Source organism: Treponema parvum, from assembly GCF_017893965.1.
In the GTDB taxonomy this organism is placed as follows: domain Bacteria; phylum Spirochaetota; class Spirochaetia; order Treponematales; family Treponemataceae; genus Treponema_D; species Treponema_D parvum.
The window spans coordinates 2,248,246-2,363,588 of record NZ_CP054142.1 but is presented as its reverse complement, the minus strand read 5'-3'; the positions used below and the strand labels follow the sequence as shown (position 1 = coordinate 2,363,588).

The 115,343-nt window shown below is 45.3% G+C and carries 101 protein-coding genes and 2 pseudogenes (2 of these 103 only partly in view); 59 read left to right on the top strand and 44 right to left on the bottom strand.

From position 1 onward, the window contains the following. A protein-coding gene (locus HRQ91_RS10400; protein ID WP_210119480.1) for a sugar ABC transporter ATP-binding protein crosses the window boundary here: on the bottom strand, nt 1-24 show its 5' end (the start). Its footprint begins 1,488 nt before the window's first position; 24 of the gene's 1,512 nt are visible here — the first part of the coding sequence; it begins with the start codon at nt 22-24; its stop codon lies beyond the left edge, outside the window. A 67-nt stretch (nt 25-91) separates the two neighbouring features. After that, complete coding sequence (locus tag HRQ91_RS10395; protein WP_210119479.1) at nt 92-1,075, bottom strand: sugar ABC transporter substrate-binding protein; 984 nt, start codon at nt 1,073-1,075, stop codon at nt 92-94. Nucleotides 1,076-1,389: 314 nt separating this feature from the next. On the opposite strand from HRQ91_RS10395, the gene HRQ91_RS10390 reads away from it, so the two are divergent. Beyond that, nucleotides 1,390-2,163: a DeoR/GlpR family DNA-binding transcription regulator gene (locus HRQ91_RS10390; RefSeq protein WP_210119478.1), complete on the top strand. Its 774-nt coding sequence runs from the start codon at nt 1,390-1,392 to the stop codon at nt 2,161-2,163. 25 nt (nt 2,164-2,188) lie between these two features. Here HRQ91_RS10390 and HRQ91_RS10385 read toward each other — a convergent pair whose 3' ends face one another. Together HRQ91_RS10385 and HRQ91_RS10380 are read right to left on the bottom strand one after the other, a co-directional pair. Then, nucleotides 2,189-2,377 (bottom strand): hypothetical protein, encoded by a 189-nt coding sequence (locus tag HRQ91_RS10385; protein WP_210119477.1) that lies wholly within the window; start codon nt 2,375-2,377, stop codon nt 2,189-2,191. Between the two features lie 57 nt (nt 2,378-2,434). Next, on the bottom strand, nt 2,435-4,525 hold the full coding sequence (locus HRQ91_RS10380) for a methyl-accepting chemotaxis protein (RefSeq protein ID WP_210119476.1): 2,091 nt from the start codon (nt 4,523-4,525) through the stop codon (nt 2,435-2,437). Nucleotides 4,526-4,800: 275 nt separating this feature from the next. On the opposite strand from HRQ91_RS10380, the gene HRQ91_RS10375 reads away from it, so the two are divergent. Next, the gene (locus HRQ91_RS10375; RefSeq protein WP_210119475.1) at nt 4,801-4,938 is read left to right on the top strand and encodes a hypothetical protein; all 138 of its coding nucleotides are present in this window, start codon (nt 4,801-4,803) and stop codon (nt 4,936-4,938) included. 39 nt (nt 4,939-4,977) lie between these two features. Here HRQ91_RS10375 and HRQ91_RS10370 read toward each other — a convergent pair whose 3' ends face one another. The 4 genes from HRQ91_RS10370 to HRQ91_RS10355 form a co-directional block, all read right to left on the bottom strand. Beyond that, the gene (locus HRQ91_RS10370; RefSeq protein WP_210119474.1) at nt 4,978-6,282 is read right to left on the bottom strand and encodes a nickel pincer cofactor-dependent isomerase, group 22; all 1,305 of its coding nucleotides are present in this window, start codon (nt 6,280-6,282) and stop codon (nt 4,978-4,980) included. Nucleotides 6,283-6,303: 21 nt separating this feature from the next. Continuing rightward, the gene (locus tag HRQ91_RS10365) at nt 6,304-7,587 is read right to left on the bottom strand and encodes a TRAP transporter large permease (protein WP_210119473.1); all 1,284 of its coding nucleotides are present in this window, start codon (nt 7,585-7,587) and stop codon (nt 6,304-6,306) included. 15 nt (nt 7,588-7,602) lie between these two features. Further along, a complete protein-coding gene (locus tag HRQ91_RS10360) occupies nt 7,603-8,151 on the bottom strand; it encodes a TRAP transporter small permease (RefSeq protein ID WP_210117796.1) in 549 nt (182 codons plus the stop codon). 98 nt (nt 8,152-8,249) lie between these two features. Then, nucleotides 8,250-9,275: a C4-dicarboxylate TRAP transporter substrate-binding protein gene (locus HRQ91_RS10355; protein ID WP_210119472.1), complete on the bottom strand. Its 1,026-nt coding sequence runs from the start codon at nt 9,273-9,275 to the stop codon at nt 8,250-8,252. Nucleotides 9,276-9,410: 135 nt separating this feature from the next. Here HRQ91_RS10355 and HRQ91_RS10350 point away from each other — a divergent pair, with 135 nt between their 5' ends. The 7 genes from HRQ91_RS10350 to HRQ91_RS10320 all read left to right on the top strand — a co-directional run bounded on the left by HRQ91_RS10350 (nt 9,411) and on the right by HRQ91_RS10320 (nt 17,202). Further along, a complete protein-coding gene (locus tag HRQ91_RS10350) occupies nt 9,411-9,635 on the top strand; it encodes a hypothetical protein (protein WP_210119471.1) in 225 nt (74 codons plus the stop codon). Between the two features lie 67 nt (nt 9,636-9,702). Next, complete coding sequence (locus HRQ91_RS10345; RefSeq protein WP_210119470.1) at nt 9,703-10,722, top strand: zinc-binding alcohol dehydrogenase family protein; 1,020 nt, start codon at nt 9,703-9,705, stop codon at nt 10,720-10,722. Nucleotides 10,723-10,992: 270 nt separating this feature from the next. Beyond that, nucleotides 10,993-12,024: a C4-dicarboxylate TRAP transporter substrate-binding protein gene (locus HRQ91_RS10340; protein ID WP_210119469.1), complete on the top strand. Its 1,032-nt coding sequence runs from the start codon at nt 10,993-10,995 to the stop codon at nt 12,022-12,024. 85 nt (nt 12,025-12,109) lie between these two features. After that, nucleotides 12,110-12,631 (top strand): TRAP transporter small permease, encoded by a 522-nt coding sequence (locus HRQ91_RS10335; RefSeq protein ID WP_210119468.1) that lies wholly within the window; start codon nt 12,110-12,112, stop codon nt 12,629-12,631. After that, on the top strand, nt 12,628-13,914 hold the full coding sequence (locus HRQ91_RS10330) for a TRAP transporter large permease (protein WP_210119467.1): 1,287 nt from the start codon (nt 12,628-12,630) through the stop codon (nt 13,912-13,914). The genes HRQ91_RS10335 and HRQ91_RS10330 overlap by 4 nt, the downstream gene beginning before the upstream one ends. 112 nt (nt 13,915-14,026) lie before the next feature. Beyond that, complete coding sequence (locus tag HRQ91_RS10325) at nt 14,027-15,511, top strand: tagaturonate reductase (protein WP_210119466.1); 1,485 nt, start codon at nt 14,027-14,029, stop codon at nt 15,509-15,511. A gap of 11 nt (nt 15,512-15,522) precedes the next feature. Beyond that, nucleotides 15,523-17,202, top strand: a complete 1,680-nt coding sequence (locus tag HRQ91_RS10320) for a UxaA family hydrolase (RefSeq protein WP_246473219.1) — start codon at nt 15,523-15,525, stop codon at nt 17,200-17,202. Nucleotides 17,203-17,285: 83 nt separating this feature from the next. Here the strand turns inward: HRQ91_RS10320 and HRQ91_RS10315 are convergent, their stop codons facing one another. The 5 genes from HRQ91_RS10315 to msrB form a co-directional block, all read right to left on the bottom strand. Further along, nucleotides 17,286-18,245 (bottom strand): bile acid:sodium symporter family protein, encoded by a 960-nt coding sequence (locus HRQ91_RS10315; protein WP_210119465.1) that lies wholly within the window; start codon nt 18,243-18,245, stop codon nt 17,286-17,288. Between the two features lie 112 nt (nt 18,246-18,357). Beyond that, nucleotides 18,358-19,137: a uracil-DNA glycosylase family protein gene (locus HRQ91_RS10310; RefSeq protein ID WP_210119464.1), complete on the bottom strand. Its 780-nt coding sequence runs from the start codon at nt 19,135-19,137 to the stop codon at nt 18,358-18,360. Then, nucleotides 19,134-19,664, bottom strand: coding sequence for a GNAT family N-acetyltransferase (locus HRQ91_RS10305; RefSeq protein WP_210119463.1), 531 nt, complete (start codon nt 19,662-19,664; stop codon nt 19,134-19,136). Before HRQ91_RS10305 ends, HRQ91_RS10310 begins: the two co-directional genes overlap by 4 nt. A gap of 6 nt (nt 19,665-19,670) precedes the next feature. Then, on the bottom strand, nt 19,671-20,135 hold the full coding sequence (locus HRQ91_RS10300; RefSeq protein ID WP_210119462.1) for a peroxiredoxin: 465 nt from the start codon (nt 20,133-20,135) through the stop codon (nt 19,671-19,673). Between the two features lie 160 nt (nt 20,136-20,295). Next, entirely contained in the window at nt 20,296-21,375 is a 1,080-nt protein-coding gene (gene msrB / locus HRQ91_RS10295) for a peptide-methionine (R)-S-oxide reductase MsrB (protein ID WP_420832839.1), read from the bottom strand. Between the two features lie 345 nt (nt 21,376-21,720). Here msrB and HRQ91_RS10290 point away from each other — a divergent pair, with 345 nt between their 5' ends. The 6 genes from HRQ91_RS10290 to HRQ91_RS10265 all read left to right on the top strand — a co-directional run bounded on the left by HRQ91_RS10290 (nt 21,721) and on the right by HRQ91_RS10265 (nt 27,872). Continuing rightward, on the top strand, nt 21,721-23,166 hold the full coding sequence (locus HRQ91_RS10290) for an NAD-binding protein (RefSeq protein WP_210119461.1): 1,446 nt from the start codon (nt 21,721-21,723) through the stop codon (nt 23,164-23,166). Between the two features lie 2 nt (nt 23,167-23,168). Continuing rightward, entirely contained in the window at nt 23,169-24,614 is a 1,446-nt protein-coding gene (locus HRQ91_RS10285) for a TrkH family potassium uptake protein (RefSeq protein WP_210119460.1), read from the top strand. Between the two features lie 128 nt (nt 24,615-24,742). Further along, a complete protein-coding gene (locus tag HRQ91_RS10280; RefSeq protein WP_210117813.1) occupies nt 24,743-25,249 on the top strand; it encodes a YchJ family protein in 507 nt (168 codons plus the stop codon). A 4-nt stretch (nt 25,250-25,253) separates the two neighbouring features. After that, on the top strand, nt 25,254-26,039 hold the full coding sequence (gene rlmB / locus HRQ91_RS10275) for a 23S rRNA (guanosine(2251)-2'-O)-methyltransferase RlmB (RefSeq protein WP_210119459.1): 786 nt from the start codon (nt 25,254-25,256) through the stop codon (nt 26,037-26,039). After that, nucleotides 26,036-26,818 (top strand): sulfite exporter TauE/SafE family protein, encoded by a 783-nt coding sequence (locus HRQ91_RS10270; RefSeq protein WP_210117815.1) that lies wholly within the window; start codon nt 26,036-26,038, stop codon nt 26,816-26,818. Before rlmB ends, HRQ91_RS10270 begins: the two co-directional genes overlap by 4 nt. 127 nt (nt 26,819-26,945) lie before the next feature. Beyond that, on the top strand, nt 26,946-27,872 hold the full coding sequence (locus HRQ91_RS10265) for an AdipoR/hemolysin III family protein (RefSeq protein WP_210119458.1): 927 nt from the start codon (nt 26,946-26,948) through the stop codon (nt 27,870-27,872). A 7-nt stretch (nt 27,873-27,879) separates the two neighbouring features. Here HRQ91_RS10265 and HRQ91_RS10260 read toward each other — a convergent pair whose 3' ends face one another. Beyond that, complete coding sequence (locus HRQ91_RS10260; RefSeq protein ID WP_210119457.1) at nt 27,880-29,046, bottom strand: hypothetical protein; 1,167 nt, start codon at nt 29,044-29,046, stop codon at nt 27,880-27,882. A 255-nt stretch (nt 29,047-29,301) separates the two neighbouring features. Here HRQ91_RS10260 and aspS point away from each other — a divergent pair, with 255 nt between their 5' ends. Beyond that, nucleotides 29,302-31,119 (top strand): aspartate--tRNA ligase, encoded by a 1,818-nt coding sequence (gene aspS / locus HRQ91_RS10255; RefSeq protein WP_210119456.1) that lies wholly within the window; start codon nt 29,302-29,304, stop codon nt 31,117-31,119. Beyond that, complete coding sequence (locus HRQ91_RS10250; RefSeq protein WP_210119455.1) at nt 31,116-32,339, top strand: FAD:protein FMN transferase; 1,224 nt, start codon at nt 31,116-31,118, stop codon at nt 32,337-32,339. Before aspS ends, HRQ91_RS10250 begins: the two co-directional genes overlap by 4 nt. Before the next feature lie 106 nt (nt 32,340-32,445). On the opposite strand, the gene HRQ91_RS10245 is transcribed toward HRQ91_RS10250, so the two are convergent. Beyond that, nucleotides 32,446-33,675, bottom strand: coding sequence for a dicarboxylate/amino acid:cation symporter (locus HRQ91_RS10245; RefSeq protein WP_210119454.1), 1,230 nt, complete (start codon nt 33,673-33,675; stop codon nt 32,446-32,448). Between the two features lie 221 nt (nt 33,676-33,896). On the opposite strand from HRQ91_RS10245, the gene HRQ91_RS10240 reads away from it, so the two are divergent. Both HRQ91_RS10240 and HRQ91_RS10235 read left to right on the top strand, forming a co-directional pair. Continuing rightward, the gene (locus HRQ91_RS10240; RefSeq protein ID WP_210119453.1) at nt 33,897-35,573 is read left to right on the top strand and encodes a leucine-rich repeat domain-containing protein; all 1,677 of its coding nucleotides are present in this window, start codon (nt 33,897-33,899) and stop codon (nt 35,571-35,573) included. Nucleotides 35,574-35,703: 130 nt separating this feature from the next. Next, on the top strand, nt 35,704-36,366 hold the full coding sequence (locus tag HRQ91_RS10235) for a hypothetical protein (protein ID WP_210119452.1): 663 nt from the start codon (nt 35,704-35,706) through the stop codon (nt 36,364-36,366). A gap of 72 nt (nt 36,367-36,438) precedes the next feature. On the opposite strand, the gene HRQ91_RS10230 is transcribed toward HRQ91_RS10235, so the two are convergent. The 3 genes from HRQ91_RS10230 to HRQ91_RS10220 all read right to left on the bottom strand — a co-directional run bounded on the left by HRQ91_RS10230 (nt 36,439) and on the right by HRQ91_RS10220 (nt 42,193). After that, nucleotides 36,439-38,013 (bottom strand): glucose-6-phosphate isomerase, encoded by a 1,575-nt coding sequence (locus HRQ91_RS10230; RefSeq protein WP_210119451.1) that lies wholly within the window; start codon nt 38,011-38,013, stop codon nt 36,439-36,441. Between the two features lie 473 nt (nt 38,014-38,486). Further along, on the bottom strand, nt 38,487-40,610 hold the full coding sequence (locus HRQ91_RS10225; protein ID WP_210119450.1) for a formylglycine-generating enzyme family protein: 2,124 nt from the start codon (nt 40,608-40,610) through the stop codon (nt 38,487-38,489). 53 nt (nt 40,611-40,663) lie between these two features. Next, nucleotides 40,664-42,193 (bottom strand): lipoprotein 17-related variable surface protein, encoded by a 1,530-nt coding sequence (locus HRQ91_RS10220; protein WP_210119449.1) that lies wholly within the window; start codon nt 42,191-42,193, stop codon nt 40,664-40,666. A 442-nt stretch (nt 42,194-42,635) separates the two neighbouring features. Here HRQ91_RS10220 and HRQ91_RS10215 point away from each other — a divergent pair, with 442 nt between their 5' ends. The 6 genes from HRQ91_RS10215 (at nt 42,636) to HRQ91_RS10190 (ending at nt 48,479) form a co-directional block, all read left to right on the top strand. Continuing rightward, complete coding sequence (locus HRQ91_RS10215) at nt 42,636-43,211, top strand: NUDIX hydrolase (RefSeq protein WP_246473218.1); 576 nt, start codon at nt 42,636-42,638, stop codon at nt 43,209-43,211. A gap of 8 nt (nt 43,212-43,219) precedes the next feature. Beyond that, nucleotides 43,220-43,732 (top strand): hypothetical protein, encoded by a 513-nt coding sequence (locus HRQ91_RS10210; RefSeq protein WP_210119448.1) that lies wholly within the window; start codon nt 43,220-43,222, stop codon nt 43,730-43,732. Then, nucleotides 43,729-45,258: a type I 3-dehydroquinate dehydratase gene (locus HRQ91_RS10205; protein WP_210119447.1), complete on the top strand. Its 1,530-nt coding sequence runs from the start codon at nt 43,729-43,731 to the stop codon at nt 45,256-45,258. The genes HRQ91_RS10210 and HRQ91_RS10205 overlap by 4 nt, the downstream gene beginning before the upstream one ends. After that, on the top strand, nt 45,245-45,958 hold the full coding sequence (rpiA, locus tag HRQ91_RS10200) for a ribose-5-phosphate isomerase RpiA (RefSeq protein ID WP_210119446.1): 714 nt from the start codon (nt 45,245-45,247) through the stop codon (nt 45,956-45,958). The genes HRQ91_RS10205 and rpiA overlap by 14 nt, the downstream gene beginning before the upstream one ends. 219 nt (nt 45,959-46,177) lie before the next feature. Beyond that, on the top strand, nt 46,178-47,308 hold the full coding sequence (ychF, locus tag HRQ91_RS10195) for a redox-regulated ATPase YchF (protein ID WP_210119445.1): 1,131 nt from the start codon (nt 46,178-46,180) through the stop codon (nt 47,306-47,308). An 85-nt stretch (nt 47,309-47,393) separates the two neighbouring features. After that, nucleotides 47,394-48,479, top strand: coding sequence for an endonuclease/exonuclease/phosphatase family protein (locus tag HRQ91_RS10190; protein ID WP_210119444.1), 1,086 nt, complete (start codon nt 47,394-47,396; stop codon nt 48,477-48,479). Nucleotides 48,480-48,652: 173 nt separating this feature from the next. Here HRQ91_RS10190 and araD read toward each other — a convergent pair whose 3' ends face one another. Together araD and HRQ91_RS10180 are read right to left on the bottom strand one after the other, a co-directional pair. Beyond that, a complete protein-coding gene (gene araD, locus HRQ91_RS10185) occupies nt 48,653-49,369 on the bottom strand; it encodes an L-ribulose-5-phosphate 4-epimerase AraD (protein WP_210119443.1) in 717 nt (238 codons plus the stop codon). 57 nt (nt 49,370-49,426) lie between these two features. Further along, nucleotides 49,427-51,043, bottom strand: a complete 1,617-nt coding sequence (locus HRQ91_RS10180; protein ID WP_210119442.1) for a xylulokinase — start codon at nt 51,041-51,043, stop codon at nt 49,427-49,429. 256 nt (nt 51,044-51,299) lie between these two features. On the opposite strand from HRQ91_RS10180, the gene HRQ91_RS10175 reads away from it, so the two are divergent. Continuing rightward, entirely contained in the window at nt 51,300-52,475 is a 1,176-nt protein-coding gene (locus HRQ91_RS10175) for a glycosyl hydrolase family 18 protein (RefSeq protein ID WP_210119441.1), read from the top strand. Nucleotides 52,476-52,622: 147 nt separating this feature from the next. Here the strand turns inward: HRQ91_RS10175 and hisG are convergent, their stop codons facing one another. After that, nucleotides 52,623-53,474, bottom strand: coding sequence for an ATP phosphoribosyltransferase (gene hisG / locus HRQ91_RS10170; RefSeq protein WP_210119440.1), 852 nt, complete (start codon nt 53,472-53,474; stop codon nt 52,623-52,625). A gap of 367 nt (nt 53,475-53,841) precedes the next feature. Between hisG and HRQ91_RS10165 the strand changes: the two genes are divergently transcribed. The 3 genes from HRQ91_RS10165 (at nt 53,842) to HRQ91_RS10155 (ending at nt 56,995) form a co-directional block, all read left to right on the top strand. Continuing rightward, nucleotides 53,842-54,339 carry an Lrp/AsnC family transcriptional regulator gene (locus HRQ91_RS10165; RefSeq protein ID WP_210119439.1) on the top strand — a complete coding sequence of 166 codons (498 nt, stop codon included), beginning with the start codon at nt 53,842-53,844 and terminating at the stop codon, nt 54,337-54,339. Then, the gene (locus tag HRQ91_RS10160) at nt 54,339-55,505 is read left to right on the top strand and encodes a pyridoxal phosphate-dependent aminotransferase (protein WP_210119438.1); all 1,167 of its coding nucleotides are present in this window, start codon (nt 54,339-54,341) and stop codon (nt 55,503-55,505) included. Before HRQ91_RS10165 ends, HRQ91_RS10160 begins: the two co-directional genes overlap by 1 nt. 131 nt (nt 55,506-55,636) lie before the next feature. Then, the gene (locus tag HRQ91_RS10155) at nt 55,637-56,995 is read left to right on the top strand and encodes a tetratricopeptide repeat protein (RefSeq protein WP_210119437.1); all 1,359 of its coding nucleotides are present in this window, start codon (nt 55,637-55,639) and stop codon (nt 56,993-56,995) included. Between the two features lie 11 nt (nt 56,996-57,006). On the opposite strand, the gene rsmG is transcribed toward HRQ91_RS10155, so the two are convergent. The 4 genes from rsmG to HRQ91_RS11770 all read right to left on the bottom strand — a co-directional run bounded on the left by rsmG (nt 57,007) and on the right by HRQ91_RS11770 (nt 61,108). Beyond that, nucleotides 57,007-57,741: a 16S rRNA (guanine(527)-N(7))-methyltransferase RsmG gene (gene rsmG, locus HRQ91_RS10150; RefSeq protein WP_210119436.1), complete on the bottom strand. Its 735-nt coding sequence runs from the start codon at nt 57,739-57,741 to the stop codon at nt 57,007-57,009. 15 nt (nt 57,742-57,756) lie between these two features. Then, complete coding sequence (locus HRQ91_RS10145; protein ID WP_210119435.1) at nt 57,757-58,977, bottom strand: hypothetical protein; 1,221 nt, start codon at nt 58,975-58,977, stop codon at nt 57,757-57,759. Beyond that, complete coding sequence (locus HRQ91_RS10140) at nt 58,964-59,770, bottom strand: hypothetical protein (RefSeq protein WP_210119434.1); 807 nt, start codon at nt 59,768-59,770, stop codon at nt 58,964-58,966. Before HRQ91_RS10140 ends, HRQ91_RS10145 begins: the two co-directional genes overlap by 14 nt. 426 nt (nt 59,771-60,196) lie before the next feature. Continuing rightward, nucleotides 60,197-61,108, bottom strand: a complete 912-nt coding sequence (locus HRQ91_RS11770) for an RsmE family RNA methyltransferase (protein WP_246473217.1) — start codon at nt 61,106-61,108, stop codon at nt 60,197-60,199. Between the two features lie 126 nt (nt 61,109-61,234). On the opposite strand from HRQ91_RS11770, the gene HRQ91_RS10130 reads away from it, so the two are divergent. The 5 genes from HRQ91_RS10130 (at nt 61,235) to HRQ91_RS10110 (ending at nt 65,916) form a co-directional block, all read left to right on the top strand. Next, nucleotides 61,235-62,347: an aminopeptidase gene (locus HRQ91_RS10130; RefSeq protein WP_210119433.1), complete on the top strand. Its 1,113-nt coding sequence runs from the start codon at nt 61,235-61,237 to the stop codon at nt 62,345-62,347. Between the two features lie 99 nt (nt 62,348-62,446). Further along, nucleotides 62,447-63,223 carry an ABC transporter permease gene (locus HRQ91_RS10125; protein ID WP_210119432.1) on the top strand — a complete coding sequence of 259 codons (777 nt, stop codon included), beginning with the start codon at nt 62,447-62,449 and terminating at the stop codon, nt 63,221-63,223. 10 nt (nt 63,224-63,233) lie between these two features. Next, nucleotides 63,234-63,974: an ATP-binding cassette domain-containing protein gene (locus tag HRQ91_RS10120; protein WP_210119431.1), complete on the top strand. Its 741-nt coding sequence runs from the start codon at nt 63,234-63,236 to the stop codon at nt 63,972-63,974. Next, nucleotides 63,971-64,963, top strand: a complete 993-nt coding sequence (locus tag HRQ91_RS10115; RefSeq protein WP_210119430.1) for an MlaD family protein — start codon at nt 63,971-63,973, stop codon at nt 64,961-64,963. Before HRQ91_RS10120 ends, HRQ91_RS10115 begins: the two co-directional genes overlap by 4 nt. Nucleotides 64,964-64,974: 11 nt before the next feature. Then, nucleotides 64,975-65,916 (top strand): tetratricopeptide repeat protein, encoded by a 942-nt coding sequence (locus HRQ91_RS10110; protein ID WP_210119429.1) that lies wholly within the window; start codon nt 64,975-64,977, stop codon nt 65,914-65,916. A gap of 166 nt (nt 65,917-66,082) precedes the next feature. On the opposite strand, the gene HRQ91_RS10105 is transcribed toward HRQ91_RS10110, so the two are convergent. Beyond that, nucleotides 66,083-67,924, bottom strand: a complete 1,842-nt coding sequence (locus HRQ91_RS10105) for a phosphoenolpyruvate carboxykinase (GTP) (protein ID WP_210119428.1) — start codon at nt 67,922-67,924, stop codon at nt 66,083-66,085. Nucleotides 67,925-68,686: 762 nt separating this feature from the next. Between HRQ91_RS10105 and HRQ91_RS10100 the strand changes: the two genes are divergently transcribed. Beyond that, the gene (locus HRQ91_RS10100; protein ID WP_210119427.1) at nt 68,687-70,003 is read left to right on the top strand and encodes an ArsB/NhaD family transporter; all 1,317 of its coding nucleotides are present in this window, start codon (nt 68,687-68,689) and stop codon (nt 70,001-70,003) included. Between the two features lie 20 nt (nt 70,004-70,023). Here HRQ91_RS10100 and HRQ91_RS10095 read toward each other — a convergent pair whose 3' ends face one another. The 3 genes from HRQ91_RS10095 to HRQ91_RS10085 all read right to left on the bottom strand — a co-directional run bounded on the left by HRQ91_RS10095 (nt 70,024) and on the right by HRQ91_RS10085 (nt 73,171). Continuing rightward, nucleotides 70,024-70,416 (bottom strand): hypothetical protein, encoded by a 393-nt coding sequence (locus tag HRQ91_RS10095; RefSeq protein ID WP_210119426.1) that lies wholly within the window; start codon nt 70,414-70,416, stop codon nt 70,024-70,026. Nucleotides 70,417-70,623: 207 nt separating this feature from the next. Next, nucleotides 70,624-71,907 carry a hypothetical protein gene (locus HRQ91_RS10090; RefSeq protein WP_210119425.1) on the bottom strand — a complete coding sequence of 428 codons (1,284 nt, stop codon included), beginning with the start codon at nt 71,905-71,907 and terminating at the stop codon, nt 70,624-70,626. Next, nucleotides 71,879-73,171 carry an aminotransferase class I/II-fold pyridoxal phosphate-dependent enzyme gene (locus tag HRQ91_RS10085; protein WP_210119424.1) on the bottom strand — a complete coding sequence of 431 codons (1,293 nt, stop codon included), beginning with the start codon at nt 73,169-73,171 and terminating at the stop codon, nt 71,879-71,881. Before HRQ91_RS10085 ends, HRQ91_RS10090 begins: the two co-directional genes overlap by 29 nt. A gap of 96 nt (nt 73,172-73,267) precedes the next feature. Here HRQ91_RS10085 and HRQ91_RS10080 point away from each other — a divergent pair, with 96 nt between their 5' ends. The 8 genes from HRQ91_RS10080 to HRQ91_RS11865 all read left to right on the top strand — a co-directional run bounded on the left by HRQ91_RS10080 (nt 73,268) and on the right by HRQ91_RS11865 (nt 81,767). Beyond that, nucleotides 73,268-74,284, top strand: a complete 1,017-nt coding sequence (locus tag HRQ91_RS10080; protein ID WP_210119423.1) for an AAA family ATPase — start codon at nt 73,268-73,270, stop codon at nt 74,282-74,284. Between the two features lie 19 nt (nt 74,285-74,303). Continuing rightward, complete coding sequence (locus HRQ91_RS10075) at nt 74,304-75,203, top strand: DUF58 domain-containing protein (RefSeq protein WP_210119422.1); 900 nt, start codon at nt 74,304-74,306, stop codon at nt 75,201-75,203. Further along, a complete protein-coding gene (locus HRQ91_RS10070; protein ID WP_210119421.1) occupies nt 75,200-76,231 on the top strand; it encodes a BatD family protein in 1,032 nt (343 codons plus the stop codon). The genes HRQ91_RS10075 and HRQ91_RS10070 overlap by 4 nt, the downstream gene beginning before the upstream one ends. Then, nucleotides 76,228-77,229: a VWA domain-containing protein gene (locus HRQ91_RS10065; RefSeq protein ID WP_210119420.1), complete on the top strand. Its 1,002-nt coding sequence runs from the start codon at nt 76,228-76,230 to the stop codon at nt 77,227-77,229. Before HRQ91_RS10070 ends, HRQ91_RS10065 begins: the two co-directional genes overlap by 4 nt. Beyond that, nucleotides 77,229-78,950 (top strand): vWA domain-containing protein, encoded by a 1,722-nt coding sequence (locus tag HRQ91_RS10060; protein ID WP_210119419.1) that lies wholly within the window; start codon nt 77,229-77,231, stop codon nt 78,948-78,950. Before HRQ91_RS10065 ends, HRQ91_RS10060 begins: the two co-directional genes overlap by 1 nt. Next, a complete protein-coding gene (locus HRQ91_RS10055; RefSeq protein ID WP_210119418.1) occupies nt 78,893-80,452 on the top strand; it encodes a hypothetical protein in 1,560 nt (519 codons plus the stop codon). Before HRQ91_RS10060 ends, HRQ91_RS10055 begins: the two co-directional genes overlap by 58 nt. A gap of 33 nt (nt 80,453-80,485) precedes the next feature. Next, a complete protein-coding gene (locus HRQ91_RS10050) occupies nt 80,486-80,971 on the top strand; it encodes a Smr/MutS family protein (RefSeq protein ID WP_210119417.1) in 486 nt (161 codons plus the stop codon). Nucleotides 80,972-81,170: 199 nt separating this feature from the next. Next, the gene (locus HRQ91_RS11865; RefSeq protein WP_210119416.1) at nt 81,171-81,767 is read left to right on the top strand and encodes a DnaJ domain-containing protein; all 597 of its coding nucleotides are present in this window, start codon (nt 81,171-81,173) and stop codon (nt 81,765-81,767) included. A gap of 183 nt (nt 81,768-81,950) precedes the next feature. Here HRQ91_RS11865 and infA read toward each other — a convergent pair whose 3' ends face one another. Beyond that, nucleotides 81,951-82,169 (bottom strand): translation initiation factor IF-1, encoded by a 219-nt coding sequence (gene infA / locus HRQ91_RS10040; protein ID WP_210117858.1) that lies wholly within the window; start codon nt 82,167-82,169, stop codon nt 81,951-81,953. A gap of 222 nt (nt 82,170-82,391) precedes the next feature. On the opposite strand from infA, the gene HRQ91_RS10035 reads away from it, so the two are divergent. Continuing rightward, nucleotides 82,392-82,748: a TraR/DksA family transcriptional regulator gene (locus tag HRQ91_RS10035; RefSeq protein WP_210119415.1), complete on the top strand. Its 357-nt coding sequence runs from the start codon at nt 82,392-82,394 to the stop codon at nt 82,746-82,748. Between the two features lies 1 nt (nt 82,749). Here the strand turns inward: HRQ91_RS10035 and HRQ91_RS10030 are convergent, their stop codons facing one another. The 3 genes from HRQ91_RS10030 to HRQ91_RS10020 all read right to left on the bottom strand — a co-directional run bounded on the left by HRQ91_RS10030 (nt 82,750) and on the right by HRQ91_RS10020 (nt 86,616). Continuing rightward, a complete protein-coding gene (locus tag HRQ91_RS10030) occupies nt 82,750-83,595 on the bottom strand; it encodes a histidinol-phosphatase (protein ID WP_246473216.1) in 846 nt (281 codons plus the stop codon). Between the two features lie 179 nt (nt 83,596-83,774). Further along, nucleotides 83,775-85,385: a response regulator gene (locus tag HRQ91_RS10025; RefSeq protein ID WP_210119414.1), complete on the bottom strand. Its 1,611-nt coding sequence runs from the start codon at nt 85,383-85,385 to the stop codon at nt 83,775-83,777. Further along, nucleotides 85,372-86,616: a response regulator gene (locus tag HRQ91_RS10020; RefSeq protein ID WP_210119413.1), complete on the bottom strand. Its 1,245-nt coding sequence runs from the start codon at nt 86,614-86,616 to the stop codon at nt 85,372-85,374. The genes HRQ91_RS10025 and HRQ91_RS10020 overlap by 14 nt, the downstream gene beginning before the upstream one ends. A gap of 210 nt (nt 86,617-86,826) precedes the next feature. On the opposite strand from HRQ91_RS10020, the gene HRQ91_RS10015 reads away from it, so the two are divergent. The 4 genes from HRQ91_RS10015 to HRQ91_RS10000 all read left to right on the top strand — a co-directional run bounded on the left by HRQ91_RS10015 (nt 86,827) and on the right by HRQ91_RS10000 (nt 90,231). Next, a complete protein-coding gene (locus tag HRQ91_RS10015; RefSeq protein WP_210119412.1) occupies nt 86,827-87,441 on the top strand; it encodes a DJ-1 family glyoxalase III in 615 nt (204 codons plus the stop codon). Nucleotides 87,442-87,472: 31 nt separating this feature from the next. Continuing rightward, nucleotides 87,473-88,339, top strand: a complete 867-nt coding sequence (locus HRQ91_RS10010) for an Rpn family recombination-promoting nuclease/putative transposase (protein WP_210119411.1) — start codon at nt 87,473-87,475, stop codon at nt 88,337-88,339. 153 nt (nt 88,340-88,492) lie between these two features. Beyond that, nucleotides 88,493-89,338, top strand: a complete 846-nt coding sequence (gene kduI, locus HRQ91_RS10005; RefSeq protein ID WP_476718533.1) for a 5-dehydro-4-deoxy-D-glucuronate isomerase — start codon at nt 88,493-88,495, stop codon at nt 89,336-89,338. Between the two features lie 89 nt (nt 89,339-89,427). Next, on the top strand, nt 89,428-90,231 hold the full coding sequence (locus tag HRQ91_RS10000) for a gluconate 5-dehydrogenase (protein WP_275946233.1): 804 nt from the start codon (nt 89,428-89,430) through the stop codon (nt 90,229-90,231). A 47-nt stretch (nt 90,232-90,278) separates the two neighbouring features. On the opposite strand, the gene HRQ91_RS09995 is transcribed toward HRQ91_RS10000, so the two are convergent. The 5 genes from HRQ91_RS09995 to HRQ91_RS09975 all read right to left on the bottom strand — a co-directional run bounded on the left by HRQ91_RS09995 (nt 90,279) and on the right by HRQ91_RS09975 (nt 96,886). Continuing rightward, a complete protein-coding gene (locus tag HRQ91_RS09995) occupies nt 90,279-91,613 on the bottom strand; it encodes an acetate kinase (protein ID WP_210119409.1) in 1,335 nt (444 codons plus the stop codon). 120 nt (nt 91,614-91,733) lie between these two features. After that, complete coding sequence (locus tag HRQ91_RS09990; protein ID WP_210119408.1) at nt 91,734-93,329, bottom strand: peptide ABC transporter substrate-binding protein; 1,596 nt, start codon at nt 93,327-93,329, stop codon at nt 91,734-91,736. Next, the gene (locus HRQ91_RS09985) at nt 93,322-94,740 is read right to left on the bottom strand and encodes a TP0584 family protein (RefSeq protein WP_210119407.1); all 1,419 of its coding nucleotides are present in this window, start codon (nt 94,738-94,740) and stop codon (nt 93,322-93,324) included. Before HRQ91_RS09985 ends, HRQ91_RS09990 begins: the two co-directional genes overlap by 8 nt. Before the next feature lie 296 nt (nt 94,741-95,036). Continuing rightward, a complete protein-coding gene (locus HRQ91_RS09980) occupies nt 95,037-95,822 on the bottom strand; it encodes a hypothetical protein (protein WP_210119406.1) in 786 nt (261 codons plus the stop codon). A gap of 152 nt (nt 95,823-95,974) precedes the next feature. Further along, on the bottom strand, nt 95,975-96,886 hold the full coding sequence (locus HRQ91_RS09975) for a DUF4349 domain-containing protein (protein WP_210119405.1): 912 nt from the start codon (nt 96,884-96,886) through the stop codon (nt 95,975-95,977). Between the two features lie 588 nt (nt 96,887-97,474). On the opposite strand from HRQ91_RS09975, the pseudogene HRQ91_RS09970 reads away from it, so the two are divergent. Then, nucleotides 97,475-98,131: pseudogene (locus tag HRQ91_RS09970) on the top strand (Rpn family recombination-promoting nuclease/putative transposase); the annotation flags it as partial. 144 nt (nt 98,132-98,275) lie between these two features. Then, a pseudogene (locus tag HRQ91_RS09965) lies at nt 98,276-98,509 on the top strand (hypothetical protein); the annotation flags it as partial. A gap of 217 nt (nt 98,510-98,726) precedes the next feature. On the opposite strand, the gene HRQ91_RS09960 reads toward HRQ91_RS09965, so the two are convergent. Then, nucleotides 98,727-98,945, bottom strand: coding sequence for a hypothetical protein (locus tag HRQ91_RS09960; RefSeq protein WP_210119403.1), 219 nt, complete (start codon nt 98,943-98,945; stop codon nt 98,727-98,729). A 138-nt stretch (nt 98,946-99,083) separates the two neighbouring features. On the opposite strand from HRQ91_RS09960, the gene HRQ91_RS09955 reads away from it, so the two are divergent. The 3 genes from HRQ91_RS09955 to ilvC all read left to right on the top strand — a co-directional run bounded on the left by HRQ91_RS09955 (nt 99,084) and on the right by ilvC (nt 104,153). Further along, complete coding sequence (locus tag HRQ91_RS09955) at nt 99,084-101,330, top strand: leucine-rich repeat protein (protein ID WP_246473215.1); 2,247 nt, start codon at nt 99,084-99,086, stop codon at nt 101,328-101,330. 288 nt (nt 101,331-101,618) lie between these two features. Beyond that, nucleotides 101,619-102,356 (top strand): DUF4469 domain-containing protein, encoded by a 738-nt coding sequence (locus HRQ91_RS09950; RefSeq protein ID WP_210119402.1) that lies wholly within the window; start codon nt 101,619-101,621, stop codon nt 102,354-102,356. A 315-nt stretch (nt 102,357-102,671) separates the two neighbouring features. Then, entirely contained in the window at nt 102,672-104,153 is a 1,482-nt protein-coding gene (ilvC, locus tag HRQ91_RS09945; protein WP_210119401.1) for a ketol-acid reductoisomerase, read from the top strand. Between the two features lie 220 nt (nt 104,154-104,373). On the opposite strand, the gene HRQ91_RS09940 is transcribed toward ilvC, so the two are convergent. Further along, complete coding sequence (locus tag HRQ91_RS09940; RefSeq protein WP_210119400.1) at nt 104,374-104,814, bottom strand: cytidine deaminase; 441 nt, start codon at nt 104,812-104,814, stop codon at nt 104,374-104,376. 388 nt (nt 104,815-105,202) lie between these two features. On the opposite strand from HRQ91_RS09940, the gene rnhA reads away from it, so the two are divergent. The 4 genes from rnhA (at nt 105,203) to HRQ91_RS09920 (ending at nt 108,906) form a co-directional block, all read left to right on the top strand. After that, complete coding sequence (gene rnhA, locus HRQ91_RS09935; protein WP_210119399.1) at nt 105,203-105,670, top strand: ribonuclease HI; 468 nt, start codon at nt 105,203-105,205, stop codon at nt 105,668-105,670. 178 nt (nt 105,671-105,848) lie between these two features. Next, nucleotides 105,849-106,736: a hypothetical protein gene (locus HRQ91_RS09930; RefSeq protein ID WP_210119398.1), complete on the top strand. Its 888-nt coding sequence runs from the start codon at nt 105,849-105,851 to the stop codon at nt 106,734-106,736. Between the two features lie 5 nt (nt 106,737-106,741). Further along, nucleotides 106,742-108,034 carry a DUF8086 family protein gene (locus tag HRQ91_RS09925; protein ID WP_210119397.1) on the top strand — a complete coding sequence of 431 codons (1,293 nt, stop codon included), beginning with the start codon at nt 106,742-106,744 and terminating at the stop codon, nt 108,032-108,034. A gap of 134 nt (nt 108,035-108,168) precedes the next feature. Beyond that, nucleotides 108,169-108,906 carry a hypothetical protein gene (locus tag HRQ91_RS09920; RefSeq protein WP_210119396.1) on the top strand — a complete coding sequence of 246 codons (738 nt, stop codon included), beginning with the start codon at nt 108,169-108,171 and terminating at the stop codon, nt 108,904-108,906. A 58-nt stretch (nt 108,907-108,964) separates the two neighbouring features. On the opposite strand, the gene thrS is transcribed toward HRQ91_RS09920, so the two are convergent. The 4 genes from thrS to HRQ91_RS09900 all read right to left on the bottom strand — a co-directional run bounded on the left by thrS (nt 108,965) and on the right by HRQ91_RS09900 (nt 112,125). Further along, nucleotides 108,965-110,722, bottom strand: coding sequence for a threonine--tRNA ligase (thrS, locus tag HRQ91_RS09915; RefSeq protein WP_210119395.1), 1,758 nt, complete (start codon nt 110,720-110,722; stop codon nt 108,965-108,967). A gap of 84 nt (nt 110,723-110,806) precedes the next feature. Then, nucleotides 110,807-111,379 carry a methylated-DNA--[protein]-cysteine S-methyltransferase gene (locus tag HRQ91_RS09910; RefSeq protein ID WP_210119394.1) on the bottom strand — a complete coding sequence of 191 codons (573 nt, stop codon included), beginning with the start codon at nt 111,377-111,379 and terminating at the stop codon, nt 110,807-110,809. Between the two features lie 177 nt (nt 111,380-111,556). Continuing rightward, on the bottom strand, nt 111,557-111,940 hold the full coding sequence (locus tag HRQ91_RS09905; RefSeq protein WP_210119393.1) for a desulfoferrodoxin family protein: 384 nt from the start codon (nt 111,938-111,940) through the stop codon (nt 111,557-111,559). Nucleotides 111,941-111,963: 23 nt separating this feature from the next. Beyond that, nucleotides 111,964-112,125, bottom strand: coding sequence for a rubredoxin (locus tag HRQ91_RS09900; RefSeq protein WP_210119392.1), 162 nt, complete (start codon nt 112,123-112,125; stop codon nt 111,964-111,966). A 255-nt stretch (nt 112,126-112,380) separates the two neighbouring features. On the opposite strand from HRQ91_RS09900, the gene HRQ91_RS09895 reads away from it, so the two are divergent. Together HRQ91_RS09895 and HRQ91_RS09890 are read left to right on the top strand one after the other, a co-directional pair. After that, on the top strand, nt 112,381-113,931 hold the full coding sequence (locus HRQ91_RS09895; RefSeq protein WP_210119391.1) for a pallilysin-related adhesin: 1,551 nt from the start codon (nt 112,381-112,383) through the stop codon (nt 113,929-113,931). Between the two features lie 116 nt (nt 113,932-114,047). After that, nucleotides 114,048-115,343 carry the 5' portion of an alanine--tRNA ligase gene (locus HRQ91_RS09890; RefSeq protein WP_210119390.1) on the top strand. 504 nt of this gene lie beyond the right edge of the window, so the window shows 1,296 of its 1,800 coding nt (coding positions 1-1,296); the start codon lies at nt 114,048-114,050; the stop codon falls past the right edge of the window.

Sequence of the window (115,343 nt, the reverse complement as noted above, 5' to 3'; positions counted from 1 at the left end):
TAATTTTAAAATCGTTTTCGTCATTAACTAACCTTAATTATTTAGAAGAGAGCACCGATTCCCTTTCCTGTAATAACACTGATGGTGATGGTCAATTTTGAGGAATATACTTCCCGCTCAATAAATCCTCTTGCGAAACAGGGACATAAGGCAACATGATCTTTTCTTGCTTTGTGGGAATGCCTTCTGTTACATATTTGTATAATATTTTTGCACTCTCATAGCCACCTTTATATGGGAATAAATCGACTGTTCCACGATAGATACTATTTGGCTCCCGCATTAACGCTAGGCATTCGGATGTGGCGTCTCCTGAAAACACCGCATATTTATTGCCAGATTTCCGGGCATTTACCATAGCCTGATACCCGCCGATGGCACCGGAATCATTTGTCCCAACTACGACATTTAGGCTAGGATGAGATTGCAGAACACTCTCAATAATTTTCAATCCGCCTTCAGGAGTATCACCTGCTTGTCTAGATACTATAGTAATATTAGGACATATTTTACGAATTGCATCTTCAACACCGTTGCCTCTGGGAATTACAGCCTCTACATTATCTTGTGAAATAATAGCAACTTCTGCCTTTCCTCCAAGAGTATCGCGAATCCATTCTCCAGCCTGCTTTCCGATTGCATAGCCGTAATCGTATTCGTTTAAAGTATAGATCAAATTTACATTATCTTGCATCTGGGCTATACTGGCAGTCGCAATACCCTTCGCTTTTGCTGTTTCGACTAGCTCTTTTGTGGCATTTGGATCAATAGGTGTAAAAGTGAACCCATCATATTTTGCATTTATCAAATTTTCAAGATCGGACACCTGTTTGTCTACTTTATATTGGGAATCTATACTCAAATACTGTACGCCAAGTTCTTTACATGCATTTTCAAAACCTTTTTTCACAGCGATATTCCAAGGATTTGCTAAATTCATGCTTACATAAGCTAATTTGATGTCTTTCGTTTTTTTCTCTTCTGACGTATTGAGAGTAGATTTTCCTCCTTGAGCGAACGATGCTGCAGATATTAAAGCGGCAACCAAAGCAATAGTTGTTTTTTTCAACGGCATATTAAACCTCCAAAATGTTATAATATTTTCACTGTCTGTTATTTATGTTATCATAAAATTGCCATATGTCAACATTTATTTATAGATAAAGTTGATATAATTACCATTATATGGTAAAGTTTTATCATATAATGGTAGGAGAAGAAAATGATTTCTGCAATTGGGCGGTGTGATTATTCAGCATATAGCCCGATTAGCTAATTATTTGGACGGACGATTTTTTATTTGTGAAATTATTTCATATATGATAGAATCTTCACTTAAATTGGAATACATATTTATTTCAGTATGTTATAGGAATTTGGAATAAGCAAATGTCAAAAATTGAATCACGGCTTGAACAGGAAGTAACCTATGTCGACTCTAATCATTTCTCAACGGTTAGACAGCTTTCAGAACATATAGGTGTATCTGAAATGACGATCCGGCGTGATTTGGAAATGCTGAAAAAATTGAACAAGATCAATAGTGTTTATGGAGGAGTGACATCAACAAGAATTCAACGAAATCAGAATAACTATTCTTTGACTGCAGAACAGGCAAAAAATTGGGAAATTAAAAATAAAATTGCACAAAAAGCCAAAGAACTGATTGAGCCAAAAGATGTTATATTTTTTGATACCGGATCTACAGTACTTGCCTTAGCGGAACAATTATCTAATGAAAATTCATATACATGCATTACTTCCAGCTTGACCACATTAGCTGTTTTAACGATGAACTTGAAAAAGAGTATCATAATTACACCTGGTGGCGTGTTTTCCGATAAGCCAAAAGTTTTTTATGATATTAATGCTGTCAATGCTATTAAACGGTATAGAGCTAATAAAAGTTTTATCGGAGCGACAGGATTTGAGATCAATCTTGGTATAACTTGTTATTATCCTGAGGATACGCCAATAAAACAAGCCATGCTTGATAGCAGCGAACAAAATATACTATTACTTGATTCTTCGAAATTCGGCTGCATTAGTTCGTTTCAATTTGCGACATTGGAACAGTTTTCAACCGTTATAACTGATACAAATATTCCTGACAAATATGCTCAATTTATCGAACGATCAGGAGTGAAATTAATCATTGTATGACAATGAAGATCTGTTGTTCGCTAATTCAGCGGCGGCTTATAAAAGCCGCCTGCATATAATCCGTTCGCCTCAGGCCTTCAAGTCGTCCCGGCGCTTGGCCTATAAGCGCAATGCGCGAGTGCGGAGACGCCGTGTATAAGGGCGACCATCCCTTTTCTCTGAACGCTGCATTCATCTCTGCTTGATCTATTTCATCATAAAGAAGAGGCTTCATAGTTAAGTATATTAAAATATTTTGATAAGACTTACAATCTATGTTCGAATGTCTTGTCTACACTTTAAATTTCTTCACTTCTTCCGCTAGGTTTTGAATGCTCGCCTTGTTCTTTTGAGTGATCTCGTTTACTTCCTGTACAGCGTTGTTTATCTGAATGGCTCCAGCGGCCATCTCGTTCATGCTATCGGTAATAACTCTTGTAAGGCCGTCAAGTTTTTCCATTTCTCTTGCGACGCCTTCGCCCCCCTTAAGCATCTCTTCGGATCCGTCTTTTACTTCTACCGTTACGGTATTTATGTCTTTGATCGCGGCGAGCATTTCCTTGCTGCCTTTTTCCTGTTCCTGCATGGCTTCCGTCAAGCGGTCGCTCATTGTTTTTACCTGTTCGGTTAAGCTGAAAATGACGTTGAACTTTTCTTCTGCAGTTTTGGAAGAGGCCGAAAGATCTTCGATTTCACCTGAGAGCGTTTTAAGAGTGTTGGTTATGGTTTTACCCTGTTCGGCGGAATCTTCGGCAAGCTTTCTTATTTCGTCCGCGACGACAGCAAAACCCTTACCCGCTTCTCCTGCGTGAGCGGCTTCGATCGCCGCGTTCATCGCAAGCAAATTTGTCTGTGAAGCTATGTGCTGAATAACCGCGCTCGCTTCAATTAAACTGCCTGATTCTTCGGCGATCTTTTGAGTTACACTGTTCGAGTTAACGATTGTGGTTTTGCCGTCGACCGTTGCGTCGGCGAGGGTTTTAATCACGCCGTCGGTTTTTTCAAGCGTCTGTCCTATGGACGCTATGTTGCCGACCATCTGTTCGATCGCAGAAGAAGACTCTGCGACGCTCGCCGACTGGTTTTCGATGCTTGCGTTCAATTTATTTATCGTGTTAACGATTTCTTCGATCGTAGCGGCGGTTTCGGTGACGCTCGCCGCCTGTGTCAGGGCCTGCTGCTTAATGCTGTCTATGTTTGCGCTGATTTCGTGTACCGCGCTTGCAGTTTGGGTCATATTGCTTGCAAGCTCGCTTCCGATTTCTTCCATGACGCTGCTGTTTTCGCCTACCGCTTTAATTGACGAGCCGATTTTAGCTATAGTCTGATTAAAGTACTCGGACAAGTCGGTTACTTCGTCGTTACCCGTTATGGGAAGACGTACCGAAAGGTCGCCTTCGCCCTGTGCAATGTCTTTTAATGCCCCTACAGCGACGGATACCGGTTTGACCATAGCGCGCGCAATGAAATATATGACGGCGAGCGCGATAACTAAAATAATCGCACCGATTCCTATCATTGAAAGACACAGTGTGTTCACCGTTCCCATAAATTCATTAACCGGTGCGCGGATAATAATCGACCAATCAGTAGTCTGCATTGTTGCAAAAGAGGCTATGTAAGACTCGCCTTGATATATGTAATGACCTATTTCGCTTTCGTCGGTATCCAAAACGTGTTCCAAAAAAGCGGCGATTGAAGCAAGCGTTTCGTCCGTTTTTGCCTGTTCGATAATATTTGCTTGATTTTTGACCAGCTCGGCATTTTTATTTGCGATAATGACACCGTTGTTACCCATTATATAACAATTGCCCGTTTTGCCGACGACTATGTCCGCTATGTCTTCCGATAGCTGTAAACCGTTGATGTCGGCAGATAAGACCCCGACTATGGTATTGGCGGAATCGAAAATGGGAAGCGCACAGGTTATTACAAGCGTTCCTGTCGCCCTTTCTATGTACGGTTCGGTCACGAATTTTTCCCCCGAAATAGCTTTTTGAAACCATTCTCGGTCGCTTACTTTAACGGAGCCTCCTGCATAGTAAAAGGTCCCGTTTTTATCGGTTATATCCAGTTCTTTTATCCGCTTGTTAAAAGTTGCTTCTTTTTGTAAAAGAGCTATTTTTTCGCTATATGAATAAGACGGATTATATAAGGCAGGCATACGGGCAATGCCGTCCAAGAATTGAAGAAAGGCGTTGATGCGCCCGTCGATAATTTCCGCCGTATCGTTTGCTTTATCGATAAGGTGTTCCTCAACCTTTTCGGTAACGGCTTTGCGAGCCGAAAGTACGGCAAGCAAAATTTCAATCGCCGATGCCAGAGCAATTAAAAAACCGAAGATAATGATGAGTTTATAACGTATAGAAAATCGCTTTTTCATGTAAAGCCTCCAAAATATTGTAAATGATAGTTACTTAAATTTACATATGTGTATTCCGACTTGATCATCTAGAAAGTATCGATATTGAATAGGTTGTGTTTTTATGGTGTTTATTGTGAAAAGCTGTCGCTCGGAAAAGGAAAACAAAGTGCAGGGTAACTTAGAAAATCTCAATGGTATTCTCCTTAGTTGAACAGTATATCACTGAATATATTATATGAAAAGAATGCGCATTTGGGTTTGCACATTTGGATTAGATTTTTACGTGAGAAAAAATGGGAGGCATAAAATTGATTTTATTAGGGACGACTGATGATGATAACATCGGCATAAGATATGCGGAGAACGGCGGCATTGAAGCGTATGATAAACATACCGGTATAGCCCCAATGCCGCTTAATCCGCCGGAGTAATGCGCGAACGCAAAAGCGTTGCGGTAGTTTTTAGATCGATCAATATCCGTCCAGGATATTTCCTGCCGCGTCGAACGTAATAGGCTTAGGGTCGCTTTCGATTACGATCTGAGGATTCTTTTTTGCATCCTCGTAATACGATTCTGAAAGAAAGATATGCTCTATGTGCAGACTGTTGGGGATGCGTACGATTCTCGGGTTGTTTTTATCGATCTCGTTACAAGTTTTGACGCAAATTTGAACGGCTTCTTTTTCGGTAGCCATAATGATCGGAATGCGCACCCCTCCCAAAACGGTACACGTTATTGCATTGGGATACATGCTGCCAAGATCCAGTTTGTCAAATACTTTTTGCGTAGTTGCGCTTGCGTAACCCACCCCCATTCCGTTGCCGTGAGTTTCTTCGCTTAAGTCAAGAACCGCGACGCGTTGACTTTTGATTCCTCCCGTCGCATAGGGAGTGCAAAACGTTCCCGTTATATTGGGATCCATGCCGTCGCCGCTGAAATTTTTCCCCAAATAGTCTACGACAAGAACATCACACTCGTCTACAAGAATTCTCGGCATGTTTGCCTTAGCCTGATCCAGATATCCGGGTTCCTTTTCGGCTATATCCTTTGCATCCAAGGCTACGACCGAGCATGTTTCATCATATGCGTTTTCGATAACGCCTAAACCGAAAAGGATGGGAGCATTTTTTAGTATTGCATTGCCGAACAGGGGAACGTTTTTTGCCATGTTTTTGAATCCCGCTTCATGACAGGCTTCCGCGCCGTATTGTTTTCCCAGTCCAATGGCCATCATTTTCATAAAACCGCTTTCATAAGGGCCGCGGAACGCCGTGTGCGGTTTAATCCTGCAGTTTACGATGATGCCGTCGGCTTCCGCCGCATACTTGTCTATAAATACGTCGAGCCCCGTTTCGGTCTTGCCGATTTTTTTGACTTCCATCGAGGACAGAATGGGGCAGCCGCAATACGATTGCGTAACCCCGTATGACTCAAGGATTCCAATCTGTCCTGCGGCAGTGGCGCCGCCGTGGCTTCCCATCGCAGGAACTATAAAGGGATCTGCCCCTTGTAGGATCACCCAATCGACAATGCTTTTTACGACCAATGCTTCGTTGCTTATTCCTCTGGAACCTACTGTAATCGCTATACGCATGCCTTTTTTTACCTTGGATCCGCAACCGTTTTCATCCAAAGCGTTAAAGACAGACAGCGGTATGTCTTTTATTTCTATGCGCGGTCTGGGAAACACCTGCTTAATCTTAAACATCTTAGGCAGATAAGTGTCTTTTACCAAATCACTGACGATTTTACGATTTTCGGCATCAAATTTCATATATTTTCCTTCTTTAAGTTGCTAATAGATTAGATTGACCAATCCTGTCGAAAGCGGCGGGAAGAATGTGATCAATATAAGATCGATGAAGAATAAAAAGTAGAACGGTATGGAATCTTTTATAAATTCCTTTGTGGAGCATCCCGTAACTCCGCAGCAAACAAATATTAAAGTTCCCATCGGAGGCGTAAAAGCTCCTATAGTACAGTTGAATATGTACACCATTCCGAAATGGATCGGATCAATTCCATATTGTGCCGCGACAGGCGCTAAGATCGGAGCCAAAACGATCATCGAAGCGTTGCCTTCGATAAACATTCCTACAATAACTAGGAATATATTTACAAGGATAAGGAATACGTACTTGTTACGGATTATGGAAACCATCCATGCCGAAACGGCCTGCGGAATCTGTTCCTTTGTAAGAATCCATGAAAAACAAGTTGCCGCTCCTATTATCAGCATTATGGAAGTAGTAGTTATGACGCCTTCTTTACATCCCTGTAAAAAGTCTTTTAGTTTAAGCTCTTTATAGCATATTCCCAAAAACAGCGCATAAGCGATTGCGACGGCTCCCGATTCCGTTGCGGTAAAAATACCCAGCCGCACGCCTCCAATGATTATGATAGGTAAAAGGAGGGGCCAAATCGCGGGGCGCAGGGCATCGATTTTTTCTTTTACGGAAATTTTCGTAGTTCGTTTAGGAAGATAATTTCTTTTTTTCGAATAGAACCTGACGAAAATCATTAAAGTGACGGTCATCGTAAGACCTGGAACGATGCCGGCCACAAACAATTTTCCGATGGAAATATTATTTATGACGCCGTATATTATAAGGCCTACTCCCGGAGGAATAAGAGGGACTATCATTCCCGAAGCGCCGGTAACGACCGCCGAAAAAGACAGCGAAAAGCCTGATTTGACCATAGAGGGAACGAGCATTTTGCATTCCATGGCGGCGTCCGCCAATGACGAACCGGAAAGGCCGCCCATAAGAGTTGAAAGCAAAACATTGACTTGGGCGAGCCCTCCGTACATTCTGGAAGTCATGACTTCACAAAAATGCATGATCCTCTTTGTGACGCCGGTATAGTTCATAAATATGCCGGCGCAAACAAAAAACGGTATAGCCAGAAGGGAAAGACCTTCCGTACCGCTTATCATTTTTTGCGCAAAGATCATCGGGTTGATTGAAGGGTTGAAAATTGTATAAACGGCGGAGGCTCCGAGTACTGCTATGTAAACGGGAACTTTCATAAATAAAAGCACTAGCAACACTATTGCGCATACGGCGATCAGATTCATTTTATTTCTCCTATTCTATTTATCGTCGGTTCCCGAAAATTCACTGCCTGTGAGTTTATTTTCTTCAATAAGATCCACAGATTCGTCCCATTTTCCCAAAATATTTACCATGACGAAATTTATGATTTGTAAAACACAGGACAATAAAACTATGGAATAAATAAAAATATAAGGAATCTGTAAAACCGAAGTTTTTCGGCCGGTTGCCATAAACAAGTTTAAGTATATTACCGTTGTATAGGCTAAATAGCATAAGACCAAGATCGAAATTACGGCAATTAAAACATCCAAAACCTTATGGGCTTTCTTTGGGACGGACACATATACTATATCTATCGCCGAATGATTTCCGGTGCGGAAAGCCGCGCCGGCAGCTGAAAAGACAACCCAGACTATTAAAAAAGCCTGCATTTCTTCAGTCCAGCCGAACGGCGAGCCAATACAGTATCGCGCTATGACGCCCAAGAAAGTAATCGCGATCAAAACGATCAAAGCCGCTGAGGATATGTAGATATCCACGTACCTCAAAATTGATTTGGCATTTGCTTGCTTTTTATCAGACATTTTGTTCTATTTCCTTAGTTTAATAAGCGACGTTTGCCTAAAGGCAAACTCGAAGTTAAAAGACGCCGCGATGTCTCAGCGGCGGCTTTTAAACCTTCTTATTTTACTGCAGCGCGGACGGAATCATAAAGTCCGTCGGACCAACCCAGAGACTTCCCGCCCGTTTTAAGGAATTTCTGTGCGGCGTCAACCCATGCCTTTTTTTCTGCAGCGTTGGGAGTTGTGATCGTAACGCCTGCGGCAATCATCTTTTTCTTTGCATCTTCCGTCGCCGCGGATTGAAGTTCGTTGTTGAAAAGCCCCGCTTCGTCGGCCGTTGTCATAAGAATTTTCTGCTGTTCCGCCGAAAGAGTTTTAAAGAATCTTTCTCCGCAGATCCACATTGAAGCGGCAAGAATATGATGATCTTCGCAAAGATATTTTGCAACTTCGTGGAAAGATCTGTTGGCAAGAGGTGCCGCGGGATTTTCTACGGCGTCAATAGTCTTTGACTGCAAAGCCTGATACACTTCGCCCATATCCATTCCGATTGCGGCGGCTCCAAGGGACTTAAAGCTGTCTATCGAAAGTTTGTTCGGAGAAACGCGCATCTTTAAACCTGCGAGGTCTGCGGGCACTACGACTTTTTTAGTGGATATGATGTCTCTCGCCCCGTAGATCCAGTTTGAAGTTAAGACGCGTATGTTGGCTTTTTTTGCCAAAGTGTTGCAAAGATCTCTATACCAAGAAGTTCCAAGAACCTTCCAAACTTCGTCCCATGTTTCAAATGCGAACGGCGCATAAAAAATACCGAAATCGGGAACTCCGTATTCCGCTAAAAAAGCTCCGTCGGCAACGGTGATCATAGCTTCGCCCGTGATCATCTGATCGATGAGTTCCGTCTTTTTTCCGAGAGCGGAATTTGGGAACAATGCGAGTTCCATAGATCCGTTGCTTCTTTCTTTAACCAGCTTTGCCCACATTTCTACGGCCTTCGCTGCAGGTTCCGTAGTGGCGTTTTCGTATCCTACGGAAATTTTTACAGTCTTTGCAGCTGCTTTTTTATTGCCGGATTTTGCATCTGCTGCAGATACGATCCCGACAAGCCCAACCAACAAGATGAATCCGATTAAAAACTTTTTCATCTTTTTCTCTCCTTTGCGGGGAAGACATTTTAATGCGTTTCCCCATTGATTTTAATATCAATTTCGAGATGATAAAACTCGAAATTTTTCGACAGTTTCGTTGTTCGATGAAATGGTGCGTTTTAAAAACAAGATATGCAAGGTAAGGTTAGTCCTACCCCAAAGCTCAACCGCGGCATTTGCACCGCGAGTTTTTTAAGATGCCCTATTCTTTACCGTGATTGGAAATTTGTCAATACGGATATGGGCGGCTGGTATGGGCTGATGCAGGGGTATGCGGGCGGCACGGAAATAGGCAAAAAAATCACACTTGCTGCAAGAGCCGCTCCCTATAAAGAATTTGACATCGAGGTATGTTAAGGTATAGTATTTTTATACACGGTGATGTTTTATCGTGTTATATAGTAAGATACGGGAGTTATAGCCTATGAAAGCTATTTGTATTAATAATCCTAAAGAAGTCGTAATCAAGGATATTCAAAAACCCACCCGCAAGCCGGGAGAAGCCTTGTTAAAACCCCTGTACGGCGGAATTTGCGGATCCGATTTGGGATCTTACAGAGGAACTTTTGCATATTTTTCTTATCCGCGTGTTCCGGGGCACGAGTTTTCGGCCGAAATCGTCGAAATAGACGAAAACAAATACTGCCTTAAAAAGGGAATGATCGTAACCTGCAATCCTTATTTCAATTGCACAAAGTGCTATTCCTGCAGGCACGGCATCGTAAATGCATGTATGGACAACCAGACTATGGGCGTTCAAAGGGAAGGCGGTTTTGCAGAATATATAACGATGCCGCTTGAACGTATTTATGACGGCAAGGGACTTGATCCTAAAGTTCTTGCAGTTATCGAACCGTTTTGCATATCCTATCACGGAATTTCACGGTGCAACGTAAAAGAAGGAGAAAGAGTCCTTGTTATGGGAGCCGGAACCATAGGCGTTCTTGCAGCTGTGGCTGCAAAGGCAAAGGGTGCGAAGGTTTGGATTTCCGATGTTGCGGAAAAAAAGCTTGAAATCGCCAAACAATTCGGAATAGACGGCACGATTTTAAACACGGATCCCGAAGCCTTTTTAAAAGCCGTAAATAAAATAACCGACGGCAACGGTTTCGACGTAACGGCGGAAGCTGTTGGACTTCCTTCCACATTTTTAAATTGTATAGACGCCGCCTGTTTCGGCGGGCGTGTTGTTCAGATCGGTGTGGGAAAGAAAAACGCCGATTTTAATTTTACGTTGTTGCAAAAAAAAGAACTGAACGTTTACGGTTCGCGTAATGCGCTGAAAAAAGATTTTATAGAACTGATCGATTTGGTAAAAGCCGGAAAAGCGCCCTTGGAAAAGATAATTACGAATGTCTATAAATTTAAAGACGCTGCAAAAGCATTCGGAGATTTTGACGCAAACCAAGGAACCATGCTCAAAGTTCTCATAGATTTTACATAAAGAATTCCGATTTGCAAACCCGCCTTGAATTTTGCCTGGCGCGGGTTTGCAGGAAAAGCAGTAGTCAAAAAAGTTTATTAGGTAAAAATAAGCAGCGCGCAATGGGTTTTTAGTTTTCTTTGAAAACTTGAATTATAACTGGTGAAAATTGGGACTGTCCAAAAAATTTGGACAGTTTCCTTGGTTTATCAACTGTGCGCGAAGATCGCACGAATTGCTCTGGTCGAAAATTGAAATTTTTCTTCCTAGTGCAATTTTAAGGAGGTTTAAATGTTGAAAGAGGGAAGCCGTAAATTTGTGTGTTTTCTGGCGTTGAGTGTTGCGGTTGTCGGTATGGTTTTTGCAGGCGGAGCGAACGAATCGTCCGCCGCCAAAAAGATGACAATTCAGATAGGATTTGAAAATTCGATGTCCGAGCCCGTAGGACAAGCTCTGAAAAAATGGCAGAGCCTTGTTGCGGAAAAGGGAGACGGCTCTTTGGTAATCGAACTGTTTCCTGATAGTCAACTCGGCAGCAAGAATAAACTTATCGACTCCATGCTTTTAGGCGAGCCCGTGATGACATTGGCGGACGGAGCCTTTTATGCCGACTACGGCGTAAAGGATATGGGTATAGTATTCGGTCCTTTTTTGTTTGAAAACTGGGATCAGTGCTGGAAATTGATAGAAAGCGATTGGTACAAGCAGCAGAGCAGTCTGTTGGAGAAAAAAGGACTTAAACTTGTCTCTTCAAACTGGATCTACGGCGATCGCCACACCTTAACGGTTAAACCTGTAAAAAGCGTAAAGGATCTTAAGGGCATGAAGATTCGCGTTCCTTCAAATCAGATTCAGACTGAAGGAATGAACGTGCTCGGCGCGGCCGCTACGGGAATGAGCCTCGGCGACGTTTACCAGGCCTTACAGTCAAAGACGATCGACGGAGCCGAAAATCCGCTGTCTACTCTTTACGGCCGTAAATTGCAGGAAGTCGCAAAATATCTCATTTTGGACGGACACGTAAAAAACTTTACCACATGGGTATGTTCCGCAGCCATGTTTAACTCTTTAACGAAGAGCCAGCAAGAACTTCTTGTTTCAACGGGTAATGAAGCCGGCGTTTACAACAACAAGCTTCAGGATGCGGCGCAAGACGACTATTTGAAAAAAATGAAAGCGGAAGGCGTTCAGGTTGTAGAAATGACGCCGGCTCTGCAAAAAGAATTCCGAGATGCGGCCATGCCGTTTTATGACAAAGGAAGTCAATTCGGCTGGTCTCAGGGCTTGTATCGAACCGTAAGAAAAGCGATGGGAGAAAACTGAGTCGATTTATTGTGAAGGCTGCATTATTTGCAGCCTTATCTGTTTTTAGTTTGATTCGTCAAAGATATTTTTCTTAAGGGTAATTATGAAAAAGCAATGCGGAAAAAAATGTAAAATAGTAAGAGCGATATTGTCGAACTTGGATTTTATGGTAGCTTCTTTGGCTCTTACGGTTCTTATAATATTAACGTTTTTAGGCGTTATCATGCGTTATGTGCTGGGCAGTCCCTTTACGTGGCTTGAAGAAGTTCAGCTTTTCTGTATGGTATGGATCGTGTTCGCCGCTGCAGGAGGCGCGTTCAGGACAAAAAATCATGTCGCTATCGAAATGGTTGTGGAACTGTTTCCTCTCAAGTTGCAAAAGGCGACGGAGTTTTTTATAGACGCGGTGGTCGTCGCAGTTCTTTTGTATCTGTTTTACCAAAGCATAGGATTTGTTTCTCTTTTTGTCAGAAGCGGCAGAAGCACCAGCATGTTGGGGATTCCTTATACTATAGTTTACGGAATAGCGCCAGTTTCTTGCATCGTGATGTTGTGGAACTATTTTAGGGTAAAATACCGCTCTAAAGAAAGTATGGAAAGATCGCAAGAGGGGGAAGAGAAATGAATTTTTTAATTATTTTATCCGCAGTGACGATGCTCCTTTTGCTGTTCCTAAAAGTACCGGTTTTTATTTCGATTTTGGGAGGTTCAATACTATACTTTGTCTTTAATCCCGGAATAAATCAAATCGTATTCGCTCAGCATGCGATAACTGGAGCGGAAAGCATTTCCCTGCTTGCCGTTCCGTTCTTTGTGTGCGCCGGAACATTTATGAATTACACGGGCGTAACAAGGCGTATAATGGATTTTTGCAGCGTGATAACCGGCCGCATGACCGGCGGATTGGCGCAGGTCAACGTCCTTTTGTCGACCCTTATGGGCGGGCTTTCAGGATCGAACCTTGCAGATGCCGCGATGGAAGCAAAAATGCTTGTGCCCGAAATGGAAGAAAAAGGGTTTTCCAAGGCTTTTTCTACGGTTGTTACCGCAACGTCTTCCATGATAACGCCTTTGATTCCGCCCGGAATAGCTATGATTTTGTACGGGTGTATTGCAAATGTTTCCATCGGCAAACTGTTTGTTTCGGGAGTTGGAGTAGGCTTTTTCCTCTGCGTAACCATGATGATGCTTGTCTCATGGCTTTCCAAACGCCGCGGATATGCGCCGCTTCGCACAACGCGGATGACGGCCAAAGATTATAAAAAAGTCGTTCCTCCCGCCATAGCCCCATTGTGTCTTCCCGTCATAATCATAGGCGGCATAAGACTCGGTATTTTTACGGCTACGGAAGCCGGAGCTGTTGCGATAATTTACGCTATCATTCTGGGGTTCGGCTACAAGGATCTGAAAGTTAAAAACCTGATAATTGGTCTAAAGGAAACGGCCGCTACTACGGCTTCGATAATGCTCATTGTGGCGTCTGCAACCGTGTTTTCGTGGGTTCTCACAAAAGAAAGAATTCCTCAGCAGCTTACCGAATGGATAGTAGCGTCCATAAAGAGTAAGTATGTTTTTTTAATGATCGTAAACGTCTTTCTTTTGCTGGTCGGAATGTTCATAGAAGGCAATGCGTCTATGATAGTTTTGGTTCCCCTTTTGGCTCCCATTGCGGCCGCCTACGGAATTGATGAAATTCATTTTGCGATGATGTATATTTTCAATAACGCCATAGGAGCTTTGTCGCCGCCCATGGGAACTCTTATGTTCGTTACATGCAGTATTACCGGCTGTAAGACTAAGGATTTTATAAAAGAGGCGGTGCCTTTTTATATTTTGCTCTTTTTCGATCTGCTTATGTTTACGTTTGTTCCCGTGTTTACGACGGGATTAGTATCTCTGATCTACTGATAAAAGCTTTTTAATTGATCGAAAACATGTAAAAGCAGTAGTCAAAAAGCGTAAAAAGACTATTATATCATAGAGCATGCAATAGCCGTACTAAAATTAGAGGAGACTTAATATGAAATCTATTGTTGACGTAAAGAATCCTGTTTCCCGTCCTGAAAAAGTTCTTCAATTCGGAGAAGGAAACTTTCTGCGCGCGTTTGTCGATTGGCAGATCGACGTTGCCAACGAAAAGACAAAATTTAACGGAAACGTCGTAATCGTTCAGCCGCTCCAGCGGGGGCTCAGCGATATGATAAACGAACAAAAAGGATTGTATACCACCGTTCTTCGCGGAATCCAAAACGGAAAAAAAGTTGACGAGCGTCGCGTCATAACGTCCGTGAGTAAATGTATAAAAGCTTACGATCAATATGACGATTACATCGCTTACGCCAAGAGCCCGGACATTAGATTTGTGGTTTCAAATACGACGGAAGCCGGAATATCTTACGCTCCGGGATGCAAATTGGACGACAAACCGCCTGCATCGTTTCCTGCAAAGGCCTGTCAGTTTTTGTACCGCCGCTTTAAAGCTTTTAACGGTTCTGCGAGCAGCGGACTGGTCTTTATTCCGTGCGAATTGATCGAAAAAAACGGCGATAATTTAAAACGGATAATACTTGACTACGCAAAAGAATGGAACCTTGAAGCGGATTTTACAAAATGGGTGAACGAAGCCTGTATGTTCTGTAACAGCTTGGTCGACCGCATCGTTCCGGGCTATCCTAAAGAAGAAGCCGAAAAGATCTGCAGCGAACAGGGATACAAGGACAACCTTCTTGATTCGGCTGAAATTTTCCATCTGTGGGTCATTGAATCGCAGGGCGACCTCGATAAACTTTCGAAGGAACTTCCTCTAAAGGATGCGGGACTGAACGTTATATGGACAAAGGATATGTCTTTTTACCGCACGCGCAAAGTACGCATATTAAACGGCACGCATACGATGTTTGTGCCGCCCGCATATCTTTACGGGCTTGAAACCGTCCGCGAAAGCATAATCGACAAAAACATGATAAAATTCATCAAAAAAGGCCTGTTTGACGAGATAATTCCGTCTATGGACGGCGATAAAGAGGCTCTCAAAGATTATGCGAATAATGTTTTGGAGCGTTTTGAAAATCCGTTTATCAAACACGAACTTTCAAGCATTCTTCTTAACACGACGGCAAAATTCCCCGTCCGCGATCTTCCTTCGGTAACGGGATTTATCAAAAAAGAAGGAAAGGTTCCGCAAGTTCTTGCGTTTGACCTTGCTTCTATAATCGCTTTGTACGAAGGAAAGGTAACGGCCGACCGCGAAATGACAACCGTTCATAAAAGAGGCGGAGTTGCCGTAAAATTGCAGGACGACACGGATTCTCTTAAATTCTTTGAAGACCTGTACGCAAAGACCCGTGACCCCAAAGAACTGGCAAAAGCGGTTTTAAAGCATGAAAAATTCTGGAAAGAGGATTTGACAAAATACGAAGGGCTTGAAGAAACCGTTGCAGGGTACTTGGCTGCAATTCAAAAAGACGGAATAAAGAGAGCTCTCGATTCCGTCGCCAACCGATAAATTTTTGAGATATGGACGCTATGAGTAATAAATCTGAAAATTGTAAATGTTCGTGCGGCGGTTTTGCGGAACGCAAAGATGCCTGCGGCGTTCCCGAATCCTCGGCTTTTGAAAACGAAGTGCAAACCTACGGAAAAAAAGTTATACGCATACACCCTTCGGACAGCGTAGCGGTCGCCCTTTCCCCTCTTAAAAAGGGGGAAGATGTAACGGTAGAGGCTTCCGGTAATGCAAATGAAGTGAAGGTAACGCTTAAAGAAGAAATTTCTGCGGGTCATAAATTCGCTTTAAAAAACATAAAAAGCGGAGAGCCCATAATAAAATACGGCTATCCGATCGGAGCTGCAAAAACCGACATCCTTAAAGGCTCTCACGTGCATGTACACAACACAAGAACCTTGCTTTCCGAAGAAGCCACATATTCTTATGATGAAAAGGGCGCAAAAGAGGCCTTTGAATCGTGGAAAAAAGACACAGCTTATTTCAGCGAACACATACCGTCCATAAATGTCTACAAACGCGCCGACGGCCGCATAGGAGTGCGGAACGAAGTTTGGATCGTTCCTACCGTCGGCTGCGTAAATAAAATTTCAGAAAATCTTGCCATGTGGGCAAACGGAAAATTCTGCGGCGGAGAAGTCGGTCCTAAAGAAGACGGCGGACTGGAAGGATTTTTTGTGTGGTCGCATCCTTACGGCTGTTCTCAAATGAGCGAGGATCACGCTACGACGCGTAAAATTTTGGCGGATCTGGTTCATCATCCTAACGCGGGCGCGGTTTTAGTTGTCAGTTTGGGATGTGAAAACATTACAAGCGAGCAGTTTTTGGAAGAGCTCGGCGGCTTTGATCCCGAGCGTGTAAAATTTTTAAAGGCTCAAGACTTTGCCGATGAAATTTCCGAGGGACGCAAACTTTTGACGGAGTTGGCCTCTTATGCCGGAAAATTCAAGAGAAAACAGGTTCCTATGAACGAGCTTGTACTCGGAATGAAATGCGGAGGTTCCGACGGTTTAAGCGGAATAACCGCCAACGCCTTGGTGGGACGAGTGTGCGACGCTCTTACCGCGATGGGCGGCTCCGTAATGCTTACGGAAGTGCCTGAAATGTTCGGCGCCGAGCAGATGCTTATGAACCGCTGTGTAAACCGCGACCTTTTTAATCAAACCGTAGATCTTATAAACGGATTTAAAGATTATTTTACCAAGCACGGGCAGGTAGTGTATGAAAATCCTTCTCCCGGCAATAAGGCGGGCGGAATCACTACGCTTGAAGACAAATCCCTGGGTTGTGTTCAAAAAGGGGGAAAGGCGCCTGTGTGCGGTGTGCTTAAATACGGCGACAGGATTACAAAAAAAGGACTGAACCTTTTGGAAGGCCCCGGAAACGATATCGTTTCAACTACGGATATGACGGCTGCCGGCGCGCACATTATTTTGTTTACTACCGGACGCGGAACCCCTCTCGGTGCTCCCGTTCCGACGATAAAGATTGCGACCAATCATCCCTTGGCGGAAAAGAAATCAGGATGGATTGATTTTGACGCCTCGCAGATGCTCGACAGAAATGTGGACGGCGTTAGAGACGATCTTATAAAGCTCATATGCGATGTGGCTTCCGGCAAAAAGTCTGCAAGAAACGAGATAAACGGTTATAGAGAGATAGCGATCTTTAAAAACGGAGTAACGCTTTAGACCGCCGCTTCAAGCCGAAACTGCAAGCGGCGCCTGGGTGGGGTTTACGGCACCGAAGTTATTGAATTCCCCGCACGAATAGATTATTTTTTTTGAGTTGCGGTTTCAGGTTTTAGCAGAATTTTACCGCTTATTGACGTGAGCAGCTGTTGGAACGATATTCCTATCACCACGGGAATCGAGCAGCGCGGTTCAAAATAAGTTATCGCTATGACTAAAGCCGCGCTTATGTTCCTCATTCCTGCGCTGAATACAAAGGAAACCTTTTGATCGTAAGGCAGCTTGATTATGCCTGCAAAAATGTTCGCTATAAAAAATCCCGTAAAGCATAACGCAAGGGTTATTAGTCCCGTGCGAACGTAGAGCATATCGAAGTGCAAAGAATGGCCTATCTTTCCCGCATTTATGATGATAACGCAAAAAAGCGCGATCTTTGAAGCGGGTTTCAAAATGGGAGAAAATTTTTGAGGAATTTTTCCGCCTGAAATTTGGTTTACCGCTATTCCCAAACATGACGGAACTACTATCATCCAAACGAGAGACATAAACATGGAAGCGGAATTTATAGTGATTTCAGCGCCGCAAAAGATTTTTACTATGAGCGGGGTTACTACGGGACCCAAAAAAGTGTCTATGAGGATCAAAGTTATGTTAAGAGGAATGTTTCCGTGAAATATATTCGTCCAGATCGAGGATGAAACCGCTACGGGAATAGAGTATAACAAGACGAGCCCCGTCGCTATTTGATAGTCGCCGGGAAGAAGAAGACTTGCCGCAGTCCAAGCCGTAAACGGCTGTATAAGATGAAAGACAATCAAAAACATGAATATGGGCATGGGATGCATAACAGTATGCTTGAAATCCGAAACATTCATGTTTATCGTGCCGGAAAAGGTCATAAAGGCAAAAAGGGGTACGGCAAAAGCCGAAAAGCGGCCGGCTCCTGATCCGAGCAAAAATCCTATTATGAGACCGGAAAGCGTGAGAAAGGGCATAAGTTTTTCAAGAGCGGCGTTGAACTCCGAAATTAAAGATCGACCCATGACGCTATTATAATCTTAAAGGTTTGCGCATGCAATTGTCGTATCGATTGCCGGCTGAGACGCTGAATACGGCCGCAGTACATCGCGACACGGAGACTACGCAGCCTGAAAATTAATTTCCGAAAATTTCCGTTCGATGTTTTGCTCCGAGGGTCTGCAATTTCTCATACATAGAGGGGGTGGTGTCCGCTTCCGAGAGGCTGTTTAAATCGATCGAAAACCTGTTCATTGAAAAGTGCTGATAAACGCGCACCGCATGCCAGGCCTCGGCGTGCTCTTTATATGAAGAAAAAAGCGCATTTTTATAGGGCAAAAATATTCCGTTTCCTTTTAGTTCCGCATAGCCTACAAGCCAAAGCTGCACGCGGCAAAGCTCCGGCGTCCCCGGTTCAAGGTTTTCAAAAAGCGCCTGGTGAAGCTGTGCCGTCTTTTTTGCCATCCATATTTGACTTTGCTCTATGAGTTTTAAAATCCTGTCGTCGCCTGAGCGCACGAGGCAGCGCAGGTGCGCCGTTTTTGCGGTATGCACCGGCGTCTTATTAAGTATAAGCACGTTTTTGCGAAAATCTATGCCGAGTTCTTTATTGCGCCGGAAAAATCCTTCCGCGATCTTTCCCGCTTGCCCTACCAAATACCGCCTGTTTGCGGCGAGTTGTTCGTTTTTTCCGGGATTATCGCCCGTAACGATCAAGCGGATATCGCTGTCCTGAGTAAATTTGTCCAAATCAAGGTTATAGACAACTGGAGTTTCCACTTCATAATCAGGGGTGTCGTTTGACGCCGCCTGTTTTTGAAGCGGTTTTAGATCGGAAGCCAGCGCGGACCAGCTTTCGCACTGCAGTTTAAATTCTTTTCTAAAATTGCAAAAAGCTTGCCATTGATTTTTATTCATAAAATATCTTTTTTCATGATAAGGCCGTCCGAATGCGGAAAAACGCCGCTTATTTTACGGACTGTTTTAAATCCGCAATTTATGTAAATATTAACGGCTCTCTTCCATTCTTCATTTACCATGAGAAGCAGTGTTTTTAAAGGTCTGCCTGAGGCGGCTTCGTTTTTAATGATAAAATCCAAGGATGCGGTAAAAACGGACGGCCCCATTCCCCTTCCTCTAAACTGCGGAAAAAGGGCGAACGACGTTATGTATAAAACGCCGCCGTAAGGATCATGTTTTTTTCGTATCGAATGCCCGATTTTAAAATCTTCATCATCTTCGGGCACAAATTTCCAACGCTCGGAACTGAAATATCCCGCCGCAGCGTGAGGAGATTCCGTTTCAAATATTATAAATCCGCCGGGGAAAATTTTTATTCTTTCTTCAAAGACGTTTTTATCCTCTTGAATTTCACGGATAAAAGCGGATGTTTCAATCTTTATGATGTCGTCGATATCGTTTACCGCGGCATAGCGTAGAATCATTTTGAGTTATATCAGCTTTAACGTATCGGCAGGGTTGGATTCCGCCTTTACTTTTCCCGAAGCCCTTATTATCATTCCGCCTTCGTCTATAAGATATGTTGTGCGGACGGTGCCCATAACTTTTTTCCCGTACATGTTTTTTTCTTTCCAAACGTCATAGGCTTTAAGAACTTTCAGTTCGGGATCCGAAAGCAGAGTAAATGAAAGGCCGTGTTTTGCTGCGAATTTTTTATGGCTTTCGACGCTGTCCTTGCTGACGCCCAGAATGACGGCTCCTTTTTTTTCAAACTGCGGCCGCAATTCGGAAAACCCGCACGCCTGTTTTGTGCAGCCGGAAGTATTATCCTTAGAATAAAAATATAAAATCACTTTTTTGCCTCGGTAGTCCGAAAGGCTTTTTATCGTGCCGTCCTGATCCTGCAAAGAAAAATCAGGCGCCGGTGTGTTTTCAGAAAGCATATTATCTCCCATAAAAATGCTGTAATTTCGAGCAACGCGCAACTTGCGGCGAGCGCAAAGTTCCCCGCGCATAGAACTCGCAGTGTTTTTGTGCGCTCTTTGCACACGTTGTTTTTTATTCTATCATGAAAATAAAGATGATAACAGACGTCCTTTACGAAACTTTGCGGCTTTATTTTACATAGGGCATGTAGTCGCCGTAGCCTTCTTTTTCCATGTCGGCATAGGGGATAAACTTGAGAGAGGCTCCGTTTATGCAGTAGCGAAGCCCGCCATCTTCTTTAGGCCCGTCGTCGAACACGTGTCCCAAATGAGAGTTCCCCGTTCGGGAATGCACTTCGGTACGCAGCATGCCGAAACTCGTATCTTTTTCGTAGTCGACCGCTTCGGTCGTTATGGGCTTTGTAAAACTCGGCCAGCCGCAGCCGGCGTCGTATTTGTCGGTTGAAGAAAAAAGCGGTTTCCCCGTTACGATGTCGACGTAGATTCCTTTTTCGTCGAAAGCGTCATATTCGCTCGTGTAGGGTCGTTCGGTTGCCTGATGCTGTGTTACGTCGTACTGAAGAGGAGAGAGCTTTTTCTTCAGAGCGTCTTTATCGGGCACTGCAAAACGGCTTTCATCGTACAGCGGTTTTGTGGCGAGACTCAAATCGATGTGGCAATAGCCGCCGGGATTTTTATCGAGGTATTTTTGATGATAATCTTCGGCGCGAACGAAATTTTTTACAACGTCTTTTTCAACGGCGAGAGGTGCGGGATATTTTTTTTGCATAAAATCCAAAAAAGCTTGTATATCCTTTTCGTCGTCTGCGTCGGTATAATAAATGCCGGTGCGGTACTGGCGGCCACTGTCGTTTCCCTGCCGGTTCACGGAAATAGGGTCTATGATCCTAAAATAGTGGGCGAGAAGTTCTTCCAGCGTAATTGTCGCAGGATCGTAAACGATGCGGACGGTTTCGGCGTGATCGGTTTCGGACAATTTGTGATATGTAGTTTTATTCGTCTTTCCGTTTGCGTATCCCGTTTCAGTCATCGCGACGCCGGGAAGACGCTCGAAATACGCTTCGACGCCCCAAAAGCAGCCGCCTGCAAGGTAGATTTCTTTTTCGTTTTTCATCGTTTTTCCGCCCGGGTTTGCAGTTTTTCGGTCGATTTTCAAAACGCTTTTATCCTGCGGTTTAGCGCAAGACGCGCACAGAACAAACGCACATAAAAATGCATACACCGTTTTTATACATTGTAATCGTTTCATATTTATACTCTATTTTATAAATAATAGTACGAAATAAAGGTTACAGGTTGATTCAATAGAATAATTCGCTATGCGTGCCTACCCTTAAAGCCGTCAAAACCAAAATATCATTGGGATAAACTTTTTTTTGCTTCTTGCCAAGAAGTGAAAGCTTGCCTGCGTCCGCTTTTAATTTCAAGGCATTTACCGTCGTTTGTCGTCTTTTTACGAAAAAGTCTTCATGACGGCTGGCGGCGCATGCGGATGAGTCCGGCAGAAAACTGCCGGTAAGCTATATTCTATTTTACTTTTTTTAAAATATGTATATGATATTTACGAGTATAAAACAAATTTTAGGAGACTTATTTGAAAATCATAATAATAGGAGGCGGCTTTACGGGCGTACAGCTTGCAAAACGTCTTATAAATGAAAAAAACGATGTTATTCTTATCGATAACGACGAAGAAACGGTACGTCACGCTTCGAACAGGCTTGACTGTTCCGTAATACAGGCGGACGGAAACAACCTTGAAGTTTTGGAGGATGCGGGGATTGCTAAATGCGATGCTCTTATTTGCGTTACGGAAAGCGACGAAGTCAATATGATAACCTGTTCGCTTGCCGACGCCGTTTATCCTAATATCCTTAAAATTGCCAGAGTCCGCAATTACTCGTATTACATAAATACCTCCGTCGCAGTTACAAAGCATGCGGAAACGTTCGGAGGAGAACACAGACCTCTTTACGGGATAGACTTTATGATTCATCCTGACGTCGAAGCGGGAAACGCCATCGTTGAAGCAGTCCGCAGCGGAGCCGTAAGCGACGTTCTTACCTTTGATAATTCCGATTTTGAATTGATCCGACTTAGGGTGGAAAAAGACAGCAAGGTAGACGGAAAAAATCTTATAGAAATTCGAAATTTGACGGACAAACCGTTTTTGATAGCATATGTTGAATCGGAAGGGATTGCGTCTTTGCCCAGCGGAGCGACCGTTTTGCATCAGGGCGACAGCATAGGCCTTTTGACAAAGAAGGAAAACGCGACTTCAATTTTTTCTCTTTTCGGATTCAATATCAAAGAAATAAAAAAGATCGCGCTTGTCGGTGCGGGGCGAATAGGTACTATCGTAGCCGAACAGATAGTCCAGCACAAAAAGACTACATTGATTTCAAGACTTTTCGGTAACAAGGGTTCATTAAAGACTTCTCAGGATCTGTTAATTGCCGACAGAGACGAAGCCTTGTGCAAAGCTGCCGCACAGCGTTTCCCGGAAGCCAGCGTTTTTTGTGCGGATGTGATGGACGAGGGGTTTATTCAGGAAGAAAAACTGAACACCTATGACTTGGTTATCTGCGCTACTCACAATCACGAAATGAATATGGTTTTGGCCGCATATCTTGAATCCATGGGCGTAGGAAAGACGATAAGTCTGGTTGCAAGTTCCGCATATGCGGATATCGCGCGGAGACTCGGAATAAATGTTCCCATACCGTTGCGGGATTCTGTTATTGACAGCATAATGAGCCACTTGCGCGGCAAAACTGTAACGGGAATACACACTATAACCAACGGAGAACACGAAGTGATCTCATACGTATTGCCGCCGGCGTCTTTGCTTACGGGAAAGCTTTTGCGCGACGTTGCCGATCCGGGGTCGTTTTTAGTGCTTCTTTTGCAAAAAGCGGGAACCAAGGAATTCGTAATACCGAGCGGAGATACCGCGTTTTCTGCGGGAGACACGTTGATCCTTGTAACGAAAACAAGCGAAACGCAGCGGATCCTCGATGTTTTTAATGGAGCAAAATAAAGATGACAGTAAAGATTTTTCTCCGCATAATATTCGTTCTTCTCGCCATAGTAGGACTTTCATTTTTGATGCCTATCTTTGTCGCTTTAGCGTACAAGGAATATGAAATTGTTCCCGTCTTTTTAATACCTATGATCATAGTAGTGATTTTAGGAATAATAAGCGTCGTTTCGGGGCGCGGCGAACAGTTAAGCCTTTCGACCCGCGGAGCGTTTGTAATTGCCGCGTGTTCGTGGATTTTTGCAAGCCTTCTAGGCGCCGTTCCTCTTATGGCAAGCGGCTGCATCCCGCGTCTTGCGGATGCCGTTTTTGAAAGCGTAAGCGGATTTACTACGACGGGCGCCACCATTTTGGAAAATGTGGACGATTTACCGAAGAGCATAAATCTTTGGCGCTGCCTTATGCATTGGCTGGGCGGCATGGGAATCGTGGCTCTTACGGTTGCTTTTTTGCCGCTGTTGGGGGTCGGAGGGTTTCAGCTTATAAAGGCCGAGACCACAGGCCCTGAAAAGGGAAAAGTTACGCCCAAGATCACTAATACGGCGAAGGCTTTGTGGATCATCTATGTTGTTTTGACGGCTATACAGACGATACTTCTTATGGTTTCGGGCCTCGATTTCGTAAATTCGGCTTCCATTGCGTTTGCAACCCTCGGTACCGGCGGGTTTGCGCTGAAAAACGCGAGCATAGGCGGATATAATTCTGCGGCGGTTGATTGGATTTGTACTGTGTTCATGTTTTTGAGCGGCATAAATTTTACGATGTACTTTTACGCCGTAAGCAGAAAATTTAAGGATATACGTGAAAACACGGAACTTAAGGCTTACGCGACGGTTTTTATAATCTCATCGTTAGCAGTTGCCTTTTTTATAAAGCCTCAGTTCGGCAGCTTTATAAATTCGCTCAGGCACGCTGCCTTTAACGTAGTGTCTATCATATCTACCACGGGATTCGCCACAGCCGACTATACCCTTTGGGTTCCGCCCGCACAGTTTGTGATATTTCTCCTTTATTTTTTAGGCGCATGTTCGGGCTCTACGGCGGGAGGCGTTAAGATTATCCGTTGGGTCATACTTGCAAAGCAGGGTTCAAATGAAATTCTTCGCATGCTTCATCCGCACGGAATTTTTACAATTCATCTCAACGGAAAGCCCGGAAGAAGAGATGTGGTCTTTAACGTTGCGGCGTTCATCTATTTTTATTTTTTATTGATATTTGTTACGACCTTCGTCGGCACCTTGGGGAATGTAGGGATCTTAAGTTCTTTTACGGGAGCTCTCGCCATGTTGGGTAACGTAGGTCCCGCTTTCGGAAAATTCGGACCTTCGTACAATTACGGTTTTTTGCCGGACTTTGTAAAGTGGTGGTATTCGTTTGCCATGCTGGCGGGACGTCTTGAACTTTACACTATGATAATATATTTTACCAAATCCTACTGGAAAAAATAGGGCGCGCAAAATCATAAATATGCGCGAAAATTTTTCCACGATTTTTTGCCGGGCTCTTTATGCACACCCGGTTTTTGCCGATTTTTGCATACTGGCGTGAGCGTGACGGATCTGATATACTGATGAACATGAATAAAGAAACGGAAATTTGTCCCTGCGGCTCCGGAAAAAAATTCGGCGAATGCTGTGAGCCGATAATCAAAGGAAAAACTCTTGCGCCGACGGCGGAAGCTTTAATGCGCGCAAGATATACGGCCTATGTCAAACATGAAATAGACTTCATAATCAACACTTGCGAGCACGCCGAAAATATTGCGGAAATCGATCGAAAAGCCACGGAAGACTGGAGCAAGACGTCCACATGGCACGGCTTAAAGATTCTCAGAACGGAAAAAGGAAAAGAAAACGATACGGAAGGTATCGTAGAATTTGAAGCGGCTTATACTCGTAAGCAAATACGAGACGTGCATCATGAAACGGGACATTTTAAAAAGATAAACGGAGAATGGATATATTCCGTAGGGGAATTAAAGACCACGACAGTTGTCCGCGAAGGAAAAAAAATCGGGCGGAACGATCCGTGCCCCTGCGGATCGGGTAAAAAGTATAAACATTGCTGCGGACGCGACAATTAGTTTTATGCCAAAACAGCTTTACACGGGTTTTCACGCAGTAGAAGAAAAAATTCGCTCCGTTTCGGAACTCAAAGAAAAAGTTTCGTCAATGGAAGTCTTTTATGCAAAACCGGGACCCAGAGTAAAAAAGATCATAGAAGAGGCAAAGCGCGCCGGCATTGTATGTTCGCCTTGTGCTTCGGAAACTCTTGATAAGATGGTGCAGTCTCTGCCTCTCGACGCTCATGCCCGAAATCACAGAGGGGTTGTCCTTCAGATGGAAGAAGATTATTCGGATAACGCTGTCTATTTTGACGGCTGGATAGCAAAGATCGATCGGAGCGACGATGCAAGATTGACGGTCGTCGTTCTCGATTCCGTCACGGATCCTCATAACATGGGCGCAATTTTACGCAGCGCGGATCAATTCGGAGCGTCGCTGGTCATCGTTCCGGAGCGGCGTTCCGTCGGGGACGTTCGATCCAACGATGTCGTAGCCAGATCCAGCGCAGGGGCGAGCGCATGGGTGCCTGTCGTTGCAGTAAAAAATCTTGTAAGATCGGTGCAGCTTTTAAAAGAGGCGGGATTTTGGATTTACGGCGCGGATTCTTCGGGCGTTCCTGTTCAAAAATTGAACTTTGCCGCAAAGACCGCTCTTGTTATGGGAAGCGAAGGCAAAGGCATTTCACGGCTTCTTGCGGATCAGTGCGATGCTTTGGTTTCGATTCCTACATGCGGCAGGATAGACAGCCTTAACGTTTCAGTTGCGGCAGGCGTCCTGCTCTATGAAATATACCGGCAAAGGTTATGATGTTTCTTCATTATTCCTATCCCGTAACATTGGCCGTTTTGTGTCCGCTTATCTTTTTAGCGGGGTTCGTCGATTCCGTTGCCGGCGGAGGCGGACTTATCTCTCTTCCCGCCTATATTTTTGCCGGTCTCCCGATCCATGTTTGTTACGGGACTAATAAGTTTGTAAACGGATTCGGCACTTTGTGTGCTTCCTTAAATTATTTTAAAAATAATTGCGTAAATGCAAGAGCCGCTCTTTTCGGTACAATAGGAGCTTTGATCGGCTCAAATTTCGGTGCGCGAACCGCATTGCGCTTGTCTTCCGACGCTCTTAAAATATGCCTTCTCGTTATCCTGCCTGTAGTTGTAGTATTTATGATCTTTAACCGAAGGTTCGGTTTTGAAAAGGAAAAAGCGCCGATTAAGCGGCCGATCTTTTCGGCAGGAGCATTGTTCACAGGCCTTATAGTAGGCTGGTATGACGGTTTTTTCGGGCCCGGCACGGGAATGTTTTTAACGCTCATCTTGGCGGCTCTTTTGCACATGAACTTGTTGACCGCGGGCGGAACCGCCAAGGTTATAAACCTTGCTTCGAACATAGGTTCTGCGGCGGCGTTTTTAGCGGCCGGCAAAGTTTTTTTTATGGTTGCGATTCCTTGTATGCTCTGTTCCGTCGGCGGAAATTTTTTGGGATCCCGGTTGGCTATCAAAAACGGCGCAAAGATAATACGGCCGGTCATAGTTATAGTTTCGGTGTTATTGATCGCTCACATCGTATCGGATTTCCTTAAAGTATGATATTATAAAGTATTTGGATTTAACGCCGATTAGTTCGCCGCATCGATCGATTTTAAGGCGCCGGCAGGTTTTACATAGAGTTCGGCGGAAAGCCGGCCGTAAGGTAAATATGAATTTGGAGAATGATATGGACAAACAGGACATTGCCGCGGCAAAAGCCGCAAGAAGATCTACTCTGAAGTCTCTTAAAGCAAAACGGGAATGCCGCATCAAGGATATACAGGAAAAAGCGGCGGAAGAAATCCGGCAGGTGAATATACAGTTTTCTTCGGATCCCGAAAGATTAAAGGCAAAATACGCAGCCGACGCCGCATACAGATCTGAGAGGTCGAAACGCAGGGCTTTGAAAGCTCAAAAAAGAGCCGAAGCTCGTATCGCCTACGAAATCAAAATGAAAAGGGAAGAAAGACTTTTTTCGTTCGGAGAAGAATTGTTCAATTCCATTACCATAGGAATCGGAGCGGGACTTTCCGTTGCGGCTCTTGTGCTTTTTATAGTGCATGCGGTAAACCTCTCTCCGGAAGCCGTTCTCGGAAGGACTGTCACAAGCTATACTTTGGCGGGCGTTTTTTTGTTTTTGCTTTATCTCATGTCGACGTTCTCACACGCGCTTTGTTCGTACAGCGCAAAAAGAGTTTTTAGAATTCTTACGTACGACTTCGCTTTTTTATATGCGTCGGCGATCATGTCCTTATTTGCTCTTGTGATAATAAGAGGCGCTGCAGGATGGCTGTTGTTCGGGCTTTGCTGGGCGCTGGCGGTTTTTTCGGTAGCCTTTTATTCTTCGCTCGAAGCAAAACCTTCCGTACGAAAAACCGGTATGCGCATCTCTGCGCTGCTATTTGCCGCGCTTTTAATCGCAGAACTGATACTGCTTAAGCCCTTGCTTACAGTTGTGCCGGTTAAACTTTTAATCCTTGCAGCAGTTTCATGTGCCGTTGCGGAGCTTTTCCACACGATGAAAAGAGTGCGCTGGACAAATTGTATTTTTCACCTGTTGATGATAATCGCAAATATATTCTGCTTTTTTACAGTGTATTCGATATTACCCTAGATCCGCTTTAAAACGCATGCGTCCAAAAAAGGCCCAAGTGCCAAATGTTGTAATTAACGTCGGTGTTGACGGTTACAAACTGATATTCATAGGCTGCAGAAAGCGCGTCGGTCGAATTGATATAGTACGTCACGTTCGGCCGCACGTCGAAAATTTTTCCGCCTGTCTTTGTTGAACCGTTCTCGTCGTCGGAACCGAAGGCTAGGGAACCCCAAATGCCGAGCTTTAAATTTTCTTTTATAGTATGCGACATGTTTATTCCCGCATACAGCGCCATAGAATAGTCTTTGTTTTCATAGAATGTAAGGCCGGCTTCAGGTCTTAACGTCCATGTTTTTACGGCAAAATTTATCGCTCCGCCGAAGCCCGTTATCCTGTTGTCCTTTTTTCCGCCTATGTTGTTTATTCCTATCCAACCGTCCACAGAAATTTCATCTATACCGAAAGAAACGCCCGTGTATAGGTTGCCGTCGCCTGCAAAAAGACCGTTATAAGCGGCCGCTATCAATAATTCGTCGGAAGGAGTAAAGCGCATTCCCAAATTGGCTATAAAATCATCAGTAGAAGTGTTTGAAGGAATTGCCGCGGCGATCTCCATATAGTCTTGAACAAAAAGTCTTGCAGCCAGAGCTTCGGTAGTTTCTTCTGGAACGGAAGATGTGCTTTTTGAAAGCCTTAAGCTCTCGTTTATATAGTTTGCATAATAAACGGCTCCGGTAACGGGCGCTTGGCCGGGAAGTCCGTAAGAAAGGCCCCCGTTTTTTAAATGGTAAGCAGCTTCCCAAGAATTCCCGCCGTGTGTCGGCGCCGGGCCGAGTTTCCAGTTAAGGTAAGTTCCCATCGCCGCGTCGAAATTTTTAGCCGGCTTAAAGATAAAATTTACGTCGCTGTCCAAATATTTTAATTCCAGATGATCGAAATTTCCTTCAGAATCGTCGACGGAAACCGCTCCCCATTTGAGCATGGTGTCTACGCAAAGCGGCCCTGCCGCCATGCGCGCCTGAAAAACGTCGGCGATTTCTATTTGCCGTCTTTTAGCGTTTCCGTGTAACGGGTCTTTGTTCTGAGCGTCAAAAACCAAAGAATTTCTGAATCCGTCTTTTTGCATTATCTGCGCATAGGGAACGGCTGACAGCGTCAGTATAAGGCAAGACAGTAAAAAACTTTTTTTCATAATCTATTCCTACTTTATAATTAAAAATAAGCGATGATTCGGTTTTGCCCGAAATCCGCAGTTTAATCTGAATGTGGTTAATAAGTATAGCATAATATGGCGAACTTTGTCTATTTATATACGCGGCGTTTATCAAGGCAATGCGTTTTTTAAAGCCGCGCGGAACATTCATATTGGTAAAGCGGGATCCTTAGGGGCGTCGCCCCGCAACGGTATATTGAAGATGCAATGTTTTTGCTGTAAGATAACTTCATCATGAAATCGACAAAACGTACAGTCACTTGCGGTCAGCTTCGCAAAGCCGACGCCGGAAAAACGGTTGTTTTAAATGGATGGGTTCACCGTACCAGAGATCTGGGCGGTATTTTTTTTATAACGCTGCGCGACCGCTACGGTATCACACAGATTGTCGCGGACGTAGACGCTCCGCCCGAAGTTAAAAAAGTCGCCGCGGAATTAAAGAGCGAATATTGCATTGCCGTAGAAGGCAAGGTTCGCCTCCGCTTTGAAAAAGACGTCAACGTCGACATGGAAACGGGAGAGATCGAGATCGAGGCAAAAGAAATCGAAATTTTTACGGCTAGCGATCCATTGCCGTTTTCTATTGACGAAGTGCGGCAAAAGGACGGATCCGTTGTTTTGCCTAACGACGACCTGCGTTTGCGCTACCGTTATCTGGATCTCAGGCGCGCTCCCATGCAGTACAATATCGCCTTGCGCGCAAAATTGACGCTGGCCGTGCGGAACTACCTGTATGAAAAAGGCTTTTATGAAATTGAAACGCCGACTTTTATAAAATCCACGCCCGAAGGCGCTCGCGATTACCTTGTCCCTTCGCGCATACACCCCGGAAAATTTTACTCGCTGCCGCAAAGTCCGCAGCTTTATAAGCAGCTTCTCATGGTTTCAGGCTTTGACAAATATTTTCAGATAGCCAGATGTTACCGCGACGAAGACGCCAGAGGCGATCGCCAGCCGGAATTCACTCAGATCGATATGGAAATGAGCTTTACGGACAGGGAAGAAGTTCTTGAAACGACGGAAGGGCTTATGAATTATGTCTTTAAAAAAGTCCTGAACTATGAGCTGCCCGTTCGTTTTGACCGCATAACATGGGAGGACGCCTTTGACGTTTACGGAACCGACAAACCCGATCTGCGTTTCGGTCTTAAAATGCAGGACGCCGCTTTTATGGCAAAGTTGGCGGATTTTAACGCGTTTAAGGCCGGCGGAGCCGCAGCGGATAAAAGCGTAGAGCGGCATAAAAGAAGCGCAATAAAAGCCTTGGTAGTGGAAGGTCAAGCCGAACATTACAGCCGCAAGATGATAGAAGCCCTCGAAGAAAAAGCGAAGATCTATAAGGCTAAGGGGCTTGCATGGATTAAGGTAAATTCCGACGGGGAATTTGAAGGCGGCATAAGCAAATTTTTTGCGGGAAAAGAAAAAGAAATTCTTTTAAAGCTCGGAGCAAAAAAGGGAGATCTGATTCTTTTTGTTTCGGATGAAAAATGGCAGACGGCGTGTGTCGCTCTCGGCGCCGTGCGCAGCCAGCTTGGAAAAGACCTCAACTTATACAACCCCGCGGATAAATTCCATTTTGCATGGATCATAGATTTTCCGTATTTCGCATGGAACGAAACGGAAAACAAATGGGACACTGAACATCACATGTTTACCTTGCCGCAAAAACAGTACTGGCCTGTTTTGGAAAGCGATCCTGCGAGCGTAAAAGGCGATCTTTACGATCTGGTTATGAACGGTTATGAAATCGCTTCCGGCTCAATGAGAATTAACGATCCCTCTTTACAGGAGAGAATTTTTAAAATAGTCGGTTACAGCAAAGACCGTGCCGAAAAAGCGTTCGGGTTTCTTGTAAACGCATTTAAATTCGGCGCGCCGCCTCACGGAGGAATAGCGCCCGGTCTTGACAGACTTGCTATGCTTATGTGCCAGGCCGATTCGATAAAGGAAGTGATAGCCTTTCCCAAGAATAATTTGGCGCAAAGTCCCATGGATGACTGTCCGAGTTTTGTCGACAAGGCTCAGCTCGACGAATTGCACATAAAGATATGAGAATCATAAAAAAAAATCATTTTACGGTTTTAAATAACGTCCTTTTTGCAGTGTTTTCGGCGGTTTTTTTGTTCGTCGGTTTTTCCTGCAAGAGGGTGGAATTGCCCCGAGCGGAGCTGATCTTCGGGACGATCTGTTCTATAAACGCATATGAAGACGGAACAAAGGCCGTTTATGACGAACTTTTCACCCGCCTGCATTCCATTGACGCCCTGTTCAGCACGACAAAACCTTCATCGGAAATAGAAAAAATAAACGCCGCGGCGGGTGTTACGGGCGTAGAAGTTTCGGAAGAAGTAATTGCCGTTTTAAAGGTTGCTCTTGCCTTTTCGCGCATTACCGACGGCGCTTTCGATCCCACGATCGGTCCCGTAGTAAAACTTTGGGGCATAAACACGGAATACGAGCGGATTCCTGAAAAAGAAGAATTGGACAGCGCTTTAAAACTTGTCGGGTGGAAAAACGTAAAAATTGACGGGAATACGGTTTTTTTGCCGGAAAAAGGAATGCGGCTGGATTTGGGAGGCATTGTAAAAGGCTATGCCGCCGACGCTCTAACGCACATACTGAAAGACCGAAAAGTTGCGTGCGCCGTAATCGACTTGGGAGGCAACGTCTACGTTTGGGGGCAAAAAAAGGACAAGAGCTTGTGGCGAGTGGGAATAAAAAATCCGAATGATCCTGAAGGAGAACCCAAGATCGTCTTATCTTTGCCGGAATCTACGGTAGTTACAAGCGGAGTCTATGAGCGTTATTTTATTGAAGACGGAGTACGCTATCATCATATCATAAATCCGAAAACAGGTTATCCTGAAAACAATGAATTGACTTCGGTTTCCGTCGTTTGCAGATCAAGCATCGCGGCCGACGCGCTTTCGACGAGCCTTTTTATTTTAGGAAAAGAAAAAGGTTTTCAGCTTATAGACCGCATCGTAAAAAACGCGGTCTCGGCCGATTCAAAAAATTCAGCGATCAATTCGGCGTCGGATGATGAGCCTCCGGTCGACTTCGGTCAAAAAACCGTGCAAAAAAAGGACAGAGTTTCCGACGGGATGGGAATGTGGCTTTTTAACGGCGTTTCGGGAGAAGAATATGTTTTGGATGTCCTTGAAAACGGACTTCCCCTGCTTCCGCCCATGAAAGACCTTCCCCCTCTCGGAGCGATTTTTATAGATGCCGAAGGAAAAATCTTCGCCACGGACGGTTTTAAAGGCATATAAACTTTTAGCAGGGAGTGGCGGCTTGTCGCCGGCAACCCCGGCTCTTTAGGCTGCCGACGGAACTATGCCGACCGTCGCCGAAAACTCCGTTTGCGCGCAACGCACACTAAATAAAGCTGCTTAATTCCTTGTGATGAATTTGTTTGGTCTTTATTGCAATGATATATGTTCCGAACATTGCCGTTATAGCGTCGAAGGCTGCGGCAAAGGAACCTATTATTACTGCGGCGGGTTTTAAAAGAAGGTGCCCCGTCTCGAAGCCCCTGCCGTACATTGCTCCTAAAACCGTAAGGGCAAAAAAAGTTCCTCCCGTCGGCATGTTGCCGAGTACGAATGAAAGCAAAAACGACAAAGAAGTAAGCCATAACAAATCGAAAAAACCTATGCTCAGGCTTGAATACGAGCGCCATATCAGAATAAAGCTGACGATAGTTACGAGCGACGATCCTCCGCGCGCAAATATCGAAAACAGCGGAGCCGAAAAAGCGTTTATTCTTCGCTGTTCGCCGAGGCTTTCTTTACCGTGTCGTATTATGAGCGGCAATGTTATATTGGTGTTTCCCGAAAAAAACGCAGTAAGAAGGGCTGCGATTGAAGCGTACAACACGCGATACGGATGCGGGTCATGGCACAAAAAGTACAAGATCGCCGGATAAACTATGAGCGAAACGAAAAGCAGGTTGCCCGACAGGATCAATATCAGCGGCGTAAATATTCCCTGCGCGATTACGCTTCGGAACTGGATCGCCCATGAGATCGTTACGGCTATAATGCCTATGGAAAAAATTTCCATAAAGAAGATCATAACAAGGTAGCATACTCTTGAAAAAGAATCCGCAAGAGAAACTATCTGCCTGGAAACGGAGCGGTCGTAGCTGCAGGCAATTCCTATTACCAATGAAAATATAAAGACCGGCAATAAAAAAAGACCATCGGAAAGCGAAGACAGCGAAGAAGCCGGAAACGCCTTTCGTATGAGTTCCGAAATGTCTAAAACCGTTACGGATGAAAGTTTTTCTACAGTGATGGGAATGCGCGGCAATTTTATAAATATGACGGAAAACAAGCCTATGAATGTGAGAAGCAGGGACGAACCTGTTATGATTATTGCCGTCCAAAAAGCCGATTTGAGCAACATTTTTGAATCGGAAAGGTTAAATGCCGAAATTATTACGGAAGACGTTAAAAGCGGAATGAGAATGTAAAAACCCAGCCGCAAAAATATTTCGGCGATAAAAGAAACGGTCGACAGTGTTTGCGGGGACGAAGCGGGGAATGCGAAAGACGCTATAAAACCCAGTATTACGCCCAATAGGTATTTTATCCATATTTTCATATGAAAATTATACCAGAATGAGTTACGCCGTGCAAATACGATACGCGCACTGAATTCGATTTGTAAGTTATATTGATACTCTGCAGAAAATAATCTATAACTATAACTATATAACATTATGGTAGAGAAACGCATAGAGCGGAATTTCCGCTGTTTGTGCATTTTTTTTATGCTTTCAAATCTGAAGAATTGCTCACAAAATGCAAATAGGAGATTTTAGGATGAATAAAAAACAAAATACACAGGTCGTTGTACCGGCGGCGCTTGTATGTATGCTGCTTGCTGCCGTATTGCTAGGCTGTTCGAACCCTGCGGGCGGAACATCGGGCGGCGGTTCACCTAATGTGTCTGCCGAAAAAGAAATTACGCTGACGCTCGATTTGCAAGGTGGAACGACAACAACGCCGCTTGAAGACGGCGCTGACGGAAAAAAACTGCTGAAAGGCAGGTCGAGGTCTTCCGTTGCTATCATCGGGCCTGTAAAGTCCGGTTATACCCTTACCGGCTGGAATCCCGAACTTCCTGAAGCCTTTCCTGCAGAAGATCCTGCGCAGATCTACACAGCGCAGTGGCAGGAGAACACACCGGTTAATTTTTCCGATTTGAATAACTACCTTCAAACCGCTCAGCCTGCAGCGGACGGTATATACTATATCGATCTCACCATTACGGATCAAAATTTAAATGACGGTTTGCTTAAAAACATACTGACAAATGCTTCTAACAAAGATAAAAAAGTTGCCCTTACTTTAAAAGGCGTTACGTCCATCGGTCAGGAAGCTTTTAGAGAATGCAAAGGGCTTACTAGTGTTACGATACCGGCCGGCGTTACATCCATCGGAAATCTCGCTTTTTTAGAATGCGCAGGACTTACAAGCGTTGTCATACCGGACAGCGTTACGTCCATAGGAAGCGGCGCCTTTTCCAACTGTACGGCTCTTACTAGCGTTACCATACCTGGCAGCGTTACGTCCATAGGAAATAGTGCTTTTGTAGTCTGTACAGGGCTTACGCAGCTTATCGTAAGTCCTGAAAATATGACCTATCGCAGCGAAAGCAATATCATATATACAAAAGATATGAAAACGCTCCTGTATGCGGCAGGCTCTCTTTCAAACGTTACGATACCGGACAGCGTTACGTCCATTTGGGATCGCGCTTTTGCTTTCTGCTCGGGGTTTACGAGTGTTGCCATACCGAATAGCGTTACGTCCATAGGAAGCGGCGCCTTTTCATATTGCAGGGATCTTACGAGCGTTAGTATACCGGACAGCGTTACATCCATAGGAAAGGATGTTTTTGAGGGCTGCACGGCTCTTACTAGTATTATGATACCTGGCAGCGTTATGTCCATCCCCGAAGATGCCTTTCTCTACTGTGCGGCTCTTACGAGTGTTACCATACAGAACGGTGTTATATCCATCGAAGAAGGCGCTTTTTCAGCGTGTAAGGCTCTTACGAGCGTTACGATACCGGACAGCGTTACGTCCATAGGAGAACGCGCTTTTTCATACTGTGAGGCTCTTACGAGCGTTACGATACCGAATAGCGTTACGTCCATCGAAAGCGCCGCATTTGGGAACTGCTCGGCTCTTACAAGCATTACGATGCCGGACAGTGTTACATCTATCGGCAGTAATGCTTTTTGGGGCTGTTACAGCCTAAAGGGAACGCTTGCCTTGCCTCCAAACCTGAGAACAATCGGCAGCAAAGCTTTTAAAAACTGCAATAAGGTAGAGCGGTTTGATTTTACGGCATGCACGAAGCTTACCGAAATTGCAAATGACGCTTTCGAAGGCTGCGGAACTGCGGTAAAGTATAAGGTTACGGCGGCAAGCGGCTTAAAGGGGAAGCTTCGTATCATAGGTATTCCGGAAGGGCAAATAGAGGAAATATAATAAACCGATACGTAAACCATAGCCGGCGTCAATAGATGTGCTCTTCGGCTCATCTATTGATGCTGGAACAAATACAAACAAATACTCAAATATAGAATATCATACGATCGTGTGCTATACTTAACACGTTATGGAAAATGCGGAAAAAACGATCCTGATTGCGGGAAAAGAAATGCCTGAGGCTAAAAATCTTGCGGACGGCTTTAAAAATTCGGAACGCAATGCGTTTGCTGTAGGGCAAGACAATGTTTTATGGAATAAGTCTTCCGCTATTTCCGCCCGCTCTTTTGTTTTGCAATGCGCCAATAGAGCGAACGGTTTTTCCGAAGCCGTTTTGTATTTTGACGAAGGTTTTGTCTGCTCCAAATTTCCTGAAAACGACATACAGACTTGCACGCAGATATGCTGCGAGTATATTTTAGGCTATCAATATCTTACTGCGGAATTATTAAAACACTTTGAAAAACAAGGGGGAAAGATCGCTTTTATTTACGCTCCGCTTCCCAAAACCGCAGCGTTTGTAAATCCTTCCGTAAAGGCGGCGGCGTCCGCTTTTATTTCTTTTGCAAAAAGCACGGCGGAGCGATGCACATCCGGCGCTTCCACAGCGGTAGTTTTGGTTAAGGCCGACAGGGAAGACCGATACAAAGACGACGCCTCAATTTCCGAATGGCTCGGCCGGTATTTTGACGAAATCGATTCCCTCAAAAAAAAGCCGGATGCAAAGCGCCCTGCCGTATGGATAAAACCCGGCTCAAAGCCGCCGTTCGTGTTCCCTTTATTCCCCCGCTGAACCGTTCCATAATCTAATTAGAATTTGCCGTTTTGCGGTTAAGCTGCATATGTACAAGCTGCGCGTGCGCCGTCAAAGAAGATCCGAATAGGCTTTTAAAACCTCATCGCCTTCACAGCCGTTTAAAACCTTTGTCGCCAAAGTTTTGCCCAACTGAACTCCTTCCTGGTCAAAAGAATTTATGTTCCACAAAAATCCTTCAAACATTATTTCATTTTCAAAGTGGGCAAGAAGCGCACCCAAAGTTTTGGGCGTAAGCCGATCGGCAAAAAGCAATGATGAAAAACGTCCGCCTTCAAACTGTTTATTCGCGTTGTTATCGTCCTTTCCGCGGGCAAACGCCACTATCTGGGCGCTCAGGTTTGCAAGAAGCTTGGTTTGGCTGAAAGAACCCTTTATTTCAATATCCGTTTTGCGCTGCGACTCTTTAAATCCTACAAATTTTATCGGACATATATTCGTGCCCTGGTGAAGCAGCTGATAAAAAGAATGCTGTCCGTTTGTTCCGGGCTCTCCGAAGATGATGGGCTCTGTCGAATAGCCTATGGGCTTTCCGTCTCGGTTGACGTGCTTTCCGTTGCTTTCCATGGCAAGCTGCTGCAAGTGCGCGGGAAAGCGGAGCAGCGCCTGAGAATAAGGCAGGATCGCCGTAACGGGAAGATCGAGTATGTTGCGCAGATATATGCTTATAAGAGCGTCCAAAAGACTTGCGTTTTCAGTGATGTCTTTTTCAAGGGCAAGAACATCCGCTTCATGAGCGCCTTCAAGGATTTTGCTGAAAACTTCATATCCGAAAGCGACGGAGAGAATTACGCCGCCTACCGCACTGGACGCACTGTAGCGTCCGCCTATAAAATCGTCCATAAAAAAAGCTTTTATAAAGTCCGGAGAAGACGCGAGCGGACTTGTGTCGCTGGTTACTGCCACAATGTGTTTTTTTGCGTCGAAACCCGGGATATTTTTATTTTTCATCGAGTTGATGACGAACATTTGGTTTGTAAGCGTTTCCAAGGTGGTTCCGCTTTTTGAAACAAGGACGAACAAAGTTGTTTCAATGTTTACGCGGGACATAACTTCCGCAGCGTCGTCGGGATCTACGTTGCTGATAAATTCAGCGTTCAACTGCTTTATTCCGGCTTCGCTGCAATACCCTTTTAATGCGATGTAGAGCGCCCTCGGCCCAAGATCGGAACCGCCTATTCCTATCTGACATACGGTATCAAACGCTTTTCCCGTGGAGCCCCTTATCTTACCGCTTCGGACGTCTTCGGAAAAATCTTTGATTTTTTTAAGTTCGTCAAGATAAAATTTTGCCTTATCTTTACCGTCAATGATCACCTTTTCGGAAAGGACTTGCCCTCTTGCCAATTGGTGCAGAACGCTGCGTCCTTCGCCGGTATTGATGATATCCCCTTTTAAAAGGCTTTTATATTTTTCAATAACTTCCTGTTCTTCACTTAACTGCTGCAATACGGATAAGATCTTTTCGTCCACCGGCAGGGCCGCATAGGAATATGTTAATCCGCCGCCCTGTTTTGCGATATATTTTTTTATCCGTTCTTTTGTAAGACCCGTTTTTATATTGAACGGTTTTAAACTTTTAAGTTTGCCGAAAGACTGCGTCGCGTCAAGATTGTTATATTCCATAAGACCCTCCGAAGTTAATGAAAAACGTTTACGTGTAAAGCAATATTCACAGATACTGTTATATACTCCGAACAAGTATATACTTGAAAGCCGAAAATGTCATCTGCGAAATTGTGCGTATTGCGCGTCTGGCTTGGCGCGTCGAGTGTGACTGGTATAACACAGTACAGATGGGCGGGCATAATTGTCATTCTTTGCGGCGCAAATACTGCACGATGTTTACACAGTCGCCGTCTTTTTTACAAAAGGCAGCGTTTCAAATGTCTTGTTTTCCAGCATACTGATTAAGCGGCAAGCCGTATCGGTGGGGCTATTCAATTAATGCGCATATATGATTGGCGGCGATTGCCTAACGATTTCAAATATTTAAGCAGAGGGAAAATAAATTCGACGGGACTTCGGCTGTACCGTCTTTATTCAAAATTCAGCGCGCCGCTTTGCACGGCGCACCGATCTAAACCGACGTCTGTCGGCTATTCTTTCCACACTAATCGGAAACCTCTGATAGGATCGGCTCCGCCGGACACCTTTGAATCTCGCTTGCCGGTCATACAAAAATAAACTGCATTTTCAATACCGGATGACCAGTATCCGCCGCGAACTACCCGTGTAGTTTCATGCGACGGGAAAGGTCCCGTAGGATAAGGGTTCGTACTTGCAGTTACAGTTGGAGTATACAAATCCCAACACCATTCGGCTACATTGCCGCTCATGTCGTGGAGCCCCAGTTTGTTTGCATCTTTGCTTCCGACATTTGCCCTATCGTCTACAGACGGCGTTTGCGGTACAAAAGCCGTGCCGTTCCACCATTTATTGAAGACTGCAACTTTTGCCGTTTCTGCACGTAAAATTTCATAATCACTTGGCGGCAGTGTCATACCCTCAAAGCCGATAGACTGTTCAGCTCCGCTTGCAGAATTCAAATTGGTTAAATAAACGCCGCTATAGCTTTCCGCATTGGTAGTGTCGGCGCCCTGATAACGGGCGGCAAACTCCCATTCAGCTTCGGTCGGTAAACGGAATCCTTTTTTTGAAAAATCGCAAAAAGCGCTATCACTGTCGGAAGCATGTTTTATAACTTCTCCCGATACCGAATTCTTACGGTACACGCATTCGTTCGTAGTTCCGAACCACATCTCGGTATATGCATTGCACCATGCTATGCAGTCGGTCCAGCTTATGTTTGCCATCGGCTGATCGTCTTCGGTAGGAGTATCTGCGTCATCCGGATCAAAATCAAACAAATAACCGTGATCTTTAGCCCATTCACATACTTCATTCCATAGTTTTACGGTAACTTCGTATTTACCTATATTGTAATCATTTAAATTGACCGTGCGTCCGTCGATGAATACGCCCTTCCATGAAGCGTCGGCGGCGGGCAAGGTATTTGGTAAAACTGCGTGTCCTGTAATACCTCCTGTAGGCGGCGTTACCTTTACCCCTTCGGAACTCGAAACGGCTTGCGTTGTTGCATAGACGTCCGTATCTACTTCAAAGTTATCAAAATCGGCCAATTCGTTTTCTGCTGTTGCACTTCCTTTTTTCCATGAGGCAAACACAAACCCCGTATCGTAACCGGTTATTTTTGCCTTTGCGTCGTTTTTTATTGCTCCCCACGTTACTCCATACGGCTTTATGATAGTAGGATCCGTTGCCAGCTGAACATGACCGTCGCTTTTTATCGTGATGGTAACGTTTATCTGTTTTGCTTCCGCATATATTGTCATATTGTTTCCTAAAGGAAGATTATCCGCTGACAATACCGCGCCGCTTGGGCCACTTCTTCTCCATTGTTTGAATTCATAATTTGGGTGGTAACGGAGAAGGTCTTTTGCCAGATTCTTAACCTCGCCCCATGTTTTTCCCTTTTGAACCGTAATGGAAGCAGGAGGATCTATATCGACGTGATCGCCGGTAATAGTGAGCGTTATCGTTACAGGCTCAGACACAACAAAAACAGTTTCATTATTGTCAAACGGAGTCGTATAGCTATTGTTCAAAAGCGTACCTGAAGCATCCGTAAGACGCCATTCTTTAAATTTATAGTTATCTTTATATTTTTTGATTTTAGTTTTTGCGAGCGACTCAATTTCATCCCATCTTTTACCCTTTTCCACTTCAAACGTGGGAAAATCGGGTGCGGTAGAAATCAATTCGACGTGCTCATCGCCCTTAACCGTTATCGTAATCTTAGGCGTAGGAGGCGCAACCGTTTGTTTTGACACAACAAAAACGGTTTCGTTTGTATTAAAAACATAGTCGTCAAGTAAAGGAGCGCCTGAAGCGCCGGTAAGTTTCCATGTATCAAATCCGTAGCTCGGAGCATAGCCGTCAATTTTGTCTTCCGCTATGGCTTTCAACTGGCGCCACGTTTTGCCCTTTTCAACTTCAAATGTGTGCTCGGGCTTGAGTATAACATGCTCATCCCCCGCAACGGTTATCGTTATTTGTGCGGGCGTTGAGCCGCCGCTTTCGCCGCCCGGCGAGGGGGGGGGTACGGACGGCGTCGGGATGGTTTCGGCGGGATTGCTGCAGCCCGTTAAAAATGCCGTAAGCGCTATAACGGTCGTTACAATCAATAATAATTTTTTCATAATCTTTCGTACCTCCGGGTGCAAAGTCCGCCTTTGTGCGGACAAGGGAGATTTTACTGATATGCCGGACCCGGATTGGTTGTTATCGTCAATATGGGACAGGAACCTTTTAGCTGAACGTGCACTTGAAGATCCGTTTCGCCGGATGTTTTTTGCAAGTGTATACTTTGAACAAAGATTACTTTACCGTTTATGGTTTTTGAAGCACCGTAGTTTTCATGGCCCAAGTGATTTGAAAGCGTTGCTTCTCCGTTTACGCATAAGCAAAACGGCTTGTCCTGTCCGTCGGGAAGCGGATTGGAAGCAAGCGTAACCGTTCCGTTATCACCCACACGCAGCAAAGGAAAGTTGTCATATTGTTTATTTTTCCAAGCTTTTATATCTTTTTGTTTCGGCGAGGGTTTTGAAATAACCTGAAAAAGAAGCTGATTATCTAATTCCGTAGCAGTGGTTATCTTTGCATAAAGGGATTGCGTTATGGGTCTAACCGCCATAATGACTTCTTGAGGGTCTTCTTGGCTACCTTCTTGGTTTGCCAACTGCTCATGTGTTGCAATGCAAAATTGTACCGTCAGTTCTCCTTTATAATCGTCCGCATCAATGCCGCGCCCTTTTGGGTCTGCAACACCGCACGTAATGTCGAGCTGCATGTATTTATCTGCACCCGCAGTTTGATACAGTGTTTTATAAGGTTCAAGGCGACTGTAGTCAAAAAGCTCGGCGGGAGCGGTTCCTGTTAATTTGGTAAATGCATAAAAAGACGAGGCGAATTTATTAGAATCCACTTTTATAACACTGTCAGGTGTTTTGCTTAGCACATGATCAAATACGTCTTTTTTGGTAAAATACAGCTTTGTAAGACTACTCCCAAACCTATCAGGGTGAAATACGGAATATTTTGTCTCTAGCGTTACCGTATCCGATCCGCCGGCAGTTTTTTTATGATTTTTTACCGTGTACACTGGTATGATTTTAATTTTATCCGTTTCCTCTTTTGCAAGGGTAGCTTCCAGTTTATAATAGTCACAATCGCCGAGCGTAACGGAAGTTCCGTTCGCAAGAGAAAAAGTAAGCGGCGCTTTAAAAAAGTCTGCAATAGTAGGATACGCTTCCGCAATATATTTTTCGATTGAAAGGTTCCTCTCAATACCCTCGTCGAGCTTTAACTCGCCCTTGCCGTCATTAGAATTTATAGACCACGGTTGGGAGGCATAAGGATTGGCAAAGCCGTTTACGGCCATTTCTTTGTCGAAAGGATTTCCATTTTTCGTACCCTTTACTTTTACGGTAAACGTTCCCGCTTCGTCGTTGTAGGCAGTAACTTCCTTTTGTGTAAATTCAATTGAAGGAAGGGTTGAAGTTCCTAAAGTAATTTTTCCGGCAGCTTCAAACGGGGATTGCCGTCCTTTCGTTAAGCCGAACGTCTCAAGCACGTCCGCTTCGACCAATTCATACTGATTTTGCGGAACGGAAGGATTTATCCCCGGGTTTTCCGCACCGGAAGATGATCCCGCCTGCTGGCAGCCGGTTGTCAACAGCGCGGCTAGCAGTACCGGTAATAAGCATATCATTGCTTTTTTCATTATCGATTCCTGTTAATTAAAAATAGTTTCGGATTTTAAGACTTGCTTATTTTAAGTCTTACCATAATAAACTCTGCGCAAAGTACGCATGAAAACGCCATTCTCGGAAATTGAAATTTCCTTATATGTCGTTTAAAAAAAACGTTTTAAAATGTAGTTACGACAGACACGCACATATTTTTAAATAATTTGCAGAAAACGGGCAAAACCGTTCTTTTTTGATGAAAAGCCAAGAAGTAAAGATATTGAGATAATCTTGCATAAAGAATACAAAAAGTCAAGATCTCGGTTTAATTTTATAATTTGGCGGCCTGCGCATGCAATATCGGTCGGTCGGCCGCATCGGTCAATATTGCCGAAAACTGCGATTTTACATATTATTAGTCTATATGCAAAGTGCGCGCGAGTTTCGGACAATGCCGAAACGTCGCTTATAGGAAACATGATGGCTGATACTGTAGACAACGATTTTTTATTTTGTCCCAAGTGCGGCGGAAAAAAGGTTCAATACGCCGACGATAGAAAATGGAATTGTCCCGACTGCGGCTTTAAACTGTACAACAATGTCGCCGCAGCCGTAGGGCTTGTGATCATTGATGAAAAGGGCGGCGTGATTTTTGAAGTTCGTGCAAAAGAACCGAAAAAAGGATTTCTCGCTCTGCCCGGCGGATTTTGCGACCCCGGCGAAACGGCAGAAGAAGCTGCCGTTCGCGAATGCAAAGAAGAGCTCGGCGTCGAACCTGAAAAGGTATCCTATCTGTGCAGTTTTCCCAATGTTTATGATTACAAGGGCATCAGATACAAGACCTGTGATCTGTTTTTTGTTGCAAAGATGGGAATTTCAAAGTCCGGGGCTCTTGTGGACAGCATGCATATTCAAGACACGGAAGTTACAAAACTCGTTTCAAAACAAGTTTACAGCGAAAGCGACATAGACAAACTTCCACTGGCTTTTGAGTCTGCAAAAAAAACTTTGCGCTTTTGGCTTTCAAGTGCTAAGGCCGATAAGCAGGAGTAAACTGAAAATTGAATGCTTATGTCGTTTTACCGGCGGTCTTAGGTTTTGCCGGATGTTTTTCGGTCATAGTTTCCGTTCCGCTGCGGAGTAAAAAATATGCCGTAAAGGCGGGCAAGTGTGTTTTACCGCTTAGACGGGGAAACGCTTTGGCCGCTAAACTCAGCTTTTTAATGTGTGTTTTGCTCGTTTCGCTTTCCTTGCTCGGAAGGCTTTCCTTTTTAATAAATTGTATAGTATGCGCTACGGGAATTTTAGGCTGCGAGATAACGGCTCGCAGTTTATTCATAAAAAAGTTCAAAGGCGTTTATGAAAACGGAATTTTCATAAACTATCCGTTCATATCATACGGCGACATATACAGCATACCTGCATTTTTGTGGGAAGATTCCGCCGAGGCACTTAAAGGCAAAACATCACTGCAGATTGTCTTAAATAACGGAAAAAATATTACGCTTTCCTTTGAAAGCGAAGAGGAATTTTCAAAAGTAATTCCTTACTTATCCACAGGAGTTCATCGATGAATAAGCCCCTGATCTGTTTGACGCTGACTAAAAAGACAATAAAAGAAAACGTTGAGCTTATAAATCGATACCGCCGCTACATAGACTTGGCGGAACTTCGCGCCGATTTTCTTGAAGAAGACGAACTTCTTTCAATAAGGAGATTCCCCGAGCTCGCACAAATTCCCGCCATCCTCACGATCCGCCGTAAAATTGACGGAGGACGGTACGTAGGAGGCGAAGGCGCCAGGACGATGCTGTTTGCGAGGGCATTGGCTTTTGCCGAACACGATATGCGTAAAAATTTTGCGTATGTGGATTTTGAAGATGATTTTTACGTTCAAAGTTTGCAGGACGCCGCGCTCGCTTTCGGGATCCACATCATCCGCAGCAAACACGACATGGAAGGTCCCGTAAAAGATCTTGCAAAGTGTTTTAAAAAGATGTGTAAAACTTCCTATGAAATTCCCAAAATCGCATGTATGCCGCACAGTCTTTCAGACGTAACCGAAATTTTTAAAGAATGTCAAAACATGATGGAACAGCCGCACATAATATGCGCTATGGGGCCTATGGGGCTTTCCACCCGCATTCTGGCTCATAAAATCCATTCGTATTTAACCTTTGTTTCGCCAGAGGAATCTGGGCTGCGGGAAGTGATAGGACAGATAGACCCTGTTGCGATAAATGAAGTTTACGGCTTCCGTTCAATAGACGAAAACACAAGGATTTTCGGCGTTACCGGCTGGCCTTTAAAAAAGACAAACAGTCCCGAGCTTCACAACGCGGGATACAAAGATCAGAATATCAATGCCGTATACATTCCCGTTTGCTCGCCCGACATAGGGCAGACGATCGAATTTGCAAACCAGATAGGCATGGAAGGACTTTCCGTTACGGTTCCGCACAAAGAAAGCGTTTTACCGTTTTTAAAAACCGTTTCTCCGCAGGTGGAAAGGATCGGCGCATGCAACACGATCATGCGTAAAGAAGACGGTTCGTGGACAGGTTATAATACCGATGCTACCGGGCTTGTAAATGCGCTTAAAGTTTTTTTAGGAAGCGACAGTTTAAAAAACACAAAGGTTTCGATCATTGGAGCCGGCGGCGCCGCCAAGGCTGCAGCTTACGCCGTAAACACGATGGGCGCCAAAGCGTGTATATTTAACAGAACTCTTTCAAAGGCAAGGGCTATTGCAAAAAAATACGGCTTTGACTACGCTCCTCTGTCTCCCGACGGATGCGGTAAACTTGAAGAATATTCTTCGCTTATAATCCAGACGACTTCAAAGGGAATGGAAACCGAGTCCTTTTCTGCGGAAGACGACAATCCCGTTTGGTTTTACGAGTTTACGGGAGATGAAAAACTTTTTGACATAGTGTATGCGCCTGAGGTAACGCCCGTTATGGCGCAGGCCAAGGCTGCAGGCTGCAAAGTATGTAACGGCCTTCCGATGCTGCTTGAGCAAGGATATGAGCAGTTTAAGCTGTTTACGGGCGAGGAGTATAGGCAAAAAAAAGCGGGAGAAGCATATGACTCAAAGTGAACAAAAAAAGCTGGCGGCCGAAACAGCTGTAGATGCTATGATAAGCGAGGGCAAAATATTCAGCGGGATGAAAATAGGACTCGGCACCGGTTCGACGGCAATGCCGGCGGTTCACAGGCTTGCCGAGCGCATAAAAGACGGAACTCTTAAGGATATTAAGGCCGTAGTAACAAGCTTTCAAACTTCAAACGCCTGCCAGGATCTTGGAATTCAAGTTTATTCCATGAACGACAGAGTTATAGGAGGGCGCCTTGATCTTGCCGTTGACGGCGCGGACGAGGCCGACGCACAAAACAATCTTATAAAAGGCGGAGGGGCGGCTCTTTTGCGCGAAAAAATTGTGGCCTATAACTCTTCCTTATTCGTTATTGTGATAGATGAGTCTAAGGATGTAAAATCCCTAGGCACAAAATTCCCCGTTCCGGTAGAGATCGTAGGGGACGCCCGAGTTCCTGTTACCGCCGCTCTTGAACGGCTCGGCGCCGAATGTACGCTTCGCGAAGGGGTGAGAAAGTGCGGTCCTGTTATTACCGACAACGGAAATCAGATTTTGGACTGCCTTTGGCAAAATCCCGTAAATCCGCCTGAAATGGAAGCAAAGATTGCTGAAATAGCGGGCGTTGTTGAAGTAGGGCTTTTTACAAAAAATAAGCCGATCATATTTGTCGCTCATGAAGACGGCAGCGTTTTAAGGCGATGATCGTATGCTAAGCTAATAAGCGATGTTTCGGCGTTGCCCGAAACTTGCAGTTTAACCGGATCGCGATATTTCAGCGGTCGAAGTTAAACCTCACTTTTTATTAACTGTGCGCCGCTCGAAACTTCGCGCTTATGCGCTCGTTGCGGAGCACGCGCACTAATTGCACTCGGTCGGAAATTGAAATTTTCTCACTCGTGCAATTTTAAGAAAGGACTTGTTATGTCATTGGATTGCGGTATTGTAGGACTTCCTAATGTTGGAAAATCGACTATATTTTCAGCTTTAACTGCAGCTCCGGCAGCTGCGGAAAATTTTCCGTTTTGCACTATAGAGCCGAATATCGGTATTGTCGATTTGCCGGACGAGCGTCTTGACTTTTTGGAAAGCGTTTTCCACCCTAAAAAAAAGATTCCCGCTTGCGTAAAGTTCGTAGATATCGCAGGGCTTATAAAAGGAGCGGCGAAGGGAGAAGGCTTGGGGAATCAATTTTTGGCTAATATCCGCGAAACGAGCGTGATCGCCCATGTAGTGCGCTGCTTTGACAACCCCGACATAATGCATGTACGTGAAGACGCAAAAGCAGAAGCTGAAATAAATCCCCTAGACGATATTCTTACGATCAATATGGAATTGGCGCTTGCCGATCTTGATACCGTAAATAAAAGGCGGGAAAAGGTTGAACGTTCCGTACGCGCTCTCGGCAAAGATGAAGAAAAAAGACTTTCCTCATGGATGAGCGCCGTAGAAAAGATAAAACCGTTCCTTGAAGAAGGCAAGGCCGCAAGGCAGGCGGAACTTACGGACGACGAAAAAAAATCCGTATACGATATGCACCTTCTTACGATCAAGCCTCAGCTTTATGTTTGCAACATAGACGAATCTTCGATTCCGTCAGGTTCAAATAATTACGTGGAAACGGTTAAAAAGATTGCCGCTGAAGAAGGCTCCGACGTTGTTGTGATATGCGGAAAATTCGAGGCGGATCTGTCGGAGATAACGGATCCTTTGGAGCGCAAGGAATTTATGGAGTCTGCGGGATTAAAAGAATCCGGTCTTACAACCCTTGCCCATAAGGCCTACGGATTAATGGGCTTGCGTACTTTTTTTACGGGCGGAGAAGACGAATGCCGCGCATGGACTATCCGTAAAGGGGATACGGCTCCTAAAGCCGCCGGCGTTATCCACACCGATTTTGAAAAAGGGTTTATAAAAGCCGAAGCCTATACGATAGACGATCTTCGTAAGTACGGCAGCGAAGCTAAGATAAAAGAAGCCGGAAAATACCGCATTGAAGGCAAAGATTATGTAGTCCAAGACGGCGACGTTCTTTTCTTTAAATTTAACGTATAGGTTCAAGCGGGCTTCGGCTTACAAGTTTTAAAATGATTTTTGCATAAAATATTCGATCAGGTCAATTTATATGACAGGGAATTTTATGCAAAAAAAAATTGTCCGTATTTTTAAAATTATGCGTTATGTGATCTTTTTTACGCCGCTTTTTATACCGCTGCCGTTAAACGCCTTATCGCAGTTCAAAGTGGCGGGGGACAACGGAGCGAAGATAAAAGTCGTAAATTGGAACGTCCAAACATTTTTTGACGCGCAAACGGACGGCAGTGAATACAGTGATTTTAAAAGATCGTCTTCAGGATGGGGAAGAGATGCTTATGTAAAGCGGCTTGAACGTTTATGCGAAGCTATAAATGTTCTGGATGCGGATGTCTTTGTGATGGAGGAAATAGAAAGCAAGGGCGTGTTGTATGATATTTCGAACAAACTCGCTTCCAATTCATGGCGCAAAAAAAAGATGTACGGTTACGGATGTTTTTATAAGACGCCGGGTACGTCGATAGGATGCGCCGTGTTGTCGAGACACCCGCTTTCGGATTTGAAAATTCACTCTCTGGACATAAAAACTGAAAACACGCAACAGCCTTCTCTCAGGCCTCTCATGGAACTTACTCTTATTGCCTCAGGGAAAAAACTTATTCTCTATGTGAACCATTGGAAGTCTATGGCCGGCGGAGAAGCTAAAACTGAAATCTGGCGGCGCTGGCAGGAATCCGTACTGGGGAAAAACGTGTACGATTGTGTACACGGCGGTCTTACAGACACAGTCCCTGCGGTTCTTTGCTGCGGAGATCTTAACTGTAACATAACGAAATTTGCCGTTTGGAAAGATGTTGCCGGTCTTGTTTCATACGGCGGTTTGTCAAAGTCCTCCGATATGTGTAACGTTTTTCTTCGCTACATTAAAGCGGGAAATTTCGGCGTATGCGGCGTATATTCTCCGTGGATCTTATCCGACGGAAGACGGATAGAAGGAGGCAGTTACTATTATAATAAAGCATGGAATACGCTGGATCATTTTTTCAGTTCGGGAACCGCAAAAATATCGAATTTTACCGTTGAGAACAAGGGACCTTGGGCGGATGAAGCTGGAATCCCTATAGGATATAAGGTCTATACCGGCAGGGGATATTCGGATCACCTGCCCGTTTCATGCACGGTCGAATTTTAAACTGTGGAACGGATAGGCGGGAGAATACATAAGTGCCGGCGGATAACCGTGAAAACGCATAAGTGCGGGCGAGCAGCTGCGGACAACTTTCGGCCGTGTATAAATAAAAGAAACCGGCTGAAGTTTTTGGGCTGTTCCGCCGCCGGCCTGCCTTTAAAATTCCCGAGACAAGACTATTGCCCGTAGTAGGCGTTGGGGCCGTGTTTTCTTAAATAGTGTTTGTCTATGATGTATTCGGGGAGCGGCGTTGCGCCGGGGTTTACTTGTAATGTGATGCTTGCCATCTTGCTTACTTCTTCAAGAACTGCAGCGTTATATACCGCATAGGAAGGCGTCTTTCCCCAAGCGAACGGTCCGTGACCTCCGACTAAGACCATGTTCACTTCGGCTGGATTGTATTTCAGGTTGCAAAAATGTTGAACTATCGCGTTCCCGGTTTCAAGCTCGTAATTCTTTTTTACCATCTCTTCCGAAAGATACGGAGTGCAAGGAATTTCAGTCTGCACGTGATCCGCATGTGTGGTTCCGAAAAGGGGAATAGGGCGCATAGCCTGAGCCCAGGCTACCGCATAAGTCGAGTGGGTGTGTACTATTCCTCTCATCTCAATTCCGTCTTTTACGGCGAATTCTCTGTAGAGCACGCAATGCGTAAGAGTGTCCGACGACGGATTTAGAGAACCTTCGATTTTTTTCCCGTCCAAGTCCACTACGACCATGTTTTCAACGCTCAGTTCGGGATAAGGCACGCCCGACGGCTTTATTGCAAAGACGCTCTTGCTCTTGTCGAACGCCGAAACGTTGCCCCATGTATAAATTGCCAAATGCTGAGCCGGAATTTGCATATTGGCTTCGAAAGCTTCTTCTTTAAGAGACTGATAAATACTTGCCATAATTTACTCCTCTTCCGCAAGGTTTGCAGCAGCGTTTTTTTGCCGCGTTCAGGATCTTTAGTCGATAGCTTCGATCGCCGCTCGCTCCACCGCAAGACCTTTTTTATAATTTTTAAAAAATGCATTGAATCCGTCTACGTCGGATTTTTCAGGCTGTATTGTAACCCGTCTGTTTTCTTTAAATACCTCGTCGTTTAAAAAATCGCCGAGCGGCTTACCGGGGTTAAAAGCCTCCTTTGCGGCGTATGAAGCCAGTAAGGCGATTCCCCAAGGGCCTCCCTCGCCTGCGGTTTCAAGCGTAGAGACAGGAGTATGCATCGCCGCGGCCATAATGGCGGCGCCTACGTTTTCAGTCTTAAAAAATCCTCCGTGCCCGGTTAGACAGTCTATCTTGACGTCTTCCTTGTCGAACAGAATGTCCATACCGATGCGGAGCGCCCCCAATGCCGTAAAAAGCTGCGCTCTCATAAAATTGGCTAGAGTAAAGTTGTTTTTTTGCGTCCTCATAAAAACGGCTCTGCCTTCATTCATTCCGGTAATGCTTTCTCCTGAAATGTAGTTATAAGGAATAAGTCCACCGCAGTCTTTGTCTCCTTGAAGCGCCAAAGACAAAAGCTTGTCGTATAATTTACTTTTTTCGATTTGGTTTCCGGTCGCTTTAAGGACTTCTGCAAAAAGATTAAGCCATTGATCGTATTCGCCCGTGCAGTTGTTTGCGTGTGCCATCGCAACCAGGGCTCCGTCGGGCGTCGTCACCAAATCTATTTCATTGGCATAGACTTTGGAAAGTTCTTTTTCAAGGACGACCATTGCAAAGACGGAAGTTCCTGCCGAGACATTTCCCGTGCGTTTCGCCACGCTGTTCGTCGCGACCATGCCCGTACCGGCGTCCCCTTCGGGAGGGCACATAGGTATACCGCTTTGAAGATCCCCTTCCTTGTCGAGTAAAGTCGCTCCCTCCTCCGTTAGTGTTCCCGCCCCGTTTCCTGCAAGAAGAACCTCAGGTAAAAGCTGTTCGAGCTTCCAAGGGTATTTTTTATCTTTTACAAGAAGATCGAATTGTTTTATAAATTGCCCGTTGTATGTGCCGGTCTTTATATCTATAGGAAACATTCCCGAAGCGTCTCCGATGCCGAGTACCTTTTTGCCTGTCAGTTTCCAGTGAATAAAACCCGAAAGCGTTGTAAAAAAGGCTATGTCGGGAACATGTTTTTCATCGTTTAAAACGGCCTGATAAAGGTGGGATATGCTCCACCGCTCCGGAACCGGGTAGCAAAAAACGGAAGAAAGTTTTGCTGCGGCCTTGCCGGTGATAGTATTGCGCCATGTTCTGAATGGAACCAACAGTTCATTGTCTTTATCGAACGCAAGGTATCCGTGCATCATTCCGCTTATTCCTAAGGCTCTGAAATTTTTTACGGTTACGCCGTATTTTTCTTTTACATAGGCTTTCAGTTCGGCATAACAGCCGGAAAGCCCCCTCATTACTTCGTCGAGCGGGTATGTCCATATTCCGTTTGAAAGAGTGTTTTCCCAATCATAGCTGCCTTGAGCGATCGGTTCGTTTTGTGAATTTATAAGCACGGATTTTATTCTTGTAGAACCGAATTCTATGCCGAGAACGGCAATACCTTCTTCAATTTCTTTTTTGTTTTTTTCAAAATCGGCGTTCATATCACTCCTATAAATTGCATGAGGAAGAAAATTTCAATTTTCAACCGAGTGCAATTAGTGCGCTCTTTGCGACGGTTTAATTTCTTATTAAAGATTACGGTATCACAAATTCTTTACCGATTCAACACATGCTCGACACGTGTGCGGTCGGAAAATCACGGCAATATGTGCAGTCGAATATGTGCGGCTGAATATTGATAAAAACCTAAAGTCAGGGTAGTCTTTAATTAAAGTATACTTTTATTTTGGAAAATAAATGAAAAAAAATTTTATCTATGCCGTTTTTTTTGCGGCGGTTTGTTTTAAGCCGTCTTTAGTGTCGTCCGCCGATTTCGGCGGCGTATTGTCCAAGGCGACTTCCGGCGCGGCGGGGCAATCTGCTGCGGACGTGCAGCCTGCGACAGCTGTGCAACTTGCCGCGGCTCAATCCGCTGCGGGATCAACCGCGCTCGGTAACCCTTCAACACAGGATTCCGGCGTCGAAACCGACGAAGTTATGATTCCCGGTTATGCTAATCCTTACCGATGGAACAGAGAATTAAAAGGTGAAGCCGTAAACTTTAAAGAAATTTGGGGATATGTGATTCCAGACTATATCGACGAATACAATAAAAATGCGATGCTTACGGACATAGGTCTTTTTGCCGCGGAAATAGATATCTTTGGAAATCTTTCAAAAGTGCCGCAAAGATCCGCCGTAGCGGATTTTAAGGGCAGAGTTCACTTAACGGCCGTCTGCGACAGCCGCTCTTTAAGTCACTTCGTCTTAAGCTCCGGCAAACTCCGCACTCAGGTGGCCAATGACCTTGCGCTCGCAGCAAGGGAATTTGACGGCGTTCAGATTGATTTTGAACTTGTCCCTCCCGAAGATGCGGAAAATTATCTTTTATTTTTAAAATATTTGAAAAAGAAATTGGGGAAAAAAACTTTAACGGTCTGTGTCCACGCGAGGGTAAAGACCTTGGATCGGGATGCGGAGTCTTATTCGGAAATAGGCAAAGTTGCAGACAGAATAATGATTATGGCCTATGACGAGCACTGGAGCACAAGCGCGCCGGGCGCAATCGCTTCTATGGACTGGTGCCGATCCGTAGCCGAATATGCCCTTTCTTTGTGGCCTGCCGAAAAATATATCATGGGGCTGCCTTTTTACGGCAGAACATGGCCGGAAGAAAATTGGCGCAAGGCATGGTATTTTGAAGGAATAAACCGGATCATGCACGAGAATAATGTGGACGTTGTCATAAGAGAAAACGATGTGCCGTATTTTTCATTTAAAAAAGAAATATCGGTTACAGGCTGGTATGAAGACGCTCACTCGGTCGTGGAACGCTCAAGAATGTACAAGGATATGGGGTTCCAAAGCTTGGCTTTTTGGAGGATGGGACAGGAAGACGCGGCTGTTTGGCAATGGATAAAGAGCTTTGACTGAGTGTGCCGCCCTGTTTTGATTATCGACTCCGCCGCTGATGTTTCCGTTTGGTTTTGTCCGATCGATTGATCAGACGATCTGCCTGTTATCTGTATATCGGATTATCGGATGAACCTCTCGGCGTCCTTGCAGCGCTTAACCTGCGGCCTAAAGTACCTTCCTAAGTTCATATTCAAGTATGTCCGTCGCTCCAAGCTCTCGCAGCTGCGGCAATAAAACCGGAACTTCGCTTTTTTTTACGGCGATTTTTATTGCGTAACCGCTGTCTCCGTAAAGGGGCGCTACAGTGGGACTTCGCATTGCAGGAAGCCCTTTAACAAGGGCTTCGAATTTTTCCTTTGAACAGTTCATTTCAAGCATAACGCGATCCCTTGCGTTTATGACGGCTTCAAAAAGCATTTTAAGTTCCAAAATCTTTTGCTTTTTCGCCGGATCCTTCATCGCTTTTTTTGAAGCGAACATGCAGGTTGAGCTTACAAGGATCGTGTCCACTATGCGGAGCCCGTTTTCAGCTAAGGTGCGGCCGGTAGCCGTATTGTCAATGATCATGTCCGCATCGTCCGGAGGAAATACTTCCGTCGCCCCGTACGTCCTTACGATAAGAAAATTCATCTTTCTGTTTTCAAGCCATCGGCGCGAGATTTGTTCGTATTCGGTTGCTACTATCACCCGTCTTTCCGTTAAAGTTTTGTCGTCGATAGAATTTGGAACCGCCGCCACTATGCGGACTCTGTCGAACCCGAGATCCGTGATCTCTTCCACGTCTGCGCCGGTTTCCATAATCCAGTCGCGTCCCGTAAATCCTACGTCGTGCGAGCCGAGTTCAAGCAGTTTACCGATGTTTTGCGGTTTCATCACCTTTGCTTCAAGGTCGTCTTGATTTACGGTAGGGCGGTACGCTCTTTCGGGAAGATCGATTTTTATTCCGGCTCCGTTTAAAAGAGAAACGACGTTTTCATATATTCTGCCTTTCGGTAAAAGGATCTTCAATTTTTCCATGATAACTCCTATAAAACGACATATGAGGAAATTTCAATTTCCGACCAAGTGCAATTCGTGCGCTCTTTGCGCACAGTTAATAATTCTCATAAAGTACGCAAAGTATATATAAAAAACAAAAGGTAGGCAATCAAAGTTTTTGCGGCCCGGCGTCAGTTGCGCCGCCTCGCGTTCCGCCTTTTTCTTTACGCCGATACTTGTTTCACGCTCGTACAGTCTCCGCTGCGGTTCCCTAGGACTCCTGTCCGATTTCCTTTGTTGCTAATTATTTTGAAATACTTTATTGTATATTCCGTCGGAGGTTTCTAAAAACCGCGTCGGTTTTCAGAGAGCCGTGTTCCAAATTCATTTAAAAGAGGCGCCCGTTATGGATAAACATAGTGAAGAGATTCTTTCATTGCTGCGTGAAAACGCACGGCTTTCGATCAATGATATTGCCGCAATGACAAAATTATCCGCTGCGGATGTAGGGAATATCATTAAAAAACTCGAAGACAACGGCGTCATAATGAAGTACGCCGCTATCGTAAATCCCGAAAAGGATGAAAACAACAGAGGAAAGGTCTGTGCCGAAATAGAAATTCAGGTAACTCCTCAGCGAGAACACGGTTTTGACGCTATTGCCGACAGAATTTGGCGTTTTCCGCAGGTAAAATCGCTTTATCTCATGAGCGGCGGATATGATCTTAAAGTGATAATCGAAGGAGAGACTTTAAAAGAAGTCGCTTTTTTTGTTTCAAGCAAACTATCCACTTTGGAAGGCGTGCGTTCCACAAAGACGCATTTTATACTTAAAACATATAAAGAAAACGATATAGTTTATGCGGAAGCCGAACGTGACCGCCGCGAAGGGGTCACAGCGTAATGAACGACAGGGAGGATAGATTTTCTTCGAAAATTTTGGAAACTCAACCGTCCGGAATCCGCAAATTTTTTGATCTGATTATAGGGCGTGACGATATAATCTCTTTGGGCGTAGGCGAACCTGATTTTCCTACGCCGTGGCTCATGCGCGAAGAAGCGTTTTATCACCTTGAAAAGGGACAGACGTCATACACTTCAAACCGCGGCCTTCTTGAACTGCGCGAAGAAATCGCAAAGTACCTTGAACGCTATAAACTTTTCTACGAACCTAAAGCGGAAATTCTTGTCACAATCGGCGTATCCGAGGCTGTGGATGCGGTTTTACGCGCCATATTGAATCCCGGCGATGAAATTATCGTGTGCGAACCCTGTTATGTCAGTTATCAGCCGCTCGCTTCGTTGTGCGGCGTAAATATTATCCGCTTGAACACAAGGGATAACGGATTTATTCCTTCCGCCGAACAGATAGAAAACGCGATAAGCCCCAAAACCAAGGCTGTCATGCTCTGTTCGCCGAACAATCCCACAGGACGCGTTATTCCCGCGCAGGAATTGAAAAAAATAGCCGAAACGGTAAAAAAACACAAAATCTGGTGTTTAAGCGACGAAGTTTACTGTGAACTTGTCTATGACGGAGTCAAACACGTTTCAATAGGCAGTTTTTCGGGAATGAAGGACTATACTGTGGTTTTAAACGGATTCAGCAAAGCATTTGCAATGACCGGCTGGCGCATAGGCTTTGTTGCCGCCCCCGGCGATTTAATGGAGCAGGTAAATAAGCTTCACCAGTATTCGACAATATGCGCGCCGATCATGAGCCAATATGCGGCTGCGGAAGGACTTCGAAACGGCTGGGCGGAAGTTGAAAAAATGCGAACAAGCTATCGGCAAAGACGCAACCTGATGTATAATGCATTTTGCAGCATTAATCTGCCGTGTGCGGAGCCCGAAGGTGCGTTTTATATTTTTCCGGATATACGTTCCACTTCTCTTTCAAGCGAAGAATTTGCCACTCGGCTCATAGAAAAACATCAGGTGGCGGTGATTCCGGGCAGCGTTTTCGGAGAAGCGGGAGAGGGATTTGTCCGCTGTTGCTATGCGACAAATATCGATAAAATAAAAATCGCCGTTTCGCGCATTGCGGACATGATAAAGGAATTACAATAGTAATTTTTCTACGGAATTCTGCCGATATTATACATAAAGGGAATCTTGTCTTCTGCAAAGAGATATTTTCGGCAGACGGCTGGAATATGCGTTTTTGCGACGCTTTTATTTTGGGGGATTTTTTATAGCAGATGTTTAGTCTTTTTCCTATCGTTATAGTGTCCGTTGTCCTACTCGGCGTTATAGCTCTTATTTCCGTTTTGTCTTCGAAAAGATCTTCCGGTAGAGGTAAAAAATCAATGCCGGAAAAAAAGGATGATTCGAGAATAATAAAAGAGGCGACAAGAAAACTCAAGCAGGATCCGCATCACACGGCTTCTTTAGTTGAACTGTCCGACTGTTATTTCCGCCGTCATGAGTGGGAAAAAGCCTTTCCGCTTTACAACACTTTGGTTGACATCGCAAGGCTCCATCCCGAAGTTGATGAATTTACGGTTGCTCTCAGGCAGGGAATTTGCGCGTTAAAACTGGGTAAGACTCAAGATTCATTTAAAGGGCTTGCCGTCGCATACCGTTTAAAACCGGATGATTTTGACACGTGTTATAACCTAGGCATTGCTTGCTATGAAAATAACGATTTTGCCCGCGCCATTCCGTGTTTAAAAAAAGCCCTTGTAGTAAGGCCGGACACAAGTTCCGTTTACAGACCGATGGGGCTTGCGCTCTATAAATCCGGAAAATTCAGGGAAAGTCTGAATTTTTTGCGCAGAACCATCGACGAATATCCCGACGATAAGGAAATACTGTTTGCTATGGCGGACGCCATGTACGAATCCGGTTACGGCGAAAAGGCGATGAAAATCTTTATGCACTTGCGCCCCGATCCTGTGTACGGCCCGCGCTCTTGTCTGGCTACGGGAAAGATGAATTTAAATGCAAAGCAATACGATAAAGCCCTTCAGGATTTTGAAATTGGTTTGAGAATACCCGACGTGCCGCCTGAAGTTGCGGTGGAGCTGCGTTATAACATGGCTCAGACCTGTTTTGCTTCCAATAAAATTGCTTTAGGACTGGACCTTCTCAAGCAGATACAATCGATAGTTCCGACTTATAAAGATGTCGCGGTTTTAATGTCGCGTTATCAGGAATTAAATCAAAACACCAATTTACAGACGTATCTCATGTCGGGAACGAGCGACTTTGTCGCCCTTTGCCGCAAGGCTGTGGTTACGTTTTGTCAAAATTCTTTTGTAAAGATACTCGACATCACAGTTAACCAAGACAGCGCGGACATCCTTTGTACAGTAGAAACTACAAAATGGGAAGATACCGAATTGTTCCGATTCTACAGGACTTCCGGCGTAGTTGGGGAATTATTTGTTCGCGAATTTCACAATAAGATAAAAGACACAAAGGCCGACAAAGGAATTTGTTTTGCAGCCGGAATGTTCAGCGAAGGCGCCCATAAATACATCGAAGGCCGCCCTATAGACCTTGTCGAAAAAGATGCTCTTATTAAGCTTTTAAAACGAGTCGCTTCTCCTAATTGATCCGATACTAACTAATCCTTCTTTATTATGACAAGATTTCTCTCTCTCTTTTTGTCCCCTTCGGCGTCAGTAAGATAAGGAACGAAAAGTTTTTCTACCGAATAATCTTTTATCGAGTATGAAAGGCCTTTCATCTCTTCTGCGATCTTTTCTTTTTTTGCCTTGTAGGCTGCGGCAAAGCCCCCCGGAACGACCGTGTTCATCACCGTGCTTAAGATTTTTTTGTCCAGCGGTCTGAAGGCGCGGAATACCGCAATATCAAGACTTTCAGGCTGCATTCGTTCGGCTTCGATATTTTTAATGCAGACATTTTTCAGATTCAGTATGGCGGCGCAGTTTTGTAAAAAAGCGCACCGTTTGCTCATCCTCTCGATGAGTACGAATTCCGCTTTAGGTAATGCCGCCGCCAGCGGAATGCCCGGCAATCCCGCTCCCGATCCGATGTCGCCTATGGTGATTTTATTTTTTTCCGCTCGTAAGGATTTTTCCAAACGCAGAATAATCGGAACGGCGGAAAGGCTGTCAAAGATGTGGTTTACGATTATTTCGTTGCGATCGTCAGTGTTTACAAGGTCGTAGGCGGAATTGAAAAGACGGATTTCTTTGACATAGACTTCCATCTTTTGGGCAAGAGTCTGTAAAGGGCAAAGATCCGCTTTTCCGTCTTGATGTTCCTGCCGTAAAGAATCGTTTTCGTTAAATCCCAGTTTTAAAAGTCCGTCATTGATATTGATGAGTTCTGCCATAGTTTCTTTAAAATTTCAATTTGTGCGGCAGCTGAATTCAAGCACACTTTCCTTATTCTTAACCATAGCCAAATGATTCCTTATAACCATAAGAAAATCTATGGCGACTTTTTCATCACTGCCGGAGTTTAAGCTTGACGATGCGGAAAAACCGCCGGTGTCGCCGGATCCTGCCGAATCGGATCGGCCGGCTGATCTGGACGGATTCGGCTGTCCAGACGAGTTAGACGGATTATACCGGCTGACCGAACTGGGCGGATTTGACTGTTTAAGCGAGCCGATAGAATTGGCCGAGGAATCCATGCCGCTTTGCCGAGCGGCACTTAATAGAAGGGCTTCGCCGTCCGGTTCACTTCGGCTGAGGCGGTAATCGGAGCCGTTACCGTCTTTATCATTAATTCCGCTGTGTATGGAAATAAAACTGCCGGTTCTAAAAGCATAAAGATCTTTTATCGCTGCAAGGTCGTACAGTTCCGAATTTTCATTTATATCATTTTGCATTACGGCGGCTTTTACTCTGTAAACTTCCTGTCCTCCGCTCCTTCCTGCTGGAACGAACAAAAAATAAAATGTTTCGGAATACGGTTTGTTTCCCTGATCGTATAGACGGTCGCCGGCAAGCAAAAATGGTTTATTCCTTTCTATTCGGCTGAAATAAATGCTTCTGCAGGACGGATATATGTCTTTGCCGTTTACTATAAAACGCAACACGGACGCGTCGGACGATATGTTTAATATATTTGATTTATTTTCTTTTTTGAAAAGCGAAGCGGCGTCTTTTTTTATTTCCCTGAATTTGTAAATGATTTCGGGCAGATCCGCATTTTTACCGGAAAAAAGCTCTTGTGTGTTTGAAAGAAGTCCTTCTTCGTTCAGTTTTATAAAATCGAAAGCGGTGATTATTTCATCTTTATCATCGTCGGAGTTTGAAAGATCTTCCTTCGAATCTTGCGGATCTTGCCGTTCCGAAAGAGCGGGAGAAGACGATCGGGCGTCCTGTTCGTACTGTTCTGACAGGATGTCCTTTATGTTGGTTTTTCCCGGAACATACCAAGCGTTGTCTTGAGACGGAGAAGCGATGCTCGACGTCCCAGACAAGGACATCGCATCCGTTTTTCCCACCTGTTCGGGGAAGTTTTGAGCCGAAACGGTATGTAAAACATAGAAAAAAATCGCTAAGAGCGGGTTTTTCGAGACGCCCAAAAGCTTTAAGATAGCGGCTTTACATCTGCGCAAGGCTTTCCTCCACAAATTCCAGCCGCCGGGTAAGGCTTGAAATCATTTTGTTCAGGCGATCGCGTTCTCTTTCAAGTTTTTCTTTAGGATCAATTTTTTCAGCTTTCTTTTTCAGCATCGCCCGTACGGTGTCCGGCGCTTTCCCGGACAAAAGCTGCTGTTCGGCGGCAGCGCGTTCATCGGGCCGCTTTATCTGCGAAAGCAGCTTCATGTTGTCGAATCCTACGGCGGGATCTGCCGGAACGAGAGACGTCCTTGTTATGTCCCTTGCGCTAGCCCTTGGAAGACACAGGATTCTGTCGATATAGTCTTCATAGCGGATTCCTGCGGCTTCGCAAAGTTCGTGAGCTTTTGCCAAAAGTTTACCGAATTCCTGCATTAGGCGGCCGTTAGTCTCTATGTATTCTTTTTTTATTTTTTCGGTAAGCGCTTCAAGTTCCGGAGAATTTTCAAGTCCCAATACATAGTATCCTTTTTGTTCGGCAATTTCCAAAAGTTCGTGAAATTTGGCCCAAAACGCCTGAGTGTGGATTCTTGAGCCCTTGGGAGGCTGACGGCCGCCGGATTCCGCGAGCTGCTTTTCATTTATAAGGTGATGCGTATATTCGTGAACCGCCGTATAAACAAGCTGATTGTCGGATTTGAAATTCTTATTGTGCAAAAGAATTTCGTACGTTTCGGGCTTATAAAGGCCGTTGACTTTTTTGCTTGCTTTGCCGGTCATGGTTACCGTAAAGTCGAGATCGGTTCCCTGTATATCAAGTAAAATTTGTTTTATTTTTGCGTTGTCCACGTTTTTCCTTATTATGTTTAATATCAATTTCGAGCTTTATGAAATTCGAGGTTTTCGATTCTTTTGTTGCTCGATGAAATGATGCGTTTTGAAAACGAGATCCTTAAGGCGAGGTTCCAGCAGCGTGACGCCGGTGCCGCTCACAGAATTCTACCTTAAAAGCTCGACAAAAGCTCGACCGCGTTTTTAAAGGTTCCCGTATATTAACACATACTTTGTCTTCATTCTAGTGAAGGCATTGATTTTTTTACATATCGGTGTAAAAATTTAACATTTGAAGGCGCTGTCGGCAAAATATGTCGGCGGGCGAAATGCGCCTGCAAAGGATACCGACGGGAAAGATGCGCCGCCGAAAAAAAAGTTCTACGGGCAAATTGCACCGACTTAGGATGTAAAACCTCTAAAACCGGATATAAAACCGGCCGGCTAGTCCAAAAGCCCCATGTGATCGAGGATGACGGAAGCTGCGACTGTCGCAGCGGTTTCCGTCCTGAGAATTCGGCTTCCCATGCTGCATAGCGTAAAGCCCGCCTTTTCAAAAAGGCGGCGTTCATTATCCGTCCATCCGCGTTCGCTGCCTATCGCCGCTACTATAGGGCGCATATATCCGTTTTTTTTGTAGGAAAGGCCGTCAATTTTATTCTTTTTTAAAAACTCCGAAAGAGAACATTCCGCATTGATATTATCCAAGGCAATTTTAAGCGGAGGAATCGTTCGGTTTGGCGGGCGGCTATGCGATGGCGCGTTGCATGTATAAATCCCGGACGGCGCATCATCGTGCGAATCGCTGTTTTTTTCGACGGATGTTTTTTTTGTACGGCCTTCGGATGAGTTTTCATTGTCTTTGCCGGTTGCGGCAGAGAAGTCCGAGTCAAGACATTCTTCGAGCTTTGAATGCACGCAGAGCTCAGGTAAATGAGTGCTTCCCGCTTGAGAAGTGCCGTCGATCAGCATTTTTCGCGCGGCGTCGCTTTCTATCAGAGTTGACTTCAAATACGATTTTTCACCGAGTTCCGTACCCGTTAAATGAATGCTTTTCACACCGAGCCCCGCCGCATCGCGCAAAAGCCGCCTAAGCTGTATCGGGCGCGGAAACCCTATGATCATGCTTAGAGGATACGGAGGTTTACCATCGTTTTCCGCCGTAAACGAAAATTCGATCTGTGTTTTGGGAACAATACGCAAGACTGTTGCGGAGCCGGCTTTGCCGTCGATTATTCCCGCCGTAAAAGAGTCGCCTTCTTTTTTATGAAGGATTTTTATGAGATGCTGAGCCCTTTCATCCTGCCACAAAAGAGGTCTGTTTATTTCTTCTTCGGAAAAAAGACATATGTTCATCGGATAAAAAGTATAAAAAGAAAAGGATAAAAGGACAAGGTTTCTATCAAAGCCGAAACGTCGCTGATTATAGCTGTGCGCAATATGTATTTGCAGTTCTGTCGCATAACATGATAGAATAGGAATATGTTTGAAAAAGAAAAATTAACCCCCGCTCAGACTGTCGTCCGCGAAGTCTGTCGCGTTAAAAAAAATGAACGTGTCTTAATCGTTACAAATCCGTCTATGGCGGCAATCGCTCAAAGCCTTTATACGGCTCTGCTGGAAGAAGGCGCCGTTCCCGTGCTGATCTATCAAAGCGTGAAAACGCTGTTGGATACGGCTTCGCCTGAAGTCATAGCAGCTCTTAAAACCGAACCTGACGTTTTCTTTTCGATTTCGGAGCAAAAACTCGGAAAGGACAGCGAGGCGATTGCAAAGCCTTACGTATCCGAAAGCGGCGAAAAATTCGACCATATTTTTAATTTTTTAATCGGCGGTAAAAAAACTATGAGAGCGGTTTGGACTCCCGGGCTCACGGAGAATATGTTTGAGCGCACGGTATGCATAGATTACAAGCTGCTTTCAGAGACGTGCAAAAAACTTTGCAAAAGATACGAGGGAGTAAAAACCGTCCGCGTTACGTCTCCCGGAGGTACAAACGTTGAAGTTCCGGTTTGGGGACGAAAACCTATGAGCGACAACGGAGATTTTTCGGAACCCGGCTCAGGCGGTAACATACCGGCGGGAGAAGTGTTTATAAGTCCCGTTGTAGGATCGGGAAATGAAGGGACGCAGGGAAAGATCGTTTTTGACGGTTCGATGTCTTTTAGCGACGGAACTTCGCTTTTAAAAACTCCTATCGCGATAGAAGTTGAAAACGGTTTTATAACTTCAGTTACAGGAGGCGACGAAGCCAAGCGCCTTTTAAAATCTATTACCGATGCCGAAAAGACGGCCGTTCAAATGGAAAAGGACGGAAAACTGCCGGAAGGGCAGGGCGCCGTCTATAAACGCAACGCGCGCAATATAGGCGAGCTCGGCATAGGGCTGAATCCTGCCGCATCGATAGGCGGGAACATGCTCGAAGATGAAAAAGCATTCCGCACATGCCACTTTGCCGTAGGAATGAACTATGACGGAGATGCGCAGTGTCTTATTCACCTTGACGGAGTGGTTAGGGATCCTACGATAACGTTTGTGTATGAAGACAATTCGGAATTCGTCGTTCTTAAAAACGGAGATTTGCAGGGATTATAGCCGCGTCGCATTGCAACGAGCGCAAAGTGCAAAGTTCCCTGCGCCTTCTGCGGGATCATGCGGCTTGTATAACGCGTTCGTTTTACGTACAATTCCGGTATGTTAAAAAAGATCGGCGGGATCATAAATGCGAGATCGAAGGAAAATCAATATACGATAGGTTTTTTCGGAAGGATCTTAAGAAGCGTGTGGCCGTTTGTGATAAGAGGACAGGCCGCATATAAGATTCTCGTAATGCAAATACTTTTTACATTTGTGGAAGCCTTTGGCATATCTTCACTGCTCGCGCTCGGAATAGGAGCTGCGTTTAATGCGTTTGTGGAACCGTTTTTATCCGATCTTGCACAGCAAAAACTTATTTACGGGCTTTTAGTCAGTGTGATCACGCGTGAACTCGGGCCGCTCTTGACGGCGTTCATCATTATTGCGCGTTCGGCTACAGCTATCGCTACAGAAATCGCCGGTATGGTAGTGTCGCACGAAATAGAAGCGTACATTTCAGTGGGAGTGGATCCCATCGAACATATCGCCGTGCCGCGCTTTTTAGGCGTAACCGCATCGCTTATTCTTTTAAACATTTATTTTTGTATTTTCGGTCTGGCAGGCTCTTATTTTATTTCTCAACTCATAAATCCGATCCCTGCGGTAGATTATTTTAACAATATCCTTCAAGCGCTTACTCTTCCGGACATACTTATCACACTTATAAAAAGCGTCGCATTCGGAATGATAATTTCAGTCTTCGCTCTGCTTCAAGGGTTTTCGGTGGAAAGAGCTAGCACCGAAGTTCCCGTAGCGGGTCTAAAGGCCGTAAGCAGCTCGTTTGCGTGGTGCATCCTTGCGGACATATTGATTTCCGCGCTTTACTATATCTGAAGGGCTTTATATGGCGGATAGCGCTGTCATAGAATTAAAAAATATTTCATTTGCCGCACAGGAAAACAAAATAGTGGACAACGTTTCCTACGCTTTTGAGGCGGGGAAAGCTACAGCCATAGTCGGACCTTCCGGCGGAGGGAAAAGTTCCATACTGAAACTTGCCGCAGGGCTTTTGCTTCCGGTAGAAGGAAGCGTAAGTTATAACGGGCGGGATATTTTTTTGATGAACCGCCGGCAAACGCTTGATTTCAGACGCCGCTGCGCTTTTGTTTTTCAAGATTCGGCCCTATGGGCAAATCAAACGGTCGGACAAATCCTTGAGCTTCCTCTTAAAGTCCACTTTCCTCAGATGAGTTTTTCGGAAAGGATAAAAAACATAGAGCGGGTTTTAAAAGACGTGGGCTATAAAAAGCCGATCGATATACGGCCTTCGGCTCTTTCCGTGGGAGAGCAAAAGCTCATCGCCTTTGCGCGCGCCATGCTGTGCGATCCCGATCTAATATTCCTTGACGAATGTACGGAATCGCTTGACGACAGTTCTTCCCGCCGCCTTGTAAAGATCATAAAACAAAAAAAGCAGGAAAAGAAAACCATGATATTTGTAAGCCATGATCTCAATGTGATAAAAGCGCTTGCAGATATCATATGCCTAGTCGTCGAAGGAAAAATTTCTTTGGTCATAAGCGGAAATGAAATAACTAAGGACGAAGATCTTGTTGCGTTTATAGAAAAAGGGATTGTCATATGAAATTTAAAATTCGTTATGCGGATCAGATAGTAGGCTTTTTTGCCGTTACGGCTGCCGTCGCGCTCGTGGCGGCCGTGTTTTTAATCGGAAGCAAGCAGAGGTGGTTTTCAAAAGATTATTATTATCTTACGGAATTTGAATCCGGGAGCGGCCTCAGCGCAGGTATGCCGGTTTTATACAAAGGATTTACGGTGGGAAAGATAAAGTCCATACGGTTAAATTCTCACGATTCGGTAGAAGTTCAATTTTATATCTACGACACTTACTATGACAGGGTAAGGGAAGGTTCCGTAGTGGAATTTAACGTAAGTCCTATAGGGCTCGGAAACCAGTTTTTGTTTTATCCGGGCAACGGAACGGGGCTTATCGAAGAAGGTGAATTAATTCCTAGAGTGGATTCTGCGGAAGGAAGAAAACGCGTGGAAACCGGCATAGTTACCGTGCCTAAAAAAGACGATACCATTTCAAATTTCATTTCTCAGGCCAATAGAATTCTTACGGACGTTTCTTCGATACTGGCGCGCATAGACGAAGCTTTTGAAGGAAGGGGAAGCGCTCCGCTTACAAACACAGTTCATTCCGTAGAGCTTATGACCAAAAACGTTTCGGAAATAACGCAGACTCTTAACCGCGATTTGTCCGATATAACTCAGAACATCAAGCGGATTACCGACGCTCTTAACGCCGCCGCAAATTCTTCCGACGGAATAGTTCCTGCTCTTGTGGATCCGAACGGAAAGATATTTCCCGAACTGGGCGCGGCGGTCGCGCACACTTCCGCAGCGATTGAAAATCTGGAAAAGGCGACCGCCGCGCTGCCGTCGCAGTTTCCGCAGATTTCAGGTCTGGTAAGCGAACTTCAAACCACCCTTCAATCCGCTCAGGACGTTTTGGAAGCGCTTAAAAACAATCCGCTTTTGAAACGGGGCGTTCCCGAGCGCGTAAACACGCAATCCGGCGGCACAAGCCCCCGGGATATTGAGTTTTAACAGGACGGCGTATGAAAAAAAGAAAATTTAGCTTGGACCTTGGTTCTCGTACGGTTTTTGCAAAGAGTTTTTTGTATGTGTTCGGAATTTTGCTTTTGTTTTTATCCTGTTCATCCGCACCCAAACGACCGGCCCGTATAGTCACTCAAAGAAATCTTGCCGTGCAGCAGCTTGATATAGCAAATACCGAATCCGAACGCGGCAATTACGTGCTTGCCAGCACTCTTATGGACGAAGCGTGGAAGCTTGCCGTCGGGGTTGACGCCGCAGATCTTAGGATAAAAGCTTTGCTTTCAATGGGAAACCTCGCTTTTTATAAAAAGGATGCGGCTTCTGCGGAAAACTATTGGCATAGAGCCTTGGACGAAGCCGCCGCCGAAAACGAAGAAAATCTGGTTTCTGCGGCTAAAATATATCTTTGCAGAGGGCTTCTTTCTTACGGAAACGGGGACTCGTCGAAGGATAGGGCGAAAGAAACGATCGATATCGTTTCAAAGGAGATGGGTAAACTTAAAAAGTCGGACGAACTTTACGAAGCTTATGCATGGCGCCTTATCGGGTTTTCTTATAAAGAACTTTCGGATTGGAATTCGGCCGAAAAAGCTTTTAGGAATTCTTTAGAGATTCATGAAAAACTTATTTATCTTGAGATGGCCGCCTACGATTGGTATGCGATAGCGTCGGTCCGTTCTGTCGCAAAAAATTACGACGGAGCTTTGAGCGCTGCGGACAGTGCAATTTCCTTTGACCGGCGTGCGGAAAATTCTTACGGATTGGGAATGGATTATATGGCTAAGGGCGATATTTATATGAAGACGGGAAATATTGAAAAAGCGCTTTTGTCTTATTCCAGAGCAAAGGACATATTTTCCTCCGCTGCGCTTTATGACGAAGCGAAGGTCGCCCTTAAGCGTGCGGAAGGCATACAAAGCTCTGATAACAATATGAATTGATCACTGCGGCAAACCGCTTGCGCTTGCAAAATAATAAAACGGAATAAAAAAGCGGAATAAAAACAAAAAACGCCCGATTCCTCAGAGTGGGAACCGGGCGCTTTAGACTGCCGGCAAAGGCTATCGATCCGTCGCGGATTTCATCCTTTGCGGGCTGTCAAAGCTTTTACTTTGACAATCTCTTTTCAAGATCATCCAAACATGCGCTCAATTCCTTGGGCAGATGTTTGCCGAATTTCGGATAATGGTTTTCGCGAATATCCTTGATTTCTTTTTTCCAGCCTTCCACATCGACGGAAGAGAGCTCTTTCATGTTCTTCTTTGTCTTGTCGTCAAGCCCGTCGGTGTTTATTGCGTTTTCTTTAGGCATAAAGCCGATCGGCGTGTCGACGTAATTGTCTTTACCGTCGCAGCGGTCGAATATCCACGCCAGTACGCGGCTGTTGTCGCTGTAGCCGGGCCACATAAAGTTCCCGTCGGAATCCTTACGGAACCAGTTCACATAGAAGATTTTCGGAAGTTTATCTTCCGTTGATTTTTTACCGATGTTAATCCAGTGCTGGAAGTAGTCGCCCATGTTGTAACCGCAGAAAGGAATAATCGCAAAAGGATCTCGGCGGATCTTTCCGACTTCGGCCGCATTGATTGTGGACGCCGCGGTGATTTCGGAACCTACTATGGAACCCAAGAAAACTCCGTGGTTCCAGTTGCGCGACTGGTGTACAAGCGGGATCGTTGACGGGCGTCTTCCGCCGAACAGTATTGCGCTTATCGGCACGCCTTCAGGATCTTCCCAGTTGGGAGCGATACACGGACACTGAGACGCGGGCGCCGTAAAGCGTGCGTTCGGGTGAGCTATGCACTGAGACTTGTCTTTGGGGTTTTTATCGGTTTCAGGGCAGGGGCGTTTTTTGCCTTGCCAATCGACGATCTCTTTTCCTTGAGGTTTATATCCTATTTCTTCCCACCAAACATCGCCGTCTTCCGTAAGACCGCAGTTTGTAAATATAGTGTTTTTTGAAGCCGCGACGAGGGCATTTTTGTTCGAATGTTCGGAAGTTCCCGGAGCCACTCCGAAGAATCCTGCTTCAGGGTTGATCGCGTACAAGCGTCCGTCTTTGCCGAATTTCATCCAAGCAATATCGTCGCCGACGGTTTCTACCTTCCATCCGGGGAGAGTCGGAATAAGCATGGCGAGGTTTGTCTTACCGCATGCCGACGGGAATGCGCCCGTTACATATTTTACCTTGCCTTCGGGATTTGTGAGCTTCAAGATGAGCATGTGTTCCGCCATCCAACCTTCTTCGCGTGCAAGAACGCTTGCGATACGCAGGGCAAAGCATTTTTTACCGAGCAGCGCGTTTCCGCCGTAGCCTGAGCCGTACGACCATATAAGGTGTTCTTCCGGAAAATGGGATATGTATTTGTGTTCCAAATCCGCGCACGGCCAAATGCCGTTGTCCTTTTCACCGTTGTTGAGCGGTTTTCCTACGGAATGCAGACAGGGAACGAATTCTCCGTCGGTTCCTAAAAGATCAAGAACCTTCGTTCCTGTACGCGTCATTATATCCATGTTCAAAACGACGTATTCGGAATCCGTAAGCTCGATACCGTTTTTTGAAATAGGAGATCCGAGCGGTCCCATGCAGAACGGAATAATATACATCGTGCGTCCGTGCATGCAGCCCTTGTACAATCCGCGCATAGTCGCCTTTAATTCTTTGGGATCTATCCAGTGATTTGTAGGACCGGCGTCTTCTTCTTTAACTGAAGAAATAAAGGTACGGTTTTCAACGCGGGCTACATCCGACGGGAGCGAGCGGAACAAAAAACTGTTGGGCTTTTTTGCAAGCGGAGTGGCAAGCCCCGCGTCGACGCATTTTTTCATAAGGCGGTCGTATTCCGCCTTGGAACCGTCGCACAGATAGATATCGTCCGGTTCGCACATCTTTGCACATTCTTCGATCCAAGCCTTAAGTTTTGGATGTTTGATGTCATTGATAGTCATATAAACTCCTTCAAAAATTATCTGAATCGCCGAAAATTGTCCGGCGGTAATCAAAATATTTTGTCATTCCGATTACAAATAAAAAACTTTACAAAGCCTTTTATTTCCTAAAAATACTTTACAGCAAACGCTGACCGCTATAGATAATACAGGTTTTCTTTTTGTTATTCAATGACGTTTTCTTAAATATATCAAATCAGGGCGGACAGGCGTTTCTGATTTTTGGCAAGAGCACCGGGGTTGTATGATTATGAAACAAGCATCGGCATAAAGAAAACGATGGAACGCGAGGCAGCGGGAACTGACGCAGAGCCGCTCTGACCGTTGGCAAGCGAGCTTTTCGGAAGAAAGCGAGCGCAGTCCGATACCTATTACGGTCAGCCGCGGCTGGCGGCAGGACGCTGCCGGGAGTGTAGTCGTTTTTTATATTCAACGGTAGTTTACGATGTTTCCCCGGTGCTCTTGCGTCGCTTAGTTTGTAAAAAACGCTTGACCTGAGCCCTTTTGTGCTGTTATAGTTTTTATAAAGCAAAACGGGGAGTAGTTTTTTCTGCGGAATCAACATACCCGGTTACAAAGAGTAACCTGGTTCCGCCGCCCGGCTTACAAGCCGGTAACAAGACCTTTTGTCTAAAATCGTTTGCGTTTGTATGCGGTTTTGGATAAAAGGTCTTTTTTTATATTTTTGCCGCTGTTTCATGGCGGCGCTTGAAATGTGAGTTTGCTGCGCAAACGTCGCGAATTTTGTAAGGAGACGGTAATATGAAAATTTTTGTGCTAACGCTTGCGCTCGTTATGTACGCGCTCATCATTGCATTTCAAGGGAAAAAAAGCCTAATAACCGCGGTGGCGGCTCTCATAGTTACGGCGGCGAGCGTTTTTATTCCCCAAAGCATCTTCGGCGGAGTCAACACAGGGGAAACGCTCTCTTATGTGTTTACACGCGTGGTTAATTGGAACGTGCTTATGATATATGTAGGCAGCATGATCATTGCGTCTCTTTTTATCTATTCGCAAATTCCCACGCGCATAGCGGACATACTTATCGACAGCGCGCCGAATACGGGAATAGCCATAATACTCATCCTTGTTATGACCGGGATAATTTCAATCTTTGCGGAAAACGTGGCGACCGTCCTTGTTATGGCCCCTATTGCGCTTGCGCTGTGCCGCAAACTTAAAGCGGATCCCACATATTTTATGATAGGGCTTGCCGTAATGTCGAATCTTGAAGGAACGGCCACTTTAATAGGCGATCCGCCTTCCATGATCTTCGCTTCCTTTGCCGGATATAATTTTAACGACTTTTTCTTTCATGAAGGCAGACCGTCCATATTTTTTATCGTGCAGACGGGAATGCTCGCAGGCTGCGCATTTTTTTATACTTATTTTTCCAAAAACAAAGAGAGCGTTTCGACCGAAAAGCAAGCCGTCGTATCGTATTTTCCGGGAATTCTCTTGGGTGCAATGATATTGGGGCTGGCCTTGCTTTCTTTGTCGCATGCGGGGCCGGAGTTTTTGTCCGGCTTGCTAGTTCTGTTTTTGGGCGTCGCAGGCATAGTTTGGTTTAAAGTCACACAAAAGAAAAGCGCCCGAGACGTCGTAACCCTTGTAAAAGGGCTCGATTGGGAAACGATAACGTTTTTGATCGGCATTTTTATTGTTGTGGGCGCCGTAGCGGAGATCGGGCTCCTTGACGACTTTGCGGCTTTTTTAAGCAAGATCACAAGAGGAAATAAGTTCTCAGGCTTTATGCTCATCCTGTTCGTGTCGATTTTGATAAGCGGATTTATAGATAACGTTCCTTATATAATCGGAATGCTGCCGGTAGCACAGGCTCTTGCGCACGGGATGAATGTGTTGCCGGAGCTTTATATGTTTGCGCTGCTGGTAGGTTCTTGTCTCGGCGGGAACCTTACGCCTTTCGGGGCAAGCGCAAATGTGGTGGCTATAGGAATACTCAAAAAAGAAGGCCGCCACGTAAGTTTTTTTAAATGGATAAAGGTCGGCGTCTCTTTTACTCTGATAACTACTGGCGCGTCTTCGATTCTTTTGTGGGTATTGTACGGCATGCTTTAAAATTGCGGTAAGGCTTTTTTTTAGACATCGATAGAAAAAAGAGCGCCTGCCTGGGGCTGTACGCCTGCAAGCGCGTACGGAGCCGCATTTGCCGTTTCCGCCGCCGACCGTATCTGACTCTGATAATTTTTTATGAGAACTTCGGCTTGGGCTTCGCTCATTGTAGAATCCGCTTTCGGAAAATTTCCACTTTTTATTTTATTAAGATTATCGATCAAAGTATTTAGGATTTGGATTTTATTTATGGAAACGCCGTTTTGTCCTTTTCTTGCGGCTATGCCTGAGATATGGCTGAATTGCGCGTAGATTACGGAAGAAGGATTTACGGGCACATAGAGTTTTCCCGCAGTTCCTCCGGAACGGGACAATCCGCTGTACGAGTAGGCGTTTAACGAACGAATGTTTGAAATCATAACGCTCTCCGAAATCCGCGCTGAGCGCAGAGCAAAATCTTTACATGTCTGTCCAAAACTTCATTTTTTCGGACAAACCGAACCCTCTGCCTATATTTTCGGAAAAAATTATGAAAAGTTTAATAAAAGTCCATCGGTTTTCAGCCACTGACTGAACGGCGCTATTTCAGACGTTCAATTTAAATGTTTGAAACTCTGACATTCGCCTTAAAAGAACTGTTTGCTCCAATCGCCGATTCTTTCTTCGATCGTGCGTATGTTGGATCCCGGCGGAGAATTTACGGCGTCGTACAGATAAGGTATTATCACCCTCTCTTTTAGGCTTTCCCACCGCAGCGGCAGCACGGAAGGAGCCTCCAGATATTCTCCCACGGGAATGTTGGAAAGTAGCGCCAGGTAATATGTCGGGAATATCCGTTCGTTTACATTTTTGAGCGTAGAAAATCCCCCCGATATGCCGAACGTAGAAGTGTTAAGATTCATTTCGCGCACGTGTTCCAGCATCGCTTTTTGCGCTTTTTCCGTAAAAAACCACTTTATAAATTGCTCGGCATTGTTTTTGTTCGGAGCGTGCCGATAAAGACCCAACGTTACCATGGAATCGTCCACGGGGATCTTGTTGTTTTTATGTATCCATCTGAAGTCTACGGCTTCAAGCTGCTCTTCAGAAAGCGCAAAAAGTTTGTCGCTTGTCATAAAGGCAAACAGGCAGTGTTTTGACAGAACTTGTTTATAAGGCGGCGTGTAAAGATATTTAAAGGCAAAATCTTTTTCGTCGGCCGGGGAAGTGTTCGTCCCGTTCGTCCAATTCCTGAGGACATTTATGGTATTGTTGAGTTCTGTATTGTTCCATGAAAAGGAATTTCCGGATTCCGTGAATTTTCCGGAATTCATTCTTGCCATAAGATAAAGGAATTCCGGATACCATTGGGGAGCGAATCCCATCTTTGTGTAAAGGTTGTTTTTATTTTTTTGATTGTATAAGGCGCCGGCAGCCTGTATCTGATCCGGCGAAAGCATATAATCCTCTTTTACAAAATCCGAGTTATCAACGGAAAAAACGGCCGCGGGAGCGTTAAAACTTACCGGAATCTGGTAAATAGTGTCGCCTTTACGGCAGCTGTCAAGCAGGTTGTCGTAAAACAAGCTTTCGCTTATTTCGCCGGTTGTAAACATGTAGTTAAGGGAACGGAATTGCTTTCGTTTTCTTTCGGTACGCAAAAGACTTCCGACCACTATGTCGGGAGGAACTTCGTCTTTTACGGCGGGAAGAGAGTCTGCGGGATTCGCCTTGTAAACTATAAGAACCTTTATTTTGTTTTGTTGGGTGTTAAAGACTTCAGAATAAGGAACGAATTCGCTTCTGTTCGTCCAAATGACCACAGTTTCCTTGGATGCGTTTTTACATGAAACCGATAAAAAAGCGGACAAAAACAGCGGTATAAGCGTGCAAAAAAAATTTTTAATTCGCAAGGCTCTCTGCAATTTCATATATGGCCGAATATACGGTTTCTATTTTGTTTTCGTCAAGACTGCTGAAAGCTACACGCAGCGTCGACGAATTTATGGCAATAGTCCCGATACCTCTTTCGTTCAGCAGCTTTGTACGCAGCGTTTCCGCATCAACCCCATTTAAATGAAGGCTCATAAAATAACCGGAATTAAAAGGCAGCGGAGAAACGACTTTCGACTTACGGCTTTTTACAAATTCAAGAACTTTGCGGTATCTTTTTTCAAGGATCTTTCTGTAATAAGCTTTTTGGTCTTCCAGAGCAGGGTCTTCGAAGGCTTTGAGTATGATTGATTGAGCGGGAGTAGAACAACAGGAAACCGTAGAGCGTATGAGCCCGGTGAGTTTTTGTTCGATCGCCCTGTATTGGTTTTCACTGGCGCCCTTCCACGCAAATGTTATAAAACCGCAGCGGAATCCCCACACAAAATCTTCTTTTGTGGGACCGTCGATCTTAACGGCAAGGACGTTTTCGTGTATGTCTGAAAGATAGGCAAAGAGCGACTGTTTTTCAATGCTGTCTTCATAGTTAAGCCCGAAGTAAGCGTCGTCGCTTACGACAAGTATGCGGGCGCCGGCTTTAGCCGCGTTCTTTATTATAGCACAAATCTTTTCAGCTTCTCCTGAAGTCGGGCTGTAGCCTGAAGGATTTTGCGGAAAATTCAGCAACATCCGCACGAATCCCGTCTTTGCCTCTTTGGCTACGGCTTTTTCAAAACCTTCGATATTGAAAGCGCCGTTTTTGAACATTTTGAATTGATGAAGCTTTGCTCCGCAGCGCGTTTCAACTATAAGAGCGTAATTGTCCCACGAAGGATCCGCTATCAAAAGCGGCGTCCTCTTATTTAAAAAAAGCTCGGCTATGCAGGCGATTCCGGCAGTGAGTCCTGGGACAACAATAGGCGTGGAAATATTCTTTTTTGCAAGGCCGGGATTTTTAACGGCGAGTTTGGACTTCCATATGTTGCGGAGTTCCATCGTTCCCGCTGTAGGCGCGTAGCTCACAAATTCCTGCGGCGTTAAAGAAGGCGCGCGGTTTTGTATGCACGGCAAGATAGCCACCGTTCCGTTTACCACCGTCGTTCCTATGGTAGCGTTGGCGGTCTTTGCGTGTGTTTTTGCTTCCGCGCTTTGAGCGATAATGCCTTTAGGAAAATATATTCTTAGGCCTTCGTCGGAAAGCATGTCGCCGGTTACGGTACCTTTTAAGGTTGCGTTTAATTCTTGTGCTAACGGGTGTAACATGATAAAGTACATTATTCAAAAAAAATATAAGTGTCAAGACAAAGGGGCCGCTAGGGAAACCGGCTGAAGTTTTCGGCAACTCCTTTTGGAGATAAGATGGAAAATAATGAAAAGATCCGGCAGGAATTGGAAGACTGCAGGGCATTAATAGAAAAGTGCAGAAAAGAAGTTTCAAAACGGCTCATTGGACAGACGGCGGTCGTTGACGGCATATTGACGGCGTTTATCGCGGGAGGACACGTTTTGCTTGAAGGGCTTCCCGGTCTTGCAAAAACGCTTGCGGTAAAGGCGTTTTCAGATGTTTCGGGGCTCGATTTTAAGCGGGTTCAGTTTACTCCTGATCTGCTTCCCGCCGACGTTACCGGCACCCTTATTTACGAACGCTCGTCCGGACAATTTTCCGTAAGAAAGGGACCTGTTTTTACAAACGTCCTGCTTGCGGATGAAATAAACCGCGCGCCGGCAAAGGTACAGTCCGCTCTGCTTGAAGCTATGGCGGAACGGCAGGTTACGATAGGTGAAAGCACTTATCCCCTGCCCAAACCGTTCTTCGTTCTTGCAACACAGAATCCCATAGAGCAGGAAGGAACTTATAACCTGCCGGAAGCGGAGCTCGACCGCTTTTTGCTTAAAATCAAAGTTTCTTATCCTTCCGCCGAAGAAGAATGCCTTATCGTAAAAAGCGCCGGAAAGGCCAACGAAATAAGCATAGCCCGCGTATTTACGCCCGAATCTCTTTTGCGCATTCGTTCTCTTCTTGATCACATTACATGCGACGATAAAATCGTGGAGTACATAGTTTCTATAGTAAACGTTACCCGCCCTTCAAATGAAAAAAAGAACGGACATATTTCGGTGATTAAAAGATCTCCCGATGAAATTTCCCGTTACATTTCTTACGGGGCGTCGCCCCGCGCAGGGATTGCCTTGCTGCAATGCTCTAAGGCGCTGGCGCTTATGAGAGGCAGGTCTTTCGTTCTTCCTGAAGACGTAAAGGAAGCGTCTCCTGCCGTCATGCGCCACAGGCTCGTCTTGTCCTACGAAGCTGCGGCGGGAGGCGTTTCTTCCGATGATCTCATCGAAAAGATACTGAATTTTATGCCGCTTCCGTAAGTTTTAGGCGGTATCCGATATGAAGCGTTTTTTACAGGATGATCGCGAATCTTTGGTAAGACGGGCGGCCTTGCTTAGAATTTCCGCCGCCGCTTTGGCGCAAAATATGAAAAGCGGTTCTTTCCGTTCGTTATATAAGGGGCAGGGAATAGAATTTAACGGCGTGCGCGAGTATTTTTTAGGAGACGACGTACGCTCGATCGATTGGAACGTTACGGCGCGCATGGACAGGCCGTTCGTAAAGACATTTGAAGAAGAGCGAGAACTGCCTGTGTTCTTTGTAATAGACCGCTCGCTTTCCATGAGTACCGGTTCCAAGGGCAAAACCCGTCTTGAGCAGGCCTGTGAAGCCGCTGCACTCCTTGTTTTGGCTTCCGAACACATTTCAAGTCCCGTAGGAGTCGTCTTTTTTGACGGAAGAATTGAATTTTCCTGTGCGCCTCAAAGCGGACGCACCCATATCATGACGCTTTTGTCAAAGCTCGAAGAGCTTCCGGACGGCGCAGCGCCCGGTTCCGCGCTCCCCTTAGCCTTAAGCGGCGCCTTTAAGCTTTTAAGAAAACGTTCCTTAGTGTTTGTTTTATCGGATTTCCGCTGCGCCGGTTGGGAAAGAGAGCTTGCCCTCCTGGGTTCAAAACATGATCTCATCGCCGTACGTATAATCGATCCTATGGACACAAGACTGCCCGACCTTGGGACGCTGGATTTTATCGACAGCGAAAGCGGAATGCGCCTTCCTTTGCCCACCTCTTCTTCCGTGCTGCAGGGAGAATGGCGTGACGACAGTAATTTCAGAAAAGAAGTATGGAAAAAGTATTGTCTGACACATTCGTGCGTTCCTCTTGTCATGTCGTGCGAAGACGATCCGCTTAAAGTTCTCCTGCAGTTTTTTGAAAAAAAGGAGCGTCCCCGCTTATGAAAAAGACGCTCGCCGTATTGTTTGTTTTTAAAATCTGTCTTTTTTCTCACGCGCAGAGTTTTCAAGCGTCGCAGACTATTTCACCGCGTGAAATTTTCATAGGCGATACCGCGGAAATATCATACACGTTTTATTCTCCGGCAGCATTTCCCATAGACGGAAAAGATTCCGTCCCCGTTTATTTTGAAGAAAAGGAATTTATTACGGATTCGTATACAATTTTAGGCGGGAATCTTTCAAGATCCGGAAATCAGTACACTCTGACGTTTTCTTTTATCCCTTGGAGGACGGGAAAAATCGATATTCCTCCGTTTGATCTTTTAACCGTTCTAGACAATAATTATTCGGGTTTTATTGTGGATCTTTCACCCGTATTCGTCTCTTCGATAACGGAAAAAACGGGAAGAAGCGTTCTGCAGTCTCCGGCTCCGCCGATATTAATTCCGGGCACGATATACGCAATTTACGCCGCCGGAATATTTTTTCTTTTAGTCTTTATCGTTCTGGTCTGGGTCTTGTTCAATCTTCAGCGCGTCGCCGGCTGGTTTTCGTCATTAATCCTTTTTTTCGGATATATGCAAAACGCACGCCTAGCGCGTCGCGCGCTAAGACGGCTTTCAAAAAACGAAAAAGATACGGATGATTATGTTTTTTGCGAAACGATGGAAAATATTTTGCGTAAATATTTGGCGTACAGGTTCGACAAAATTTTTCTTTCTCTCACTTCGGACAAAATAGAAGCTTTTTTTTATGAGCTTTTTGCAGGCGATATACCGCTTTCTTATTCCGTCAGAATCGAAAATCTTGAAACCTTATTCCGCAGAATGGATTACATAAGATATGCGCGAGGTTCGCTTGATTCAATGCGGCTTCCCGTAAGCGAATACACAACGGTTTTAAGCGAAGACGAAAAAAAGCAGACGGCGGGAACTGCAAAGGAATTGGTATCGTTTTTTGAAGATCCTGACAGGCAGATCAAGCAAGTGCAAATAGCCGGAAAATCCGAAAAAGGGGAGGCTTCGCCGTGATAGATTTTATGAACCCCGTTGCATTTTTGTTTTTTATCCCTGTTTTGCTTTTATTTTTACTCCGTAAGGCAAAGATTTTTTCAAGTCCCGCTTTTCCTGCTATTCTTTCGGACTGGGGCGGAAGCGCTTTTAAATGGAAAGGCGGCTTTTTTAAATTTATCTCCGCAATAAAAACGGCTTTGTTTTTGGCAGGCTATGTTCTTGTAGTGTTGGCGTTCTCGGATCCTGTGATTCATCACGATCAAAAAGTGTACGTGTCCAGAGGGAACGACGTTTTATTCGTTCTTGACGTGAGCCCTTCTATGGCGGCAAGAGACATGGACGGGCTTACGCGCCTTGAAGCTGCAAAACAGGTTATCCGCTTTTTAGCCGAACAAAACACTGGAGCTTCGTTCGGGCTTGTACAGACGGCTACCGAAGCGGCTCTCAGCGTACCGCCCACTACCGACCGTAAAACATTTATAGAGCATATTGATACGATGACTGTAGGAACTTTAGGCGAAGGAACTGCGATCGGAACCGGATTGAGCACGGCAGTTTATCATCTGGCTTCTTCAAAGGCTCCTGAAAAATGTATCATTTTGATTACCGACGGGGAAAACAATGCCGGTTCGATTCATCCTGAAACTGCAGCTTCTCTGGCTTTTGAATACGGCATAAAGCTGTATACGGTAGGATTGGGCACCAGAGGAAACGTCCCTTTGCAATACACTGATCCCGTGACGGGAAAGGTTTTCAACGGCTACTTGGAATCCGACTTCGATCCTGCGCCCCTACAAAAAATCGCGCTCATGACGGACGGACGTTATTTCAGCGCTGAAACCGTTGCGGGGCTTTCCGCCGCACTGAATAATATCAGCAACCGAGAAAAAGTAGTACAGACATATTATCTTAAAACCGTTGACGAATATTTTTACGATAAGATTTTAATCGCCGCCGCAATAGCCTTTGCTCTGGCATGGATTTTAAGCAGGATAGTTTTGAAGGAGGTCTTCTGATGGATATTTCATTTGAACATCCTCGCGCTTTTTGGGCATTGCTTTTTCTCGTTCCCGTTTGGTTTCTTTCCGTAGTCAGGTTCTTTAAATTTTTTAAATTATTTTCAATTTCACATGCGGTGCCCAAGGCGGAACCTTTAAACACCGCTCACGCCTTGCGCCGTTTTAAATCGGCGCGGATTACAAGCGTTCTTACGGTTTCGTTCGTATGGATTTTTCTTGTTTTGGCGTATGCAGGAATTTCATGGGGAACCGCGTCCGTGCCTGTACAAAAAAGCGGAAACGCTGTAAGCCTTGTGTTCGATATTTCCTACAGCATGCTAGCCGACGACGCGCCCGAAGGCCTTACCCGCCTTAAAGCCGCCGTACGCTATGCGGAAAAACTTTTGGACAGGCTTGAAGGAAATTCGTTTTCGGTAGTAATTGCCAAAGGAGACGGATTCATACTCATCCCTCAGACGGAAGATTTTCAAGCCGTAAAAACCGCGGTCGAAAACTTATCGCCTGAAATGATGACGGCCGCAGGTTCCAGCCTCGGCAGGGGAATTCGCGCCGCCGTCCGTTCTTTTCCGGCGAATGTTCCGCAATTTAAGCATATATTGGTCTTTACCGACGGGGACGAAACCGACGGACTTATGACACCTTCATTGACCGAAGCTCTAAAAACAAATATCGCCGTAACGCTCATAGGTTTCGGTTCCGAACGCGAGAGTGAAATAATTGCGGGCGACGGAAAGACCGTAGCTCGTACCGCTTTAAGAACCGCTTTTTTAAAAGACAGCGTAAATTCCGCCATGAAAAAAGCCGGCATAAGAGGAAACGGAGAACAAGCGATTTCGGCAAGATATATCGACGCTTCGGAAACGGGATCCGCCCTTAAAATTATAAGAATCATAGAAAAAAACGTTTCTTCTTCGCCCGATTTGCCCAATTCGTCTGATAAAGAAAATATTTTTGTCATGGAAACGCAGCGCGTCTACAGACGCGGAATCTTTATCGCGTTTATTTTAATATCCGTAATTTTAGGTGTGTTTATGCGCGAATGCGATTTATACGCCCTAAAAGGTAAACTTCGAAGGGCAAAATCGGCCGGATCCGGCGCGGCGTCAAATTCCGCGCTCTTATGCATATTTTTGATTTTAAGCCTTTCCTCGTGCAGTCAGGAATTTGAAGGTGCAAAAAAACTCATGCAGGGCACATGGGAATGGCATCAGCAAAATTATCGTAAAGCTACGGTCGTTTTTTTTAACACCATAGAAGCCGCCGTCTCTAAAAACGATGAAATTTTGGCGCAATATGCGCTCTACGGCCTTGCATCTACCTATATGATGCAAGAAGAATATGACGCTTCGCTTTTGCGCTTTGAGCAGATTTCGCCTTCTGCTGCCGACGATGTACGATTTGCCGCGTCTTATAACACGGGCATCATTGCTTACCGCAGAGGAGACTATGACGGAGCGGTAAGGCAATTCAGAGAAGCGCTTTTAATACGGCCTTCAAGCATAGAATCAAAAATCAACTTGGAAATATCTTTGCGCCAACAGGAAGAAAAACCCGTTGAAACGACTGAGCAGTCCGCTTTATCCGTTTCTCAGGAAAAAGAAAAAAGATCTTCGGTTGCGGACGCGGTTTTCAATCAAGTACGGGAGAATGAGCAAAAAAAATGGAAAAACAGGACGTTCCAGCCGCAAAAAAACGGCGGCGCAACAGTAGATTACTGATATTATTCTTGTTTGCCGCGGTTCTTTTTCCTTCTTATGCGGAAAAACTGAATCGCGGACAGATACGATCTTTGCAAGTGCTTCCTCTTTCCGACGCTGCCTTTACTCAGCAGGAATGCGTTTTTGTTCTTACGATTCCCGGCGTGCCGCCCGAACAAGTGCAGACTGCCATGCCCGTACTGCCGGAACACGTGCAGTTCGTCTCTTCAAGGCGTTCGGATTTTATCGATTCCGATCGCGACAGGGGGACAAGGCTTGAGTTTTGGTTTTCTTTTAAAGCTTCCGGAAATTTTACGATTCCGGCTCTTACAGCCGTCATAAACGGCCGCCGTTACAGCATTCCCTTTGCAAAAATCTCGGTGCAGGAAAATCCGGATACCGTTTTGCCCAAAATGATTGTAAGATTTTCACGAACAGCAAAAGGCGACAAAGACAAGGTTTCGTCCGGCGGCGATTTTTTAGGAAATGACAAATCCGTTGCCGCCGATGCGGACGCCGCCAATGTCGGCGCCGTTTCTTCCCGAAACAGGGAATTCTTATCCCTTTCAGACGACGTAAAAACTCAGCCTTTGTCGTGCGTCGTCGGAGAATCTGTTTATTTTACCGTTTATTTAAAATACGTCCTGCAGATAGTTAAATTTGATTGGGAACTGCAAAAGGATGCTCTGTTTACGGAGATTAAGAGATATGAGATTGCCGAAGGCAAGCCCCGCGGCCGGGAGTTTTTTGCTGAAGAAGTTCCCGTAGCCGATTTTGAATGGAGGCCGCTTTTACCCGGAGAGTGGAGCTTACCGAATATCAAAATAACCGCAACCGCTTACAACGGTTCTAGGGTTGAAGTATACACGCCTTTTTCTATGATCACGGTTTTGGAACCGGATGAAGCACCGTTTGAAAAAGATTCTGCAAGCATATCCGTAAAAACCCCCTACGGTCCGCCGTCTGACACGGATAAGGCGAACTCCCTTTTTGCCTACGCTTTTGAAGATTCGGGAATACAGGAAAAAGAAGCGCATATGACTTCTCTTCAAGAAGAGGAATGCAGGCGTTTGGCCGATCTTCGCTGTGAAGAGCGGAAATCTTTGCCCTTCAGCGCAAGCTGCAAGGCCAGGATTGCCTATGAAAAGCGCTTCGGTATTCCGACGGGCGTTACCGAACCGAGCGTTCCATTGTTTTATTGGTGTTCGGCGCTTTGTGTTCTGTTCGGTCTTTTAACGCTGACGGCCGTTTTTTTCAAAAAACGCATATTCGTGTTGTTTTTGATCTTATTTGCGGCAATGTTTGTCATGCTCGTTGTAAACCGGATAAAACTGAACCAAAGGTATGCCGTTTTTGCGGGAGGAAGCCTCAGTCCGGTGCCGGAACACACGGCTGTCGTTTCACATGAAGAGACGGGCGGGCTTCGCGTAAAAGTTTTGGAAAGAGTAGGAAACTGGACGTATATTTCATATAATGGGAACGGCGGCTGGGTTTTAAGCGACAGATTGTTTCTTATCGAATAGATTGAATATAAAACGGCTTGAGAGGCAAAACTTATGGATTTCGGTGATATTCTTAGTCAGTGGGAAACTCTTAAAAAAAAGGAACCTAAAGACATTCATAAACGTTCCGAAAATTCCCGCCCTAAGGCTCCTGAAAAAACCGTAAATCCTATGGAAATGTGGATGCGGCGTTACGGGGTTATTGACAAAGATGCCGCTGCGGACGAATATGATCAACGGCTCAAACTTGAAGACAGAGTATACCTTAAGGCTATGAGCCCTCAAAGCCGCCTGGATCTCCACGGTCTTACCCGCGAAGAAGCGTGGCAGCGGCTGGACGGCTTTATAAGCGAATGTAAGCTAAAAGGGCTTCGTAAGGTTTTGATTATCCACGGGAAGGGAAACCACTCGCACGGCAGCGATCCCGTTCTGGGAGCAACCGTTCGTTCTTTTATAGAAACGGATAAAAGGCTCGGCGCTTTTGGACATCCCAACAGGAATATGGGCGGGAGCGGAGCGACGTGGGTTGTTATAAGGTAAACGGCGCGGCAGCTTTTCGCCTTTGCGGTAAATTTTAAAGGAAGGTTTAAAAGCCGCCGCTAAAATATCGCGGCGTCTTTTAATTTCGAGTTTGCCTTTCGGCAAACGTCGCTTATTAACTGTGCGCAAGATGCGCACGAAAACGCCATTCTCGGAAATTGAAATTTCCTCACATGTCGTTTTTTAAGGAAGGTTTAATTTGAAGGATCTGTACACGGAACTCGGTGTTTCCAAAACGGCCTCGGCCGATGAAATAAAAAAGGCATACAGGGAACTCGCGTTTAAATATCATCCTGATAGAAATCCCGGCGACGCCGCGGCCGAAGAAAGATTTAAAAACATAAACGCCGCTTATTCCGTGCTGGGCGACGAAGCCAAACGCTCCCAATACGATATGTACGGTTCCGCCGAAACGTCTTCGTATAGAGATCCGTTTGCAAATCAAAGATACGGCAATGCCGCTCGATTTGATAATGCGGATGCGTTTTGGGAATGGTTTACAAATGTGCAAAACTCGTCCGAACAAAATTCCGAAGGGAATACGTACTGGCACTCTTTTTCATGGGGCAGGCAGGAACCTCCGCAAAATCTTTCAAAAAGCGACGCGCTGTTAATGCTCATAAAAAGGCTGCTTATGATTTCGCTCGGAATAATATTTCTTCCATATTCGTTCGGATTTTTATGGATTATTCCTATAGGATTATTTGTTCCCGTTTTATGCGTTGCGGCAATTGTAAACGGAATAAAAGGCGCCCTTGTCGCGGTTAAATGTCTTTTTTCACAGAATAAAGAATAGGGCATTTTCAAAACAACCTCCAAAAACTGCGGCTTTTAGAGGCTCCCGATAGGCGGTTTAAAACAACAAAGGCTGCCTGCCGCCGAGCAACCTAAAACAAATTGACTTTCTTTTAAAATCACAGGAACCACGGATTTAACTTCAGCCGCCGAAACGGGGCCGTCTTGTTATCCGAAAAATGCTTTACCGCTGTCTGAATATTATCCTTCCGCGGTTTAAATCATACGGAGAAAGAGCGACTTTTACACTGTCGCCGGGAACAATTCTTATGTAATGCTTTCTCATCTTGCCGGACAGGTGAGCCATGATGATATGTCCGTTCTGCAATTCTACACGAAACATAGTATTGGGCAGCGCTTCTTTTACGACGCCCTCGACTTCAATCGCTTCCTCTTTTGCCACGATTCCTCCTCCGCAATAAAAATCAAAATAACGGTAAAATTAAGTTGCCGTTTAGGATAAATACGTGTATATTATTACACGCCGGTTGGATCCTGAGATCCGGCTGCGTCTCCGTTCAAAATATTCGGAACGGGGATATCATGACCGATTGCCTGTGTAGATTGCAATCGGTATTCTTTCAGTATCTACAAAACCGGCAAGTATGTCAACATGGAGATAACGATGAACGAAAAGTTTGTTGCAGAGATGAAAAATGTATTGATCGCACAACGAAATAAAATACTTGATGCCCTTGCTGAAAAGGACAATGATTTTGAAAAACTTTTGACAACGGTTGAGTCGGGAGACGTCGTTGACATAGCTTCCGATGTCGTCGACAGAACTCTTTTGGATTCTTTAAGTGCGCAGGATTCCGAGCGTCTTCAGATGATAAATCAGTCGCTGGACCGCATTTCAAGGGGAACTTACGGACACTGCCTTATGTGCCATAAAGAAATTCCCGAGCAGCGTTTACGGGCGCTGCCTTCCGCCTGCTTTTGTATAGATTGCCAAACTAAATCCGAATTGCAAAACCGCTAAGCTAAATGGATCGGCTTTTAATCTTTTTGTCCCTGTCTATGTATATGACTTCGGTATAGCCCGCTTTTTTTGCAGCCTTTTCGGCTCTGTCAAAAGCGAACGCTATTGTGTCTTTTTCATGTGAATCCGACGAAAATGTTATCGGAACCCTGTGATCATGCAGAATTGAAAGGAATTGCGAAGAAGGGTATACGTCGTCCATCGCTCCTCTGGAAATCGCCCCGGTGTTTATTTCTGCAATAATGCCTGCTTTTTTTGCTTCCTCTGCCGTGGCATACAGCTCGTCTTTGTACCAAGATTCTTCTTCGCTGAAAAAATTTAAAACCGAATTGCGTTTGCGAACAAGATCGGGATGCGCCCAGACAGTAAAATCGCCTTTTCGAAGCATTTCTCTTTGCAGAGAAAAATATTCGCAGACGGCGGCTTTTCCGTTTCCTTTAAAATGCTTTTCAATGCCGGTTTTTACGTTTTCCGCAGAATCATCGACGGCAAAAATTCCTTCTTGTGTCTGCACGAAATGCACCGCTCCTATAAGGTAATCGGGCTTGAATAATTTATAAGATTCCATCGAAGGAGTACAAATGCCGCTTATGTATTCCGCTTCGAACGATAAAAGCACGTCCATTCTTCCTTCGTATTCGGCTTTCAGCCGCCGGATCTCATTACAGTAGGCGGCGTAGTTTTTTGACGGAATGTGCCATGGTGAAGAAAAGGGATACATTCCGTGACTTGAAAAGCCGAGTATGGAAACGCCCTTTCTAAACGCCGATTCCGCCATGGAAGCGGGGCTGTCTTTGCCGTCGCAAAAAGTAGAGTGTATGTGATAGTCCGTTATCATATTCGACATAATTTTTCCTTGTAATAAAGTTTCCGCAGAATATGCCTGGTAAATACCGCCGCATCTTGCAGCGAGCGCAAAGCGCAAAGTCTATCGCGCAACGCCGATGTACCGGCGAGGGGTAACCTTGCAGCGCTCTGCAATCCGCTCCGAGAGCATCGGACGCAGCCGTTTTACGCTTGTTCAGATCAGGCGTCTTCAGGGATCGGTTCCGCCGGTAAAATACGAAAATCCTGCCATTTAAGAAGCATTTTTTTTATGTCGGAGCTTTTAAATGGCTTTATAAGAGTGTCGTTTATTCCGTGTTTTTCATATTCGTCAACCGAAGCAAAATCATTGTTTGCCGTGCAGGCGATAACTATTCCCCTGTAGTCCATGGCGCGAATCTCATCGGTAGCTTCGATGCCGTTTTTGTTTGCCATAAGAATATCCATAAAAACCATGTCGGTTTCAGGATTTTGTTTTATCATTTCGACGGCTTCGCTTCCGTCGGATGCTTCCAGCACTTCTACGCCGAGTTTTTGCAAAAAGGTTGAAATGAGTTTTCTGTTTACAGGATGATCTTCTACTACAAGAACCGAAAGGCCGTGAGCTACCTGTTCCTGAATTTCCTGCCTTTCTCCGGAATTTATATCCGATTCTTTTTGCGCTTCCGCACTGCGGTGAAAACCCACCGCGTCCTGTAAGATTTGATATAATTTGGCTTGCTTAACTGGTTTGTACAGATATCCGTTAAACCAGTTAAGCAACTTCATCTTAGCTTCGCCGCCCATTTGCCCCTCGGGAGAGAGCATATATAGCTTTGTGTTCAGGCACAGGTTCCTCGTGCGGATTTCGGAAGCAAGATACCATCCGTCCATTTTAGGCATGATCATATCTATAAGGGCGATGGAAAACGGCTTTTTTTCTTTAACTGCTTTTTTCAGCGCAGACAGAGCGCTTTTGCCCGAATTTACCGTAAAGATATTTTCCGCGCTGAATCCGCATTGCACTATTTTGTTTAAAATACTCTTGCAGGCCGTTTTATTGTTGTCTACGATGAGGATTTTTGTACGGCTGTCTTTAATGGCCGCCCTGTGTTTTGCCTTTCGCGCGTGCGGCAGTTTAAGAGGAATCGAAAACCAAAACCTTGTACCTTTAGGTTTGTTTTTTGAAACCCCTATGGTGCCGTTCATGGCGGCGACAAGAGTTTTGCATATGCTAAGCCCCAGCCCAGTTCCTCCGTATTTACGCGCTATGGAAGCGTCCGCTTGAAAAAACGATGTAAAAAGTTTTTTCCTTGCTTCCTTCGTGATGCCCATCCCCGTATCGAACACTTCAAACATGAGGTTTTGTTTTAAGACCGAAAGCCGGCAGAGAACATGGCCTTCCCCTGTAAATTTCACAGCGTTTTTCAAAAGGTTTAGCAAAATTTGCTGAACGCGGGTAGGGTCGCCTATTACCGTGACAGGAACGTCTTCGGCTATATCCGTTACGACTTCGAGCCCTTTATTAAAGGCTTCAATGCATACAAGATCCGTAACGTGCTCTACAAGAGAGTGAACGTTGTAACTTATGCTTTCAAGTTTAAAATTCCCCGAACGAATTTTTGAAAGATCGAGTACGTCGTCCGCCATTGAAAGAAGAATGTCAGCCCCGAACTGTATCTGATGTATGTATTCAACCTGCTCTTCGTTTAAAGAAGTTTCGGACAACAGCTCCAAGGTTCCTATGATGGTTTGGATAGGAGTCCGTATTTCATGCAGCGTATTTGCAATGATGCCGCCGTCGAATTCCTGTTTCGGATCAAGATTTTCCATTTAGAACGTCCACAGCCTTTTTTGCTATGACTTCGGGTTTTTGGGGTTTGGCCATAAACGTTTTCGCTCCCAGTGAGAGAACTTGGATTATGGTTGAAGGCTGAACCACCTGAGAGTATACAATGACCGGAGGCGATTTGGGATTTTTTTTAAGTTCGCGGAGAATTTCAAAACCGAGCCCGCCGTTTATAAAAACGTCAAGGATTATAAGGTTATACTTTGTGTTTGGCAGAGTCTTAAGAAATTCCTCGCCTGTAGCGAACAAAGAACAGTTTGCTCCTATGCCGAATAAAGCGTTTTTTAATATTTGACGAGTAACGGAACCGTTGTCGATTACGGCGATGTTAATCATGTTTCCGGTAGATTCGCCTTTGGCGGCATCCCCTGAGTCCGATAAAAAACGCATTTCGACGGAACCGCTTGCAACGTTTCTGTCTGCGGACAGAATTTTATCGGTTATAAGTTCGGGCGTATTAGACAGCGTCGGGGACTCGACCAGGGAATTTAAAACGATCGATAAATTGTTTACAACTTCAATGCCGTCATATTCCGGATGACCATTTATTAATTCTTTTATGATAGGATCCAGAGAAAGAATCTTTATGTTCTTCTTTTTGATCCTCTCATCGCCGATAACGCTTGAAAACAAAAGTTCAAGATTTGTAACGTCTACAAAGCTTAAAGTTAGGTTTGTAAGCATTACGACAATTTTAGGCGCGTTAAGATCGTTCGCATCGATCATTTCGGAAATTTTGTATTTTAAAAGCGAAAGTTTTTCTCTGTTAAGGCCTTCGGAAATTTCCACAAAGATAATATTGTTGTTTAAATGCAGATCCAGAATGCACGGCGTCATGTCGATTGAAAAAGGCTCTTTGAGGACGCGGCCGATCGTTTCAAAGAAAATGTCAAATTTTATGGGTTTGGTAAAATATTTTATAACGCCGTACTGTATGAACTGGGCGAGTTTTTCGTGCTCTATGGTGGGGCCTGAAATTATTATGGGAATGGATTTTGCATTGGGATCGTTTTGCTTTTTAAAAAGAAATTCCGCCAAGTGAGCTGAAGTAGTTTTGATGTCGATGACTACAAGGTCGGGAAGAATTGAAATCATCTTGATAAAAGCGTCGCGTTCTCCCTGTGAAACTTCAACGGCTATTTTTTCGGCCGATAATTTATCGGTCAAAAATTCGCGGAACATGGGAGACGCGTCTATTATAAGAACCTGCTTCATAAAAATATTCTATACTTAAAGATATTAATTTTCAATCAGTGTGTGACATGTGCGTCTGCTTTTCAGCTGCGGCACGCGGCAGGGTGCAAAGTGCGAAGTTCCCTGCGCAACGGCAGGCGCTGCCGGGAGTGCAGCCTTTTTTATTATTTGATAGAATTTCAAGTTTTAAAAATATGGAAATTTTTGGCGTAAACGGTATATAATAGCGCTATGAAAAAAGTGATTGTTTTTTTAGCTCCCGGTTTTGAAGAAACGGAAGCGGTGACTCCCGTCGACTATTTACGCAGGGCGGGCGTCGAAGTTGTTACGGCCGCACTTCCCGCACACGGTGAAAGCGCAGGTAAAAGGATTTTCGGTTCGCACAAGGTTGAAATTTCTGCGGATGTTTTGTTTTCCGATTGGCTCGCCAAGAACGGCGAAGCCTTGCCGGATGCGGTTTTCATTCCCGGAGGAATGCCGGGCGCCGCGAACGTAGGGCTTGACGCGGGCGCTTGCGATTTTATACGCAGGATGTTTATGAAAGAAAAGCTTGTTGCGGCCATATGCGCGGCGCCCGTAGTCGTGCTTGCCAAACTCGGCGTTCTTTCAGGCAAGCGTTTTACATGCTATCCCGGAATGGAAACTCAGCTTTCCGAATACTGCGGCAGCTCGTATCCCGAAATTACGGCAGGCAGCGTCCTCGTAAAGAACGTTCCGTTTGTGCGCGACGGGAATGTTTTGACGGGACGAGGCCCCGGAACGGCCGGATATTTTGCCGTTGAAATGGTAAGCGCTTTATGCGGATCTGACAAAGCGAAAGAAATTGAACGGGCTGTGCTCTTATAAAGACGGGTTTGTGCGCAGGATTGGAGGAAGTATGGCAAAACACAACCGCCGGTACAAGGATTCGGTTTTTGTCGACCTGTTCAGCACCGACAAAGACGCTAAAGCTAGGTTTTTATCTCTGTACAATGCCTTGCACGGCACACACCTCGACAGTTCTACTGAATTGAAACCGCTCAAACTTGAACAGGCTATGTATACGAAGTTGTCGAACGACGTGTCATGCCTGATCGATAACAAAATTATCGTATTAGCCGAGCATCAATCGACGATAAACGAGAACATGCCTCTGCGCTGTTTGCAATACGTCGCGCGACTGTACGAGCAGATTCAAGACCCTAAAGCAAAGTACCACAGAGCCCTGCAAAAGATTCCCACGCCTGAGTTCTATGTGTTTTACAACGGAACTGAAAATTATCCCGTCTGCAAGACGCTAAAGCTTTCAGACGCCTACATCGTAAAGCCGGAACTCTCACCGTTGGAACTTGCGATAGAGGTGCTCAACATCAATACGGATAAGGCAAATAAAGTCTTGACAACTTGCAGACCATTGGAAGAATACAGTATGTTTGTAGAAGCCGTGCGCCGCAACACTGCGCTCGACAAAGAGTACGGCTTTGAAAACGCAATCAAAGAATGCATACAAAATGACATCTTACGAGAATACCTGCAACGAAAATCACGGGAGGTGATGAACATGTTATTGTCTGAATATGATTATGATACTGACATAGCGGTACAGCGCGAAGAAGCGGGCAAGATAGCTTTTGCCGAAGGCGAAGAGAGAGGTGCGCACCAAAAAGCGCTTGAAACGGCAAAGAATTTACTAGGTTTAGGACTGTCGATTGAAAATATTGCACAGGCTACAGGCCTTTCCAAGGAAGAAGTGGAAAGTTTATAATCAATTGGTAATGTAGAATTCGGTTTACCGTATTTGTGCACGTCCTGTGCGACAAACGCCTGGTTTTTGCGATTTTATCGCAAAAGGCCGCCTTAAAACTAGAAAATCTCGAAGTTTATGCTATACTTAAAATCAATCCGGGAGGTTTTGTAAATGATCGACATACGTTATTCCACAGGAAAAGAGCCCTTTTCAAGGATGAACACGCGGGAACTCAGAAAAGAATTTCTTGTAACAAATATATTTAAAGCGGACGAAGTGAGCGTTGTATATAGCCATATCGACCGCATAGTTGTGATGGGCGCGATGCCCGTTAAAAAAACGGTCGACTTAAAAAGCGGCTTTGATCCGATGAAAGATTTCGGGGTGGACTTTTTTTTGCAGCGGCGTGAAATGGGAATAATCAACATAGGCGGAAGCGGAACAGTTAATGCCGACGGGAAATCGTACAAGATAAACAATTACGACGCCATGTACATAGGAGCGGGAATAAAAGACATTTCCTTTTCTTCCGACGACGCCAAATCTCCAGCTAAATTTTACATGACCTCTTCCCCGGCCCATACTCCATATCCTGTAAAAGTTATTCCTTTAAGCGAGGCAAAACACGTAAAAGCCGGCAGCGCTGACGACGCTAACGAGAGAACTATAAATCAGTACATTCATCCCGATGTTCTCGACACCTGCCAGCTTTCAATGGGGCTTACGCATCTTGAAAAAGGTTCGGTATGGAACACCATGCCGGCTCATACGCATGAGAGACGCATGGAAGTTTATTTTTATTTTGACGTTCCTGAAAATCAAACGGTGTTCCATTTTATGGGTGAACCGCAGGAAACAAGGCATATTATCGTTCACAATGACGAAGCGGTTATAAACCCGTCCTGGTCCATACACAGCGGATGCGGAACCACAAATTACACGTTTATTTGGGCTATGTGCGGAGAAAACAGGACGTATACGGATCAGGATTGGATAAAAACCGAAGATTTGCGGTAAAAGATCCGTTTAGCATATAATTTCAGGCATGAAGTATCCTGCCTTTGTTTAAATATTAAAAATCTGCAAAAGTTTTTATGGAGGGTTTTATGATTGATGTGAACAGTTTTCGTTTGGATGGAAAAATCGCGCTGGTTACCGGCGCTTCCTATGGGATAGGTTTTTCAATAGCTTCGGCTTTCGCGAGATGCGGCGCCACGATCGTCTTTAACGATATAAAGCAAGATCTTGTGAATCAGGGGCTTGAGGCGTATAAAAAAGAAAACATAAAAGCACACGGATATGTATGTGACGTTACCGACGAGGATCAAGTTCTTGAACTTGTAAAGAAAATCGAAAAGGACGTAGGCATTATAGACATCCTTGTAAACAACGCGGGAATTATAAAGCGCATTCCGATGATCGAAATGTCCGCCGCCGATTTCCGTAAGGTAATTGACGTAGATTTGAACGCGCCTTTTATAGTTTCTAAGGCCGTACTTCCTTCCATGATCAAAAAAGGCCACGGAAAGATCATAAATATCTGTTCGATGATGTCCGAGCTCGGCCGTGAAACGGTCAGCGCCTATGCAGCCGCCAAGGGCGGTCTTAAAATGCTCACGCGCAATATCTGTTCCGAATACGGCGACAAAAACATTCAGTGCAACGGCATAGGCCCAGGTTACATTGCAACTCCGCAGACGGCGCCTCTTCGCGAAAAACAGCCCGACGGTTCAATGCACCCGTTCGATTCTTTCATACGCGCAAAAACTCCCGCCGGACGCTGGGGATCGCCCGAAGACTTACAGGGCCCTGCGATCTTCCTTGCTTCCGATGCGTCTAATTTTGTGAACGGGCAGATAGTTTACGTTGACGGCGGAATTTTAGCCTATATAGGAAAACAGCCGCAATAAGGAAGGGTTCCGCTCTGCCCTGTCTCAGGCGGAGCGGAAATTTAAATTTACGGGCGTATTATTATATTCTTTAGTTCAGGTTTCTTTTCAAGCTCGCTTACGAGAGCTTCTTCACGCGCCTTGTTTACATATTTAGGGTCCTGAAAGCTGTAAGTAAAATGCGTGTGAACGTCATAAGTTCCTTTCATCAGAGCGTACGCGTCTTCGGTTATCACAAGCTCTTCGTCCGTGGGAATGACGAGAATTTTTATTTTGGAATCGTCAGAACTTATGCAGGTTTCGGCGTTCCCCGTAGTTGCGGCTTTGTTTTTTTCAAGATCCATCTTTATGCCGAAGCTTTCAAGACCTTCAACGGAACGCCTTCTGATTGTTATGGAATTTTCTCCCACTCCTGCGGTAAATACGATCGCATCCACCTTGCCTTCCAGAGCCGCCGTATAAGCTCCTATGTATTTTTTTATGCGGTATACTTCCATACCCATGCCGAGTTTGGCCCTTTCGTCTCCGGCGTTTGCCGCCTTTTCAACGTCTCTTCGGTCGGTATATTTTCCCGTTATCCCTAAAAGTCCGCATTTTTTGTTAAGCGCAAGGTTCATTTCCTCAGGGCTCATGCCGGTTTTGCTCATAATGTAGAACGGAAGCGCCGCGTCGACGTCTCCAGTCCGCGTACCCATCACAAGGCCTTCAAGCGGTGTGATGCCCATGGAAGTGTCAAAGCACTTGCCGTTTTTTACTGCGCACATGGAAGCGCCGTTCCCGATATGGCATATGATAACGTTAGTATCTTCCGGTTTTTTATGCAAAAGGACTGAAGCTCTCTTTGCCGTATACAAAAACGAAGTGCCGTGAAAGCCGTAGCGGCGCGCGTGGTATTTTTCGTACCATTCATAGGGAATCGCATACATAAATGAGGTTTCGGGCATTGTCTGATGCCATGCGGTGTCCATGATCGCGCAGTGCGGAACATTCGGAAGAACCTTTTGAGCGGCTTCAATACCCATAATATTTGCGGGATTATGGAGGGGACCCAAGTCCTGCACTTCACGGAATATCTTCAACACTTCAGGCGTTATTATTACCGATTTTGTAAATTTATCTCCGCCGTGAAGTACGCGGTGCCCTACGGCCCCTATTACGCTCATATCGTTGATAACGCCGACTTTAGGATCGGTTATTTCTTTTATGATAAGTTCTATCGCCTCTTTGTGCGTAGGACACGGACTTTCGACGACGTATGCGTTTTTTCCTACTTTGTGCGTGATCACCGAGCCTTTCTGTGTAACGCGCTCCACAATGCCGTTTGCTAAAACTTTTTTACCGTCCCAGTCGTAAAGCTGGTACTTTGCGGACGAACTTCCGCAGTTCAATGTCAAAATAACCATAAAATTCCTCGTATTAAAAATAAAAAGTGATGAATCGGGATAAATTATTATATTGCACTTATTTATTTTATGGAAGCTTTTTTTTCGAAGTTTGCCGCCGCTTTCGTGCAGTCTTTTTTTTTACGGCATTTTTTTTACGATATTTTGAACCTTTGAATTTTTTTGTTTGAAATATATGTACTTAAACGGATGAATGTCGAGGCTGTTGGAAGTCCATCCGCCTATGGAATCCAAATCTATGGCGTTAAAACTTACCGGATGCGATATGGGCAGAACAACCCCTTCGTCGAGCAGGAGCTGTTCCGCCTGTGCGAGCAGTTTTAATCGCGCGGAACCTTCGTCTGAAGACGCTTGGTCGAGCAGTTCGTTGAATTTTTCGTTATTGTAACCGGATACATTTAAAGTCGAATTTCCACGGAAAAGTTCCAAAAATGCCAAAGGATCGGAAAAATCTCCTATCCACGTATATGAAAACAAATCCGCATCCCAGTCTGCGATTGAAGCAAGATATTCTGCGGACGGTTTTGTTTGGATTATCAATTCCACGCCGAGCGCTTCCCACGCGGATTTGAGCAGTTCCGCGCTTTTTTTCATGTAGGCGTTGTCCATAATTGCAAAAACAAGGCTTAGTTTTTTATCTTCCTGTATTCCGGCCTTTGCGCGAGCCTCTTTCATAAGGGCGAGAGCTTCGTCTTCATCCGTTTCGGAAAATCCGTTTACGGCGGGATAACCTGCAAGCGGATAAATGAAAGTTTGCGCTTTTACGGGAAAATCTTTTCGCATCTCTTGCCACGGGGCCGCCGTGAGCAGCGCGATCCTAAAAGCGGCGTCCGACCACGGAGATCTTGCTGTTTTGAAAAAAAAGTACTGGGTTCCGAACTGGGCTCCGATGTGTACCGAGCTTTTTAAAAGCAATTTGTCAGTCGACACGGCGTTATCCACCCAATCGGCGCTTCCGGTATTTAGCGCGTACGCGTTTTCCGTTTCGTCATCCGAGAGTTCTATGGTTACTTGGGGGAGCCGTACGGCTTCTTTGTCCCAATAATATTCGTTTTTCTTAAGTACTATGCGCTTTTTTTCCCGTTTTTCAAGAACGAAGGCTCCGCTTGCAAGCGAAAGGTCTTCGTCGACTACCGAAAAAGCATGATGGCACAAGATTCTGCTTAAATGCGCGCACGGAGCTTCGAGTCTGACGACGAGGGTATTGTCCTTTACCGTTATCCCCACGTCTTCCCTTTTTCCTGCGCCCAGTCTAAATTCCCTTGCTCCTATTATTACGTCCAAAAGAGAAGCGTATAGGGCGTCGGGATTTGAAAGCAGCCTGAGCCAAGAATTTCGTACGTCTTCCGCCGTAATCTGTCGCCCGTCGCTGAATTTGGCGCTTTCACGTATTGTAAACGTCCATCTGCGCTTGTTGCGTGAGATTTTGTAAGATTCCGCAACGGCGTTTAGCGGAGAAAGGGTTACAGGGTCGTATGAAAAAAGTCCTTCGTAAATGTTGCCTAAAATCTGCGCTTCGGAACTGTAAGATGCTGTGTGGGGATTTAAATCGTGTCTGTGTTCGTTTTGAATGATTGTAAAATTGCGTTGCAGTTTGGGATCTATTTGGGAAGAATCTTCTTCAAATATGAAATTCTGAGCAGTTAAAAAAAAGTTGGCGATAAAAAACAATACGCAAAAAAGCGAAGACCTGAAAAAAAAATGTCTTTTATTCATCGTTTAATATTCCCAGTTTTCTAAATTGCTGATCTTCTTCCACGGACGACAGATATTCGACGCGGCGCTGATTTGCCTTTACAAGAATATTTTTAAACGTCGTAAGCTCCATCCTCATTCCTTTTATCTTAGGCAGAGAAGACTGGGACGCTGCAGATTTGAAAAAATCGTCTAGGGCGGTAAGTTCCAAAAGAAGCCTTTGACACTGCGAAAAATTTTTATTCAAAAAATCGACGATGACGGGAGATGCTTCGCTTTGGATCCTTTTGTAAATAGGATTTGTCTTTGCGGAAAGCAGCATGTATTGCTGAGAAATCTGAGTGAGATTTTTCATAAAAACGGCGTATTTTATATACTCTTTGCGTTCCGTTTTGGTTACCGGATCCGTAATGTACACTTGATATTCTACTTCCGGTTCGGAAATGTTAAACGCTTTTCTGAGAAGTCTTAAAAATTTTTGCCACCTGCTGTTGTTTTGGTCTACTAAAACGTTGTGATTTTCTCTCAGCTTGTCTGCCATGAGATTTATCTGCGGACCGACTGCAGCCAAGCCGTGAATGGCGTCTAAAAGAAGATGTCTGGGATCGACTTTTCCAGTATTTCTATTTACGGTACTCTGTTGAATCTGCAATTTTTCCAAAAGAAATTTTCTTCTTTCTTCTTTTCCCTGTCCTTGGTCTTCTTCGATTATCTCTTCGATAAGCGCTGTGTAAAACGGCGTTTTATCCATAACCAAAGGAAAGATTTTTTTTATCTGCTGCATTTCGGCCTGCGGACTTGAAAACGCAGCCGAGCGGTCAAAGTCTTTATGGTCAATAACTTTTTTGCGTACGGAAACCTTGTATACTTCTTTTTGAAATTCCGAAAGTTCTTTTATGTCGGAATTTATGCTCACTATGAGCTTCGCGTTTTTTGAAAGCTCGTTGTTTAGAGCGCTCGCCGTCATCGGGTCGGTTCCAATCCTTAGTTCCGCGATGAGTTTGGCAAGACTTCGCGTGTTTACGTTTGCGGAATTTGTTGAAAGGCTGTCCCATAGGAATGAATTGTTCAGTGCGGCAAGATTTTTTATACGTTCCAGCGTCATGTTCGCGACGGAAAAACTGAAATATATGGAAATAAAATCCAGCATGGATTCATAGTCTGAAAAACGCGTTCCCAAAACAACGCTTACTTCGTTTTCAGGGAACGGTGTGTTTTCAGGCGCGCTGACTTCCGAAATCTTTTTTTCAAGTTTGTACGGATCCTTCGTTATTCTGGACTTTTTTACAAGTAAGTCGTATAGATTTTTTACGCACGAATGCATTAACCGGTAGTTTTCAAGCAATTCCGGAAGTTTTACCGTGTTATACCATTGTGTTTTAGCTTCGACTGCCGCTATAAGCTGCGCCGAAAAATCCTGTGAGTCTGCCATATATCTATTATCGGTAGTTTAATTTAAAAATGTATATACGCATTCAATTAAAATTCAACAGTCGAACAAAATGTCAATTTTAAAAGACTGTTGAATTAGTGCGCAAGCCCTGCAACGAGTGCGTAAGCGCGAAGTTTCGAGCGGCGCACACGTATATCCGCGAGTTTTCCGCAGGGAAACTCGTCGTTCAAGTACCGCCATGGACGGCGGCAAAATATATAAAAGCGATATTTTGGCTTTGCCAAAATTCGCCATAAGCCGATGTACATGGAGGTACATCGGCTTATAACCGTTGTTCAGTGAAACGGCGAATTTTTAAGCTGAGTGAAAACTCCCTTATCCGCCCCGAAAGGAACTATTGAAGGAATATCATAAAAAGGGCTTATGACGATCTTACAATCCAGACAGTGCAGCACAAATTCATCGTAATCTTTTTTGGAGGCTTTGGGATAAAGATAAGGCCCTCTACGCGTCCAATAGTTTTTTATTAAGCTGTCATAAACGTACCAGTCTTTTTCGGAGCGCTCCTGCAGTGCAGAGATCATGTTATAGATCGAACGTATGACGGCAGCTGCAAGAGGAGAAGGAAGCTTTTTACAACCGGAAGATTCGATCAGTTTTTCAGCCTCTTTTGAGGGCGTAAGGGCGACTATAAAAACAGAAGGCGTCCACGGCAAGGGGGGCTCTATTATAACGGAATCTGTTAAAGCCCAATCGGTATTATCCGGGTTCCACGGGCGCCAAAAAGCCGTATTTTCGGGATTGGCTTTTAACGCCGTTTTAAGAGCGTCTTCTTTTTCAAAAAAAACGGCCGTGATGCGCTTTGACGCGAGGAGCTCTCCCACTGCTTTTTTCAGTCTGGGAGCAAAGATCGTGTCAAAACTTCCGGTAACGCCGCGGTTTAGAACATTTTTAAAAACCGTAAACGCGGAATTTCCGCCCCAGCCCAGAACTGCTCTTCCGCCTTCCTGATACAAGTCGGTAAGCCTTACTCCTTTTTGCGTATATAAAAAACAGCCGCGGGCGCGTTTTACCGCTCCGTAACGCTTTTCAAGCTCTTCAACAAACGTATCTATTTTCATATTGGCGAAAGTATATCGAAAATCGCCTTTTTCGTATATGTTAGGGCTTTGCGGTTCCGTTCCACCGTACTCGCACGGTTTTAATGCTGCGGCAAAGGCGACGCTATGCTAACCGCCGCTTGCGTTCCGCCTTTTTACTTTTAATGCAGCCCTCATTCCTTGCTCGCACGGTTCCTGTGCGGTTGCCCTGCGCGTATTTTTGCAAACAGCTTCCGAAGCACACCGATTTTGCCGAAGCATATCCAATACAGCAAAAACGCAACGCAAAGAATCGGTATGCCGAAGATGATTATATACAGAACTACGAACACAAAGCCCGTAAAAAATCCGACGACGGTTTCACAGAATTCGATGAACGCCGATTTCAAATCGGGAAAAATAAATCCCCTGTCTTCCGCATGGTTGTACGGCAGGTTCGCTTCGATATAGATTTCCGAATAGTCAATCTGCTTGGACAGGCGGTTGAACTGTCCCTGCATCTGTTCGATTTCGGCCGTGACGTCGTTTATCTTGGTTTCGATTTCGAGCATGTCTTTGATATTTTTCGCTTCCTTAAGATACGATTGCAATCGCTCGAGCAAAACGCGGCGAGTTGCCAAGCGCGAATCCAAATCGTAAAAACGGTCGGTGACGTCTACGCTGTCCGCGGATTTTGAAACGACTTTGCCGATGGCGCCGGACGACGACATCGCATCGTCAAAAGCGGGTGACGGGATGTGAACCGTCATGCCGAGCGAACGGCCGTCTTCCGAAAAATCGGAAACATAACCGCCGAAGCGCTTTGCCCATGCTTCCGCCGCAGCCTTCGTTTCGGCGAGGCTCGAAACTTCAAAGCGGATAGTCCCCGTGCGGATGAGCTTTCGATTTTCAGGCAAAGACTGCCCTGCGTCGGAATGAGCGCCGAAGGATTTTTCTTCCGCCGCATAGACGTCGCCCGAGCGCATAGGCGCGCCGTCAACTGCGTATTTCATCGCGGCAAAGTTTCCCTTGTGCGCACCGCAGCCGATCAAAACGAGTGCCGCCGCAAAAGTCAACAATAAAAATATCGATCGTATCAATTTCATCAGTGCCTCCATTAAAAAACGACATGCGAGGAAATTTCGATTTCCGAGAATGCCGTTTTCGTGCGCTCTTTGCGCACAGTTATAACCGGCGTCGTTTCGACTTTGTCCGAAACTCGCAGTTAAATTGAGGGCCTGAAATAGCGCCGTTCAATTTAGCCGGTATATTTTATTAACAAATAAAGTGCGGATACGATACAGACTGCGCGGAATGTAATGCCGGCTCGCAGCCGTACGTCTCCGCGCCCTCATTGCGTAACCGCGTGTTTCCTGCCGCGCAGCAAAAAACTACCCCAAAAAGTTGAAATCTGCGGGAAAAAAGGGTATGATAAACACATCAGTCATCTTAAGTCAGTCCCGCAAATTCTTACGACGAGGGACATAATGTACGGTAATGCCGGCACAGCTCTATCTCCGGCGCGAAACACGCAAAGCACACAAAACGCCTCGTATGCGGCGCTTAGCACACACGGCGCATTGCGGGCGGCTATATGCCGATCGCGGTCACTTAACGCACAAAAGAGTGCACGGGCGCTTATTTTCCCTTGCGGAAAACATCATGTGCCGGAATATATAAAGTAGGGAGCGGCTATGAGTACTTCAAACAGAAAATACAAGGATTCAGTGTTCGTCGACCTTTTCAGTGAAGACGAAAAAGCGAAAGAAAACTTTTTGTCGCTGTATAACGCTCTGCACGGTACAAACCTGCCGCTTTCGTCTCCGGTTGAAAACATCAGGCTTGAAAACGTCATGTACATGAACATAATAAACGATGTTTCCTGCCTTGTAGACGGTAAAATCATCGTGCTAGCCGAACACCAGTCAACCGTAAACGAAAACATGCCTTTACGTTTTTTGGAATACATAGCAAGGCTATATGAAAAACTGCAAGCGCCGACAGACCGGTATTTAAGAAAGCTATCAAAAATACCCACACCTGAGTTCTACGTTTTCTATAACGGCACGGAAGACTATCCCGAAACTACGGTTCTAAAGCTATCCGATGCGTTTATCACAAAGAGCGAACACGCTCCGTTGGAACTTACGGTTCAAGTACTCAATATCAACACGGACAAAGCAAACAAAGTTTTAGCAGAGTGCAAACCGCTTGAAGAATACAGCCTCTTTGTAGAAGAGGTAAGAAAACAAACCCAACTCGACAGTGAAAACGGCTTTACCAATGCGGTAAAGATATGCATAGAAAAGGGAATATTAAGAGAATACTTACAGAGAAAATCACGGGAGGTACGATAAAAAGCATAGGCTGAAATGACGCCTCCGCTTTTTATTTCGAGTTTGCGACGCAAACTCGATTATAGTATGAGTGCGCGCTTGCGCACAGAAAAAACTTTTTCGGAAGTTGATACTTCCTGCAAAAGTTTTTTGAGAGGAATCAATATGTTAGTGGCAGAATACGATTACGATACGGACATTGCGGTACAGAGAGAAGAAAGTCTACGGATTGGCATACAACAAGGAATTGAACAGGGGATTGAACAAGGCTTTGCCGACGGCTCATACCAGAAAGCACTTGAAACGGCAAAATTGATGAAAGGTATGAATTATCCGATTAATGACATTTGCACAATATCGGGGCTTCCCAAAAAAGAAATAGAGGCTTTATAAAATCAATATGTTAGTGGCAACCTTCGCACAGGCACTTGACAAAACTTTCTCGCGCCCCATAATCGTTCGTCAGTTCGTCAGTTCGTCAGTTCGTCAGTTCGTCAGTTCGTCAGTTCGTCAGTTCGTCAGTTCGTCAGTTCGTCAGTTCGTCAGTTCGTCAGTTCGTCAGTTCGTCAGTTCGTCAGTTCGTCAGTTCGTCAGTTCGCGTAAACTGTACTCATAACACAAAATCCACAAAACGGTTGGGAATCTCGAAAAACTCGCCCTTAGCGATTTTTTCGAGATTTCGATTGGCTAACCCGCTTTTTAAAAAGACTGCCTCGCTGCGTCCGCCGTCGGATGAAGCGCTCGGTGGTATTGGAATTGCCCCTGCACGCACAATTTCCAAAGCGAGTTTGGCTTCGCCAAACTCGGCGACACACAATCCAGCCTGCATCCATATCGTAAATCACTTCTCGCACAAGAGGCGCACGAGCGACATATTGTCTTCCGCGCGCTTTTTTTATACCCGCACCGTCATACGTCTTTTGCGGTGCGGGAAGATTACCCACTACATACCATTTGGAGGTTGTTTATGGAAACACGTAAAAAGGCACGGCGCCTTATACGCCGGGCGGCGATGTTTGCCGCAGTTTTGCTTACAGGTCTGGCGATAAGCTGTTCCAACGGCTCGGGTTCAGGAGGAACGCCGGAACCCGAACCCCCGCCCACACCGCCCGTGCCCGTATCGTACAGCATAACGTTCAGCGTGGAAGGCGGAAACGGCACGCTCAAAGCAAAGACGGACGGCATTGCGGAAACGGCAACAAGCCCCATAAACGTCGAAAAGGGCAAAACCGTAACCTTTACGGCAAATCCCGACTCCGGTTACAAAGTAAAGGAGTGGCAGATAATCGGCACGGGAATGGCGTTTGAAGCGGGTACGGGAACTGCGGGAAACAACACTGCGCAGGTAAATCTTCAAGCCGATCTTACCGTAAAGGTGAGCTTTGAAGCGCTTCCGCCCGGCGAAGCTTCGTATACGGTAAAGCACTATCAGGAAGGAACGGACGGCACCTATCCTGCAGAGCCGACGGAAAGCGAAAATAAAAGCGGCACATCGGGAGACCCCGTCGTATACACGCCGAAAATCGGCGGAGCCTACGATGGCTTTACCTACAAATCGAACCTCACCGAAATAAACGGAACCGTACAGGAAAACGGCACGATAGCCGCCGACGGCAGTACCGTTGTAAAACTCTATTACGAGCGCAATACGGTGAACGTAACCTTTAAACTTGCAGGCGGTAACATTGCAGGCAATACGGCCGATGTCGTAAAATCCGGCAAATACGGCACAGCTTTGGAAGTTCCCGCCGATCCCGTAAAAGAGGGCTTCTCTTTTACCGGATGGAATCCCGCACTGCCTGCAACTCCGGTCTTCCCCGCTGCAAATGCGGAATATACCGCAAACTGGGCGCTGCTTTATACTATCAATTTCGGCGTGGACGGTGCGAACGGCATGCTTACGGCAAAAGTTGACGGCAGCGAAATCAGTTCGGGCAATAAAGTGGAACACGGCAAAACCGTTGAATTTACCGCGACGCCCGCCAACACCAACTTTGCCGTAGACAAGTGGACAAACGGCGGCAGCGACATACCCGAAGCGGGAGCGAACGAAACGTACAACCACACGGTAACGGCGAATGCAAACATCAAAGTAAAGTTCAAATATACGGGAGCCGATCTCGCGCTGAGCAATCAGGAGTTTACCAAGGAGATGGGGCAAAGCTTTACCTATAAGCTGGTAACGGCAGGCTCCGGCAGCTACACGGCAGTTCCCGAAACGGCAGGTATCATCACGCTCGGTACGGCGAACTTGAACAGTTACGGCAACATCACGGTAACGTGCATCAACGCCGGTGCAACGAAAATACGGATAACCGACACGGCAAGCGGGCAAAACGCCCTTTCAGGTACCATTACCGTAACGCCTGCCGTCGTCATACCCGACTACTTTGCAAAAGACGGCGTGCGCTACCATGTAACGGATAGAACGCCCGGCCAGCGAAAGGTGAGCGTAACTGCCAAGACAGGTCCCGGAACTCATCCGCCGTACACGGGAACAACGCTTTTCATACCGAAAGAGGTTATACACAACAGCGTAACCTACACGGTAACGGGCGTAGAGGAGCCTTACGAGTGGGGAGATACGCTGCAAAGCGTAACGGTCGCAGCCGATAACGAGTTCCTTTCTTCCCAAGACGGCGTGCTCTTTAACAAGGGTAAAACCGTACTCCTTTGGTACCCGCGCTCTAAAACGGATGCTTCTTACTCCGTTCCTCCGGGCGTAACGGAATTGGCATTCGGCTCTTTCAGAAAGATTCCCGCACTGACATCGGTTACGCTGCCTGACGGCTTAAAGCGTATTGGAGACTATGTGGTTTGGGAGTGCCCCAACATTGCAACGCTTGAGCTGCCGCTCTCGCTGGAATTTATCGGCCACTATTCATTGACTGATTTAAAAGTGAGTTCGATGGTTGTGCCGGAAAACGTAAAAGAACTTCGCAGTTACGTTCTTTCGAGCTGTGATAATTTAACATCAGTCGAACTGCCTTCAACACTTAAGTCAATGCGGTATTTATCCCTTTCGTATAATCCTGCCCTAACAACGGTAACGTGCAGAGCGGCAACTCCGCCGGCTATTACGGCAGGCGATGATGTGTTTAAGAACACGCCCATCGCATCCGCAACGCTTAAAGTGCCCGCCGGCACCGAAGGCCGCTACCGAACCGCAGAAGGCTGGTCAGGCTTCGGCACGATTGTGGCAATAACGCCGTAAGTCGGGATTCTTAAGGGCAGTAGCCCTTAAGCGTTATTTGGAAGATAGGTTGGGTTTTAGGGGAAGGAAGAAACCGGACAGGATGTCGTATGAAACCTGTACGAAACGTACAGGTTTCAACCCGAGTTTGCCTGCGGCAAACGTCGCGGAAATAAAAGTATGTCGAGTTTTCGACAGAAAACTCGGGATAAAAAGCATACACGGACGTATGCTTTTTATAGGGTGTCTTCCCTTCCCTAAGAAAACAGAGGGGTCTAAGGGGAACCCTCCCCTTAAAAGGAGGAAGCTATGGCTAAAAAGAAATTCGTGTGGGAAGTTTATTTGCGTCCCAACACGCTCACAAAGGACAATGACCGCGACTGTATCGCCGACGTTCACGCGCACACGGGAACGCAGCGCAACGAAGACATTGCGGACATTATCACCAAGGAACGAAGCGAGTTCCGAAAAGAAACCATCTTGAGCATCCTCAGTTTGCGCGACAAAGCGGTTAAAGACCTGATTCAAGCAGGCTCAAGTTTTATGGACGGCCTTGTGCAGATAAGCCCGCGCGTGTCGGGCGTGTGGGCAACGGAGAACGCCGCCTACGACGAGAAAATCCACAAGCGCACGGTTGACCTTATCCCGACCGTCGACCTTCGCACGGCGCTCGACGCAATAAGCGTAAAGGTTATGGGAGCAAAAGACAGTTCCGCCCGCATTACGGCGATCACTGACACGGCCACCGGCTTAAACGACGGCACGCTCACCATAGGAGATGACATCATAATAGAAGGCGACAAGCTCAAAGTGAACGAAAAGGACGCCGCTCAGGGTGTATTCTTCAAAGCCGCCGACGGCACGGAGCACAAAACCACTCGTCGCCTTTCGGTCAACAAGCCCGGCCAAATCATCGCGCGCGTACCTCAAGCGCTTCCCGAAGGCAAAACCACCGTCATCGTGCGGACGAAGTATTCAGGCAGCGGCGCTCCGCTTAAAGAACTGCGGGAACTGGTATTCAAATTACCCTGTACCGCTAAAAGCTAGAGCGTTTTTCACACCGAAGGGAACCGTTCGCATCGTCTTATGCGAACGGCTCGTATCGTTCCATGCGGATAACTCGCATCGCCTTATGCGAAAAGCTCGCATACCGTTATGCGAACAGCTTGCATACTCTTATGCGGATGCTTCGTATGACGGTTCTGTGTTCGCCGAGAGCACTAAGATTTTCCAAACAACACAGCTCTAACTCCGGTTGTCGGCCATGCTGATCGTCTTTACTCCGTACCGCTCCTCTTTACCGAGCAATGATTTACATATATAATTTATTCACAATACAGGTTTTATATAGTGGAGATAGTGATGGGACAGAATTATTTTAACTCGATTCCGTGGCGGCAAGCCAGGCTGCAGCTCGGACATTGCCGTTCGATGGCGCGTGAAGAATTTTCAGACGGAGTAAAAGCTCTTAAAGGTAAAAAAATCGTTATCGTAGGCTGCGGAGCTCAGGGCTTAAATCAAGGAATGTGCTTGAGAGACAGCGGCCTTGACGTAAGTTATGCGCTCCGTGAAGACGCGATCAAAGAAAAACGCCAAAGTTGGAAAAATGCCGTTGAAAACGGTTTCAAAGTAGGCACTTACGATGAAATTATTCCCGCGGCGGATATCGTAGGAAATCTTACTCCCGACAAGCAGCACACAGCCGTAGTTACCGAAGTTATGAAGCGCATGAAAAAGGGCTCCGCTCTTTGGTACAGTCACGGGTTTAATATTGTCGAAGAAGGAATGCAGATCCGCCCGGATATTACGGTTGTCATGTGCGCTCCCAAGGGACCGGGGACTGAAGTATGGCATGAATTCCAGAGAGGATTCGGAGTTCCCGATCTCATAGCCGTTCATCCTAAAAACGATCCTGAAGGAAAGGGCTGGGCTTATGCAAAGGCTTTAGCGGTAGGCATGGGAGGCAATAAGGCTGGCGTTCTTGAGTCCGACTTTGTTGCGGAAGTAAAGTCCGATCTTATGGGCGAACAGACCATCCTTTGCGGTATGCTCCAAGCGGGAACGATTGTGTGTTACAATAAAATGGTAAGCAAGGGAATTAAACCCGCCTATGCCGTAAAATTCCTGCAGCACGGGTGGAACGTCGTTTCCGAAGCTCTTAAATGGGGCGGAATCACAAACATGATGGACAGGCTTTCAAATCCTGCAAAGATAAAAGCGAACGAAATTTCAAAAGAACTTAAATCTTTGCTTACGCCGCTTTATCAAAAACACATGGACGATATTATTTCAGGGAAATTCAGTTCAACGATGATGAAGGATTGGGCGAACAAAGATCATGATCTTCTTGCGTGGCGCGAAGAAACGGGAAAGCTTCCGTTTGAAACAACCGCTGAAACCGACGAAGAAATTTCCGAACAGGAATACTTTGACAAGGGAATCCTTCTTGTGGCTATGGTAAAGGCCGGATGCGAGCTTGCTTTTGAAACCATGGTTGACGCGGGTATTAAACCTGAAAGCGCATACTATGAATCGCTGCACGAAGTTCCTCTTATTGCAAACCTTATAGACCGCAAAAAGCTCTATGAAATGAACCGCGTTATTTCGGATACGGCCGAGTACGGATGCGCATTGTTTTCAAACACTGCCGTGCCGTTTTTGGAAAAAGAGTTTATGGGCAAGATCGATATAGACGTTATAGGGAAAGGAATAGCTTTAAGAGACAACAGCGTAAACAATACGGAACTTGTGAACGTGAATTCTGAAATTCGAGAACATCCGATTGAAGTTGTAGGCCGCAAGCTCCGTAAGTATATGACGTCGATGAAGGCAATTCAGGTATGAGTTTAGAGCCTTAAAAGCTATAGACACTTTTTTTGCACAGCCCCGCGCTTCGCGCGGGGCTGACTTATTACCGGATTGTCGCACACGGATAATCGGATTGTCCGGCTATCGCGCACACAGGATTGTCGTGCGCGGGGTTATCGGATCGCTGACTTATCGCGCACACAGGATTGTCGTGCGACCGATTATCACACGATGAATTGTCTTGCGGCACGGATTTTTACATTGTCAGCGACACGGGGCCGAAGCCGTCGGGTAAGAGTTCTTTTAACGTATTTATGCGGTATTCGTCCGTATTCTTTGCGACGATAACGATAAAATCTTCAGGCTCGCAAAATTCCATCATAACTTGGCGGCAAACTCCGCACGGAAAGCAGAAGGAACTTACGTTTCCTTCGCTGCCGCCGACAACCGCAATAGCCTTAAATTCTTTTTCACCGGCGCTTACAGCGTTGAAAAAGGCCGTGCGCTCCGCGCAGTTTGACGGCGTATAAGCGGCATTTTCAATGTTGCAGCCGCCCCAGATTTTCCCGTCTGCACAGAGCAGCGCGGCGCCTACCTTCCAGTGCGAATACGGTGTGTAAGAGAATTGCAGCATTTCCAGCGCCTTTTCAATGAGCTTTTTCACCGGAATATCGCCGGATATGGAAACGTTTTTCATATAGACCTCCCGTAAAATGCGGCATTGCAGAAAGTCTCAAACCTTCTAGGAGAACGCATTTGCGTGCATTTCGCGCAATGAGCATATTTCACAATGAGCGCGTCATAAAGAAGTGGCGCGCGAAGCGCACATTTTGTGTACAGTTTGCTTACTACTTAATTATATATACAAATTCTGTTTTTCATCTATTAGAAATACCAACTATGCGATCAACGCTCCGGTTTTTACCTTTTGCGGTGAAGGATGAAATGTTCTGACACCTGCTCACGCGCGACAATACGCAATTCTTTCAACGCGAGTCGAAAGAAGGCCTTATTTTATTTGCCGATTGCCGTATTTTATTATACAATAAAACGTGCTCCGATTAAGAGAACATAGGGTTTTAAATATGAGTGAAAATAGCGAATCGCCTGAAATTTTTGTTTATACCGACGGCGGATGTTCCGGAAATCCCGGCCCCGGCGGTTGGGGCTGCGTCGTCCTTGCGGATGGGCAAGAGATCCGCAAAAGCGGCGGTGAAAAACTTACGACAAATAACAGAATGGAACTTACGGCCGTAATACAAGCCTTCGTTCTGATCGGACAAAATTCTTCATGGAATTCGCGAAAGATCACGGTCTGTACCGACAGTCAGTATGTTAAAAACGGGATTACTCAATGGATTACCGCTTGGAAAAAAAATAACTGGAAAACGTCCAATAAACAGCCTGTCAAAAATCAGGATCTGTGGATTACGCTCGACGCCCTTGCTTCACGTTTGAATTTAAGCTGGAATTGGGTAAAAGGACATGCAGGCATAAAATACAACGAAATCTGCGATTCTCTTGCGGGCGAAGAGATTAAAAAATTCGTTTAAGGCGATCGACAACCTTGCCGCAGATTCGAAGCGAAGCTCCAAGCGAAGTCGGATTAGCGAAATCTCCGCACGAATCAAGTGTTTGCGCCCTTTGCAGAAAAGACTAATTCTTTTCAATTTAAATGATATGTGTTTGCGCTCCGTTTTTTTTCACGGCCTGTCATGCTGTCTTGTTTTTTTGTTTTTACAGGGATGTTCGCTTGGCAACGAAGCTTATTTTTTTTGCGGGGAAACTTCGATAGAGCTCGCTTTGCCGTCATGGCCGCCTTACATTTCCGAAGACGGCGGCTCTTCCGTTTCAGATATTTCATATCCCGAATTGGAATGCTGGCTTATAGAATGTCAAACGGCGGAAAAACATTTTTCATTTTATGCGGATAAAAATGAAAGATCCGTAAAAATACGGCTGCCTGAAAATTTTCCGGCTTCCGTTCTGTCTTATCCCGTAACGAGACACAAAAACGGCAATGCGTTGTTTTTCTACCCTGCCGGCTGTATTTATCCGCAAAATACCGAGCGTCTGTCATGGCGTGAAGGTTTTGCTGCAAATATTTTAGCTTCTTTATATGCAGGCACAAAAGACCGCCGTCAAACCGCCGAATACGCTTCAACCTTTAACTGGCGGAGGTTAAAAGAAACCCTTTCGGCAAAAGAGGCTGAAAACTTGGCAAAGATAAATGATTCAATAACAGAAGGCCTTCCGCCTGGAAAACGGCCGACGTATTACAATCCGTGGAATCTCGACAAGGATGTTGTACTCCGATCGATCGCGCAAAGATCCTTTAACATCCGCAAATTGAATTTGCCCCTTTGCTTGAATATTTCCGGTGATGACGAGGTTGTTGCATCCTTAGGAGGAATAAGAGAGCTTTTATCGCCGTATATTCCGGAAAACGCCGAATTTCAGAAAATGAATTTTTTGACGATAATTAAAAAGGCGGAAAATAAAAGCCGTTTTTTATGCGGCGATCTGGTTGCGGTTCTTTCCGTTTCAACCGGCGGAAATTCGGCAGGTGGAAATTTGAAACTTGAATTATGTGCTCTTCCGTTGTACAGTGGAAAATAGAAAATATGTTTGTTTTTTGTCGTGTAAGATCTCTTTTCCCTATAAGATTTGTGAGCTCAAAATTTGCGGCTTTTCTCTTAAAAATATTGATAGCCTCGCCGTTCTGCCTTATGTTTTTCCTCTGTGTTTCATGCGCTAAAAAAAGCACTCCGCTCGACCTCGCTAACCTGTCGAACGGGATGGCCGCTCGTGAAATTGCCGAGAGCACACATTCTTGGTACGCCCTGTCTGTGTCGGGATTTGAAAAAACAGATCTGCCTAAAAACGCACCGCCGGTTCCTGAAAAACCGTGGACTGAAAGCATAAGAATTTCTGCGGCAGGCTGTGAGAGCGATAAACTTGATAATAAGATTCCTTTGGGATACGCTCTTGTAAACAGGCTCGGCGTTTTAACGTTCAGAGGCGGCAATATAGAATTTCATACCGACCGAAGCCTATTTAGCGAAAATACTGCGTCGAATCTTTTTTTTGAAGATAACGCTCCGCTTTTTTCGGTTTTTAAAAGTGTCTTTTTTAACGAAAAGGCTGCTAAACAAAGTATCAAGGATTCGACGGATCTCTCTGGCCTTCCGCCGAGGCCGTTTATCGTTCATTATGCTCCCGATTCCGGCATATTTTTTCCGCTGATAAATTACGAAGATCTTCAGTTAGAAGCCGGCGCCCAGATTACGGATTTTACTTGGAACGGAGAAAGATTTTTGTGTTCCGTAAAGAAAACCGAAAATGAAAAAAATATTTTTTCATATGTAAAAATCAAAACGGAGGCGCCGCTTTTATCTGTATCGCCCGGAACCGTAAAGACGGCTCTCTTTATAGAAGATTCTTCTGCGGACGAATTCAGGAATTCAAAAGAAATAAAAGACCTTTCGACCGCTCCGGCCAGGCTAAGGAAACTCGTTTCTTCCATTCCCGAAAACATTCCTTTTACGGTTGAGTGTTCTTATGCAGGAGGATCATATTCTTCATCATTCGCTTCACTAAAAGGGAAAGACTATGCCGGCTCCCTGCTCGAAGCTAAAGCTCTGATTGCGGATACATGGGCGCTTGCGGTTTTTACAGACGGGACGTCGTACTTTTCAGGAGCATGCTATTCCCGTCCCGTGCTTGCCGACGGAAAAACTGCGGCTTTTAGGCTTCCGAAACTTCCCGAAGGTTTTATATATTCATACTTTGCCCTGTCGGGAACAAGGCTTTACGTGTCGTGGGAAGAAACGTCGTTTTACAAAACCGGAAGAAGCGGATTTATTTCAGTGGATCTTGACGCGGTTTTATATAAAAAATTGCGCCGCTCAGATTAAAAAAAATCGCACGAATGCGGCATTTGACCGCGAGTTTGCAGCGTAAACTCGTTAGTGAGCGCAGCGAACGGCGTACGGCGAGACCGAGCGGCATTTTCGAAAATCGAGCGCTGTAAAGAATTATGGGAGACAAAATGAAAATAAATGCGATATTTTTACTTTTGCTGTTAAGCGCATCAGCCTTTTGCCAGGCAGCGGACGATACAGCTGCGCCGAAAACGGAACCCGCCGTGGAATTTCAAACTCCGCAAAATTTTTCCGCCAAAGAGGCAGAAGGTCAAAGGCGAAAATATTTTTGGATTTTCGATATGGGGCCTATAATGACCGTAAATACCGAAAGCCGTGCAAAAAGCGCTCCTTCTCCCATTGCCTTTTCGTGCGGTATGGGAGTAAAACTCTTTACCGATCAAAAAATTTCATTTACGCCTGAAATATCATTTTTTACCAATTATTACCTGTGGGACGGGAAAAATGCATTGCCCGCGGAAGTCGAAAACAGGACTGCGACTGTCCTTTCATTTTTGATAGACCTTCCGGCCGTTTACAACATCGAAACGGGCAAAGATTACAGCTTCGAAGCGGGAGCCGGACTTGCTTTTCTTGCCAGATACGGCCTTCTCTCACACGGTGTAAAATCTTCCGATCCCGGGGTTTCGGGCGACGCAAAAGGCGACGTTGAAAAAATAAACGGCTGGCTCATGTCGGATATGCGATTTTTGTTTCCCGAACTGACGGGCGCTTGGAATTACAAAATATCCGAAAGACTTCAGGCGGGGCTTGCAATGCGTATTTATTTTCCGCTCGGATCGCTGATAAACGGGCGTGGGCTTGACGCTATGATGATAAGAGTGAGCGCAAGGCTTTTGTTTTAACCCGAGCGTTTTAAGCGGTCGATTGCAAACCCTTAAAATTCGTAGAACCCGAACAGACTCAGCTATTTAAAGAATGGGTGTCTATTTTGTTTCGCGCGTAAGCGATAAATTCGTCAAGGCTGAACGTCCTTTGCGGCAATCCCGAACTGTGGCGGAACCTGACGGTTACCGAATTTTCAGCCTTTTCTTTTTCACCTACAACAAGTATATAAGGAGTTCTGTTTTGCATGCTTATCAGGCGAATCTTATTTTTCATGTTGTCGTCGTCGAGGTATGCGTTTGAACGTATACCGGCTGCGAGCAAGGCGTTATTGATTTTTTGCGCGTATTCGTTAAAGTCTTTGCCGATCGGAACGACTGCGGCCTGTTCAAAATGCAGCCAAACCGGCATGGCTCCGGCAAAATTTTCGATTAAGATGCCGAGAAAGCGTTCAAGCGATCCTAAGACCGCCCTGTGCAGCATGACGGGGTTGTGTTTTTGATTGTCCGCGCCCGTATATTCGGCGTTAAGCCGTTCGGAAGAAGGCAACTGATAATCCACCTGTATAGTGCCGCACTGCCATTGACGGCCGAGCGCGTCGACCAGCGTAAATTCAAGTTTAGGTCCGTAAAAGGCGCCTTCTTTGGGCTGTATTTCATATTCGAGTTCCGCTTTTTTGCAGGCTTCGGCAAGGGCCTTTTCCGCACGCTCCCATGTAGCCAGATCGCCTACATGATCGTCGGGCATAGTGCTGAATTTAACGATGAGATTCTTATCGAAGCCGAAGTCCTTATAAACCGATTTTAACAGCCGGCAGAATTTGGAAACTTCGTCACTTATTTGATCGTCGGTACATAGGATGTGCGCGTCGTCTTGAACAAAGCCTCTTACTCTCATAATTCCGTGCAGCGTTCCGCTGGGTTCATTGCGCACGCAATGCCCGAATTCTGCCAAGCGCATGGGCAAATCTTTATAGGAACGGGTTCGCGTATTGAAAATTTCAAGGGCTCCCGGACAGTTCATCGGTTTGATGGCGAACATCCGCTTTTCGCTTTCGGTTATGAACATGTTTTTTTGATAGTGTCCCCAGTGGCCGCTTTTTTCCCACAAAGTGCGCGGCATTACGGCAGGAGTGTTTACTTCTTTATATCCGTCTTCCAAAACTCTTTTGCGCATATAATCCTGCAGCGCAACGTACATTGTCCAGCCTGCAGGGTGCCAGAAAATCTGCCCGGGATCTTCAGGATCGAGGTGAAAAAGATCCATTTCAGTGCCCAATTTGCGGTGATCCCGTTTTTCGGCTTCTTCTAGCATTTTAAGATGTTCTTTAAGATCGTTGGGTTTTGCAAAGCACAGCGCATAAACGCGGGTAAGCATGGGACGTTCGGAGTCTCCTCTCCAATAGGCTCCCGCCGTTTTCAAAAGCTTAAACCCTTGTGCGTTTATTTCTTTTGTGTTCGCTACGTGGGGACCGCGACACAGGTCGAGAAAATCGTCTTGCCGATATGTAGTGATCTTTTCTTCTGCAGGCAAGTCGTTAATTATTTCAACCTTGTATTCCTGATCCTTAAATAATTTTAAAGCCTCGTCTTTTGTCACTTCGGTGCGTATAAAATCATGGTTGCCTGCAATGATACGGCGCATTTCTTTTTCTATTGCAGGAAAATCCGCTTCGGAAAACTTAACGTCTTTGGGAAAAGCGAAGTCATAATAAAACCCCGTGTCGATTGCCGGCCCTATCGCATATTTTGTTCCCGGAAATAAATGTAAAACGGCTTCCGCCATGACGTGTGCACAACTGTGACGCACTGTTGCAAGTTTTTCATCAACAGCCATAAAGATCACCTTTTATTAAAATAATATTTCTAAAGGATATAAATATAAAACGTCAGTGTCAAGAATAAGAAATTTGCTTGAAATTTATACATTAGGCGCGGAATTCTTGCATGCGCCCGGTCTTTGTTCCATTTTTTTAGGCAAGGGAAACATATTCATATCGTTTCCTTCAAGCGAAAGCAGCGAAATTTTATTTTGTATGCCGCCGCCGTAGCCCGTTAAATTCATGTTTGTGCCTACGACGCGATGACACGGTATTATTATGCATAAAGGATTCCATCCTACCGCTCCTCCTACGGCCTGTGCGGACATCTTTGCCTTGCCGCGTTTTCGGGCAAGAGTATTCGCAATATAACCGTAGGAAACGACGGCGCCGAATGGGATTTTAAGCATTTCGTCTATGACTTCTTTTCTAAAAGGCGTAAGATTTTTTATTTTATACTCCGGCGTAAAGTCAGGTTGTTTACCCGAAAAATAGACGTCCAGCCAGCGGCAAGTGTCTTTAAAAATCGTCAGTTCTTTTTCTTCGCAGTTTAAGACATGCTTGAAAGCGTCTTGAGAATTTTCAAACCATAAACCCGTAAGAGCTTCGCCGTCGCTGTTCATCAGTAGGTTGGAAAAGCCTCCGGGCGTTTTATAGCGATGTATGTATACCATAGTTCTCCCCGCGCGCCAAAATATTCGGTCGCCGTCTTTTATGATATTAAAGTAAATTATTTTACCCCATCCGCGCCGATACGTAAACGTGACGCGGCGTCGTACTTATTCCGATTGTTTTATAAATTATGCGGAATAAGTACGCATTTTGCGACAGAATTGAACTGAAAAGGATGTTTACAGATCTTTTTTCCAAAGGCCGTGCAGATTGCAATAAGCGTACGCGGCGATAGGCTTGTCCTTTTCCGTTAAGGCGAAGACTACTTCAGGCATGTCTCCTGGATTGATTTTTTTGCGCTGCCCGCCCTGTGCCGTTTCCACATACACCCAAGAAATAAAGTGCTCCTGAGTCATAGGATGCGCTATGGAACCGATCTTTACGGTAACAGTGTTTCCGGAAACGGTTACGTCCGGCACATGCTTTTCTTGCGCGGCGTCCGTAGTGTTCGGAACGAGTTCCGTCATTTTTTCGCCGCAGCAGACGACAGGAACTCCGGCGGACTCGATCATACCGATTATATTTCCGCAATGTTTACATATAAAAAATTTTTTTGAAGCCATTTTTTCTCCTAGTACAATACGGATTACTCTTCTACGGTGAATTCTTCTTTTCCCGCACCGCATATCGGACACACCCAAGTGTCCGGAAGATCTTCCCATTTTGTTCCTGCCGGAATGTTCGACGCGGGGTCGCCTTCTTTCGGATTGTACTCATAGGCACAAAGATTGCATACATATTTAGCCATGTCAGCCTCCTAAAATACCGCGTTCGTGCGCACTTTGCGCACAGATATTTAAATTGAACGGCGTTATTTCGGACGTTCAATTTAGATTATTATACCACGGTTTTTAAATAAATACAATTAATTACAATATTGTTTTAAGTTCAAATATAACTTAAAACCTTCATGCCTTTGGCGCGGATTTTGCGCTGCGTGAGGCAACGTGCGCTATTGCCTGCTATTGCCAATTGAAAACCTATTCTATACACTAGCCGTAGTATGAAAAACCGCGCCGTTTTTGTTTTTTTTGTGATTTTCGCAGCCTGTATGACGATTTTCTTTATAATATACGGGAGCGCTTCTTCCAAAAATTCGGCTCCGCCTCAGCCTAAAATAGTTACGCCGTTTACCGGAACCGCTAGATCGGAAGCTGCGGAGAACAATCCTTTGGCGTCGAGCGACGGCGGGCTGACGTCTTTTATTCCTCTTAATTCCGACGAAACTCTAGTGAGCATTTTAACGCTTGATATTGATAACGACATGCGCGACGATCAGATCAATCTTGTACAAAAACTTACAAAGCCCTATTTGTATTTGCTCATAGGTTTATACAATCCGGGTACGGGCGCTTACGAGCGTACGGCGGAATTGGAAACTCCGATAACGCAGATACATTCGTTTTCCTATGCGTGCATAGATGTTTTAGGCGATCACCGTCCTGTTCTTGTTTATCAGGGTGTCACGGATGACGGAATTTCCGTTTTGCAGATATATCGCATACGCAAAGGCAGGAATAGGGTAGCCGTTTTGGAAAACATCGGCGATTTCCGTTCCGACGGAAGTATCTTTGTCCAGCAGCAGCCGCGCGATCAAGCTTACGAACTTTCCCAAGTTAACGCCGCTCCGTTCCCTATAATAGTATACGGTTCGGATCCTGAATCTGCCGGCGACGGACACGAGCAATTCCAGATAAAATACGAATGGAAAGCGCAGCAGAATAAATTCGTACAGACTGAACGCATAAGGCTGAGCGACAGCCGTATAGCCGCAAACGAGCTTGCAAAAATTCGAGACGGAACGGTAAAAACCTTCGCCAATTATCTTAAGGGCGTGTGGTATAAAACTTCCGACGACGGGAAAGGCATAAGGTATTTGTTTTTTGATCCTGAAAATTCGGAAATAATACTTCAGCACAACGATACGGAAGAAGTGTACACATGGTTTGAAAGCTATTTAAGCAGTTCGGGAATTTATCTTTCGACGGAAAATCTGTCCATATCGAGCCTTCACAGGCGCTATTATATAACCCTTGTTGCGGCCGACGAAATCCGGCTAAGGATACAGGAAGACTTGGGCATGACTATAAACGAGATTAATCTGTGGGACGGCAATTATAAAAAGGCTGACACAAAGGCGTCTTTCGGAACAAAAGCGGCAAGGTCCCAGGATTTTATAAAAGACCTTACTTCAGGCGACGACTGGTATTCCGCCGACGGCACAAAATTTTCATTTTCGGCGGATACGTATACCGCTTCGGGAGATTCGTCGAATGAAGCCGGTAAATTTTCCATACTGGAAATAGACGGCGAGCCCGTTATTATGTTCCGCCCTTTAGGCGAAAGATCTTTTCTTAAATCGGCTTATCAGCTTTCTTATAAAGAAGTCGTTCCTCAAGCCGCCCCGTCCCGCAGGACGGGAGTTCCTACGGCGGTTACGGACCGGAATACGATTATAATGCATGCGATTTCTCTTTCTTTAAAAAATCCGGCGCCGCTTAAAACGGCCCCTTTAACGCTTTCAAGGAATTCGGCGCAGACTGCGCGTAAATAAAAGTTGTCTCAGTATAAAAAAAGGCTACACTCCCGGCAGCGTCCTGCCTGGAGCCGCGGCTGGACCGTGTTTCCGATGCTTGACATTGTCGCTTTCTGTCATATAGTATAAATTCCATGACTGTAAATGAATTACGAACTAAATATATATCATTTTTTAAAAGCAAAGGTCATGCAGAAATAAGCGGAAAATCACTGTTACCCGAAAACGATCCTACGGTACTGTTTACCACGGCCGGTATGCAGCCGCTCGTCCCGTATCTTATGGGCGAAGCGCACCCTCAGGGAAAGCGCCTTACGGATTACCAAAAATGCGTGCGCACAGGCGACATCGATTCCGTAGGGGACGCAGCCCACTTAACTTTTTTTGAAATGCTCGGAAATTGGTCGCTCGGTGATTATTTTAAAAAAGAATCGATAGCATTCAGTTATGAGTTTTTAACTTCTCCAGAATATTTAGGAATAGATCCTAAAAAACTTTCCATCACGGTTTTTGAAGGCGAAGAAGGAATTCCGCGCGATGAAGAGTCCGCCGCTATTTGGGAAAGCCTCGGCATTCCGCGGGAGCGTATTTATTTTTTGCCGCGGGAAGACAACTGGTGGGGCCCTGCGGGAGCTACAGGCCCGTGCGGACCCGATACTGAAATTTTTTACGACACCGAAAAGCCCGGCTGCGGCTCAGAATGTCGCCCCGGCGACAAAAGCGGCAGATATGTTGAAATTTGGAACAACGTCTTTATGCAATACAATAAAGATGCGGAAGGAAAATTTCTTCCTCTTGCGCGCAAATGCGTCGACACCGGCATGGGCATAGAGCGCACCGTGGCCATGCTTAACGGAATGAAGACCGTCTATGAAATAGATGTTTTTGTTCCCGTTATAAACTGTATCGAAGAATTGACAGGGAAAAAATACGGAAACGACGAGCAGGTAGACGTTTCCATGCGCATCATCGCCGATCACATACGTACCGCGACGTTTATATTGGGGGATCCCAAAGCCGTTACGCCGAGCAATGTAGGAGCCGGATATATCTTGCGCCGCATAATCCGCCGCGCCGTGCGGCACGGACGCAAACTCGGCCTTGACGGAATTTTCCTTTCAAAGCCTGCAAAGATCATCATTGAAGAGTACATTGGCGCCTATCCCGAATTTGAAGGCCGGCAAAAATTCATTTTTGACGAGCTCACCGCCGAAGAGAATAAATTTCTTTCGACTTTAAAAAAAGGCGAAGCCGAATTTGCAAAACTTCTGCCGAACCTTCAAAAAAATCCTAAAAAGATCATACCCGGCAGGGTGGCTTTCCGGCTGTACGACACTTTCGGCTTTCCGATTGAACTTACGGAAGAGTTGGCATGTGAAAACGGAATGACGGTCGATATTGAAGCTTTCAAGGCGGAAGAAAAAAAACAT

Excerpts from the sequence above, each read along its gene's own strand:
- HRQ91_RS10395 (WP_210119479.1), bottom strand. The coding sequence starts at position 1,075 with ATGCCGTTGAAAAAAACAACTATTGCTTTGGTTGCCGCTTTAATATCT.
- HRQ91_RS10390 (WP_210119478.1), top strand. The coding sequence starts at position 1,390 with ATGTCAAAAATTGAATCACGGCTTGAACAGGAAGTAACCTATGTCGAC.
- HRQ91_RS10385 (WP_210119477.1), bottom strand. The coding sequence starts at position 2,377 with ATGAAGCCTCTTCTTTATGATGAAATAGATCAAGCAGAGATGAATGCA.
- HRQ91_RS10380 (WP_210119476.1), bottom strand. The coding sequence starts at position 4,525 with ATGAAAAAGCGATTTTCTATACGTTATAAACTCATCATTATCTTCGGT.
- HRQ91_RS10375 (WP_210119475.1), top strand. The coding sequence starts at position 4,801 with ATGGGAGGCATAAAATTGATTTTATTAGGGACGACTGATGATGATAAC.
- HRQ91_RS10370 (WP_210119474.1), bottom strand. The coding sequence starts at position 6,282 with ATGAAATTTGATGCCGAAAATCGTAAAATCGTCAGTGATTTGGTAAAA.
- HRQ91_RS10365 (WP_210119473.1), bottom strand. The coding sequence starts at position 7,587 with ATGAATCTGATCGCCGTATGCGCAATAGTGTTGCTAGTGCTTTTATTT.
- HRQ91_RS10360 (WP_210117796.1), bottom strand. The coding sequence starts at position 8,151 with ATGTCTGATAAAAAGCAAGCAAATGCCAAATCAATTTTGAGGTACGTG.
- HRQ91_RS10355 (WP_210119472.1), bottom strand. The coding sequence starts at position 9,275 with ATGAAAAAGTTTTTAATCGGATTCATCTTGTTGGTTGGGCTTGTCGGG.
- HRQ91_RS10350 (WP_210119471.1), top strand. The coding sequence starts at position 9,411 with ATGCAAGGTAAGGTTAGTCCTACCCCAAAGCTCAACCGCGGCATTTGC.
- HRQ91_RS10345 (WP_210119470.1), top strand. The coding sequence starts at position 9,703 with ATGAAAGCTATTTGTATTAATAATCCTAAAGAAGTCGTAATCAAGGAT.
- HRQ91_RS10340 (WP_210119469.1), top strand. The coding sequence starts at position 10,993 with ATGTTGAAAGAGGGAAGCCGTAAATTTGTGTGTTTTCTGGCGTTGAGT.
- HRQ91_RS10335 (WP_210119468.1), top strand. The coding sequence starts at position 12,110 with ATGAAAAAGCAATGCGGAAAAAAATGTAAAATAGTAAGAGCGATATTG.
- HRQ91_RS10330 (WP_210119467.1), top strand. The coding sequence starts at position 12,628 with ATGAATTTTTTAATTATTTTATCCGCAGTGACGATGCTCCTTTTGCTG.
- HRQ91_RS10325 (WP_210119466.1), top strand. The coding sequence starts at position 14,027 with ATGAAATCTATTGTTGACGTAAAGAATCCTGTTTCCCGTCCTGAAAAA.
- HRQ91_RS10320 (WP_246473219.1), top strand. The coding sequence starts at position 15,523 with ATGGACGCTATGAGTAATAAATCTGAAAATTGTAAATGTTCGTGCGGC.
- HRQ91_RS10315 (WP_210119465.1), bottom strand. The coding sequence starts at position 18,245 with ATGGGTCGATCTTTAATTTCGGAGTTCAACGCCGCTCTTGAAAAACTT.
- HRQ91_RS10310 (WP_210119464.1), bottom strand. The coding sequence starts at position 19,137 with ATGAATAAAAATCAATGGCAAGCTTTTTGCAATTTTAGAAAAGAATTT.
- HRQ91_RS10305 (WP_210119463.1), bottom strand. The coding sequence starts at position 19,664 with ATGATTCTACGCTATGCCGCGGTAAACGATATCGACGACATCATAAAG.
- HRQ91_RS10300 (WP_210119462.1), bottom strand. The coding sequence starts at position 20,135 with ATGGGAGATAATATGCTTTCTGAAAACACACCGGCGCCTGATTTTTCT.
- msrB (WP_420832839.1), bottom strand. The coding sequence starts at position 21,375 with ATGAAACGATTACAATGTATAAAAACGGTGTATGCATTTTTATGTGCG.
- HRQ91_RS10285 (WP_210119460.1), top strand. The coding sequence starts at position 23,169 with ATGACAGTAAAGATTTTTCTCCGCATAATATTCGTTCTTCTCGCCATA.
- HRQ91_RS10280 (WP_210117813.1), top strand. The coding sequence starts at position 24,743 with ATGAATAAAGAAACGGAAATTTGTCCCTGCGGCTCCGGAAAAAAATTC.
- rlmB (WP_210119459.1), top strand. The coding sequence starts at position 25,254 with ATGCCAAAACAGCTTTACACGGGTTTTCACGCAGTAGAAGAAAAAATT.
- HRQ91_RS10270 (WP_210117815.1), top strand. The coding sequence starts at position 26,036 with ATGATGTTTCTTCATTATTCCTATCCCGTAACATTGGCCGTTTTGTGT.
- HRQ91_RS10265 (WP_210119458.1), top strand. The coding sequence starts at position 26,946 with ATGGACAAACAGGACATTGCCGCGGCAAAAGCCGCAAGAAGATCTACT.
- HRQ91_RS10260 (WP_210119457.1), bottom strand. The coding sequence starts at position 29,046 with ATGAAAAAAAGTTTTTTACTGTCTTGCCTTATACTGACGCTGTCAGCC.
- aspS (WP_210119456.1), top strand. The coding sequence starts at position 29,302 with ATGAAATCGACAAAACGTACAGTCACTTGCGGTCAGCTTCGCAAAGCC.
- HRQ91_RS10250 (WP_210119455.1), top strand. The coding sequence starts at position 31,116 with ATGAGAATCATAAAAAAAAATCATTTTACGGTTTTAAATAACGTCCTT.
- HRQ91_RS10245 (WP_210119454.1), bottom strand. The coding sequence starts at position 33,675 with ATGAAAATATGGATAAAATACCTATTGGGCGTAATACTGGGTTTTATA.
- HRQ91_RS10240 (WP_210119453.1), top strand. The coding sequence starts at position 33,897 with ATGAATAAAAAACAAAATACACAGGTCGTTGTACCGGCGGCGCTTGTA.
- HRQ91_RS10235 (WP_210119452.1), top strand. The coding sequence starts at position 35,704 with ATGGAAAATGCGGAAAAAACGATCCTGATTGCGGGAAAAGAAATGCCT.
- HRQ91_RS10230 (WP_210119451.1), bottom strand. The coding sequence starts at position 38,013 with ATGGAATATAACAATCTTGACGCGACGCAGTCTTTCGGCAAACTTAAA.
- HRQ91_RS10225 (WP_210119450.1), bottom strand. The coding sequence starts at position 40,610 with ATGAAAAAATTATTATTGATTGTAACGACCGTTATAGCGCTTACGGCA.
- HRQ91_RS10220 (WP_210119449.1), bottom strand. The coding sequence starts at position 42,193 with ATGAAAAAAGCAATGATATGCTTATTACCGGTACTGCTAGCCGCGCTG.
- HRQ91_RS10215 (WP_246473218.1), top strand. The coding sequence starts at position 42,636 with ATGATGGCTGATACTGTAGACAACGATTTTTTATTTTGTCCCAAGTGC.
- HRQ91_RS10205 (WP_210119447.1), top strand. The coding sequence starts at position 43,729 with ATGAATAAGCCCCTGATCTGTTTGACGCTGACTAAAAAGACAATAAAA.
- rpiA (WP_210119446.1), top strand. The coding sequence starts at position 45,245 with ATGACTCAAAGTGAACAAAAAAAGCTGGCGGCCGAAACAGCTGTAGAT.
- ychF (WP_210119445.1), top strand. The coding sequence starts at position 46,178 with ATGTCATTGGATTGCGGTATTGTAGGACTTCCTAATGTTGGAAAATCG.
- HRQ91_RS10190 (WP_210119444.1), top strand. The coding sequence starts at position 47,394 with ATGCAAAAAAAAATTGTCCGTATTTTTAAAATTATGCGTTATGTGATC.
- araD (WP_210119443.1), bottom strand. The coding sequence starts at position 49,369 with ATGGCAAGTATTTATCAGTCTCTTAAAGAAGAAGCTTTCGAAGCCAAT.
- HRQ91_RS10180 (WP_210119442.1), bottom strand. The coding sequence starts at position 51,043 with ATGAACGCCGATTTTGAAAAAAACAAAAAAGAAATTGAAGAAGGTATT.
- HRQ91_RS10175 (WP_210119441.1), top strand. The coding sequence starts at position 51,300 with ATGAAAAAAAATTTTATCTATGCCGTTTTTTTTGCGGCGGTTTGTTTT.
- hisG (WP_210119440.1), bottom strand. The coding sequence starts at position 53,474 with ATGGAAAAATTGAAGATCCTTTTACCGAAAGGCAGAATATATGAAAAC.
- HRQ91_RS10165 (WP_210119439.1), top strand. The coding sequence starts at position 53,842 with ATGGATAAACATAGTGAAGAGATTCTTTCATTGCTGCGTGAAAACGCA.
- HRQ91_RS10160 (WP_210119438.1), top strand. The coding sequence starts at position 54,339 with ATGAACGACAGGGAGGATAGATTTTCTTCGAAAATTTTGGAAACTCAA.
- HRQ91_RS10155 (WP_210119437.1), top strand. The coding sequence starts at position 55,637 with ATGTTTAGTCTTTTTCCTATCGTTATAGTGTCCGTTGTCCTACTCGGC.
- rsmG (WP_210119436.1), bottom strand. The coding sequence starts at position 57,741 with ATGGCAGAACTCATCAATATCAATGACGGACTTTTAAAACTGGGATTT.
- HRQ91_RS11770 (WP_246473217.1), bottom strand. The coding sequence starts at position 61,108 with ATGAACATATGTCTTTTTTCCGAAGAAGAAATAAACAGACCTCTTTTG.
- HRQ91_RS10130 (WP_210119433.1), top strand. The coding sequence starts at position 61,235 with ATGTTTGAAAAAGAAAAATTAACCCCCGCTCAGACTGTCGTCCGCGAA.
- HRQ91_RS10125 (WP_210119432.1), top strand. The coding sequence starts at position 62,447 with ATGTTAAAAAAGATCGGCGGGATCATAAATGCGAGATCGAAGGAAAAT.
- HRQ91_RS10120 (WP_210119431.1), top strand. The coding sequence starts at position 63,234 with ATGGCGGATAGCGCTGTCATAGAATTAAAAAATATTTCATTTGCCGCA.
- HRQ91_RS10115 (WP_210119430.1), top strand. The coding sequence starts at position 63,971 with ATGAAATTTAAAATTCGTTATGCGGATCAGATAGTAGGCTTTTTTGCC.
- HRQ91_RS10110 (WP_210119429.1), top strand. The coding sequence starts at position 64,975 with ATGAAAAAAAGAAAATTTAGCTTGGACCTTGGTTCTCGTACGGTTTTT.
- HRQ91_RS10105 (WP_210119428.1), bottom strand. The coding sequence starts at position 67,924 with ATGACTATCAATGACATCAAACATCCAAAACTTAAGGCTTGGATCGAA.
- HRQ91_RS10100 (WP_210119427.1), top strand. The coding sequence starts at position 68,687 with ATGAAAATTTTTGTGCTAACGCTTGCGCTCGTTATGTACGCGCTCATC.
- HRQ91_RS10095 (WP_210119426.1), bottom strand. The coding sequence starts at position 70,416 with ATGATTTCAAACATTCGTTCGTTAAACGCCTACTCGTACAGCGGATTG.
- HRQ91_RS10090 (WP_210119425.1), bottom strand. The coding sequence starts at position 71,907 with ATGAAATTGCAGAGAGCCTTGCGAATTAAAAATTTTTTTTGCACGCTT.
- HRQ91_RS10085 (WP_210119424.1), bottom strand. The coding sequence starts at position 73,171 with ATGTTACACCCGTTAGCACAAGAATTAAACGCAACCTTAAAAGGTACC.
- HRQ91_RS10080 (WP_210119423.1), top strand. The coding sequence starts at position 73,268 with ATGGAAAATAATGAAAAGATCCGGCAGGAATTGGAAGACTGCAGGGCA.
- HRQ91_RS10075 (WP_210119422.1), top strand. The coding sequence starts at position 74,304 with ATGAAGCGTTTTTTACAGGATGATCGCGAATCTTTGGTAAGACGGGCG.
- HRQ91_RS10070 (WP_210119421.1), top strand. The coding sequence starts at position 75,200 with ATGAAAAAGACGCTCGCCGTATTGTTTGTTTTTAAAATCTGTCTTTTT.
- HRQ91_RS10060 (WP_210119419.1), top strand. The coding sequence starts at position 77,229 with ATGGATATTTCATTTGAACATCCTCGCGCTTTTTGGGCATTGCTTTTT.
- HRQ91_RS10055 (WP_210119418.1), top strand. The coding sequence starts at position 78,893 with ATGGAAAAACAGGACGTTCCAGCCGCAAAAAAACGGCGGCGCAACAGT.
- HRQ91_RS10050 (WP_210119417.1), top strand. The coding sequence starts at position 80,486 with ATGGATTTCGGTGATATTCTTAGTCAGTGGGAAACTCTTAAAAAAAAG.
- HRQ91_RS10035 (WP_210119415.1), top strand. The coding sequence starts at position 82,392 with ATGAACGAAAAGTTTGTTGCAGAGATGAAAAATGTATTGATCGCACAA.
- HRQ91_RS10030 (WP_246473216.1), bottom strand. The coding sequence starts at position 83,595 with ATGTCGAATATGATAACGGACTATCACATACACTCTACTTTTTGCGAC.
- HRQ91_RS10025 (WP_210119414.1), bottom strand. The coding sequence starts at position 85,385 with ATGGAAAATCTTGATCCGAAACAGGAATTCGACGGCGGCATCATTGCA.
- HRQ91_RS10020 (WP_210119413.1), bottom strand. The coding sequence starts at position 86,616 with ATGAAGCAGGTTCTTATAATAGACGCGTCTCCCATGTTCCGCGAATTT.
- HRQ91_RS10015 (WP_210119412.1), top strand. The coding sequence starts at position 86,827 with ATGAAAAAAGTGATTGTTTTTTTAGCTCCCGGTTTTGAAGAAACGGAA.
- HRQ91_RS10010 (WP_210119411.1), top strand. The coding sequence starts at position 87,473 with ATGGCAAAACACAACCGCCGGTACAAGGATTCGGTTTTTGTCGACCTG.
- kduI (WP_476718533.1), top strand. The coding sequence starts at position 88,493 with ATGATCGACATACGTTATTCCACAGGAAAAGAGCCCTTTTCAAGGATG.
- HRQ91_RS10000 (WP_275946233.1), top strand. The coding sequence starts at position 89,428 with ATGATTGATGTGAACAGTTTTCGTTTGGATGGAAAAATCGCGCTGGTT.
- HRQ91_RS09995 (WP_210119409.1), bottom strand. The coding sequence starts at position 91,613 with ATGGTTATTTTGACATTGAACTGCGGAAGTTCGTCCGCAAAGTACCAG.
- HRQ91_RS09990 (WP_210119408.1), bottom strand. The coding sequence starts at position 93,329 with ATGAATAAAAGACATTTTTTTTTCAGGTCTTCGCTTTTTTGCGTATTG.
- HRQ91_RS09985 (WP_210119407.1), bottom strand. The coding sequence starts at position 94,740 with ATGGCAGACTCACAGGATTTTTCGGCGCAGCTTATAGCGGCAGTCGAA.
- HRQ91_RS09980 (WP_210119406.1), bottom strand. The coding sequence starts at position 95,822 with ATGAAAATAGATACGTTTGTTGAAGAGCTTGAAAAGCGTTACGGAGCG.
- HRQ91_RS09975 (WP_210119405.1), bottom strand. The coding sequence starts at position 96,886 with ATGAAATTGATACGATCGATATTTTTATTGTTGACTTTTGCGGCGGCA.
- HRQ91_RS09960 (WP_210119403.1), bottom strand. The coding sequence starts at position 98,945 with ATGCAGGCTGGATTGTGTGTCGCCGAGTTTGGCGAAGCCAAACTCGCT.
- HRQ91_RS09955 (WP_246473215.1), top strand. The coding sequence starts at position 99,084 with ATGGAAACACGTAAAAAGGCACGGCGCCTTATACGCCGGGCGGCGATG.
- HRQ91_RS09950 (WP_210119402.1), top strand. The coding sequence starts at position 101,619 with ATGGCTAAAAAGAAATTCGTGTGGGAAGTTTATTTGCGTCCCAACACG.
- ilvC (WP_210119401.1), top strand. The coding sequence starts at position 102,672 with ATGGGACAGAATTATTTTAACTCGATTCCGTGGCGGCAAGCCAGGCTG.
- HRQ91_RS09940 (WP_210119400.1), bottom strand. The coding sequence starts at position 104,814 with ATGAAAAACGTTTCCATATCCGGCGATATTCCGGTGAAAAAGCTCATT.
- rnhA (WP_210119399.1), top strand. The coding sequence starts at position 105,203 with ATGAGTGAAAATAGCGAATCGCCTGAAATTTTTGTTTATACCGACGGC.
- HRQ91_RS09925 (WP_210119397.1), top strand. The coding sequence starts at position 106,742 with ATGTTTGTTTTTTGTCGTGTAAGATCTCTTTTCCCTATAAGATTTGTG.
- HRQ91_RS09920 (WP_210119396.1), top strand. The coding sequence starts at position 108,169 with ATGAAAATAAATGCGATATTTTTACTTTTGCTGTTAAGCGCATCAGCC.
- thrS (WP_210119395.1), bottom strand. The coding sequence starts at position 110,722 with ATGGCTGTTGATGAAAAACTTGCAACAGTGCGTCACAGTTGTGCACAC.
- HRQ91_RS09910 (WP_210119394.1), bottom strand. The coding sequence starts at position 111,379 with ATGGTATACATACATCGCTATAAAACGCCCGGAGGCTTTTCCAACCTA.
- HRQ91_RS09905 (WP_210119393.1), bottom strand. The coding sequence starts at position 111,940 with ATGGCTTCAAAAAAATTTTTTATATGTAAACATTGCGGAAATATAATC.
- HRQ91_RS09900 (WP_210119392.1), bottom strand. The coding sequence starts at position 112,125 with ATGGCTAAATATGTATGCAATCTTTGTGCCTATGAGTACAATCCGAAA.
- HRQ91_RS09895 (WP_210119391.1), top strand. The coding sequence starts at position 112,381 with ATGAAAAACCGCGCCGTTTTTGTTTTTTTTGTGATTTTCGCAGCCTGT.